The organism is Pedobacter sp. PLR (genome assembly GCF_026239675.1).
Taxonomy (GTDB): domain Bacteria; phylum Bacteroidota; class Bacteroidia; order Sphingobacteriales; family Sphingobacteriaceae; genus Pedobacter.
The window spans coordinates 115343-230685 of sequence record NZ_JAPIVQ010000006.1 but is presented as its reverse complement, the minus strand read 5'-3'; the positions used below and the strand labels follow the sequence as shown (position 1 = coordinate 230685).

The 115343-nt window shown below is 42.3% G+C and carries 93 protein-coding genes and 5 tRNA genes (1 of these 98 cut by a window edge); 56 read left to right on the top strand and 42 right to left on the bottom strand.

The genetic code is table 11. From position 1 onward, the window contains the following. Nucleotides 1-45: 45 nt before the first annotated feature. Nucleotides 46-2961: a prolyl oligopeptidase family serine peptidase gene (locus tag OQX61_RS16295; RefSeq protein ID WP_265842857.1), complete on the bottom strand. Its 2916-nt coding sequence runs from the start codon at nt 2959-2961 to the stop codon at nt 46-48. Nucleotides 2962-3110: 149 nt separating this feature from the next. Here OQX61_RS16295 and argH point away from each other — a divergent pair, with 149 nt between their 5' ends. Both argH and OQX61_RS16285 read left to right on the top strand, forming a co-directional pair. After that, a complete protein-coding gene (gene argH, locus OQX61_RS16290; RefSeq protein ID WP_265842856.1) occupies nt 3111-4442 on the top strand; it encodes an argininosuccinate lyase in 1332 nt (443 codons plus the stop codon). A 24-nt stretch (nt 4443-4466) separates the two neighbouring features. Then, the gene (locus OQX61_RS16285; protein ID WP_265842855.1) at nt 4467-5720 is read left to right on the top strand and encodes an aminotransferase class I/II-fold pyridoxal phosphate-dependent enzyme; all 1254 of its coding nucleotides are present in this window, start codon (nt 4467-4469) and stop codon (nt 5718-5720) included. A 133-nt stretch (nt 5721-5853) separates the two neighbouring features. On the opposite strand, the gene OQX61_RS16280 is transcribed toward OQX61_RS16285, so the two are convergent. Both OQX61_RS16280 and OQX61_RS16275 read right to left on the bottom strand, forming a co-directional pair. Further along, nucleotides 5854-7434: a peptide chain release factor 3 gene (locus OQX61_RS16280; protein ID WP_265842854.1), complete on the bottom strand. Its 1581-nt coding sequence runs from the start codon at nt 7432-7434 to the stop codon at nt 5854-5856. A gap of 150 nt (nt 7435-7584) precedes the next feature. Beyond that, a complete protein-coding gene (locus OQX61_RS16275; protein ID WP_265842853.1) occupies nt 7585-9039 on the bottom strand; it encodes a DUF6600 domain-containing protein in 1455 nt (484 codons plus the stop codon). Between the two features lie 298 nt (nt 9040-9337). Here OQX61_RS16275 and OQX61_RS16270 point away from each other — a divergent pair, with 298 nt between their 5' ends. Further along, nucleotides 9338-10051: an SAM-dependent methyltransferase gene (locus OQX61_RS16270; RefSeq protein WP_265842852.1), complete on the top strand. Its 714-nt coding sequence runs from the start codon at nt 9338-9340 to the stop codon at nt 10049-10051. 15 nt (nt 10052-10066) lie between these two features. On the opposite strand, the gene nadD is transcribed toward OQX61_RS16270, so the two are convergent. The 3 genes from nadD to OQX61_RS16255 are packed head-to-tail and all read right to left on the bottom strand — an operon-like array spanning nt 10067 to nt 12082. Next, the gene (gene nadD / locus OQX61_RS16265; protein ID WP_265842851.1) at nt 10067-10639 is read right to left on the bottom strand and encodes a nicotinate (nicotinamide) nucleotide adenylyltransferase; all 573 of its coding nucleotides are present in this window, start codon (nt 10637-10639) and stop codon (nt 10067-10069) included. Beyond that, entirely contained in the window at nt 10640-11212 is a 573-nt protein-coding gene (gene gmk, locus OQX61_RS16260; protein ID WP_265842850.1) for a guanylate kinase, read from the bottom strand. It abuts the gene before it with no gap. 6 nt (nt 11213-11218) lie between these two features. Continuing rightward, entirely contained in the window at nt 11219-12082 is an 864-nt protein-coding gene (locus OQX61_RS16255; RefSeq protein ID WP_265843077.1) for a YicC/YloC family endoribonuclease, read from the bottom strand. A gap of 231 nt (nt 12083-12313) precedes the next feature. On the opposite strand from OQX61_RS16255, the gene OQX61_RS16250 reads away from it, so the two are divergent. Next, the gene (locus tag OQX61_RS16250) at nt 12314-13030 is read left to right on the top strand and encodes a hypothetical protein (protein ID WP_265842849.1); all 717 of its coding nucleotides are present in this window, start codon (nt 12314-12316) and stop codon (nt 13028-13030) included. 1 nt (nt 13031) lies between these two features. Here OQX61_RS16250 and rnc read toward each other — a convergent pair whose 3' ends face one another. From rnc to OQX61_RS16235, 3 genes are all read right to left on the bottom strand, one after another. Next, on the bottom strand, nt 13032-13760 hold the full coding sequence (rnc, locus tag OQX61_RS16245; RefSeq protein WP_265842848.1) for a ribonuclease III: 729 nt from the start codon (nt 13758-13760) through the stop codon (nt 13032-13034). A 62-nt stretch (nt 13761-13822) separates the two neighbouring features. Then, complete coding sequence (fabF, locus tag OQX61_RS16240; RefSeq protein ID WP_265842847.1) at nt 13823-15076, bottom strand: beta-ketoacyl-ACP synthase II; 1254 nt, start codon at nt 15074-15076, stop codon at nt 13823-13825. A 28-nt stretch (nt 15077-15104) separates the two neighbouring features. Then, the gene (locus OQX61_RS16235; RefSeq protein ID WP_008241990.1) at nt 15105-15341 is read right to left on the bottom strand and encodes an acyl carrier protein; all 237 of its coding nucleotides are present in this window, start codon (nt 15339-15341) and stop codon (nt 15105-15107) included. A 159-nt stretch (nt 15342-15500) separates the two neighbouring features. Between OQX61_RS16235 and OQX61_RS16230 the strand changes: the two genes are divergently transcribed. The 3 genes from OQX61_RS16230 (at nt 15501) to OQX61_RS16220 (ending at nt 17625) form a co-directional block, all read left to right on the top strand. Then, nucleotides 15501-15920 (top strand): IPExxxVDY family protein, encoded by a 420-nt coding sequence (locus tag OQX61_RS16230; RefSeq protein ID WP_182959055.1) that lies wholly within the window; start codon nt 15501-15503, stop codon nt 15918-15920. A gap of 139 nt (nt 15921-16059) precedes the next feature. Continuing rightward, nucleotides 16060-17490: a pyruvate kinase gene (pyk, locus tag OQX61_RS16225; protein ID WP_265842846.1), complete on the top strand. Its 1431-nt coding sequence runs from the start codon at nt 16060-16062 to the stop codon at nt 17488-17490. Between the two features lie 47 nt (nt 17491-17537). Beyond that, nucleotides 17538-17625, top strand: a tRNA-Ser gene (locus OQX61_RS16220). Nucleotides 17626-17692: 67 nt separating this feature from the next. On the opposite strand, the gene OQX61_RS16215 is transcribed toward OQX61_RS16220, so the two are convergent. The 14 genes from OQX61_RS16215 to OQX61_RS16150 are packed head-to-tail and all read right to left on the bottom strand — an operon-like array spanning nt 17693 to nt 32663. Further along, nucleotides 17693-19135 (bottom strand): NADH-quinone oxidoreductase subunit N, encoded by a 1443-nt coding sequence (locus tag OQX61_RS16215; protein ID WP_265842845.1) that lies wholly within the window; start codon nt 19133-19135, stop codon nt 17693-17695. Further along, complete coding sequence (gene nuoM / locus OQX61_RS16210) at nt 19132-20637, bottom strand: NADH-quinone oxidoreductase subunit M (protein WP_265842844.1); 1506 nt, start codon at nt 20635-20637, stop codon at nt 19132-19134. The genes OQX61_RS16215 and nuoM overlap by 4 nt, the downstream gene beginning before the upstream one ends. Beyond that, nucleotides 20634-22523, bottom strand: coding sequence for an NADH-quinone oxidoreductase subunit L (gene nuoL, locus OQX61_RS16205; protein WP_265842843.1), 1890 nt, complete (start codon nt 22521-22523; stop codon nt 20634-20636). Before nuoL ends, nuoM begins: the two co-directional genes overlap by 4 nt. A 2-nt stretch (nt 22524-22525) precedes the next feature. After that, the gene (gene nuoK / locus OQX61_RS16200) at nt 22526-22837 is read right to left on the bottom strand and encodes an NADH-quinone oxidoreductase subunit NuoK (RefSeq protein WP_265842842.1); all 312 of its coding nucleotides are present in this window, start codon (nt 22835-22837) and stop codon (nt 22526-22528) included. Beyond that, nucleotides 22834-23364 (bottom strand): NADH-quinone oxidoreductase subunit J, encoded by a 531-nt coding sequence (gene nuoJ / locus OQX61_RS16195; RefSeq protein WP_265842841.1) that lies wholly within the window; start codon nt 23362-23364, stop codon nt 22834-22836. The genes nuoK and nuoJ overlap by 4 nt, the downstream gene beginning before the upstream one ends. A 2-nt stretch (nt 23365-23366) precedes the next feature. Continuing rightward, entirely contained in the window at nt 23367-23882 is a 516-nt protein-coding gene (gene nuoI, locus OQX61_RS16190; protein ID WP_347343841.1) for an NADH-quinone oxidoreductase subunit NuoI, read from the bottom strand. Between the two features lie 41 nt (nt 23883-23923). After that, complete coding sequence (nuoH, locus tag OQX61_RS16185; RefSeq protein WP_265842839.1) at nt 23924-24883, bottom strand: NADH-quinone oxidoreductase subunit NuoH; 960 nt, start codon at nt 24881-24883, stop codon at nt 23924-23926. Continuing rightward, nucleotides 24880-27588, bottom strand: coding sequence for an NADH-quinone oxidoreductase subunit NuoG (nuoG, locus tag OQX61_RS16180; RefSeq protein ID WP_265842838.1), 2709 nt, complete (start codon nt 27586-27588; stop codon nt 24880-24882). Before nuoG ends, nuoH begins: the two co-directional genes overlap by 4 nt. A gap of 7 nt (nt 27589-27595) precedes the next feature. Further along, complete coding sequence (gene nuoF, locus OQX61_RS16175; RefSeq protein WP_265842837.1) at nt 27596-28867, bottom strand: NADH-quinone oxidoreductase subunit NuoF; 1272 nt, start codon at nt 28865-28867, stop codon at nt 27596-27598. 8 nt (nt 28868-28875) lie between these two features. Next, entirely contained in the window at nt 28876-29340 is a 465-nt protein-coding gene (nuoE, locus tag OQX61_RS16170; RefSeq protein WP_265842836.1) for an NADH-quinone oxidoreductase subunit NuoE, read from the bottom strand. A 10-nt stretch (nt 29341-29350) separates the two neighbouring features. After that, the gene (gene nuoC, locus OQX61_RS16165; protein WP_347343840.1) at nt 29351-31126 is read right to left on the bottom strand and encodes an NADH-quinone oxidoreductase subunit C/D; all 1776 of its coding nucleotides are present in this window, start codon (nt 31124-31126) and stop codon (nt 29351-29353) included. Further along, nucleotides 31123-31761 carry an NADH-quinone oxidoreductase subunit NuoB gene (gene nuoB / locus OQX61_RS16160; protein WP_322973593.1) on the bottom strand — a complete coding sequence of 213 codons (639 nt, stop codon included), beginning with the start codon at nt 31759-31761 and terminating at the stop codon, nt 31123-31125. Before nuoB ends, nuoC begins: the two co-directional genes overlap by 4 nt. A gap of 1 nt (nt 31762) precedes the next feature. Then, nucleotides 31763-32191, bottom strand: coding sequence for an NADH-quinone oxidoreductase subunit A (locus tag OQX61_RS16155; protein WP_265842834.1), 429 nt, complete (start codon nt 32189-32191; stop codon nt 31763-31765). Between the two features lie 37 nt (nt 32192-32228). Next, the gene (locus OQX61_RS16150; protein ID WP_265842833.1) at nt 32229-32663 is read right to left on the bottom strand and encodes a CBS domain-containing protein; all 435 of its coding nucleotides are present in this window, start codon (nt 32661-32663) and stop codon (nt 32229-32231) included. A 293-nt stretch (nt 32664-32956) separates the two neighbouring features. On the opposite strand from OQX61_RS16150, the gene OQX61_RS16145 reads away from it, so the two are divergent. The 3 genes from OQX61_RS16145 to OQX61_RS16135 all read left to right on the top strand — a co-directional run bounded on the left by OQX61_RS16145 (nt 32957) and on the right by OQX61_RS16135 (nt 35512). Beyond that, nucleotides 32957-34243 carry a nodulation protein NfeD gene (locus tag OQX61_RS16145; protein WP_265842832.1) on the top strand — a complete coding sequence of 429 codons (1287 nt, stop codon included), beginning with the start codon at nt 32957-32959 and terminating at the stop codon, nt 34241-34243. 30 nt (nt 34244-34273) lie between these two features. Continuing rightward, nucleotides 34274-35086, top strand: coding sequence for a slipin family protein (locus OQX61_RS16140; RefSeq protein WP_265842831.1), 813 nt, complete (start codon nt 34274-34276; stop codon nt 35084-35086). A gap of 153 nt (nt 35087-35239) precedes the next feature. Next, nucleotides 35240-35512: a hypothetical protein gene (locus tag OQX61_RS16135; protein ID WP_062546460.1), complete on the top strand. Its 273-nt coding sequence runs from the start codon at nt 35240-35242 to the stop codon at nt 35510-35512. A gap of 107 nt (nt 35513-35619) precedes the next feature. Here the strand turns inward: OQX61_RS16135 and OQX61_RS16130 are convergent, their stop codons facing one another. From OQX61_RS16130 to OQX61_RS16120, 3 genes are all read right to left on the bottom strand, one after another. Then, nucleotides 35620-36318 carry a hypothetical protein gene (locus OQX61_RS16130; protein WP_265842830.1) on the bottom strand — a complete coding sequence of 233 codons (699 nt, stop codon included), beginning with the start codon at nt 36316-36318 and terminating at the stop codon, nt 35620-35622. Between the two features lie 111 nt (nt 36319-36429). Further along, nucleotides 36430-36864, bottom strand: a complete 435-nt coding sequence (locus OQX61_RS16125) for an SRPBCC family protein (protein ID WP_265842829.1) — start codon at nt 36862-36864, stop codon at nt 36430-36432. 117 nt (nt 36865-36981) lie between these two features. Next, on the bottom strand, nt 36982-37485 hold the full coding sequence (locus OQX61_RS16120; RefSeq protein ID WP_265842828.1) for a 2OG-Fe(II) oxygenase: 504 nt from the start codon (nt 37483-37485) through the stop codon (nt 36982-36984). 265 nt (nt 37486-37750) lie between these two features. On the opposite strand from OQX61_RS16120, the gene OQX61_RS16115 reads away from it, so the two are divergent. Then, a complete protein-coding gene (locus tag OQX61_RS16115; protein WP_265842827.1) occupies nt 37751-38758 on the top strand; it encodes a TlpA disulfide reductase family protein in 1008 nt (335 codons plus the stop codon). A 174-nt stretch (nt 38759-38932) separates the two neighbouring features. Here OQX61_RS16115 and OQX61_RS16110 read toward each other — a convergent pair whose 3' ends face one another. Next, nucleotides 38933-39667, bottom strand: coding sequence for an MIP/aquaporin family protein (locus tag OQX61_RS16110; RefSeq protein ID WP_265842826.1), 735 nt, complete (start codon nt 39665-39667; stop codon nt 38933-38935). 383 nt (nt 39668-40050) lie between these two features. Here OQX61_RS16110 and OQX61_RS16105 point away from each other — a divergent pair, with 383 nt between their 5' ends. Then, nucleotides 40051-40665: a porin family protein gene (locus OQX61_RS16105; RefSeq protein WP_265842825.1), complete on the top strand. Its 615-nt coding sequence runs from the start codon at nt 40051-40053 to the stop codon at nt 40663-40665. 141 nt (nt 40666-40806) lie between these two features. Beyond that, nucleotides 40807-42546, top strand: coding sequence for a glycoside hydrolase family 3 N-terminal domain-containing protein (locus OQX61_RS16100; protein ID WP_265842824.1), 1740 nt, complete (start codon nt 40807-40809; stop codon nt 42544-42546). A gap of 75 nt (nt 42547-42621) precedes the next feature. On the opposite strand, the gene OQX61_RS16095 is transcribed toward OQX61_RS16100, so the two are convergent. Continuing rightward, nucleotides 42622-43119 (bottom strand): thioredoxin family protein, encoded by a 498-nt coding sequence (locus tag OQX61_RS16095; protein WP_265842823.1) that lies wholly within the window; start codon nt 43117-43119, stop codon nt 42622-42624. 237 nt (nt 43120-43356) lie between these two features. On the opposite strand from OQX61_RS16095, the gene OQX61_RS16090 reads away from it, so the two are divergent. The 5 genes from OQX61_RS16090 to OQX61_RS16070 all read left to right on the top strand — a co-directional run bounded on the left by OQX61_RS16090 (nt 43357) and on the right by OQX61_RS16070 (nt 53445). Further along, entirely contained in the window at nt 43357-46596 is a 3240-nt protein-coding gene (locus OQX61_RS16090) for a UvrD-helicase domain-containing protein (protein ID WP_265842822.1), read from the top strand. A gap of 2 nt (nt 46597-46598) precedes the next feature. Beyond that, complete coding sequence (locus OQX61_RS16085) at nt 46599-49511, top strand: PD-(D/E)XK nuclease family protein (protein WP_265842821.1); 2913 nt, start codon at nt 46599-46601, stop codon at nt 49509-49511. A 22-nt stretch (nt 49512-49533) separates the two neighbouring features. Beyond that, nucleotides 49534-49893, top strand: a complete 360-nt coding sequence (locus OQX61_RS16080; protein ID WP_265842820.1) for a VOC family protein — start codon at nt 49534-49536, stop codon at nt 49891-49893. An 85-nt stretch (nt 49894-49978) separates the two neighbouring features. Further along, nucleotides 49979-50965, top strand: a complete 987-nt coding sequence (locus tag OQX61_RS16075; RefSeq protein ID WP_265842819.1) for a pyruvate dehydrogenase complex E1 component subunit beta — start codon at nt 49979-49981, stop codon at nt 50963-50965. A 173-nt stretch (nt 50966-51138) separates the two neighbouring features. Then, entirely contained in the window at nt 51139-53445 is a 2307-nt protein-coding gene (locus tag OQX61_RS16070) for a Tex family protein (protein ID WP_265842818.1), read from the top strand. A 99-nt stretch (nt 53446-53544) separates the two neighbouring features. On the opposite strand, the gene OQX61_RS16065 is transcribed toward OQX61_RS16070, so the two are convergent. After that, nucleotides 53545-54018, bottom strand: a complete 474-nt coding sequence (locus OQX61_RS16065) for an Lrp/AsnC ligand binding domain-containing protein (RefSeq protein ID WP_182959096.1) — start codon at nt 54016-54018, stop codon at nt 53545-53547. Between the two features lie 156 nt (nt 54019-54174). On the opposite strand from OQX61_RS16065, the gene OQX61_RS16060 reads away from it, so the two are divergent. Then, nucleotides 54175-54285 (top strand) — tRNA-Asp (locus OQX61_RS16060). Nucleotides 54286-54383: 98 nt separating this feature from the next. Next, nucleotides 54384-54527, top strand: a tRNA-Asp gene (locus OQX61_RS16055). A 566-nt stretch (nt 54528-55093) separates the two neighbouring features. Here the strand turns inward: OQX61_RS16055 and OQX61_RS16050 are convergent. Then, complete coding sequence (locus OQX61_RS16050) at nt 55094-56407, bottom strand: amidohydrolase family protein (RefSeq protein WP_265842817.1); 1314 nt, start codon at nt 56405-56407, stop codon at nt 55094-55096. Beyond that, a complete protein-coding gene (locus tag OQX61_RS16045; protein WP_265842816.1) occupies nt 56400-59126 on the bottom strand; it encodes an amidohydrolase family protein in 2727 nt (908 codons plus the stop codon). The genes OQX61_RS16050 and OQX61_RS16045 overlap by 8 nt, the downstream gene beginning before the upstream one ends. Before the next feature lie 444 nt (nt 59127-59570). Here OQX61_RS16045 and OQX61_RS16040 point away from each other — a divergent pair, with 444 nt between their 5' ends. The 8 genes from OQX61_RS16040 (at nt 59571) to OQX61_RS16005 (ending at nt 66137) form a co-directional block, all read left to right on the top strand. Beyond that, entirely contained in the window at nt 59571-60023 is a 453-nt protein-coding gene (locus tag OQX61_RS16040; RefSeq protein WP_322973591.1) for a hypothetical protein, read from the top strand. Between the two features lie 306 nt (nt 60024-60329). Then, nucleotides 60330-61733: a chorismate-binding protein gene (locus OQX61_RS16035; protein ID WP_265842815.1), complete on the top strand. Its 1404-nt coding sequence runs from the start codon at nt 60330-60332 to the stop codon at nt 61731-61733. A 19-nt stretch (nt 61734-61752) separates the two neighbouring features. Next, nucleotides 61753-62325, top strand: coding sequence for an aminodeoxychorismate/anthranilate synthase component II (locus OQX61_RS16030; RefSeq protein ID WP_265843074.1), 573 nt, complete (start codon nt 61753-61755; stop codon nt 62323-62325). 3 nt (nt 62326-62328) lie between these two features. Next, nucleotides 62329-63120, top strand: a complete 792-nt coding sequence (trpC, locus tag OQX61_RS16025; protein WP_265842814.1) for an indole-3-glycerol phosphate synthase TrpC — start codon at nt 62329-62331, stop codon at nt 63118-63120. A gap of 22 nt (nt 63121-63142) precedes the next feature. Beyond that, complete coding sequence (gene hflX / locus OQX61_RS16020; protein ID WP_265842813.1) at nt 63143-64333, top strand: GTPase HflX; 1191 nt, start codon at nt 63143-63145, stop codon at nt 64331-64333. A gap of 20 nt (nt 64334-64353) precedes the next feature. Next, nucleotides 64354-64740, top strand: coding sequence for a 30S ribosome-binding factor RbfA (rbfA, locus tag OQX61_RS16015; protein ID WP_265842812.1), 387 nt, complete (start codon nt 64354-64356; stop codon nt 64738-64740). Between the two features lie 21 nt (nt 64741-64761). After that, complete coding sequence (locus OQX61_RS16010) at nt 64762-65469, top strand: peptidoglycan DD-metalloendopeptidase family protein (RefSeq protein WP_265842811.1); 708 nt, start codon at nt 64762-64764, stop codon at nt 65467-65469. A 17-nt stretch (nt 65470-65486) separates the two neighbouring features. Continuing rightward, on the top strand, nt 65487-66137 hold the full coding sequence (locus OQX61_RS16005; protein ID WP_265842810.1) for an energy transducer TonB: 651 nt from the start codon (nt 65487-65489) through the stop codon (nt 66135-66137). A 46-nt stretch (nt 66138-66183) separates the two neighbouring features. Here OQX61_RS16005 and OQX61_RS16000 read toward each other — a convergent pair whose 3' ends face one another. Next, nucleotides 66184-67062: a diacylglycerol kinase family protein gene (locus OQX61_RS16000; protein WP_265842809.1), complete on the bottom strand. Its 879-nt coding sequence runs from the start codon at nt 67060-67062 to the stop codon at nt 66184-66186. Between the two features lie 53 nt (nt 67063-67115). Between OQX61_RS16000 and OQX61_RS15995 the strand changes: the two genes are divergently transcribed. Continuing rightward, nucleotides 67116-68093 carry a phosphatase domain-containing protein gene (locus OQX61_RS15995; protein WP_265842808.1) on the top strand — a complete coding sequence of 326 codons (978 nt, stop codon included), beginning with the start codon at nt 67116-67118 and terminating at the stop codon, nt 68091-68093. Here the strand turns inward: OQX61_RS15995 and OQX61_RS15990 are convergent. Further along, the gene (locus OQX61_RS15990; protein WP_265842807.1) at nt 68090-68458 is read right to left on the bottom strand and encodes a YccF domain-containing protein; all 369 of its coding nucleotides are present in this window, start codon (nt 68456-68458) and stop codon (nt 68090-68092) included. The two genes, OQX61_RS15995 and OQX61_RS15990, sit on opposite strands and share 4 nt — an antisense overlap. 71 nt (nt 68459-68529) lie before the next feature. Here OQX61_RS15990 and aat point away from each other — a divergent pair, with 71 nt between their 5' ends. Further along, nucleotides 68530-69162, top strand: coding sequence for a leucyl/phenylalanyl-tRNA--protein transferase (gene aat, locus OQX61_RS15985; RefSeq protein WP_265842806.1), 633 nt, complete (start codon nt 68530-68532; stop codon nt 69160-69162). Here the strand turns inward: aat and OQX61_RS15980 are convergent. After that, on the bottom strand, nt 69159-72053 hold the full coding sequence (locus OQX61_RS15980; protein WP_265842805.1) for an SNF2-related protein: 2895 nt from the start codon (nt 72051-72053) through the stop codon (nt 69159-69161). The two genes, aat and OQX61_RS15980, sit on opposite strands and share 4 nt — an antisense overlap. Before the next feature lie 244 nt (nt 72054-72297). On the opposite strand from OQX61_RS15980, the gene OQX61_RS15975 reads away from it, so the two are divergent. After that, nucleotides 72298-72903, top strand: a complete 606-nt coding sequence (locus OQX61_RS15975; protein ID WP_265842804.1) for a DUF2807 domain-containing protein — start codon at nt 72298-72300, stop codon at nt 72901-72903. A 133-nt stretch (nt 72904-73036) separates the two neighbouring features. Here the strand turns inward: OQX61_RS15975 and OQX61_RS15970 are convergent, their stop codons facing one another. Further along, nucleotides 73037-74575 carry an aldehyde dehydrogenase family protein gene (locus tag OQX61_RS15970; protein ID WP_265842803.1) on the bottom strand — a complete coding sequence of 513 codons (1539 nt, stop codon included), beginning with the start codon at nt 74573-74575 and terminating at the stop codon, nt 73037-73039. Between the two features lie 336 nt (nt 74576-74911). On the opposite strand from OQX61_RS15970, the gene OQX61_RS15965 reads away from it, so the two are divergent. The 7 genes from OQX61_RS15965 to OQX61_RS15935 all read left to right on the top strand — a co-directional run bounded on the left by OQX61_RS15965 (nt 74912) and on the right by OQX61_RS15935 (nt 80787). Beyond that, nucleotides 74912-76315, top strand: a complete 1404-nt coding sequence (locus OQX61_RS15965; RefSeq protein ID WP_265842801.1) for a tetratricopeptide repeat protein — start codon at nt 74912-74914, stop codon at nt 76313-76315. Nucleotides 76316-76382: 67 nt separating this feature from the next. Further along, nucleotides 76383-77153, top strand: a complete 771-nt coding sequence (locus OQX61_RS15960) for a phosphosulfolactate synthase (protein WP_265842799.1) — start codon at nt 76383-76385, stop codon at nt 77151-77153. An 18-nt stretch (nt 77154-77171) separates the two neighbouring features. Next, a complete protein-coding gene (locus tag OQX61_RS15955; RefSeq protein WP_265842797.1) occupies nt 77172-77912 on the top strand; it encodes a shikimate dehydrogenase in 741 nt (246 codons plus the stop codon). 1 nt (nt 77913) lies between these two features. Continuing rightward, nucleotides 77914-78501: a gliding motility lipoprotein GldD gene (gene gldD / locus OQX61_RS15950; protein ID WP_265842795.1), complete on the top strand. Its 588-nt coding sequence runs from the start codon at nt 77914-77916 to the stop codon at nt 78499-78501. A gap of 17 nt (nt 78502-78518) precedes the next feature. Then, on the top strand, nt 78519-79160 hold the full coding sequence (locus OQX61_RS15945) for an MBL fold metallo-hydrolase (RefSeq protein ID WP_265843073.1): 642 nt from the start codon (nt 78519-78521) through the stop codon (nt 79158-79160). A 12-nt stretch (nt 79161-79172) separates the two neighbouring features. After that, the gene (locus OQX61_RS15940) at nt 79173-80405 is read left to right on the top strand and encodes an ABC transporter permease (protein WP_265842794.1); all 1233 of its coding nucleotides are present in this window, start codon (nt 79173-79175) and stop codon (nt 80403-80405) included. Between the two features lie 4 nt (nt 80406-80409). Further along, the gene (locus tag OQX61_RS15935; RefSeq protein ID WP_265842792.1) at nt 80410-80787 is read left to right on the top strand and encodes a hypothetical protein; all 378 of its coding nucleotides are present in this window, start codon (nt 80410-80412) and stop codon (nt 80785-80787) included. A gap of 28 nt (nt 80788-80815) precedes the next feature. Here the strand turns inward: OQX61_RS15935 and OQX61_RS15930 are convergent, their stop codons facing one another. After that, a complete protein-coding gene (locus tag OQX61_RS15930) occupies nt 80816-81661 on the bottom strand; it encodes a 1,4-dihydroxy-6-naphthoate synthase (protein WP_265842791.1) in 846 nt (281 codons plus the stop codon). A 53-nt stretch (nt 81662-81714) separates the two neighbouring features. Beyond that, nucleotides 81715-82347, bottom strand: a complete 633-nt coding sequence (mqnB, locus tag OQX61_RS15925) for a futalosine hydrolase (protein ID WP_265842789.1) — start codon at nt 82345-82347, stop codon at nt 81715-81717. Nucleotides 82348-82418: 71 nt separating this feature from the next. On the opposite strand from mqnB, the gene OQX61_RS15920 reads away from it, so the two are divergent. From OQX61_RS15920 to OQX61_RS15905, 4 genes are read left to right on the top strand one after another with little or no spacing between them, the layout of a single operon-like run. After that, a complete protein-coding gene (locus OQX61_RS15920) occupies nt 82419-82829 on the top strand; it encodes a 6-carboxytetrahydropterin synthase (protein ID WP_182959172.1) in 411 nt (136 codons plus the stop codon). Nucleotides 82830-82839: 10 nt separating this feature from the next. Continuing rightward, the gene (gene folE, locus OQX61_RS15915; RefSeq protein WP_265842787.1) at nt 82840-83472 is read left to right on the top strand and encodes a GTP cyclohydrolase I FolE; all 633 of its coding nucleotides are present in this window, start codon (nt 82840-82842) and stop codon (nt 83470-83472) included. A 20-nt stretch (nt 83473-83492) separates the two neighbouring features. After that, nucleotides 83493-84383, top strand: coding sequence for an ACP S-malonyltransferase (gene fabD / locus OQX61_RS15910; protein ID WP_182959177.1), 891 nt, complete (start codon nt 83493-83495; stop codon nt 84381-84383). Between the two features lie 31 nt (nt 84384-84414). Further along, nucleotides 84415-88104 carry a HAMP domain-containing sensor histidine kinase gene (locus OQX61_RS15905; RefSeq protein ID WP_265842784.1) on the top strand — a complete coding sequence of 1230 codons (3690 nt, stop codon included), beginning with the start codon at nt 84415-84417 and terminating at the stop codon, nt 88102-88104. Nucleotides 88105-88144: 40 nt separating this feature from the next. Here OQX61_RS15905 and OQX61_RS15900 read toward each other — a convergent pair whose 3' ends face one another. Further along, nucleotides 88145-89053, bottom strand: coding sequence for a hypothetical protein (locus OQX61_RS15900; protein ID WP_265842783.1), 909 nt, complete (start codon nt 89051-89053; stop codon nt 88145-88147). A 185-nt stretch (nt 89054-89238) separates the two neighbouring features. Here OQX61_RS15900 and OQX61_RS15895 point away from each other — a divergent pair, with 185 nt between their 5' ends. Then, on the top strand, nt 89239-90786 hold the full coding sequence (locus OQX61_RS15895) for a family 10 glycosylhydrolase (protein WP_265842781.1): 1548 nt from the start codon (nt 89239-89241) through the stop codon (nt 90784-90786). A 103-nt stretch (nt 90787-90889) separates the two neighbouring features. Here OQX61_RS15895 and OQX61_RS15890 read toward each other — a convergent pair whose 3' ends face one another. Both OQX61_RS15890 and nagB read right to left on the bottom strand, forming a co-directional pair. Then, entirely contained in the window at nt 90890-93754 is a 2865-nt protein-coding gene (locus OQX61_RS15890; RefSeq protein ID WP_265842779.1) for a M16 family metallopeptidase, read from the bottom strand. 243 nt (nt 93755-93997) lie between these two features. Next, nucleotides 93998-95917 carry a glucosamine-6-phosphate deaminase gene (gene nagB / locus OQX61_RS15885; RefSeq protein WP_265842778.1) on the bottom strand — a complete coding sequence of 640 codons (1920 nt, stop codon included), beginning with the start codon at nt 95915-95917 and terminating at the stop codon, nt 93998-94000. Nucleotides 95918-96134: 217 nt separating this feature from the next. On the opposite strand from nagB, the gene OQX61_RS15880 reads away from it, so the two are divergent. From OQX61_RS15880 to OQX61_RS15870, 3 genes are all read left to right on the top strand, one after another. Continuing rightward, nucleotides 96135-97334, top strand: a complete 1200-nt coding sequence (locus tag OQX61_RS15880; protein ID WP_265842776.1) for an anhydro-N-acetylmuramic acid kinase — start codon at nt 96135-96137, stop codon at nt 97332-97334. 70 nt (nt 97335-97404) lie between these two features. Further along, on the top strand, nt 97405-97620 hold the full coding sequence (locus OQX61_RS15875; protein WP_265842774.1) for a hypothetical protein: 216 nt from the start codon (nt 97405-97407) through the stop codon (nt 97618-97620). Between the two features lie 64 nt (nt 97621-97684). Then, the gene (locus OQX61_RS15870) at nt 97685-99385 is read left to right on the top strand and encodes a S41 family peptidase (protein WP_265842773.1); all 1701 of its coding nucleotides are present in this window, start codon (nt 97685-97687) and stop codon (nt 99383-99385) included. A gap of 2 nt (nt 99386-99387) precedes the next feature. Here the strand turns inward: OQX61_RS15870 and OQX61_RS15865 are convergent, their stop codons facing one another. Beyond that, nucleotides 99388-99708 (bottom strand): 2Fe-2S iron-sulfur cluster-binding protein, encoded by a 321-nt coding sequence (locus OQX61_RS15865; protein ID WP_062546508.1) that lies wholly within the window; start codon nt 99706-99708, stop codon nt 99388-99390. A 2-nt stretch (nt 99709-99710) separates the two neighbouring features. After that, nucleotides 99711-100721 (bottom strand): NAD(P)/FAD-dependent oxidoreductase, encoded by a 1011-nt coding sequence (locus OQX61_RS15860; protein WP_265842772.1) that lies wholly within the window; start codon nt 100719-100721, stop codon nt 99711-99713. Between the two features lie 129 nt (nt 100722-100850). Between OQX61_RS15860 and OQX61_RS15855 the strand changes: the two genes are divergently transcribed. The 10 genes from OQX61_RS15855 to OQX61_RS15810 form a co-directional block, all read left to right on the top strand. Beyond that, nucleotides 100851-101594, top strand: a complete 744-nt coding sequence (locus tag OQX61_RS15855) for a UDP-2,3-diacylglucosamine diphosphatase (protein WP_265842771.1) — start codon at nt 100851-100853, stop codon at nt 101592-101594. 161 nt (nt 101595-101755) lie between these two features. Then, entirely contained in the window at nt 101756-102829 is a 1074-nt protein-coding gene (prfA, locus tag OQX61_RS15850; RefSeq protein WP_265842769.1) for a peptide chain release factor 1, read from the top strand. A 77-nt stretch (nt 102830-102906) separates the two neighbouring features. Then, nucleotides 102907-102980: transfer RNA gene (locus tag OQX61_RS15845), tRNA-Asp, on the top strand. A gap of 75 nt (nt 102981-103055) precedes the next feature. After that, a tRNA-Asp gene (locus tag OQX61_RS15840) sits at nt 103056-103129 on the top strand. 573 nt (nt 103130-103702) lie between these two features. Beyond that, nucleotides 103703-104113 (top strand): hypothetical protein, encoded by a 411-nt coding sequence (locus tag OQX61_RS15835; RefSeq protein ID WP_265842767.1) that lies wholly within the window; start codon nt 103703-103705, stop codon nt 104111-104113. A gap of 81 nt (nt 104114-104194) precedes the next feature. Continuing rightward, a complete protein-coding gene (locus tag OQX61_RS15830; RefSeq protein ID WP_265842766.1) occupies nt 104195-105622 on the top strand; it encodes a TolC family protein in 1428 nt (475 codons plus the stop codon). A 12-nt stretch (nt 105623-105634) separates the two neighbouring features. Continuing rightward, on the top strand, nt 105635-108784 hold the full coding sequence (locus tag OQX61_RS15825; RefSeq protein WP_265842765.1) for an efflux RND transporter permease subunit: 3150 nt from the start codon (nt 105635-105637) through the stop codon (nt 108782-108784). A gap of 4 nt (nt 108785-108788) precedes the next feature. Beyond that, entirely contained in the window at nt 108789-109886 is a 1098-nt protein-coding gene (locus OQX61_RS15820) for an efflux RND transporter periplasmic adaptor subunit (RefSeq protein ID WP_265842764.1), read from the top strand. Nucleotides 109887-111201: 1315 nt separating this feature from the next. Further along, complete coding sequence (locus OQX61_RS15815; protein WP_265842763.1) at nt 111202-114180, top strand: SusC/RagA family TonB-linked outer membrane protein; 2979 nt, start codon at nt 111202-111204, stop codon at nt 114178-114180. Nucleotides 114181-114202: 22 nt separating this feature from the next. Next, on the top strand, nt 114203-115343 hold the 5' portion of the coding sequence (locus tag OQX61_RS15810; protein ID WP_265842762.1) for a RagB/SusD family nutrient uptake outer membrane protein. Its footprint extends 404 nt past the window's final position; only the first 1141 of its 1545 coding nucleotides appear in the window; its start codon is at nt 114203-114205; its stop codon lies off the right edge, out of view.

Genomic DNA, 115343 nt, shown 5'->3' with positions numbered 1-115343 from the left:
GTTTTTATGATAACCCTTTTCGTTCCTGTCTAAGATGATTGCTGGTTATTGTTCTTCAGCGTTTTCAAATGCTCTGGTTTCCAGGTGTTTTTCCATATCTGAACGGTTGATTCCCCTGGCCCACCACTCCGGTGCCGCCTTATCTTTTAACATGTAATCGAAATATTCCATCATACGAACGGCATAATCTTTTCGGTTCGGCAATTTGGCGATTCCATGATTTTCTCCGCGATATGTGATCATCACGACTGGTTTATTGAGTCTTCTAAGCCCGTTATAGTACTCAATACCTTGTGTATAGTCCACCGCGCCATCTTTGTCGTTGTGCAGCAACAACAATGGTGTTTGTACTTTTTTGATGTGGTATATCGGAGAGTTTCTTGTAAAAGCATCCCAGTTGTCCCAGTATCCAGGTGTTAATCTGCCCTGACTCGCTTCAAAAATCGCCTGGTTTGTACCGCCACTATTCCAGTAAATCAGACTATACATACTGATCATATTGGTTAACGGAGCACCTGCCGCTGCGGCTTTGAAAATGTTGGTTTGAGTAATCAGGAAGGAAGTCTGATAACCTCCCCAGGAATGTCCATGGATGGCCACCTTTTTCTCATCAACGATGCCGGTAGCAATCGCTGCTTTTACCGCGGGAACCACACAGGCAACCGACGACATCCCCGGATCGTTTAATTTATACTTGATATCGGGCATTAAAACAGCATAACCATTGCTGGTGTACATTGCTCTGTTGAAACCTCCGCCAGGGAACCCGGGCATAGCGTAACTATTCATCTGATCTGTTAAACGCTCGTAGATGTAAGTGATGGTCGGGTAACTTTTCCCTTCCTGATAGTTGGCAGGGAGGTATAAAACTGCCTGCAAACTATCACCGTTAGCACTCACATAGTTGATGAGCTTAACACCTTTAGACCAGGCATATTTTTCCTGATCAGGTGTGTTTTTAGTAAGCTGTTTAGCACTGGCAAGATTAGCCGAAGTAGTCGCATAAACTTCCGATGATTCTTCATTGTTCTGTTTCATGTAAATGAAAACATTTCCATCAGTAGCTTTGCTTAATCCTCCGTAAAGATGATCATCTATGAAAAGGGGCTTAATGCTGGTCTTGCCGGCTTCTAACAGGCCAATTCCTGCTTTTTTATTCTGGCTATTGAAAATAATAAAGTATTGGTCTTTACTCAGGTCTGTTCCTTTCTCTTTCGGGTAGTTGAAGGATTTTCCCTGAACCTCCTGCTTTTTGCTTTTCCAGTTGTCAGTAAGAGAAACCGCAGTTTTTCCATCCGCAGAAATACGCCAGAGGTCGTAATTGTCTTTGATCAGCGCATATTTAGAATCCGCAGACCAGCCGAAATTGGAAGTCGAAGGTTTAAGTACATTATGATCATCCATTTCATCTACAAAAGAGGCTTTGATGTTTTGGGTCAGGTTGTATTGCTTGCCGGTTTCCAGATTGATGCTGTAAAAGGCCCCATCTTTGCTGAAACTGGCCCATTTGCCGTTTGGAGCCATGCTCAACATGCCCCTGCCTTCGGTATAGAACTTTTCGAAAACACGTTTTTTAGTGCCTGTTTTTAGGTCGGTTACGTAGATGTCGGTATAGCCTTGTCCGTCCAGATTGCCCATTAATTCATACTTGGAGTCGTCGTAACCGATGGCATATAGGTTTTTTGGGCCCATGACAATGGTTTTTAACGCGCTATCCGCCAGCTGACTGAATTTCTGATCCGCAATACGGTAAGCACTAAGGTAGCTGTAGTTCTTATCTCTGGTTTCCTGGGTTTGTTGCGCAGATTGAAGGCGCTTGTCCTGCCAGTTCCAAATGATCATATCTGGTTTTTCAATATCTGCTTTTGCCAGGGATTTGTTGTCCGCTTTGGATTTTACAGTGCTGTCTGCTTTAGACTTCCCTGCGCTGTCTGTCCGGGCTTTGTTTGCAGCAACAGTTTTCGCTACGTTATTTCCGGATTTATCTTTATCGGTACTATCCGCTTTCTTTTCCTGAGTGCTGATGCCAAAAAATAGCGTAGTCTGGTCTTCTGACCAGTAAGGCGTACCATTACCGCTGACTCCCATCGTGTTTGGGAAGTTTTTAACAGTCAGGCCACTGAAGGTGATCTTGTTGCTCAGTTCTCCGGCAATTTTATTGATCCCGATGACGGTAAATACTGCTTCTTTATATTTTTCATTTTTGTTGGATCTGAGCAAGGCAAATGCGTCGCCATTCTCATTCCAGTTGATGCTTTTATAATTTGCTTTGTCATTTTCTATGGCCGTGATGAGCCCGGTTTTCATGTCTCTGATGAAAATTCCGTTTCCATTTTGTCCGCTGGCATCAATGATATAGGCCAATACAGTTCCCGCCTTATTGAAGGAATATTCGGATACATTCCCCAGATTGAAGCTCTTTTTTGTATTCAATTGATAGAGTAAAAGATCGGTTCCTTTCGGAGCGTCTTTATCTTTTGAGGCGTTCTCCACTGCGGTAAAATGAATCGCCAGCCATTCCGGGTTATCCGCAGAAAAACTGAAAGTCTTTACTTTTTCAAAAGTTGTCTTTTGATTGGCTGGTAAGGAGACGACCACCAGCTGATCGTAAAGTGGTTTCATGGTTTTCTTTACCGCTTTGACTTCCGCATCCTTCGCAGACACTTTAAATGCAGCGTATCTGGAGTCTTTAGAATAGACTACGCCCGAAGCTGTGGCCCCAATCGGGTAACTGAAGTTGCTGGTGTCGGAAACTTTTCTGATGACCGTCTGAAGGTCACCTTCGGTAGGCCCTTTTGCCCAGGATAGCCATTGGCCGTTAGGAGAGAGGCTATAAGTGTTACTTCTGATGAAATTCCATTTGGAAACATCTTTCCAGCTCAATGCCGGTTTCTGCTGCGCGAGAACCTCCGATGTGAAAGGTAGGATCAACAGTAAGAGCGCATACTTGATTCTGTTCATTATGGTTAAAGGTTTCTACTAAATTATTGTTTTAGTTTAACAATATTCTAATGTGACAAGAATATTGTACAGTCCTCCTTTGTAGCGTAATTATTGTATTTTTGCAAAATACCTTTAGCCTTTAAAGAACCTAAACAATAGATTGATAAATGAAGATTTGGCAAAAAAACGTAGACGTAAATAAGGATATTGAAACTTTCACTGTTGGTAAAGACAGGGAACTGGATTTACAAATGGCAGCTTTCGATGTATTAGGCTCTTTAGCCCATGTAGAAATGCTGGAAAGTATCGGACTGCTAACCGCGTCAGAGCTATTAGAAATACAACTAGAACTAAAACATATTTACGCGGATATCGCCGCAGGGAAATTCACTATTGATGATACCGTAGAAGATGTACACTCGCAGGTAGAATGGTTGCTGACACAACGTATCGGTGAAGCAGGAAAGAAAATCCATAGTGGACGCTCCCGTAATGATCAGGTTCTGGTAGATTTAAAACTTTATTTCAGAAGCTGTATCGAAGAGATGGTGGGCAATACAACTGTACTTTTTGAACAACTTATTGAACTGAGTAATACCCATAAAGACAAATTACTTCCCGGATATACGCATTTACAGATCGCCATGCCTTCTTCTTTTGGTCTTTGGTTCGGCGCTTACGCCGAAAGTCTGGTAGATGATATGGAAATGATGCTTGCCGCGTATAAGATTTGTAACAAGAACCCATTGGGCTCAGCAGCAGGTTACGGCTCTTCTTTCCCTTTAAACAGAACGATGACCACGGAATTACTAGGCTTCGAAAGACTCAACTATAATGTGGTTTACGCGCAGATGGGCAGAGGAAAAACGGAACGTGTATTGGCGCAGGCCATGTCTTCTGTAGCCGCTTCACTGGCTAAAATGGCCATGGATGTTTGCTTGTTTATCAACCAAAACTTCGGATTTATCAGTTTCCCTGATGAGTTAACAACCGGCTCGAGCATCATGCCTCATAAAAAGAACCCCGATGTTTTTGAACTGATCCGTTCCAGATGTAATAAAATTCAGGCCCTGCCGAATGAAATTGCATTGATGACGACCAATTTGCCTTCCGGTTACCACAGGGATCTGCAATTGCTGAAAGAAAACCTTTTCCCTGCCATTACTTCTCTGAATGAATGTCTGGAAATGACCACTTATATGCTGCAACATATCCGCATTAAAGATGATATCCTTGCGGATAAAAAATATGCTTACCTATTCAGCGTTGAGGTAGTAAATGAACTGGCTTTAAAAGGAATTCCTTTTAGAGAAGCCTATAAAATTGTTGGAGAAACGATTGAAAATGGCACATTCTCGCCTTCTACACAAGTAAATCATACCCATGAAGGGAGCATTGGAAATCTTTGTAATCCCGAAATTAAAGGAATGATGAATGAAGTGCTCTCCCAGTTTAAATTTGAGAAAACGACTGCCGCAATTGAAAAGTTGCTGGCTTAATTATTCATATATAAATAAAATACAATGAAAGTATCAGTATTAGCTAACACGCTCATCGGTTCGGAAATCATTAAAATTGGAAACGAAGTCAATGAAATGAAGCGAAAGGGTGCAAATATTGCAAACCTGACCATCGGTGATTTCGACCCTTCTATTTTCCCGATTCCCGCTGAGCTGAAAGAGGAGATTATTGATGCTTATCACCAAAATCAAACCAATTACCCGCCTGCGGATGGTATTTTGCCATTACGCGAAACGGTAGTAGGGGTTTTAAAAGACAGGTATGCGTTAAGCTATACTACTCAGGATATCCTGGTTGCAGGCGGCTCCCGCCCTTTAATTTATGCAACTTACCTGGCCTTGATCGATCCCGGAGATAAAGTGATTTATCCGGCACCATCATGGAATAACAACCACTATTGTCACCTTTCTTCCGCAAACGGAGTTGCTGTGGAAACCACGGTTGAGAATAATTTTATGCCTACTGCAGCACAGCTAAAACCTCATTTGAAAGGCGCAACTTTACTGGCTTTATGTTCTCCGCTGAATCCTACAGGGACAATGTTTACCAAAGCGCAGCTCGAAGAGATCTGTGATGTTGTTATTGCAGAAAATGACAGCAGATCTCCGGATGAAAAGCCATTGTACATCATGTACGACCAGATTTATTCGCTGTTAACTTTCGGTAAGGAGCACATCAATCCGGTAAGCTTACGTCCCGAACTGAAAGATTATGTGATTTATATCGATGGAATTTCTAAATGTTTGTCCGCTACCGGAGTTCGTGTAGGATGGGCTTTCGGACCAGAAAAGATCGTTGGTAAAATGAAATCAATATTGGGTCATATCGGAGCCTGGGCGCCTAAAGCAGAACAGGTGGCCGTTGCAAAGTATTTTAAAAATGCAACGCTGGTAGATCAATACCTGACCTCATTTAAAAAACAAGTTCAAAATAGCCTTGACGCACTTTATAATGGTTTTCAGCAATTGAAAACGGAAGGTTTTGCTGTAGATGCAGTGATTCCTATGGGGGCAATTTACCTGACGCTAAAAATCGATTATATCGGAAAAACTACGCCGGAAGGTGAAGTGTTGAAAAATAGCGCAGATGTGAATTTCTACCTGATTAAAGAAGCTCAGGTGGCATTGGTTCCTTTCTCCGCGTTTGGAACAGATGAAACCGTAGACTGGTTCCGCGCTTCTGTTGGAGGTTGCTCTTTGAGTGATATTGAAAACATGATTCCAAGAATCAAAACTGCTTTGAGTAAATTGAAGTAATGAAGCTTTCATTTAGAGTCAGCGAATAAATATCGCAATATCCTAAATGAAAACCTGCTGATAAAAGAAATGCCCCCAAAAGTTTGGGGGCATTTTTGTTGAGGTTCAGCTTGAAGCGGAATATTTTAACAGCCTATTTAAACTCCGAAGTTTTGTGGAATTCAATATCCGGATAATCGCGCATGGTCATATTGATCATGAAATCATTATCCGCAAGGAATACCGGATTGCCATCCTTATCCTCACCAATATGTTGTTGTTTCCTTTTCAGGAATTCTTCTAATTTTTTCTTGTCTTTAGAGGTAACCCAGTTCGAACGACCATAACTCAAAGTACGGAAATGTGCTTTTGCACCATATTCATGCTCCAGACGGAAAGCGATTACCTCAAACTGAAGCTCACCCACCGCACCAATAATCTTACGGTTACCTGGTTGTGCAGTGAATAATTGTGCTACACCTTCTTCTGTAAGCTGCTGTATGCCTTTTTCCAGTTGTTTTGTGCGCAATGGATCTTTGTTCTCTACTTCCTTAAATATCTCAGGAGAGAAGCTGGGAATGCCTTTAAATTTCAATTGTTCGCCTTCAGTTAAGGTGTCTCCAATTTTAAAGTTTCCACTGTCGTATAGTCCGACAACATCTCCGGGCCATGCTTCTTCTACAATACTTTTTTCATTGGCCATGAAATCCATCGGATTGGAGAATTTTAGTTTTTTGCCCTGACGGGTATGGTAATAGAATTTATTACGCTCAAACTTACCGGAGCAAACCCTTAAAAAGGCAATACGGTCACGGTGTTTCGGATCTAAGTTGGCATGTATTTTAAATACAAAACCACTGAAGTTCTTTTCATCTACTTTCACTTCACGTTCTTCTGCTTCCCTGCTTCTAGGGCTGGGAGCAACCTGAACGAAAGTATCCAGCAATTCTTTAATCCCGAAGTTATTGATTGCACTACCAAAAAACACAGGGGCAAGTAAGCCTTCCGTGTACATGCTTTTGTCTAGCTGACCATAAACACCTTCCACCAACTCCAGTTCGCTTTTCAGGCCATCCAGTTCTTTTGGTTTCAGGAAGTTATTCAGATTAGGATCATTCAGGTCATTTACCTGAATAACTGACTCGCTGATTTTGGTTTTATCCGCCTCAAAAAGATTCAGGTGCTTGTTGTATATGCTATACACCCCTTTGAATGTATGCCCCTGGCCAATTGGCCATGACAAAGGACAAAGACTGATGTTCAGTTTATTCTCAATTTCGTCCAGCAAGTCGAAAGCATCCTTACCTTCCCTGTCCATCTTATTGATAAAGATGATTACCGGAGTATTTCGCATGCGGCAAACTGCCATCAATTTTTCAGTCTGCTCTTCCACACCCTTTACACAGTCGACCACCAGGATAACACTATCTACAGCAGATAAAGTACGGTAAGTATCTTCCGCGAAGTCCTTGTGGCCCGGCGTATCTAATATATTAATGCGTTTTCCACTATATTCAAAGCCCATTACTGAGGTAGCCACGGAAATTCCACGCTGTTTCTCAATTTCCATAAAATCGGAAGTATTGCTTTGGTTGGCCTTGTTGCGTTTAACCGCCCCGGCTGTATTAATTGCACCTCCAAAGAGTAAAAACTTCTCTGTAAGGGTAGTTTTACCGGCATCGGGGTGACTGATAATAGCGAATGTTTTTCGTTTTTCTATTTCTGGGTGAATCATAAAGAATTAAGCCTGTTGTGCTTGATGAGGCTGCAAAGATAAATATAATATATAAAAGAAATCGTATCGCTTCCTATAGCGTTGCGGATCAGCAAAAGGGGGCAAAAAAAAACCGGCCATTTTAGCCGGTTTTTAATGATTTTCAAAAGCTTATCCTCCTCTTCCACCTCTGGAAGATCTTCCTCCTTCGGAACGGCCTTCGCTGCTTCTACCTTCAGAACGGGGAGGGGAACTTTGACGCTCCTGTCTTTCCATTCTCTGAGGCTGTGCCTGCTGTTGCCTTTGTGGCTCCGGTTGGCGTTGCTGTTGAGGCTGCTGTTGCTGAGGCGCTGGCCTTTCTCTTCTTTCCATCCTTTGAGGCTGTGCCTGTGGTTGCCTTTGTGGTTCCGGCTGGCGTTGCGGTTGCTGTTGAGGCTGTTGCTGAGGCGCTGGCCTTTCTCTTCTTTGCTCACGTTGGGGTCTGGCTTCAGGCTGTTGGGTCGGCTGCTGAGACGCTGGTTGCTGTTGCGGAATGTTTTGCGAAGCATCCGGCACTCTTGACCGGCGATTTTCTCTACCAGTATTCGTACGCTCAGGTTGCGATGGATTTACCTCAGGATTCCTGTTTGGTAAAGTCGCAGGTCTGTTATTCTCTCTTGATGGCCTGTTGTTGCCAGTGTTCTCTCCCGAAGGCCTGTTGTTCGTCGGTGGATTTACATTTGCGTTCTCCCGATTCCCTCTTCCGGTACGATCTGTGCCAGGATTTCTATTTCCAGCCGTACCCTCATTTCTGGATGTACGGTCAATAGCGGAAGAATTTCCCGGCGAAGTACGATCACCTCTGGTTAAGTTTGCATCGCCTTTAATGGCGTTTCTAGGTGCCTGAACTGTTCCTCTCTCCGTTCTCGAGGCTCTTGGGTTGTAAATATTCAGTTCATTTCCTCTGATCTCACTTCTTCCCGCTCTGTCGGTTCTGTTGACACGATAAACTGGTACTTCACCTCTGGTTGCACGTCTTACGTCGTCTACCCTCGGACCAGTATAATAAGTTCTTCTTCCCCTCACATATGTATTGTTAATGATGGTTGTATGGTGGATAATCGTTACGTTTCTGCGGGAATAATACCTTGGGAACCTATCGTAATAAATGTTTGCCTGAGGGATAAATACCCACCAGTTATCAGGAATACCAATATTGATGTTAATATTGAACCCCGGACTTAAAGGCGCCCATCCATAATATCCGCCACCGCTTCTCCAGCTTACCCAGGCCGGACCCCATACGGTATCCGGAATCCATAACCACTGTCTGTAACGGTTATACACCCATCTTCCATAGTGAAACGGTGCCCATCCCCATTCATAATCAGACACCCAGGTATTCCCATATTCGGTCATTGCCCATCGGCCATTGCTATAATAAGGTCTAAAATCTTCCTGGTCAACGTCAGGTCTCCAGACATACCCATACTGTGGGTCCTGTATCCAGGTACCGTAAGGAGAAAGCTCGTCATAAAATGACTGGAGCGATACATCCTCGTCTTGCGCCAGAGCGCGTTGCGTGAAACCGGTCACCAGGAGCAGTAGCCCCAGCAGAATTGCCGGTAATTTGATTAACTTTTTCATCTCTGTGTGTGTTTAATTTACCTAACGCTTTTGATATATCAATTTGAGTTCCAAATCATACGGAAAGTTTAAAGCGCAGGAGAAATATTACATTAGGATTAGTAAGATTTGCCTAATAAAATTGGCTTTGGCGAGGTGTTTGCGGATATTTAATTCGTTATCGGTGCTACAATTTACAAGCAAATAAGCAAAAAATATTTTTTATCATCGTTAAAATAAGGTCAGATTGTAATATTAAATCCCTGGTCTTGCTCTTTACAGGAATATATTTTCTTCTTTTGTAAACAAAACACAACTTATGCAAAAAGGCACTTTATTTTTAATACCTGTACCTCTGGCAGAAAATGCTGCCCAGAAATCTTTTACCCCTTTTCTAGGCGATACCATCAACGCGATCAGCACTTATATTGTTGAGAATGAGAAATCCGCCAGAAAATTTTTGAAAGAGGCTGGATTGAAAATGCCACAGAGTGAGCTGGTGGTTCATGATTATGGCAAACATCAGCGTAATGCCTCTTTAGCACCTTATTTTAAAGAGCTGGGTGAAGGAAAAGATGTAGGCCTGATGAGTGAAGCCGGATGCCCGGGAGTAGCAGATCCAGGTGCTGAAATCGTTGCCGAAGCACACAGAAGAGGAATTAAAGTCGTTCCTTTGGTAGGACCGAGTTCGATTCTACAAGCATTAATGGCTTCAGGATTTAACGGACAAAGCTTTACTTTCCACGGATATCTGCCTATTGATAAGGTAGAAAGAGCGAAAAAAATTAAAGAAATTGAGTTATTGTCGACTAAAAATAAGCAAACGCAAATTTTCATGGAGACACCTTTCAGAAATAACCATTTGTTTGAAGACGTATTGAAAAATGCTTCTGCACATGCGATGTTATGTGTAGCTTCTAATATCAATTCAGAAGAAGAATATATCAAAACACTATCGGTAACATTCTGGAAAAAGGAACGTATCGACCTTCATAAAAAGCCAACGATCTTTTTGCTGTATAAACCAGCTTAATCTCCGGAAAGGGGCTTAGCGGTACATGTTTTTATTGTCTATGAAAGACAAGACATTATCCGGAACAAAATATTGAACATTTCTTCCATCTTTTAACGCTTTGCGAATAAAGGTAGAAGAAATGTCCATTTGCGGGGTATCCGTAATGGTAATTGAAGGGTGGTTTTCCCACTCTTTTACGTCTACACCCGGTCTTGGGTAGACATAAATCTCATAATTTTTCAGCAGCGTTTCATAGTTCTTCCATTTTTTCAGGGAACTAAGATTATCTGCACCCATGATCAGCACAAACTCTCTTCCGGGGTACTTTTCCTGGAGGTAAGCTAAGGTATCAATGGTATAAGAGGGTTGGGGAAGGCCAAATTCAATGTCGCTTACCTTGATATGGTCGGCGCTTTCCGTGGCTAGTTTAGCCATTTCCAGCCGGTCATACATATTTGTCAGCCCGGTTTTATTTTTCAGGGGATTATGTGGCGAAACCACCAGCCATACCTCTTTAAGCCCGGTAAAGCCCGCCATGTAATTGGCGATCACCAGGTGTCCGATATGGATGGGATTAAAAGAACCAAAAAATAACCCTGTTTTCATCTATTTCTTATTGATAAAGTCACCTACCAGCTGCTCCGCTTCTTTACAAGCAGTTTCCAGATCGTAGTTTTTCAAAATCACATCAAATTTATCTGCATAGGCCAACTCTTTCTCCGCTTTTACAAAGCGTTCCTGAAGTTTTTCCTGACTATCAGTACCTCTTCCGGTTAAACGCTCTTTTAAGATCTCTAAAGATGGTGGCTGAACAAATATAGCCAATGCATCATCTTCATATTTACGTTTAAGGCGTAAGCCACCTTCTACATCAATGTCAAAAATTACGTGTTTGCCGGTACTCCAGATACGCTCTATTTCAGACCTCAATGTGCCATAAAAAGTGCCGGTGTATACTTCTTCGAATTCTACAAATTCCTGATGTGCTACTTTATGAAGAAAGCTTTCCTGAGAGATAAAATAATAATCTTTTTCATGTTCCTCATCACCTCTTGCCGGACGTGTAGTCGCTGAAATAGAGAAGCTTAATGTTGGGAATTTCTGTAAAAGATGTTTTACGATAGTGGTTTTGCCCGCGCCGGAAGGTGCAGAAAATATAATGAGTTTACCTTGTGTCATGCTTACTTATAAAACGTTTAATAGTTGTTCTTTAATTTTCTCCAGCTCTTCTTTCATCCCTACTACTAACTGTTGTATTTGTGCGTCATTTGCTTTAGCACCCATAGTATTGATTTCTCTACCAATTTCCTGGGAGATGAATCCTAATTTTTTACCGTTGGCATCCTTGCTTTTTAAAGTCTGCGTGAAATAATCACAGTGACTTTGCAGGCGTGTTTTTTCTTCGGTAATGTCTAATTTGTCGATGTAATAGATCAATTCCTGCTCTAAACGGTTCTGATCAACGTTGATCTTACCTACGTTTTCTTCCAAAAACTGGTTCAATCTGGCCTTAATCTGTGGAATTCTTAGGGGTTCTAACTCTTCCACCTGAGCAAAAAATTGTAAGATATTTTTGATTCTCAGTTCCAGATCCGTCTTTAAAACGTTTCCTTCGGTAAGTCTGAACTGATTAAAGCTGTCTAAAGCCTTGTTGAATGTGCTGTATAAGATATCCCAATCGCCTTCATTGATTTCTTCTTCCTGGTAGCTGATGACCTCAGGGAAGCTCAAAACGGCCTGTAAAAGATTGGTTGAGTTTGCGCCCAGATCCACATTAATGGCTTCCAGTTGCTTGTAATATTTGCTCAATAACGCCGCATTGATGGTTGCGCCTTTCAGACTTTCTTCGCCACGGTCGATGTTAATAGAAACACTTACTTTTCCACGCTCAATCTCTTTACTGCAAACATTACGCAATAACAACTCCTTTTCGGAGAAAGCCCGGGGAAGTTTTAAGTTGAGTTCTAAAAACTTACTGTTTAAAGACTTAATCTCTACTGCAAACTTGATGTTTTCATGATCAGTAGAGGCCAGGCCGAAGCCCGTCATTGATTTTATCATGTGCAAAGATATAATTTATTGTTAAAATGATTAAACCTATGTTACTTAATGACGCAGAGATCTCATTGGCTGCTAACCTTTTTCTCTTTTTTTTGTTAAATATAGAATAGATTTTAAGGGCTGTCAATGGTTAAAATAGCGTCATTAATGGGTATTTTAACTTTTTTTAACGCATTTGGTTGAAAAACAATGGTTAAGTTTACAAAAAAACGATACAAAATGAAGTTTCTACATCTCCTTACACTGTCATTTGGCGTGTTTTTCTTTACGGCGATGCCATCAGCCTTCTCTCAACAGGAGTTTATACTGCGTGGGGTGGTGAAAGAGCGGGGAACAAATACCAGAATACAAAATGCTCAGGTGATCAATAAGCGCAATGGATATACAGTATTCACTACTGATTTGGGGCTTTTTCAGCTGAAATCAGCAGTAGGGGATAGCCTTTTAGTGATTAAAAGAGACTATTCTGATGGTGAAGCAGGTGTATTTACCACGGCCGACCTGACTATTTATCTGAATAGAGGGACGAACTTGCAGGAAGTGAAAATTATTGGACAAACGAAAAAGCAGGAATTGAATGATATTAAACGCGAGTTTAAAAATAAAGGCTCTTTTTATCAGGGGAAACCACCGCTTTTGGCTTACATATTCCAACCTTTAACAGCAATGTATGAGCTATTTGGGCGTACACCTAAGAATGCCCGAAGATTTGGAAGGTATTACGACAATGAGCTTAAACAAACCCAGGTAGACGGTCTTTTTAATGAATCAATGATTCAGAGCCATACCGGCCTTAAAGGGAAAGACCTGGAGCAATTCATGCTCAATTACAGGCCTGACTACGAAAAAACTCAAAATTGGGCGGAATACGATGCCATAAAATACATTCGTGATTCCTATAAGCAGTATACGGATACCTTAAAAAAGAAACCCTGAATTAAATGGATAATGCTTCGCAGGCTTTTTCAGCTGCAAGCTTCTCTGCATTCTTTTTATTGTAATCGCGACCGATTCCATAACTTTCACCTTCTACAACAGCACTGATGGTGAATAGCTTAGCGCTATCTCCTTCCGTGTTCTGAATCATGTCAAAAGTAATGTCTTTTCCATGGCGCTGGCACCATTCAATCAATTTACTCTTGAAATTCGTTTCTGTAAGTTCCAGCGTATGAATGTCTATGTAAGGCTTAATGATTCTTTTCAACAAGAAATCTTTGGTATAATTATATCCTTTATCCAGATAAACCGCACCGATTAAAGCCTCAAAAGCATCTCCAAGCATGGAATGATGTTTGGTTTGAATGTTTACCGCTTTCTGATCGAAGACCATCAGCTGGTCAAAACCCATTTTTCGTGCAAGCTGATTCAGATTAGCCCTGTTCACGATTTTTGAACGCATTTCCGTTAAAAAGCCTTCTTCTTTGTAAGGATAGGCCTTGAAAAGGACTTCTGCGATAACAGAGCCTAAAATAGCATCTCCAAGAAACTCAAGACGTTCATTGCTACTTCTGCTTCCGTTCTTCAGAACTTTTGCTACAGACCTGTGCCTGAATGCCATTTTGTATAAAACAGTATTTCCAGGAACAAAGCCTAAAATATTTTTTAGCTTTTTTATAAAGACCTTATCTGTTGACAAATAAAGCTTGTACAGGTCGAATAACGGCATTAATTATTACAAAAATTAGTGGATCATATTTGTGAATAGTCTCCTTTTACAGAGACTAATTATTATTCTTCGTACTTTTTGAATATCACAGATGCATTATGACCACCGAAGCCAAAAGTGTTGCTTTGTGCAGCACGAATGGTGCGTTTTTGAGCCTTGTTGAACGTGAAGTTTAATTTAGGATCACATTCAGGATCATCAGTAAAGTGATTGATCGTTGGTGGTACTATATCATTCTGGACAGCAAGGATTGCAGCAATAGCTTCAATAGCACCTGCAGCACCTAGTAAATGGCCTGTCATTGATTTAGTAGAGCTGATGTTTAGCTTGTAAGCATCCTCACCGTATAAATCAACAATTGCCCTGCTTTCGGAGATATCTCCCAGCGGAGTCGAAGTACCATGAACATTGATGTAATCAATATCTGCGGTAGTTAAACCTGCATCTTTTAAAGCATTTGACATTACCATTCTCGCGCCAAGTCCCTGAGGATGAGGTGCGGTAATGTGATTCGCATCTGCGCTCATTCCTCCGCCGACTAATTCAGCATAGATCTTCGCACCGCGTTTTTTCGCATGTTCTAACTCTTCAAGGATGATCGTTCCTGCTCCTTCACCCGCAACAAATCCATCTCTGTCTTTGTCGAACGGCCTTGAAGCTGTTTTTGGATCATCATTTCTGGTGGATAGTGCATGCATTGCATTGAATCCTCCGATTCCAGCCTCATTAATGATGGCCTCAGAACCTCCGCTAATGATCACGTCACACATATTCAAACGAATATAGTTGTAAGCATCAATCATGGCGTTAGTGGATGAAGCACAGGCAGAAACAGTGGCAAAATTCGGTCCGCGTAACCCATATTTTATGGAAATATGGCCGGGAACGATGTCAATAATTACCTTAGGGATGAAGAACGGATTTATGCGTGGTGTACCATCGCCTAAAAAGAAGTTCTTCATTTCGTCCTGAAATGTTTTAAAACCGCCAATACCTGATCCCCAGATAACGCCGATACGGTTGCAATCTAATTGTGAAAAATCAAAATTACCATCCTTAACTGCCTCATCTGTTGATACTAAAGCGTATTGAACAAATGGATCTAACTTGCGGGCTTCTTTTTTGTCTAAAAAATCTTCAGGATTGAAGTTTTTAAGTTCACATGCAAACTTCGTCTTGAACTTTGATGTGTCAAAACCTGTAATAGGGCCAGCGCCGCTCACGCCATTCAGCAAACCATCCCAGAATTCTGGGATCGTATTGCCAATTGGAGTGAGCGCACCCAACCCTGTAACTACTACTCTTTTTAATTCCATTTATACGGATTATACGGAGACCGTATTTTTACTTAACGTTTTTCTCTAAGTAAGCAATTGCTTGACCAACAGTACCAATAGTTTCAGCCTGATCATCAGGAATCGCTACATTGAATTCTTTTTCGAACTCCATAATAAGCTCTACTGTATCTAAAGAATCAGCACCTAAGTCGTTAGTGAAAGAAGCTTCTGGTGTAACTTCGTTTTCATCCACACCTAATTTTTCAACGATAATAGCCTTAACTCTTGAAGCAATATCAGACATAATGTTTATAATTTAATGGTTAAATAATTCAGTGCAAAGAAAAATAAATAATTACACATTTCAAATGTTTTTATTTCTCTTCCAATTTTAATGTTTTTATTTTGAACATTAATGTAAAATTAGTTTTATAATTTTGTAATTCCCGTAAAAAAGTGTGTTTTGAACAAAACTTATTTAAAACTGTCCTTAGATCTTGATTTTGTTTTAATCGCCATTACAGCTTCATTGAAGGATTATATGCTCTGTCATAAGGTCAATACCAGCTTAAATTTCGACTTCGAAAAGATTGAAGATCACGAAGTTTACTTCAATGTGGATGAAAATCCGCTGGCCTTTTCGAAGTATTATTTTTTTGTAGAACAAGGCGAAATCGAGTACTATATCATCAATAATCGCAACGCAGAGGGATTTTTAATCCCCGAAATGAATAAAGTTGACTTTTTTATGATAATTCATCAGTATATTGACAAAGAAGACCTGAATTTTATTTTAACCGGCCTGAACAAACTAGCTGATATTCAGGTAGCTGCGCAGATTGATCCAAAAAAATTGAAGTCACGGGAAAATTTGGTAATGTAAATTTTATATTGAAGGTGTATTAAATACACTATATTTGATTTTATAAGATTCAGAAATAAAATATTAATAACCAGGGCAACATCGGTTTTCGACATCAGAACCTTCATTTTGTTGGTCCATATAAATTTAAGTAACCAAAATGAAACCATTTCATTCCAGAACAAAAATCGTAGCGACGCTTGGTCCTGCTTCAGCAAAACCAGAAGTTTTATTTAGCATGTTTAATGCCGGACTTGACGTATGCAGATTAAACTTCTCACACGGTTCTCAGGCAGATCACCAGGAAGTTTTAAATACCATCCGTAGTCTTAATAAAAAACACAATTATAACGTAGGTATTCTTGCTGATTTACAGGGTCCTAAGATTAGAATTGGAATGGTAAAAGACGGTGGTATTCACTTAGTTAACGGTAACAGGACGGTCATCACGACTAAAGAATGTATCGGTAATGAAGAGCGTATCTACATCACTTATAACACTTTCCCTCAAGACGTAAAAGCAGGTGAAATCATCTTGTTAGATGATGGTAAACTTCAAATGAGAGTTATCGAAACTAACCTTGTTGATGAGGTAGTTTGTGAGATTGTTCATGGTGGTATCCTGACTTCAAGAAAAGGGGTAAACCTTCCAAATACTAAAGTTTCTATCCCTTCTCTAACTGTAGAAGATCGTAAAAACTTAGATTTTGTATTGGAAAATGATGTAGAATGGATCGGACTTTCGTTCGTTCGTAACGCTGCAGACATCGTTGAATTAAAAGAAATTATCAAACAAAGAGGTAAAACTGCACGTGTAATTGCGAAGATTGAAAAACCTGAAGCAATTGCAAATATTGATGAAATCATCGCAGTTTCTGACGGTATCATGGTTGCCCGTGGTGACCTGGGTGTTGAAATGCCGATGGAAGAAGTTCCATTGTTGCAAAAAATGATCGTTCAGAAATGTAGAGCAGCTTCAAAACCAGTAATTATTGCAACACAAATGCTGGAAAGCATGATCACTACACCAAGGCCAACACGTGCAGAGGTGAATGATGTAGCCAACTCAGTACTTGATGGTGCAGATGCAGTGATGCTAAGCGGAGAGACTTCAGTAGGTGAATTCCCGCTGATTGTTATCGAAACTATGCAGAAAATCATTCAGAACATCGAAGTTAACAACTATCCATTCCATCCGGAAAAGTTCCTTAAACCGAAATCTGAGAGCTTCCTGAGCGATGCAATTTGCGATACTGCTTGTTTCTTATCAAAACAAACAAACGCTGTTGGTATCGTTTCTATGACGGTAAGTGGTTATACTGCTTTCGAAATTTCAAGTCACAGACCAAAAGCATTAACTTATATCTTCACCAGTAATGTATCTCTGCTTAACACTTTAAGCTTATTATGGGGCGTTCAGGGCTTCTTCTACGATAAGTTTGACAGTACTGATGATACCATTCAAGACGTAAATAACTTGCTGAAAGAATACAAAATGATCAAAAAAGGTGATGTAATCATCAATACCGCGGCTATCCCAATGGAGAAAAAAGGGAAAACTAATATGTTGAAAATTACTGTAATTGATTAATCTCTTGTAGCAATCAAAATTTTTTCTACTTTTGCAATCCGCAAAAAGGAGAGGTGTCCGAGTGGCTGAAGGAGCACGCTTGGAAAGCGTGTGTACCTCCAAAGGGTACCGAGGGTTCGAATCCCTCTCTCTCCGCGAATTACAAAAGTATAAAAGGGTTATTCCATAAGGAGTAACCCTTTTTTTATGTCGTTCCAGGTTGTTACCTGATTTTAAAATGTTCAATCAGTTGCATTAATCCCGATGGGTATATTCCAACCCAGAGGATTAATAAGGTTAAAACCGATAATACGATGCTGCTGATCAGGTAAAAAACCGGTTGTACCTTTTTCTCCTGGCCGGAGGCACTCTGTTGTCCGGAAAAGAGCGTAGTAATGATACGAAGGTAATAGTATAAACCAAGGACGCTGCTGAGTACCAAAACCAGCGCTAGTACCCAAAATCCAGTTTGCATACCCGCAGACAGGATATAAAATTTCCCTATGAAACCCGCAGTAAGGGGAATTCCCGCAAGGGAAAGTAAAGCAGTACTAAAAATACAGGCCAGCACCGGATGATCCCAAAACAAGGCTTTGTAATTATTTATATTTTCCATATCGTTTTCTTTGCCGGATAGGATCGTAATGATGCCAAATGCAGTTAGCGTGGTCGCAAAATAAGCAGCTAAATAAAAACTAACCGCAGGAATACTCATCGGATTACCGGGAATGAAAGCAACTAATAAATAGCCAAGGTGAGCAATTGATGAATAGGCCAGCAACCTTTTTATATTTTTTTGTTGCAGGGCAAGGAGGTTCCCAATGATCATAGAAGCAATGGCAATAGCGATTAGGACCAGCATTAATGCCTGGAACCTGAAACCATCAATCGCAATAAAAAAACGAATCAGCACTGCAAATACACCTCCTTTAGAGACCGTCGCAATAAAGGCAGTAACGGGTGTAGGAGCCCCCTGATACACATCGGCAGTCCACATGTGAAAAGGAACTACGGCTAGTTTAAACCCGATTCCGATCAGCATCAATCCGAAACCGGTAAGAAACAAGGGGGGGAGGGAGGAAACTGTAGCCAGTTTTACGGTCATTGCTGAAAAATTCATGGTGCCCAGTTGAAAATAAATTAAGGCCATTCCGAAAAGGAGGAAGGCGGAAGAGAAGGCCGCTAAAACCAGGTATTTAATGCCGGCTTCGATATTGTGATGACGGGCCCGTAAATAGGCGATAAGCGCATATAGGCCAACAGTAAGAACCTCCAGGCCAAGAAATAAAGAGATGAAATGATTGCTGACGGCCAATACACAACCGCCAAGGGTACACAGAAAAAGCAAGACATAATATTCCTTTGGACTTTCTTCTTTACCTTCAAAATAGAGGTAGGAAATGATGTTGATTACCAGACTTGAAAAAATAATCAGGCCTGTAACGAAGGTCGAAAAATCATCAATTACAAATAGGGGGTCAATGAAATATGGGAGTGGTTTTTGTAATTGGAACACCGCTAAAAAAGAGAGGACAAATAATATTAAACTGCTGATCTGAATGCTACGGTGACTAAATTTCATGGCAATAAGTAACATGATCAGCACCGCAGATCCTGAGAGTACGAGCAATGGCATAAGCGCGGAAAGATCATTAGCGGTCATCATTTTAGGGTTTGATTATTGAATTCGGTATGGAAAAGCTGTTCAATTTGGTTGATCATAGGTCTGGCGGTGTTAATGACTGGCTGAGGGTACAAACCAAGCCATATAATGGAAATAGTAAGGACGGCCATGATGAATACTTCTCTCCATGAAAAGTCTGAAATTGGTGCTGTTTCGGGTGTAGGGCCAAGAAATACTTTCTGGATCATCCTTAAGGAATATATGGCGGAGAAGATAAGACCGATGGTAGCAGGCACCGTAAGCCATACGCTCGATTTAAATGCGCCTAATAAGATGAGGAATTCCGCAACAAAATTTCCCAATCCAGGTAATCCCAGGGCAGCCATAGCAAATAATACCGCTATTGCGCCCATTTTTGGCATCTGGAACCACAGTCCGCCCATCTCATCTAATTCCCTGGTGTGGAGACGTTCTTTTAGCATGCCTGCCATGATAAACAGCGCCCCTGTACTGATGGCATGGGTCAATAGTTGCATCACTACACCCTGCAATGCCAGTTCATTAAAAGCAAAAATTCCTAAAACCACAAAGCCCATATGGCTTACACTGGTATAAGCGATAAGGCGCTTAAGGTCGGTTTGTGAGAAGGCAAGGATAGCACCGTAGATAATTCCAATGACACCCAGCAGCATGGCCCATGGCGCAAATGTTTTTGCCACTTCAGGGAATAGCGGTAAAACGAACCTTAAAATGCCATAAGCTCCGGTTTTCAATAGTAATCCTGCCAGAATTAAACTCCCTGCTGTTGGTGCTTCACTATGTGCATCGGGTAGCCAGGTGTGAAAGGGGACAAGAGGTAATTTTACCGCAAAGGCGATCATGAATCCCATCATCAGCCAAAAGGCCGTCTGTGGAGCCATAACCGTTCCCAGTAACCCGAAGTAATCAAAGGTATAAATACCGGTACTCTGCGCATGAGTAAAATATAAAGCAAGAATAGAAATGAACATTAACAGTCCGCTAGCCTGGGTGAAAATGAAGAATTTGTAGGCTGCATATTCCCGGTTTTTACTCCCCCATATGCCAATCAGAAAGTACATTGGAATCAGCATGATCTCCCAGAAAAAGTAGAAAAGGAATAGATCCATGGCCATAAATACGCCTGAAATACCCGCCAAAATCCAAAGCAGATTAAAATGATAAAAGCCATGATGTTCTGTGATCTCTTTCCAGGAGCATAATATGGCAAGAATCCCAAGGAAAAAAGTTAGCATTAACAGCAGGAGGCTTAATCCATCAATGGCCAGATGGAAGCTGATCCCAAAAGAAGGGATCCAGTTTTGTTGGAAATCCATCAGCCAGACTCCCGTAGAACCGATGTTTATGGCTGCGTAATGTTCAACCCAGAAAGAGATCAGGGCAATAAAACCGATAATCAGGGTATATAGGGAAATCCACCGGGGCAAGGTTTTGTTCCATTGCCCAACCAGGAGGGCTAGTAAGCCTCCTCCCATTAACAGACCGATGAGCCAGACGAGTATCATAACATGATTTGTATACCTAAAATGATGATTGCACCGACAACAAGACCCATAATATACCACCTTAGTGATCCTGATTGCGTAAATGATAAAAACCGGTAGAGCGCAACAGAGATCAAAGTGATGCCCTGATAAATTTTATCTACGACATCATTTTTGTTGATGTTAGCTATAAAAACAAACGGACGTACGATTAGTGTTTGGTATAGTTGATCAAAGCCCCAGCCGGAATGCCAGAAGGTATAAAGGCGGAGTAGCACTTCATTGCGTTTTAGTTGTTCAAGACGTTCGGGTTGTTTATACCATAAAATGTAAGCAGTATAAATCCCGCTGAAAGTCGCCAGAGCTCCAAGTAACTGAAAGAAAACCTCTCCATTTGCGGTAGATTTTAACAGGGTTTCAGGTAATACCTGATGAAGAAAGTCTGAAAAAAGGGTTAAAGAACCAAAATTATGGGGTAGCTCGATAAAGCCGGCACAAATGCTAAAGAAAGCAAGGATAATTAACGGAATGGTGATCAATTTACCCGGGTGTCGGTCTACCTCTGTTTTTGCTTCCCCCCAGAAAGTAAGCATGACCATTCTCGTGGTATAAAGTGCAGTAATGAAAGCACCTGAAAAGGCAATGAGCCATAGCAATGGGTTTCCATTTTTAGCGGCCCATGCAAACCAAAGAATCTGATCTTTACTGTAAAATCCGGAACTGATTAAAGGCAAGGCAATTAATGAGGCTGAGCCAATAACAAAGGTCCCGAAAACGACCGGAAGTTTAGTTCTGAGCCCTCCCATCTTAAACATATTGTGTTCATGATGTAATGCCTCTATCACTGCACCTGCAGCGAGGAAGAGCAGCGCTTTAAAGAAAGCATGAATCATAAAATGGAAAATAGCCGCTGTCCAGGCACCCAGGCCTAATGCCAGAAACATATAGCCGATCTGGCTGACGGTGGAATAAGCAAGTACCCGCTTGAGGTCATACTGAGTAAGTGCACTGAAGCCTGCAATGAACAAGGTTGCGGCCCCGATTGCTGCGATTATCAGCTGCACCGTTGGGGATAATTCGAAGATCACATGCATCCTCGCGATCAGGTAAACACCTGCGGTTACCATGGTTGCCGCATGAATCAGGGCACTTACCGGAGAAGGCCCGGCCATGGCGTCAGGAAGCCAGGTTTGAAAAGGTAGCTGAGCGGATTTCCCTAAGGCTCCGGCAAGTAATAATAGGGCAGTTATGGTGGCTATTGACGCCCCCGGCTGCCATAAAGAAGTGGCTTTCGCTAAAATGTCCGGAATCAGAAGGGTGCCAAACTGATAAAAGATGACAAAAATTCCAATGGCCATGGCGGTATCACCAATGCGGGTGATGATAAATGCTTTTCGGGCAGCATAACCATTTTCAGGATGCTCATACCAAAAGCCAATCAGTAAGTAGCTGCAGAGTCCCACACCTTCCCATCCCAGATATAACAGCAGTAAATTATCCGCCAGTACGAGCAGCAGCATAGAAAACACGAACAAGTTCATGCAGGCAAAAAAGCGGGAATAGTCTTTGTCAAAGACCATAAAGGCGACGGAGTAAATGTGTATCAGGGCGCCGATGAAGGTGATCACAAAGACAAAAACCAGCGATAAAGCATCCAGATACAAGCTGATCTCCGGATGGAAATCTGCGATCTCCATCCAGGTCCATAAAGTTTGTGAATAGTGACCACTGGCTGGAGGTAGGGCAAGAAAGGTAATACCGATGATGATGGTAAATATGGCGGAAAGACTAACCGTTCCTGCACCAATTATGGCCACCCAAACCGGGGGCATACTCTTCCCTGTCAATGCCAGAATTAAAAAGCCGGCAAGGGGGAAAGCGGGGATAAGCCATAACAGGTGTTCCATAATTATCCTTTCATCTCTTTTAAATTGTCTATGTCAAGTGATTTATGTTGATGGTAAATCTGGAGGATCAGGGCCAGTCCAACGGAAACTTCTGCTGCAGCCATGGCCAGGATAAAGACGAACATTACCTGTCCGTCTGGTTGCCCCCAATGCGATCCTGCAGCTACGAAAGCCAGTCCTGATGCGTTTAACATCACTTCTATAGATAGCAGCATAAAAATGATGTTCTTCCGGATGATCACTCCGGCAATACCCAGGACAAATAGTAAGCCTGCCAGCAGTAAGATCATTTCCATAGATATTGTAGTTTTCATCGCGTTTCCTCCTCTTGTAAAAACCGGTGTAAAGTTGTTTTCTTATGCTGTCCGATATGAGCGGCACCTACTACGCCTGCCATTAATAACATGGCGGCAAGTTCCACTCCAATCAGGTATGGCCGGAACAGGGATATAGCGACTGTTTTTGCATCAACAGTCTGCTCAATCAGGTAGGATGTCGTGGGACTGCTGATCAGGTAAAATAATTCGGCAAAAAGGATGACCGATAAGATGGCCGGCCCAATCCATACCTTAGGCCTGAGCCATTCTTTTTCCTGAATTTCGGTTTCCTTGCCAAGGTTTAACAGCATGATCACAAAGATGAAAAGTACCATGATGGCCCCTGCATAAATGATAATTTCCAGCATTGCTGCAAAAGGGGCCCCAAGTAAAAAGAAGATGACCGATAAGGAAAGCAGGGAAATGACAAGGTACAACAGGGCATGCACGGGATTGTGCCTGGTGATGACCATGAGGGTAGATACCAGGGTCACAAATGCGGTGATGTAAAATATGATATCCATTTTTAAGGTAATAAACTATGTATGTCAATTGGGGGATCTTCATTTTCACCAGTACCTTTTTCCTTCACGCCTGCGTCCAGTCCGGCGATTTTGTAATAATTGTACCCTGGATATTTCCCCTGACTATCGATCAGTAAATCTTCTTTTTCATAAACCATATCCTGGCGGTTGTATTCTGCCATTTCAAAATCGGGGATCAGTTGTATAGCATAAGTTGGACAGGCCTCTTCGCAGTAACCGCAAAAAATGCAGCGTGAAAAATTGATGCGGAAGAACTCCGGGTACCTTCTTCCATTTTCATCTTCGGTAGCTTGCAGTGAAATACAGTCTACCGGGCAAGCGGCAGCGCAGAGGTAACAGCCCACACAGCGTTCGCCCATATCAGGGTCCCTCGTTAATACAATTCTTCCGCGCCAGCGTGGGTGTAACGATATCTTTTCTTCCGGATATTGGATCGTCTCTCTTTTCCTGAACATGTGCATAAAAGTGAGTCCGATTGTTCTTAGTAAGCTAATCATCATTTCTTTGTTTACAGGTCATAATCCCACCATATGAGGGATCATTTATTCATCATCAACAGAATTCCTCCCGTGATCAATAAGTTCAATAATGCCACTGGTAATAATATTTTCCAGCCATATTCCATCAGCTGATCATATCTTGGCCTTGGCAGTGAGGCCCTGAGCAAGATGAAAAAGAGGATGAACACAAAAGTTTTCAGTATAAACCAAATCAAGGGGGGAAGGAATCCCGGTCCCAGCCATCCTCCGAAAAACAAAGTGACCACCATGGCCGAAATGAGGGTAATTCCCAGGTATTCGCCAATAAAGAACATTCCGAATTTCATGCCTGAATATTCTGAATGGAAGCCGGCAACCAACTCGCTTTCTGCTTCAGGAATGTCAAAAGGTAGCCGATGTGTTTCTGCAATGCCGGCAATCATAAAAACGACAAAAGCTACTGGCTGTGTAATGATGAACCAGCAGTCTTTTTGGGCCAATACAATGTCGGTTAGCCTGAATGAACCTGAAATCATGACGATTCCCATTAAAGAGAGTCCCATGAATACTTCATAACTAATCATTTGTGCGGCACCGCGTAAGGCACCCAGCAGGGAATATTTGTTATTTGATGCCCATCCACCCAACACGATACTATAAACGCCAATGGAAGACATCGCGAGGAAGAAAAGCAGGCCTACATTCAGATCTGCAATGAGTATCCCCGGGGCATAAGGAATCACCACAAAGCTCATGAGCACAGTGGCGGCAACAATAGCGGGTGCAATCACGAATATTGTTTTATCCGCAAAGGGGGGAATCCAATCTTCCTTAAAAAACAACTTGATCGTATCGGCAACAACAATGAGCAGGCCGAATGGCCCTGCCCGGTTGGGGCCACACCGATTTTGCCATACGGCAAGCATCCGCCTTTCCAGCCAGATCAGCCAGGCGGCAACTGTGGTTAAAACAAACAACACAATTGCAATCATGAGGATATATTCTAGTACGGTGCTCATGTGTTTCCTTTCGTTAAAATTCCTTTTGCCGGCCATGAAATGCCGGTTAGTCCGGGAATTTGATAGGGAATTCCTGCCAGTCCTTCCGGAAGTTCTTCCATGATCCTGACCGGTAAAAAATAACTTTGATCTTGTATTCGTAGCTGCACAAGGTCATTCTCAACAGCATTCAGATTTTTCGCATCCTTTCTGTTGATGGCGATATAGGGCTTTGGGCTACGCTCATTAATGCCGGGGCTGTAGATGCTGAGCTCTTCAGATCCGAAAATATGCGGTAAAGGGAGTATCAGCCATTCTCCTGCTGAGGGTATAAAAGTGGGAGGAATGTGATTTTGGTAACGGCGCTCAGCACTTCTGATCTCCGAAAACAACCTTTCGCCTGGATCACCACCACGTAAAGAGCCCCCAACTTCCGTTTGGTATTTATTGACGGATTGTACAGAATTCCAGCCCGGAGCCCAGAAAAATGGGATTAAAGGAGCAGGAGGCATTCCTTTATAACCTTCCATCGTAAATGATAATGCGGAATGATGGTCCTCCGGAGGTTTCGGTTCACTGACATTGATGTTGGCCAGCATGGCAGTCCGTCCGCTATAACGATGCGGTTCACGGGGGATTTTTTGTCCGGAAATGCGAAAGTCTGCAGCTGGACTAAGGGTATCTACCCCTTTAAACTGTGGCATTAAACGGACCATTCCGGCCAATAAATTTCCGGGTTCCTGTAGTTCTTCAGGACTAATACCATTTTGAAATTGTCTGAATTCATCGAGCCAGCTCCAGCTTTCCCTGAAGTTCTCATTTTTTGGACTGAACACCTGGAAGAAGCGCTGTGCACGCCCTTCATTGTTGACAATTGTTCCTTCCGCTTCTGCAAAGGTGGCTACCGGGATCAGGATACTGGCCTTATTGCTGGTTTCATGATGCAGATGATCGAGTACCACCAGGTTTTTCCGCTGTTCAAGAAGCAGGTCAATTTCCTTTTTTCCGCCTCGTCGGTACAGGTCGTTTTCAAGTACAATGACGGTGTCTATGTCCCTGTTTTCTAAGGCCTCCATGGCATAGGTTAAGGAGGGGGCATCCATCATGGCCAGCCCCATAGAGTTGCATTCGGGAACAATAAATGACAAATTTGCTTTCTTTTCTTCCCCGGACAAGGCCATAGCAATGTTCGTTGCGGCATTAATTATGGCCTCATTAAAGAGGCTTGTTCCACAAATGATCAGGGAATTTTTTGCCTTTTTCAGGCTGTCGGCAATATGTCTGGCAAGTTTCAGGCTGTGTTTACTCAGCCCTTCAGGTGCAGGACTATTCGTGTTGAGGTACGCTGCAACCGCATAACCCAGACGTGCAATCTCATCAGGAGATAAGTGCAGGGGCTTGCCGGCGAGCTCATCTAGTTTGGTTTTTGTAGGATATGCGATAAATAATTCCCCTTTTTCTTCCTGGGCAAGCTCCCTTAATGCGGCATCATGCCAGGTCGGAATACTGATTTGTGCTGCCTTTTCGAAAGGGACTTTACGTATCGCCTGCCGCACTGCGAGTGCAAGCATAGGGGCGGAATTGGTTAAATCTTCTCCAAGAATAAATACCACGTCTGCGGCCTCAGTTTCTTTGAGTGACGGGGAGTGGGTATGACCAGCATTCAGGGTAAGGAGGATATTGCGCATCAGCTGTGCTTCTGTTTCGGAAACGCCCTGGTAAAAGTTTTCCTTCCCTACCAACTGCCTGAGGGCAAAATTGGCTTCCAAAGAGGCCCTTGGAGAAGCAATTCCAATTGTGCGGTGCTTTGTTAAAATGATTGCCAGTTGGCGATATAAGCTATCCTTATCGGCCGGTTCAGGGATGTGAGCGCGTACCAGGGGCTGTTGAATCCGGTTAATGCTGTTTACAAATTCATAACCAAATCGTCCGCGATCGCAAATAAAATATCCGTTTACAGCACCATTATAGCGGTTCGTAATTTGACGTAGTTCGCCATATCTTTCTCCCGCAATGATATTGCATCCAAGACTACAATGCTGACAAATGGAGGGAGCCATAGTCATGTCCCATTTTCGGGTATAATGCGACTTCAGACTTTTGTCGGTAAAAACACCTGTTGGGCACACCTCTGCCAGGTTTCCGCTAAATTCACTCTCGAGGGTACCATCGGCTGCTCTTCCGAAATAAACATGGTTATGGGCTGCAAATACATCCAGATCTTTTCCGCCTGCATAATCTTTATAAAACCGGACACAGCGATAACATTGTATACAGCGGTTCATTTCATGGTTGATAAAAGGACCCAGATATTGGTTTTTATAACTGCGTTTAGGAAATTGAAAACGACGGTAGTTATGGCCGGTCATCACCGTCATATCCTGTAGATGGCAGGAACCACCTTCATCACAAACCGCACAATCATGAGGGTGGTTGGTCATCAGCCATTCAATCACCTGTGTGCGAAAAGCCCTGGCTGAGGGATCTTCAATAGACAAATACATATTGTCTTTAACCGTTTCCATGCAAGACATGACTAGTCGTCCTTTGGTGTCCTCCTCGTCTTTAAAAAGCTTAATGGCACATTGACGGCAGGCACCTACGGATCCCATAGCAGGATGCCAGCAAAAATAGGGCAGGTCAAAACCTAAGGTAAGGCAGGTTTCCAGCACATTTTTGCCTGGTGTTACTTCATAAGCTTTATGATCAATATAAATCGTTGCCATTTTCTTTTCACCTCCAGGGACATTTTTTCTCTTTGATATGCTTTTCAAAATCCGCTCTAAAGTATTTTAACCCACTTTGTAAAGGCTCCATCGCGCCTGGCGCGAGGGCGCAAAAAGTGTTGCCGGGGCCAAGGTGTTTGGTATGCATTTCCAGTAATTCGAGGTCTTCCGGGCGTCCTGTTCCATTTTCAATGGATAGCAAAATTTTTTCTGTCCAGGGTAAGCCTTCTCTGCAGGGCGTACACCATCCGCAGGATTCCTGCGCAAAAAAATGTTCCAGATTATGGATAAAACCAACCGGACAGGTCTGGTCGTCGAGCACAATCATGGTCCCTGTTCCGAGGCGACTGCCAGCTGCAGCAATAGATTTATAATCCATTTTAACATCCAGGTGTTCCTCCACCAGAAAATCAGTAGAAGCTCCACCGGGTAGGACAGCTCTAAAGGAAACTCCTTTTTTCATGCCACCGGCATGCGTTTCCAGAAGCTCCCGAACCGTGGTTCCCATTGGTAATTCCCACAATCCAGGCTTATTTACCCGCCCGCTGATGCCGTAGATTTTTGTTCCTGCATCAGAGCCCGGACTCAGGTCTTTAAACCAATCGGCACCATGGTTCACAATATGTGGGATATTGCAGAGCGTTTCTACATTGTTGACAATCGTAGGTTTACCAAATAACCCGCTTACCTGTGGAAAGGGCGGTTTGGTTCTTGGCGTAGCCCGTTTTCCTTCCAATGCATTCAGCAAGGCCGTTTCTTCTCCACACATGTACCGGCCTATGCCGGTATGTAAGTGCATTTCCAGATTGAATCCTGAGCCAAGGATGTTCTTTCCAAGGTAGCCGGCAGTATAGGCCTCTTCAATGGCATGTTTAATCAGCCAGGCGGCTTTTTTATAAGCCCAGCGTAGAAAAACATAGGAGATATTGGCCTGTATCGCATATGCAGCGACAATCATCCCTTCAATTAACTGATGGGGGTTGCCTTCCAATAGCATTCGGTCTTTGAATGTTCCGGGTTCCATTTCGTCGGCATTGGCAATCAGGTATTTTGTTTGCCCAAGGGTATTCATGGGAACAAAGCTCCATTTTGTTCCGGTGCTGAAACCGGCACCTCCACGGCCTTTCAGGTCCGCTTCTATGACCATTTTGGTAATGTCGCCCGGGGCCATGGAAGTTAGGGCCTTCTCCACAGCCTGATAACCGCCCACACTCTGGTAATCCTTAAGATTAAGTGAGCTGCGGTTGAAGTTAATATGTTGTGTGAGGGGCCTTTCCATGTTGCCGTTTATTTGTATTCTTTTAAAATCTCCTGCAGTTTTTCAGTTGTCAAATCCCTGTAGGTATCCTGGTTGATCATTAAAACCGGGGCATGATCACAGCTCCCCAGACAAGGGTTGGGTAAAAGCGTAAACCTGTCATCCGGAGTAGTTTCTCCGAATTTGATGTGTAGCAGGGCTTGTAAATGCGTATAAATCTGTTCATAGCCCATCACATAGCAGCTGATGCTATCGCATAGTAAAATGATGTTTCTGCCTACAGGTTTACGAAAAATAAGGTTGTAAAAGGTGGCTACACTATCCAGTTCTTCGGCCGACATCCCCAGGTGTGCCGCAATGGCCTGAAGACTCTCATCCGATATCCATCCCCGATGGTGCTGTACGATTTTTAAAGCCTCAATACTGGCGGCCTTTCGCACAGGAACAAGTGCAATTTCATGGTCTATTCTCCTTATTTCATCCGTTGATAGCATCTTCTTGGTTTTATCTGTCAATATCTGCAAGCACATAATCCATGCTCCCCAGAATAGAAAGTAAATCGGCAATGGTATATCCTTTACTGATATAGGGGAGCATCTGCATGTGTGGAAACGAGGGCGTACGGATTCTAACCCTGTAAGGAGAGGTATTGCCATCACTAGTCAGGTAATAGCTATTGGCTCCTTTGGTTGCTTCTATACAACTCATCGCTTCACCGGAAGGAATTACGGGTCCCCAGCTGACGTTTAAAAAGTGGGTAATGAGGGTCTCAATATCCTCCATGGTGTTTTTTTTGAGGGGAGGGGTGGTCAATGGATGATCGGATTTGTAACTTCCCTCAGGCATGTTTTTGAGGCATTGATCGATAATCCGAAGGCTTTGCCTCATTTCTTCCACGCGCACCACCGCGCGGTCATAGCAATCCCCGTTTTGCGCGGTAGGGATGTCAAAATCAAAATTTTCATAGCCAGAATAAGGTTGCTTTTTTCTAAAATCCCAGTCGAGTCCGCATGCACGTAGTCCCGGGCCTGTAACCCCCCATTCTAAAGCTTCTTCTAAAGTGTAAATGCCGATACCTACAGTACGGGCTTTGAAGATGCTGTTTCGCATCACCATCTGGTCGTATTCGCGTAGTTTTTTAGGAAAATAAGCGACAAATTCCCTCACCAGTTTATCCCATCCTAAGGGCAGGTCCTGAGCAACTCCGCCAATTCTGAACCAGTTGGGATGCATCCGGGCACCACAAATGGCTTCTACAATATTAAAAACCTTTTCCCGGTCTGTAAACATGTAGAATACCGGAGAAAGCTGACCGAGATCTTGTGCAAAAGTGCCATACCATACCAGATGGCTGGCAATGCGAAAGAATTCACAGAGCATGATGCGCATCACCTTGACGCGGTCAGGGACGATAATGCCCGCTAATTTTTCTACGGCCAGCAAATAGGCCAGGTTGTTCATTACGCCGCCCAGGTAATCGACGCGGTCGGTATAGGGAATATAGGTATGCCATGACTGGCGTTCTCCCATTTTTTCTGCACCCCGGTGGTGGAATCCAATATCAGGAACCGCATCTACAATGTCTTCTCCGTCCAGTTGCAGGATAATCCGAAGCACGCCATGCGTTCCCGGATGCTGCGGGCCAAGGTTGAGGAACATAAAGTCCGCATCCTCACTTTGTCTTTTCATACCCCAGTCTTCCGGACGGAATTGCAGGGCCTCCTGTTCCTGGTCTTGCTTTTCATCCCATAATTTAAATGGCCCCATCTCTGTAGCTCTGGCAGGATGTTCTTTCCTTAAAGGATGCCCTTCCCAGGTAAGTGGCATGAGAATCCGGCGTAAATTGGGATGTCCCTCGAAATTTATCCCGAATAGATCATACACTTCGCGTTCATACCAGTTGGCATTTTTCCATAAGGAGGTAATGGAGGGCATCGTAGGATATTCCCCATGTAGACCTACTTTCAGGCGGATGAAGCAGTTTCGTTGCAGGGAAAGTAAGTGATAAGCAATGCTGAAATCAGCGGTTGCTGATCCGTTTGTTTTCGCACGACTTCGTTCATCGATTGCACAGAGGTCATATAAAAACTCAAAGCGTTGCGGAATTTCCAGCTTGAGGTATTTTAGTACTGCGGTTATATTTTCTTTTGCAACCCATAGCGTGATCACCCCGTCAACTGTAAGTTGGGGGCTGAAAAAGGAAGCTCCAAATCTGGAGACCAGTTCGTCAGTCAGGCTTGAATTGTTATCCACGACTTTAGGTTTAGGAATGCTGTTTATATCTGATCTGGCGTACGAAAATTAATCATCTTTTTACGCTCAGTTCGCTTCTGTTCTTTCATAGATACTTGTTCCGGTTTGATCACTCCCTGCGGGCCAATGGCCCAGCTTAATGGCCTTTGCTCTTTGCCTACGGAGTCGGCCAGCAGCATTAATCCCTGTAGAAAGGCATCAGGGCGCGGAGGACATCCGGCAACGTACACATCTACCGGTAAGAATTTATCCACCCCCTGCACCACACTGTATATGTCATACATCCCACCGGAATTGGCACAGGAACCCATGGAAATCACCCATTTAGGTTCCATCATTTGCTCATGCAGGCGCTTGATAATAGGTGCCATTTTCACAAAAACCGTCCCGGCAATAACCATTACATCGGCCTCTCGTGGCGTACCACGAATTACCTCTGCCCCAAATCTGGCAACGTCATACTTGCTGGTGAGGCTGGTCGCCATTTCTACAAAACAGCAGGAAAGGCCAAAATGGAAAGGCCATATCGAGTTTTTCCGACCCCAGGCCAGTAAGCCCTCTACAGTAGTCAACATCACACTCTGACCAATAGATTCTTCAAAAGAACCTGTCCCTTTTATTGCATTTGCCGGATTGGCAGGATTACTGAGCCACCATTTCATGTTACAGGTTTTTTAGAATGAGTTTATGGTACGCCTTTAAAATTTTCTTGCCATCGGGGCCAAAATCGAGGGCACCCAGGCTCCATTCATAAACAAGTACGACAAAGAGCAGCCCGATAAAAATACAGATGCTGAGGTAGCCCGGCCATCCTAATTCCTTAAATGCCAGGGCCCACAATACAATAAAAACGACCTCGATGTCAAAAATCACAAACATCATGGCAACCAGATAAAACTGCGCGGAAAAGCGCAACCTTGCCGATCCGGTTTCCAGTATCCCCGATTCGTAGGGATGGCCAGTAGCCCGGTCCTTATGCCGCTGACCTAAAAACCAGGATAGCGAAAGGATTAACGTTAGTAAAGCCAGCACAAAAGCACCATACACAAGGAATGGCCAGAGTGGGGCAGCAGGAGTACTCGATGAGTTCATGACTTACCTTATGAAATAACCAGAATAAAAAAAGATGTTAGACGCTGCCTGTAATGTAGTGCTCCAGATTTCCGATAATGAATTTCTGTTCCTCAATGATGTATTTTACCACATCACCAATAGAGATGATCCCGGTCAGCTTACCATCATCTATGACGGGTAAGTGCCGGATAAATTTGTTAGTCATCAGCCACATACACTCTTCAATAGTGTAATCCGAAGTTACCGTTTGTGGGTTTTCCGTCATGATCTCACTAATTGGGATTTTTTTGGAAGATTTACCCTTCAGAATGACTTTTCGGGCGTAATCTCTTTCCGTAAAAATCCCGATGAATTTATCATGATCCATCACCAGAAGCGACCCGATGTTCTTTTCAAACATTAACTCTAACGCTTCAAAGACTGTTGTTGCCGGACTTACATAGATAGCGGAATGGGTTTTTCCTTGTAAGATGTTCCTAACTTTTCCCATAATTGAGCTCCTTTCTGTTACAGATTTCTGCGCAATAATTCAATAGGGTTGGTTCTATTAAAGTTAAGTTATTTTTTAATAAAAAGAAAACATTATCCGGTTAATTTTAAATATATAAATCAAAGAGTTTTGGTTTGTTTCTGGTTGATTTTCAGTATATTTAAGGATAAGTATTTCTTTTTTGGATTGCCTTTTATAGCGGTGTGTAGCAATCCTGTTTTTGGTTAAAATAACTGTCCCTTTGGTTTTCTTTCTATGTTGGTGAACTTATAGCTGAATAAGCTGCAATAGCTATGAAAAATAAGATTTATTTCTTCCTGGTTTTTCTATGTTGCTTTCCCCTGTTCCTATCCGCCCAAAAAGTGGTTGTGGTCAAAATTGACGGGGCAATTAATCCGGTATCGGCTTCCTTTATTCATGAGGAAATTGAAAAGGCGGGGAAGCAGAAGGCGGCTTGTCTGCTGATTCAGCTCAATACGCCGGGAGGTTTATTGCAATCCACCCGTAGCATAGTGAGCGATATTCTATTGTCACCGGTCCCCGTGGTGGTTTATGTTGCACCCTCAGGCGCACATGCCGGTTCAGCCGGAGTCTTTATTACCCTTGCTGCTCATATTGCCGCCATGGCACCGGGAACCAATATTGGTGCCGCACATCCCATCAGCCTGATTGGTCAGGCGGATTCCGTGATGAATGTAAAAGCAACGAATGATGCTGCGGCATTTATCCGAAGTATTGCAGAAAAGCGAAACCGGAACCTGAAATGGTCAGAAGATGCGGTTAGAAACAGCTTGTCTATTACGGAAAATGAAGCCCTTAAATTAAAGGTCATTGATGATATCGCAGTAACTGAACGCGCACTACTGAACCAGATAGATGGGAGAACTGTGGACTTAAATACAGGGCGCGTAACCCTGCATACCAGAGGCGCAACCATCCAATATGTGGAAATGACTGCCGCCGAAAAGTTTCTTGATTTCATCAGTATTCCTGATGTTGCCTATATTTTACTGATGATGGGTATGATTGGGATCTGCCTTGAGCTGTTTAACCCGGGAGCAATAATGCCTGGCGTTGTGGGTGTAATTAGTTTGATTCTTGCATTTTATGCGATGAATACCTTACCCGTAAATTATGCAGGCTTATTGTTAATTGGCTTTTCATTGCTGCTGTTCCTGCTGGAAATTAAAATAGTCAGCCATGGCTTTCTGGCGATTGGTGGAGTGGCTTCTCTTTTCCTGGGCTCTGTGATGCTGTTCAAATCAAGTTCATCATTGGATATGATCAAAATCTCCAGTGGAATTATCATCTCAGTAACGCTGCTCTCCACGGTTTTCTTTCTCGTTGTGATTAGTTTGGGCCTAAAGGCACAACGGCTAAAAACAGTCACAGGCATTCAGATATTACTGGGAAAAACAGGTGAAACGCTCAGTACATTAGATCCACAAGGGCAGGTACAGATAAACGGAGAGTTGTGGATTGCAGAATCTCAGTCCGGGAAAATCAGTCAGGCTGAAATGGTAAGAGTCATTAAAATCAGGGGACTTGTTTTAATTGTGGAACCAATCGGACAGGTCTGATCAATAATTTATTTAATAAAAGGAGGTGTTATGTTTTTCAATGTATTTGTGTTTGTACTTGTTTTTTTTGCCATCGTTGTGCTGGCCAGTGCAATTCGTATACTTCGTGAATATGAACGGGGTGTTGTTTTTCGTTTAGGGCGTGTACTTGATAAAGGTGCAAAGGGGCCCGGGCTGGTTATTCTGATTCCTTTTATTGATAAGATGGTGAGGATCTCCTTGCGTATTGTTGTAATGGATGTACCCCCGCAAGACGTGATCACCAGAGATAATGTATCCATAAAGGTCAATGCGGTCATTTACTTCAGGGTCGTAGATCCTCAGCGGGCAGTGGTAGAGGTGGAGAACTTTTTAACCGCTACTTCTCAGTTTTCGCAAACCACCCTGCGTAGTGTGCTTGGCCAGTCTGAACTGGACGATCTGCTTTCCCAGCGGGATAAAATCAATCTCCACCTGCAACAAATCATTGACCTGAAGACGGAACCATGGGGGATAAAAGTAACCGCGGTGGAGGTAAAACAAATAGACCTTCCTCAGGAAATGCAGCGTGCAATGGCTAAACAGGCAGAAGCAGAGCGTGAACGCCGTTCAAAAGTAATCTCTGCTGAAGGAGAGTACCAGGCCTCACAAAGACTATCTGATGCGGCGAAAATCCTGAGTGAGCAGCCGAGTGCCCTTACCTTGCGTTACCTGCAAACACTTCGTGAAATTGCTACAGAACACAATTCAACTACCATTTTCCCTGTTCCTATCGACCTGCTGAAGCCCTTTATGCAACCATCTGTTGAGCTCCGGCCTAAGGAAGAAGGTTCAGCAGAAGGCACTGAAAAAAAAGAGCCTTAAAAGGAACTGCAATCTTTCCGTTTAATTTGTTATCCAGGGATTTAGACCCTTTTTTCTCAAATACAGCATTTTTAATTAGGGCTTTAAACACCTTTAAAACCGCTTTCTAAAAATAAGCAATTTATTAACCGTACATTGCGCTTTTACCTGATTATGAGCGATATTACAAAAGAGTTGCACCAGGGTGCAGATGAGAAGAAGAGACTGGAGTTTGAGGAAAAGCTTAAACAAATTGCTCTAAAATATGATCGCTGGTTTAGCGGGCATACAAACAAAGATACGGGAGACAAGCCTGATAAAATTCAAAACTACTTCCGTTACTTCCAAAACCACGAAGGATTGACCCAACTTTATATTAAAGATGGTATGCCAATAGAAGTTGATTTGGACTGTAGAGAAGCCTTTAAAGCGACCTTTAAAGCTTAAAAACTCCCATAAATCGCTTCATTCATACCTTGCTGATTTGTCTGTTCTTCCTTTTTCATCCAATGAAACAGGAAGAAGAGATGAGTCCGTCTGGGTTTCTTTTTCCCTTATTCGAAAACGAAAAATGGCTTTAGTAATGGAAGGCTTTTAAAATCGGGAGGAGGCAAAGCACTTTCTCCTTTTAGTTTCCATAGTTTGAGGTTTTTGATGGCCCCGGTGCCGTTAAAGGCGAATCCAAATTGTCCTTTAGGCTTTACAAAACCGCTGTTATCCTTGAAGGAGATCACCGCTTCCTCGTTGATCCAGATAAAAAATTGATTTCCTGATCTTTGTATTTTCCAGTTCTGCCAATCATGTTGTGTGGTTCTTTTTACTTTGGGCAAGGTGCCGATATGGCCGCTGGTATGGATAAATGTACCCCTGCTGTCTAAGTTTCCAAACAAGGACCGGTCTTCAATAGCCACTTTGTTTTCCAGTTGATTGAGCAGAATTCCAAGAAATTTTGAACCGTTTAAGTTCAGGATCACCTCAAACAGGTAGGTTTTTGGATCCGCGATTGCGGAGAAAGTTAAAATATAGTCTTCAGGTAAGGGTTTATTGGCGAGTAAAATTGCCCAGTTGATGTCCTTGCCTGCATGAAGCTCAGCATTCTTAATTTCCCAATTGCCGTTAACGGTCAGCCACTTCTTTTTGAGCTGATTCTTTTTAAAGCTTTCTTCAAATATCAGTTTACTTTGGGCATTTGCAGGAAAAACGGCGCTAAAGGCTAAAAATGAGGATAAAATAAATGCGGGGAACTTCATCATAAAACAAGAATGGGCAGCGTATTGGTTTGTCCGGAGGCAAATATAGGAATTGCAGACCTGGTATCTTCCGGAGAAGAGAAACAGACCTGCAATTAAATCATCCTGTCCCTTCTAAAAGTTTCGGGAGGACTCTACATATTTTTTGAAATTATCCAGAATAGCCTGCCATCCACCCCTTTGCATTTCTATTGGATTCGTGTTTTCTGCATCAAAACTTTCAGTGATTTTCACACCTTCAGTATTCTTTTCAAAGGTGATTTTCACTTTCCTTTGATCACCAAGCGTATAGCTAATCAATTCATTGGTGATTACCTCATCATAAATTCCATCAAAGTCAAAACCGAAGCTGCCATCTCTGGCTTCCATTCTGGAGCTGAACTTTCCGCCGGGGCGCAAATCATTTTCCGCTGTAGGGGTATGCCAGTCGTCGGAAGCAGCATTCCATTTCTTAATGTCTGATGGATTAGTCCAGGCTTTCCAAACGATATCGATTGGTGCATTTACAGTAGCTGCCACCGTAATCACGGTTTGATCTTGTGTTGTCATAATCGTTTCTTTAATTGGTTGATGAATTAAAGTTAACGCTATTATTGCAGGTTTTCTATGGGCAAAAGCGACAATTTGAGGTGTAATTTGCGACAATACCAAAGGGTAATGCCTTAATTACCCAATCTTTAGCCAACCGGTAATGCTCATTCTGGGTTTATTAGTGACCAGCACCTCATGTTCCAGCTCACTACTTTTAAAGAAAACACTCTTCCCGTTCATGGGTGGGATGTTTTGTAGATTGTTGTCGGCATGGTGGACACATAGCTCACCTCCATCGGCTAGCTGCCAGTCTGTATTTAAATACATAATCATGGAGTACTGCCTGCTTACATTTGTCCGGAACTGATCCAGGTGCTTTTTATAAAAACTCCCTTTTTCGTATAAGGTATAATGGAACTCATAGCCTGTAATTCCGGTATAGCAAGTGCTGTTCAGATGGCTCACAAAGCGATCCATCAAGTCAAAAAACGCATTCTCATGAGGGTCGTTGTGTGCACGATCGAGCCAGTAGATCCGGTCACTCCGAAATAATTTGTCTTGAATAACAACGCTATCGTTGCCTGTTCCTGCGGATAAAAGCAGGTTTCCCTGGTAAAGCCGTGTTAAATTGTTTTTCAAATGACTGGATAAATTGTCATTTAAAAAGAGGTCTGCTATGCCAACCTTATCTTTTATAAAGCTGTCAATTAGCGTATTAAATATTTTTTCCAATGGAAAGGTGCGGCGCGATCAAGGCATAATTGCCCTTATCCGGTGAAGGTAGTTTTAATTAATGGTAACTGATTGTATGTCAATGAGATTTACAGAATTATAAAAGTCTATGGGAATAGTAGTTTATTTGTCTATCTTTGAAAGATTATAAGATTAAAACCAGCTCAATACCATGAACATATTTAAGTTTGCCATTTTAGGATTATTGCTGAGCAGCACTGCAATTCATGCACAGGATGAAAGTAAGGTAACGATTACCGGCACTGTTAAAGACGCCACTTCGGGAAAAGTATACCTTCAGAAGTTTGATAACAAAATGTTTAAAACACTGGATTCTGCCGAAGTAAAAGACGGTAAATTTAAATTCAGTAAAAGTCTGAAATTGCCGGAGCTATATGGATTGACGGTCGATAAAGAGGAAAGCCCGCTGTATGTTTTCCTGGAGAAAGGCCAGATTAATGTAGCGCTTGATCCGGAAAAATATTATAGAAATTCTGTGGTGACCGGTTCTGTTTCAAATGATCTGTTTACCAGTTATAAGAAAGAAAAAGACGTTAAAATCGGGGAGTTCATTCAGAAGAACCCAGGCTCTTTAGTGGCTGCTTATGTATTATACAGAGATTTTTCTTACCGGTTGAGTCCGGAAGAAATCAGCCAAAACCTACAACTACTGGACCCGGCTCTGCAGAATACACCTTATGTTGCGGTATTAAAAGACCTGGTGAATGTCCTGAATTCGGTAAGCGTTGGAAAGAAAGCTCCGGATTTTGAAGGAAATACTCCGGAAGGCAAGACGATTAAACTGTCTGATCATTTTGGGAAATATTTATTGCTTGATTTCTGGGCATCCTGGTGTGGACCCTGCAGGAGAGAGAATCCAAACCTGGTAAAAGCATATCAAAAATACCATGACAAAGGATTTGACATTTTCGCCGTGTCTTTGGATAAATCAAAAGAAGCCTGGTTAAAAGGGATTAAAGATGACAACCTGAGCTGGACTCATGTTTCTGACCTTACCTTTTGGAACAGTGCAGGAGCGAAGTTATATGGCGTAAGAGCCATCCCTGCAAACGTATTGATTGATCCGAATGGAGTGATTATCGCAAGAAACCTGAGCGGTGTAGATCTGGACAAAAAACTCGGAGAGTTATTAGCGACGCCATTGGCGACGAAAAAATAGAATTAGTTTGAGTATTCAACATTTGAAATTAGAACCAGCGGGGGAACTAATAGAACCAACAAACAACAGGGTGATCATGATTGATGATACACCCTGTTTTATTTTGATAGCTATCCTGTTTTAAACATTGTTTTAATCCCGTAGCTCCCTTGATACAGGCAGTTCTGCGATGGTTTAGGCCTGATGAAGGTATAGGCTAAGTAAGGCAGCCAGCGTGGTACCAATTAGCGGACCAACAACAGGAATCCAGGCATAAGCCCAGCCACTATCGCCTTTTCCATGAACTGGCAATATCGCATGCATAATCCTGGGCCCTAAATCTCTTGCCGGATTAATGGCATAACCAGTTGTTCCTCCCAGCGACAATCCAATCACCCAAACCAGAAAAGCAACCGGTATTGCACCCAGAGAACCGAGTCCAATGGCTGTTTGTTCCGTGCCCAATGCCGCATCTGTAAAGTGAAGAATGACAAAGATCAGCACAAATGTGCCTATGATCTCAGAGATAAGGTTCGACCATTTGTTTTTGATCGCGGGAGCAGTACAGAAAGTAGCTTGTTTCGCACCCTGATCTTCCGTTGGCTTATAATGGTCTCTATAGGTTAACCAAACCAGAAATGCACCTAAAAATGCACCGATAAACTGTGCGGCAACATACAGGGGGACTTTTGCCCAGCTGAATTTCCCGGCAATGGCAAGGCCAACAGAAACGGCAGGGTTGAGGTGCGCACCGCTATATGGCCCGGCAACAACTACCCCCACAAAAACAGCCAGTGCCCAGGCAGTGGTGATGACGATCCAGCCACCATTATTTCCCTTAGTGCCGGATAAGACGACATTCGCGACCACCCCATTTCCCAAAAGTATCATTAACATAGTGCCGATTACCTCGGCCGAAAATTCCGACATTTCTATAGATTTAAGTTTTTTAATGAACTAAGCGCAATTATACGTAAGTATAAACAAACGATATCGAAACTAAAAGAAAGCGAATTGAAAAATTTAATCCATCCGGATGTTTTGTTTTGAAAGGCTTGTACCCTGGCTATTTAAAGATACGGGGTATATAACAGCGGTTTTTAAAAAAGGGCTGTTGTTGAGTCTAATTGTATCAAATTTAATACAATTAGACGCTAAGGTTCAATCCCCTGTTCTCAGCAGCTTTGATATTCTTTTTATAGGGGTAAATCGCTACAGATGAGTGGTTCAGGCCAGATTTTAATATCAGACATTTGCTCCCGCCGGCATTGTGGCACATTTCTTTCTAGGCCCCTCTCATAAAATAACACATTATGAAAAAGATCATCATTTTGGCAATATGCCTATTCACCGCCGGTGCTGTAAATGCACAGAGCCCGATCAGACTTGGGGTCAAGGCAGGATTAAACGTTCCTAATATTATTAAAGGAGACGGAAATAACGATTATAAAACTAAAGTAAATCCAGGCTTTAACGCGGGTGTTACCTTAGATATTATGTTGATCAAAGGCCTGGCATTCACTCCTGAGCTTTTGTATTCGACTAAAGGATATAAATTGGAAACACCACTTGGTGAGTTCAAGCAAACCACTCATTTTGTTGATATTCCAATTTTAGCCACCATTAATGTAGGTGGTTCCGGATTAAACCTGGTTGTAGGACCTCAGGTTTCATTCCTGACCTCTACTAAAAATAAATATTCAAGTAATTTTGGCTCGACTGTAGAAGACGAATACAGAGAAGATTCGGACAAGTTTAAAAAGAGCCTTGTAGGAGGTGTAATTGGTTTCAGATACGATATCAATGACAAAGTCGATCTTCATGGTCGTTATGCACTGGATTTCCAGAAAAATAATGAAGATGGAACGAAGAGAACTCCGGAATACAAGAATCAGGTATTCTCGGTAGGTATGGGTCTAAAATTCTAAGCCCCGTCAACCTAACGCATAAAAGCCTGTATCATCTGATACGGGCTTTTATGCGTTACAGACCTATCGGGAGCGATTAAGGACCCGGGCATTCTCCCTGTTTTTTTATTTATATTTGAGATTTAACCGAATACTAGCTCAATGAAATTTAAGTACCCCATCCTTGCCTTCTTTTTCTCCTTAACGGGCCTTTCTGTGGCTCAGGCACAACAAGCGGAATCGCAAAAGCAACAACATACGCAACGGGAAAGCTATATAAAAATGTTGTCTACGCCTAATCCATGGGTTGACTCTGTATTTAAGAAGCTAAACAGGCGTCAGAAAATTGCCCAGCTGTTTTTTGTGCGGGCGCATACTGATATGGGCAAGGTTTTCGAAGATTCTATTGCCAGAGTGGTTAAAAAAGAACGTATTGGCGGGCTCGTGTTTTTTCAGGGAGGTCCCGGCCGGCAAGCCATCCTAACCAATAAATATCAGGGCCTGGCCCGTGTGCCATTATTGATAACTTCTGACGGAGAATGGGGATTGGGAATGCGCCTGGACAGCACTATTTCTTATCCTTATCAAATGGCTTTAGGTGCCGTTCAGGATAAGCAACTGATCTATAAAATGGGTCTGGAAGTGGCTAAAGACTATAAACGTATCGGAATGCACATGAATCTTGCACCCGATGTAGATGTGAACAATAACCCGAAAAATCCGGTGATCAATTACAGGTCATTTGGTGAAAATAAATACAATGTAACCGCTAAAGCTTCCGCCTATATGAAGGGCATGCAGGATGGCGGACTATTGGTCAGCTTAAAGCATTTCCCTGGCCATGGGGATACCGATGTAGATTCTCATTATGACCTTCCTAAGCTGCCTTTTTCAAAAGAGAGACTGGACAGTCTGGAAATCTATCCTTTCCGCGAACTGATAAAAGAAGGAGCGGCAGGAGTAATGATCGCACACATGAATATTCCGGCATTAGACAATACCCCGAATATGCCTTCTACCTTATCAAAACCTATTGTTACCGGAATTTTAAAGCAGGAATTAGGCTTTAAGGGCATTGTTATTTCTGATGCGATGGGTATGAAAGGAGTCGTAAAGTACTTTAAAGATGGGGAGGCCGATGTAATGGGTATCATTGCAGGAAATGACATTCTGGAGCTTTCGGAAAATAGCGCAAGGGCGATTAAGCTGGTGAGAAAAGCCGTAAGATCAGGCCGTATTCCTATGGAACGCATTGATGAGAGTGTAAAGAAAATCCTGACGGCTAAATATTGGGCCGGCTTAAATGTAAAAGACAAAGTAAATGAAAACAATGTCTATGCAGAAGTAAACCGACCAGAGAGTAAAGTATTGTTACAACAACTGGCCGATGCTGCTATGACCTTGTTAAGAGGGAAAGCATACCTGAAAACGCTTTCTGCTCAAAAGACAACAGCGATCATCAGTATTGGAACACCTCAGGTCACCACTTTCCAGCAGGACCTGGGTAAATATTATAAAAACGCCGTTTTTTATACCCTGGATAAGACCGCAAATGCGAATGACATTGCAAAAGTATTCAGAGACCTTGGTTATTTTGATCAGGTTATTGTCGGGATACACGATACACGTAGCCGCCCCGGAAATGGGATGGTATTGACTGCAGATCTGAAAATGTTTATTAAAGATATGGCAGATAAAAATACCGTGTTCGCCTTGTTCGCGAATCCTTATAATATTGCTGCTTTGCCGGGCCTTGAAAATAGCAAGGTACTGCTTGTCGCTTATCAAAAGGAAGATTTTATGCAGCGTGCAGCAGCGGCTGTACTTAAAAATCAATTGATGCCTTCTGGTAAATTACCGGTTACGGTCAATGGTTCTTTTAAATACGGCGACGGCGAATAGGAAACCAAATGTTTTGCCTAAAAAAAGGCTCCGGAATTTAATTCCGGAGCCTTTTTTTATGATTTTAAGATCTTGTTATTTGTTGTTTTCAGGCTTCAAAGCCGCAACATTCCAGCTTTTCAGGAACTCTGTTACCTTTTTCACACTGTGGCCTTTTCCTTCTTCCAGATAAGCCGAGTTTTGAGTGTGTAAAAGTTTGCCATCACCATCAAGAATCAGAAATACAGGAAATCCGAAACGTCCCGGATATTGCAATTTTGCCAATACCGCTTCGTTCTTGTTTTCCTTGCTATAGTTGATCAATACCGTTTCATAATTGTCATTCAGCAGCTTTTTAAGCTCAGGAGTGTTGTCTACCAGCTTATGAAAAGCGATACACCAGGAGCACCAGTTTCCGCCTACCTGAACAAATACATGTTTACCTTCCTTTTTAGCCTTCGCAATGGCAGCATCAAGGTCGGCCTGTGCATTTGCAGCAGGATTATAAATTTTAACAGCCTCTTTTGTCTCCTGAGCAAAGGTGCTGGCAGAGATGGTTACAAAAGCAAAAAGAAGTAATGCTAGTTTTTTCATGGAATTTATTTTGAGTGATATAATCTTGTATAAGAACTGAGATAGTATTGTATAGAAATGTTGTATTACTCCAACAGGAGTTTTAATTAGTAGCTGCCTTTATATCAAATTAGTGCAACTACAGCCAAAAGTAGAAAACTATTAACATCTTTTTGTAATCTGAGTATAAAATTAATCCACCAATCTACTAGACTACTATTTTGTGGAAACTTCGGAAGAATCCTTTAGCTTTACCTAATGCCTCAACAGCCGCTAAAAATACTACAAGCTTCCGCCGGATCTGGTAAAACATTCAGTCTTACAGCCCATTATTTGACCCTTTTATTATCCGGAGAAACCAAGTACCGGGAAATTCTCGCCGTAACCTTTACCAATAAGGCGACTGAAGAGATGAAAACCAGGATCATGGAGGTGTTGAAAGGCTTTGCGCTGGGGCAGGAAGACGTGGAAAGCTATCGGGTATTGGTCTTAAAAGCACACCCCGACTTAAATAAAACCCTTCTTCAGGAAAGATCGGAGAAGATTTATAAGAGAATCCTTCACGATTACAGCCGTTTCTCGGTGAGCACGATTGATGGGTTCGTCCAAAAGGTGATCAGGGGCTTCGCTTTTGAACTGGGACTGGATTCCGGTTATGCCCTGGAGATGAATTTTGAAAAAGTAAAGAATGAACTTGCCGATAAGCTGGATGAGCAAATGGACCACAATCCGAACCTGCTACAGTGGATCATAGATCTCGCTTTAGACCGGATCAGCAACAATGTAAGCTGGAATTATAGAAATGAGCTGACCGACCTTGCCGGAGAGATTTTCAAAGAGCGTTATCAGCCTTTCGACAATGCCATTCAGGAATTGATCGAGCATAACGACCTGAATGTGATGTTTGGGGAGTACAGTAAATCTACCAGACAGCAAATCAATTTATTTGAAACCGAGCTCAAAGAGCTGGCTTTACGTGCCACAAATCTATTTGAAGAGGCCAATATTGCGACGGACCAGCTCAAAGGGAAATCAAGGTCGCCACTGCTGGCAATCGCGAAGATTTCTGATGGTGATTTTGATAAGATTGAAAACATTTCGAAACTAATTAATGAACCCGAAGAATGGTTTAAAGCAGGGGCAGACGATAGCCTTTACTATCGGCTGAACCCCGTTCTCGATAAATTATACCAACATTATATCAATGGTCTGCCCGAATATATTCTTGCTCAGGCCTTCCAGAAAAACCTATACTACCTGCGATTAATGCAGGAAATGGCCGTTTTATTGAAAACCTACCGACAGGAAAGTGGCAATCTGCTGATCAGCGATGCGCAAAACTTACTGAAAGGAATTACCGGAGAAGATGATGATAATCCTGCCTTTATCTGGGAAAAGACCGGTAGCCGATACCGACATTTTCTGTTTGATGAGTTCCAGGATACTTCCGCCAACCAATGGGGAAACTTTAAGCCGCTATTGAAAAATGCGATGGCAGAAGCCAATGGCAAACTGATTGATCATTTGATTGTAGGTGACGTAAAACAGTCGATTTACCGCTGGCGTAACGGAGATTGGAACATCCTCCACCAACAGGCAAAGAAAGATATTGGCGAAACTTATGTCGTTGCCGCAAATCTGGAAGAGAATTACCGGAGTACAGAAAATATCATTTCCTTCAACAACACACTCTTTAAAGCGCTGCCGATTCTCATGCAACGCCGCTTAAATGAAACTATTGGAGAACAGTCTGCCAATCAGAAATTAGCAGATTGGTGGGAAGAAAAAGGCTTCAGTCACATCATGACTGATGTATATGACGAAGTAGAACAGAAGATCACCCCAACAACTGCTGAGGGTGGTGCCATTGATTTCTCTGTGCTAAAAACCGATGCCGATGGCAAAAGTCTGGGCAGAACAGGTTTCAAACCCGAGGCTTTAAGGCGTATGGTAGAGACTTTAAAACGTCTTATTCTGGAAGAACAGCGCTATAAAGCTGGCGATGCCTGCGTATTGGTACGCTCCAATTCAGAAGCCATAGCCGTGGTAGACGCTTTAATGGAAAACAACATCAATGTGATCTCCGGTGAAGCCCTGCTAATTGAAAACAATACCGCGGTAAAAATCCTGATCAACACCTTAAAAGTGATGGCGGGAATTCCCGGAAATACCGCTTTGTATAAAGCGAATATCATCAGCCTGTATGCGCAGCTAAGGGGAGTAGAAGTACTGCCCGATCAGTTGTTTAATTTGAAAATTAAAGGTCTGGAGCATCTGATAGACATACTTCCGCTGGAACTTTGTGAAAACTGGAAGAGCTGGATGCAGCAGCCTCTACCGGAATTGCTGGAAAAATTAATCCATGCTTATGGACTGAGTCAGGCCAGACATTCCACTTATTTGCCCTACCTGTTTGCCTTGAGAGACCTTGCAGGGAATTTTGCCCGACAAGGAGAAAAGGGCATTACGGCCTTCCTGTCTTACTGGGATGAAGAGGGCAAAAGAAAAACTTTACCTTCCTCAGAAAGTACCGATGCCGTGCAGGTGATCACCATCCATAAATCAAAAGGACTAGCCTTTAAAGTGGTTATGGTGCCTTTTTGTAACTGGGAAATCAATGGAAAACCCAATGGGATTTTCTGGGTGCCTACCGAAAACACCCCTTATCACCAGTTGCAAAGTATTCCTTTGAAATACAATAAAGAACTCGGACAATCGGCGGTAGCCATTCCTTATTATGAGGAGCTGCTATACAACAATATGGATGCGCTAAATATGTTATATGTAGCCACCACAAGGACCAAAGAGTACCTGTATATCACTTGTCTGGGCAAAAAGACAGACACCGTAAGCACCATCGGGGATGTATTGGCGATGACGTTAAAAGATCAGCTGGATGAAGAGGGTCGCTTTTTTGTAGATGTACCCGTAGTTAAAAAGAGTAAGTCGAAGCCCGCTGAAGAAAATGGGCCTGAGCTGATCAATTTACAGGAGTATCCGACTTCCGAAAGGCTTTCAGAAGTTTTCAATAATAAGCTCAAAAGAAAAGAACTGGAAATGCTGACCGGCACCAACGCGGGTAGGGAAGGAACGATCTTACATGAAGTGCTGGCCAGATCGGCCAATCTGGAAGAGATGGAAACGGCATTGAGCAATATGCTCAATGAAGGCTTCTTTAAAGCGGAGGAGTTGCCTTCTCTCCGTAGACAAGCAGGTAATGTTTTGGCGCATGGCGAGCTCCAGGCGCTGCTAAAAACCAGTAAGGAAACCATCAATGAAAAGAGTATCATTGATATCCGCGGAAAAATGTACCGACCGGATAAAGTGCTGATCTCTGGAAATGAGGTCATCGTAATTGATTATAAATTCACGCTTAAAGAGAGCGATTCACATATTAAACAAGTGTACGGGTACCGCGACTTGTTATTGGCAATGGGCTACCAGAAGGTAAAAACCTATTTGTTTTATGCACATAGTGCAACCTTAAAATCAGTGTAAAGATGAAGGCGTTTTTAAAAGAAGTTGCAGAAGATTTAGTAAAAAGATTGGGTTCGGATCTGCACCATGCCGCAGTAGTTTTTAACAACAAAAGACCGGTTCCCTACCTGCAAAACCATTTGGCTGATACGCTGAGGAAGCCTTTTTGGGCCCCCTCATTCTTCACCATTCAGGAGTTTTTTGCGCTGTCTACACATTTGCAGGTGGCCGATGGCTTTACGCAGTTCTTCACCCTGTTAAAAGAATACAACAAGCTCCTAATTGAAGAAGGCGGAAAACCGCTCAATCCTGATGTTTTCTATCCCATCGCAAGGATCATTCTTAGTGATTTTTCTCAAATAGACAACGATCTGGTAAATGCAGATCAGTTGTTTCAGGAGCTGGAAGATATAGCCGTGATTGAAAAGGATTTTCAGCACCTGACCGAAGAACAGCAACAGTTTTTAGAGCAGTTCTGGTCGTCATTCTCTTCCGGAAAGCAGCAATACCACCAGGAACAGTTTATCCGCATGTGGAGACGAATGCCTAAACTATACCGTGGATTTCATGCGGCATTAAGAGAAAAAGGCTATACCACAATGGCTTATATCTATCGCCAGCTGGCAGAAGGGAAAGCCGATCTGCCGGAATTTACCGATGCTTTTAAAGCAGGAAAAATTGTGCTGGCCGGTTTTAATGCACTTAGCAATGCTGAAGCCGTGATTTTCAAAAGATGGAATAAAGATGAAAAAGCTTTGTTCTATTTTGATGTCGACAAATACTATATGGATGATGATACTCAGGAAGCCGGTTTATTCCTGAGAAAGAACATTCAGAAATTAGGCCTGCCGAACGCTTTGGGCGCGGCAAAAGACCTGATTAGAAATCAGCAGAAAGAAATTAATGTGTACAAAACACAGGGGCAAACGGCACAGGCAAAGATTCTTCATCAGGAATTGTTACAGGATTATCCATTATTGGATGTAGCAGACAATGCCGGTAAAATTGCACTGATCCTTGCCGATGAAAGCTTGTTATTGCCGGTTTTACAAACCATTCCCACCAAGTATCAACATGCAGGCGGTGTGTCTAACATCGAATTGAACGTTACCATGGGTTATCCCTTATTGGCAACTTCCATTTTTGGACTTGCAGATTTATGGCTGAGTGTTCAGGCGCAACTGATTGAAGGGAAAAAAGACACCATCTATTACAGAGAAGTTGAAGCTTTCCTTTCTCACCCCTTAACAGGCGTTTTACCTGCCCTGAGGGATACCATACAACAGGAGATTCTGAAAGATCAATTGATTGATGTTCCGGTAAAAACCCTGCAAAAAGATGATTTGTCCACCTTGTTCTTCGCCAAAGTAGACAAAGGCTTAATGGCCATTGATCATTTACAACAGGTCTTTAAATTGATATTGGAAAGACAACTGGAAGAGCAGACCTTAAAACAAACGGAAGCCGATTTATTTGGGGCCACCTTAAAAGAACTCAACAGATTACACGATACTTTAGAAGATTATGCGGCGCATCTGCCACTTTCTTTTGTGCTTTCGCTGATGCAAAAAGCGGTGCAGGGAATTGCGGTTCCATTGAGCGGAGAGCCTTTGCAAGGGGTACAGGTGATGGGCTTACTGGAAAGCAGAAGCCTGGATTTCGAGCATGTATATGTACTTGGCGTAACGGAAGGCATCCTTCCCCAGATCAATGTATCGCCTAGTTTCATCCCCGACAGTATCCGCAGGGCTTATGGATTACCGGTTATTGAAAACCAGGACGCCATTTCTGCCTATATGTTTTACCGTTTATTACAGCGTTCCAATAAGGTAAGTCTGGTGTATAACGGTCAGGCAGACGACAGTAATACCGGCGAACCAAGTCGCTTTTTAAAGCAGCTGGAATTTGAAAGCGGCTATACTTTTAAATATTTCGACCAGTCGCAATCCCTTGCCATTGAGCCGAAAGTAGCATTTGATATTAAAAAAGAAGGAGAGGTATTAAGGCGTTTACATACCTATCTGGACAATCAGGAGCAGGATCCGGTTAAATTATCCGCCACCAGACTAACGACTTACCTCAATTGTCCGGTGCAGTTTTTCTATAAATACATTGCTAAAGTAGAAGAGCCGGAAGAGCTGGCGGAAAATCTTGAAGCCAATAGTATTGGTTCTACTTTACACCTTGTCCTGGAGAATTTTTATCAGAAATTAAAAGACGAAAGCCCTTACATCACTAAAGAACGCATCGCCGAAAACAGAAAACAGCTCACAGAAATGTGCAAAGTTGCTTTTTCTAAAGTGATGTTTAATAAGGAGGAACGGCTACTGGAATACAATGGAATGCAGCAGGTGATGCTGGCTATTGTGGCTGAATATGCCAATGTAATCCTGGATCATGACGAGCAGCAGGCACCATTTTCGCTGGTAGAACTGGAAAATGCGGATGATTATGTGATTACCTTCCCGATTAAGGTAAAAGGAGAAGAACGGAAACTGACTTTGTTTGGTATTATTGACAGGGTAGACCAGCGTAACGGGGTCACCAGAATCGTCGATTATAAAACCGGAAGGGATGAAATTGGTTTTTCTTCTATTGATGAACTGTTTGACAGCGAGAGTAATAAGCAAAACAAAGCCCTGGTTCAAACCTTGTTTTATACTTATGTATATGAGCAGGCAAAAGGGATTTCCGGTGTAGAGCCCAACCTGTATATCGTTCGTAAAATGCGCGAAGAAGGTACCTTGTTCTATCTGAAAGAAAACAGAAAGAGATTGCTGTTACAAGCAGAACATCTGGAAGAATTAAAAGGAAGTTTTACGACGTTATTACGCGAAAAACTAGAAGAATTATTCAATCCGGACCTTCCTTTTAAGCATACTACGGTAGCAGAAAATTGTATGTATTGTCCGTATCTTACCCTTTGTGGAAAATAATTAAGAAAAAAAAACAGCGCCTATGTTACTATCAGCGGTCCCGATTCTGGCCTTCAACAATCAAGCGGAAACCATTGCTTTTTATACCCAAAAATTGGGCTTTACCTTCCATTCTGAATGGGATGGTTACCTGATTTTCAGCAGGGAACAGGTGTTCATTCACCTCTGGTTTACCGAAGATCCTGCCATTCCAAAGCATACAGGCTGTTATATTAATGTAAATAAGGTGGAGCAATTGTATCAGGAATATGAGCAACAAGGGATTGTGCATCCGAACGGAAAGCTGGCTTTAATGCCCTGGGGAATGCGTCAGTTCTCAATTTTGGACAACAATGGCAACATTATTCATTTCGGCGAGCCCTCCGAAAATGAAGACAATTAAACGGAAATCACAGTGTAATTAAAACACTACTTTATAATTAATTTACAATGGTTATATTTGCCATCAGTTAATATTTGAATATACAATGAGAGAAATTCAATTTAGAGAAGCGTTACGTGAAGCCCTAAGTGAAGAAATGCGTAAAAACGAGAACATTTTTTTGATGGGTGAAGAAGTAGCGCAATACAATGGTGCTTATAAAGTAAGTCAGGGTATGTTAGACGAGTTTGGCGACAAACGCGTGATTGATACTCCTATTGCCGAAATGGGCTTTACCGGTATTGGTATTGGCGCAGCAATGAATGGATTAGTTCCGGTCATAGAATTTATGACTTTCAATTTCTCATTGGTTGCCATTGATCAGATTATTAACGGTGCAGCCAAAATGCTTTCAATGAGTGGAGGTCAATTCTCTATTCCGATCGTATTCCGTGGCCCAACCGGAAATGCAGGTCAGCTAGGTGCACAGCACTCTCAAAACTTTGAGAACTGGTTTGCAAACTGCCCGGGTTTAAAAGTAGTAGTTCCATCTACTCCTTACGAAGCTAAAGGTTTATTAAAACAAGCTATTATTGATCCGGATCCAGTGATTTTCATGGAATCTGAGGTGATGTATGGTGATAAAGGTGAAGTTCCTGAAGAAGAATATTACCTGCCTATCGGAAAAGCTAACGTGGTAAAAGAAGGTACTGATGTAACCATCGTTACTTTCGGTAAAATGTTAACCCGTGTAGTGAACCCGGCTGTTGAAGAGTTGACTAAAGAAGGAATCAGTGTGGAAGTAATCGATTTACGTACTGTACGTCCTATTGACTATGCAACCATCATCGAATCTGTTAAGAAAACCAACCGTTTAGTGGTAGTTGAAGAGGCATGGCCATTGGCTTCCATCTCTTCTGAGATCGCATTTAATGTTCAGAAGAATGCTTTTGACTTCTTAGATGCACCGATCTTACGTATCACTTGCGCTGACGTTCCACTTCCATATGCACCAACACTTATCGCGGCTAGTTTACCTAACGCTGAAAAAGTAATTAAAGCAGTAAAAGAAGTGATGTACGTAGCAAAATAAGTTACAAATTACATCGTTAATATAGGATCCCGTTGGTATTTACCAACGGGATTTTTTTTAACCTATCCTAACCGGTGGGCAACAATTCATTAACACATTATTTATTTGAGGATATCAATTGTTAGCCTTAATTTTGGCCACAATTGTACGTTAGCATATCAAAAGATCATTAAATGAGTCATCATTCCAAAATAATCGCTGCCGAGCTTTCGGTAGCTGAAAAACAGGTTGTTGCAACCATCGAATTGTTAGATGCCGGTGCTACCGTACCATTTATTTCCCGCTATAGGAAGGAAATGACCGGAAGTCTGGATGAAGTTCAGGTAGCGGCAATCCGCGATAGATTTCAACAACTTCGTGAGCTCGATAAACGTAGAGAAGCAATTCTGAAAGCTCTGGCCGCATTGGATAAACTGAGCCCTGAACTGGAGCATCAGATCAATGAAGCGACCAATATCACCGCGATCGAAGATATCTACCTTCCCTATAAACCTAAACGCAAAACCAGAGCTTCTGAAGCGCGTAAAAAAGGACTGGAGCCATTGGCATTAACGCTTTTGGAACAAGGTAAAGGAAATCCGGATTCGGAAGCTAACGCCTTCTTAAACGCTGAGCTGGGCGTAAATTCTATTGAAGAAGCCCTGGCAGGCGCAAGAGACATCATTGCAGAGATCGTAAATGAGCATGTGGAAGTCAGAACCGCAATGCGCCAGTATTTTCAGCAAAAATCTTCTTTCAAATCTTCTGTAATGAAAGGTAAAGAAGCGGAAGGTATCAAGTATAAAGATTATTTTGAATGGGAAGAGCCACTAAAAGCGGCACCATCACACCGTGTGCTGGCCATGAGAAGAGGGGAAAATGAAGCCATTTTGAAACTGGAAACAATGCCGGAAGAAGAAGGTGCAATTTCCATCATCGAAGGGCAGTTCCTGAAAGGGAATTCTCCGGCGGCGAAACAAGTGAAAATGGCCATTCAGGATTCTTACAAACGTCTTTTAGGACCAGCGATGGAAACTGAAATCCGTTCTTTTTCAAAAGAGAAAGCCGATATAGAAGCGATTCGTGTGTTTGCTGAAAACGCCAGACAGTTGTTATTGGCAGCGCCAATGGGACAGAAAAACGTATTGGCAATTGATCCGGGATTTCGTACCGGATGTAAGGTGGTTTGTTTGGACCGACAAGGAAAACTATTAGAAAATACAGCGATATACCCACATACCGGACAAGGGAATGTGAAAAACGCAGCAGATAAAATTATTGAGCTTTGCAAAAAGCATCAGGTAGAAGCCATTGCTATCGGTAACGGTACGGCCGGAAGGGAAACAGAAGTGTTTGTCCGCGGTTTGCAGATCCCTGATGTCACTATTGTGATGGTAAATGAAAACGGTGCTTCTATTTATTCCGCTTCGGATGTGGCACGTGAAGAGTTCCCTACGCAGGATATTACCGTTCGTGGTGCAGTTTCTATCGGCAGGAGATTGATGGATCCACTGGCAGAACTGGTCAAGATCGACCCTAAGTCTATTGGTGTCGGACAATACCAGCACGATGTAGACCAGAACAAATTGCAACAGTCGCTGGATGATACGGTGATGAGCTGTGTGAATGCGGTAGGCGTAGAGTTAAATACTGCTTCTAAGCAGGTATTGGCTTATGTATCCGGTCTGGGACCACAGTTGGCGCAGAATATCGTGACTTACAGAGATGAAAACGGGGCGTTTAAAAATAGAGAAAGCCTGAAAAAGGTTCCTCGTTTAGGCGGTAAGGCATTTGAGCAGGCTGCGGGTTTCCTGAGAATCAGGGATGCAGAGCAGTTGTTAGATTCAAGTGGCGTTCACCCGGAGCGTTATGCTTTGGTGAATAAAATGGCCAGAGACCTGAACTGTAGCGTTGCACAACTTGTAAAAGATGCAGAATTAAGAAAACAAATCAAGCTGCAGCAATATGTAACTGAGGAGATCGGTTTGCCGACTTTAAACGACATTATGAACGAATTGGCAAAACCAGGGAGAGATCCAAGGGAGCAATTTGAGGCCTTTAGCTTTACAGATGGCGTCAATGAAATCGCAGATTTGAGAATAGGAATGAAACTTCCGGGAATCGTAACCAATATTACCAATTTTGGTGCTTTTGTGGATATAGGCGTTCATCAGGATGGTTTGGTGCATACCAGTCAGCTGGCAGATCGTTTTGTAGCCAACCCGAATGATGTGGTAAAAGTGCATCAGAAGGTAGAAGTAACCGTGGTAGAAGTTGATGCAGCAAGAAAACGTATTTCTTTATCCATGAAATCCGGAGAAGCGAAGCCTAAGGTGAAAACAACAGGAAAACCCGAAGAGCGCGCAAAGACTTTCAATAAACCGGCGAATACCGCTGGTGCCAGACCAAAATCGGGTCAAAAACCGGATCAGAAGGGGAAAGCACAAGCAGAAGGTGACTTACAGGTGAAACTGGAAGCTTTGAAGAATATGTTTAAATAACCAATCCGTTATAGGTTGATCTTGATAGTTGAGATCAAACAGAAAAGGTTCGGCGTAATTGCTGAACCTTTTTTTATTTAGAAAGACAGACAGATTGAATTACAATTCAATCTGTCTTCTGATACTTTCTTCCAGTGAAATCAGGGTTTCCGTACGTTGGATTCCTTCCACCGCCTGTATTTCCTCATTCAGCACATGTCTCAAATGATTGGTGTCCCTGCAAATGATTTTAGCGAACATACTATAAGCACCGGTCGTATAATGTAGTTCTACTACTTCCTTGATTTTACTCAGTTGTGCGACTGCATCTTTATATTGTATCCCTTTCTCCAGATAGATTCCAAGGAATGCACAGATATCATATCCTGCTTTTTGCGGATCAATCATCAAATGAGAACCTTTAATAATGCCCATTTCCTGTAGTTTTTTCATTCTTACATGGATGGTTCCACCGGAAACGATCAGATCTTTAGCGATTTCCGTATAAGGTTTCGTCGCATCCTGCATTAACTGTTTTAAAATGTCAATATCCAGGTTATCAATTTCTAAATTTTGGCTTTCTTTTTTAAGCATGATTTTGATATTTGTTAACGATATTCAAATATAATTATTAATATGGTAATAATAAAATAAAATGATTAAAATATTTGCAACGTAATAGGGTTGTTGTTACATTTGTATCAAGCAAGTAACAAAAAATAATCGTTCTTTTAACATTTGCTTATACTCTGTAGGGTGGTGGAATTGGCAGACGCACCTCCTTGTCTCGGTGGTGGAGAATATGGAAAACCCGTAAGGGCTAACTACTCCTTGAAGGTTCGACTCCTTCCCCTACAGCCATGAGTTTTTGAGTGGTAAGTTTTTCAGTTCTAATATAAGGTGCATTGGAAATTTACGACTTAACGCTTAAAACTCAGAAGATTGTACTTTATTTATTTTGTTGGGTGGTGAAATTGGCAGACACGCCTCCTTGTCTCGGTGGTGGGGATTAATGGGATAAACGTAGTTTATGGGTTGACCACAATTGATTTTGAACTATAGCTAACTACCCCTTGAAGGTTCGACTCCTTCCCCAACAGCCAGTTTTTTTATGAATAATAAGTTAGTTAAAAAAAAGTGACCTTGGATGAGGTCACTTTCTTTTTAGCGCCTTTCCATCAAAAAACAACCGGATTTAAAAATCCTTTTTTCTAAAACTTCATTGCATCCTTTCTTTTAAATTTCCAACCAGGTTTATCGTCTTTTAAATACGCTTTTAACAGGCCTGTTTTTAAAGCATAACTGCTGCTTTTTTTTATTCGCAGGACCTCGGTTTTAGGGCTCCGGGAGCGTTTTGTTTCGGTAGTAGTTGTGGTCGGGTTGTAGTCGGGAAGAACGGCACCTTCGGATAGGGTACAGAAGGGGTACAGAAACGGTTGCCGTACCCTTGGTAAGGGCTAGACTAACCGAACCCCTTCCGAACCGTACGGCAACCCTAACTCAAACTAAGGCTCTTTCCGACCAGTATCAAAGCTCTTTTTCCAGCATTCAACATTCCAGGTAAATCGGTGTTTCCATGCGCAATTTTACACCTTTGATCACCCGGTTTTTCAGACAAAAAAAAGCGGCTGTTTTGAAAAAAACAGCCGCCCGGATAAACCAAAAAAATTTAAGGTTTCAATTGATACTTTTCACTGAACTTTTTGTCCAGCTGTTTATGGAGGTTATCCAGGTTGATGTCTCTTCCCTGAATAAAAGCCTGTTCTACATGATTGCTCTTCATATCCAGTGCATCACCGGAGGAGATAAAGAACGTCGCGTCCTTACCCAGCTCTAAACTTCCGGTAGTTTTGTCGATACCCAGCACTTTTGCAGTATTCAAAGTAATCGTTTGTAGCGCCTTTTCAGGATCTAATCCCCATGCAGCAACGGTTCCAGCCATAAAGGGAAGGTTGCGTTGTTGCCAGTAACCATCAATGCTAACGACAACGTTTACGCCTGCATTGGCCAATACGGCCGCATTCTTATAAGGCATATTCACATCATCATCTACAGAATTCGGCAAAGCATGCGGCTGTTTTACGATCACGGCCACATTGTTTTGCTTTAAGAAATCCGTGATCAGGTAAGCATCATCACCACCAACAATCACAGGAGTAAGCTGATATTTTTTCGAAAAATTTACTGCTGCAATGATATCTTTCTCCTGATCCACATTGATAAATAACCGCTGAGTACCCTTAAAAAGGTTCTTCATTGCGGCAAGGCGTGCATTCGTTACCGCAGGTTTTGCCGTTTCTGCATAAGCTTTAGACTCTGCAAAAAGCTGATCCAACTCATTGATTGCATTTTGCGCCCTTTCTTTCAATACGTCCGGAGTAATTACAGGCCCGCGGGAGCCAAAGCCACCTCTGCCTTTAGGTACTACCGGCCAGGTGATGTGCATCGCATCATCTTTTTTAATTGCCGCATCTTCCCAATTCCAGGCGTCCAGCTGCACTACAGAAGAACTTCCGGACACCATTCCACCTTGTGGTGTAACCTGTGCCATCAAAACACCATTGCTTCTCAAGGTTGCCGGAACCTTAGAATCCGTGTTGTAAGCAATGATAGCGCGGATATGAGGGTTGATATTGCCGATCTCCGAAAAGTCCAGCGTAGCTTTTACCGACTCAAATTCCGTCAGTCCTAAATTGCTGACCGGGGCGATAAAGCCAGGATATACATGTTTACCATTCGCCTGAATCAGGTTTCCTTTGCTCATATCCAGACGAACCACCGTGGCATCTCCAATTCCGGTGATCTTTCCTTTATCAAAAATCAGGTAGCCATTTTCAATCACACTGCCATTGCCAAGGTGTAATTTGGCGCCCAGCACGTAAGTAAGCTTGCTTTGTGCCGGAGCCGGAGAGATATTCGCCTGTGCGAAAGCGGAAACCGTTGCCGCTGCGGTAAGGAATACGGTTAAAATATATTTATTCATGAGCATGTGTCCTTTCTGATTCGTTTAGTTCCATAGCATAATCTTCTACGGTTTCGCAATGGTACATCCGCGGGCTTTCAGCAGTTGGACGCTGTGTTTTTCCACCTTTACCTTTACTTTCCTGCATTTTTTTCAGGATTCTTGCGCGTTCAATCTGCTGATCTTTTCTCAGCTGCTCATCGCGCTCAATGTCCCAGTAAGAAACGCCATCTACAAAAGTTTTCTCCGCTTTTGCATAAATGGATAGTGGATTTGCAGACCAGATCACGACGTCTGCATCTTTGCCAGCTTTGAGACTGCCCACTTTGTTGTCGATGTGGAGCATTTTAGCGGGGTTTAAGGTCACAAACTTCAACGCGTCTTCTTCTGATACGCCACCATACAAGACTGCTTTACCGGCCTCCTGATTCAATCTGCGCGCCATTTCTGCATCATCAGAATTGAAAGCCGTGGTGATGCCTACATTGTGCATGATTTTTCCATTGTAAGGTATCGCCTCTGCAACTTCCATTTTATAAGCCCACCAATCTGAGAACGTGGAGGCATTGATTCCACGCGCTTTCATTTTGTCGGCCACTTTGTAGCCTTCCAGAATATGGGTGAAAGTATTGATTTTAAAGCCAAGGCTATCGGCAACGTTCATCAGCATATTGATTTCAGACTGTACATAGGAATGACAGGTAATGAAACGCTTATTGTCCAGTATTTCGACAATCGCATCCAGCTCTAAATCTCTCCTTACGTTGTTTCCTTTGCCGGATAATGCCGCTTTATATTCCTTTGCGCGTGTAAACTCGTCTACAAAAGACTGTTCGACACCCATTCTGGTGACCGGGAAACGAGCCCCTGTACCAAAATTACTTTGCTTCACATTTTCACCAAGGGCGAATTTGATAAAGCCATCAGCACCTGCGAATTTCAATTCTTCAGGCAGCTTTCCCCAGCGAAGTTTGATCAGCTGCGCTTGTCCGCCTACCGGATTTGCTGAACCATGAAGGATATGAGAAGTGGTGACCCCACCCGCAAGCTGACGATAGATATTCACATCTTCTGAGTTGATGATATCCGCAATCCGAACCTCCGCAGAAGAAGCTTGTGCGCCTTCATTGATACCGCCCGTTCCGGCAATATGAGAATGTTCATCGATCATTCCCGGTGTAATGTGTTTTCCTGTAGCATCAATGACTTTCGCATTGCCTGCGCTCAGGTTTTTTCCTACCGCTTTAATTTTGCCGTTTTCCAGCAATACGTCCGCATTTTGCAGGATTCCTTCTTTTTCATTCGTCCATACCGTTGCGTTTTTTAACAATACGCTTTCCTGTTTTACAGGACTGGCCGTACCAAAAGCAGTGAATGGATAGATGAGCGTGCCTTCATTTAGAACCGGCTTTTCTATTTCTTTTTTCGCCAGAGTTTTTGCTAAGGTATCTTTTTCATCTTTTTTACTGGTGATGAATCGTTTTCCCTGTACCCAGTTTTCCAATACGATATTGGTCTTTTTGAAAAGCGTATCGGAAGTGATAATGAAATTGGCCAGTTTCCCTTTTTCCAGGGTTCCTACCTTGTCGGAAACTCCGATCATGGCAGCTGGAATCTCTGTAACGGATAAAAGGGCTTGTTTTTGACTTAAGCCATTGTCTATCGCAGTGCGGATATTGGTCCAGAAATCACCGGCTTTATCCAGTCCGAAGGCAGTTAAAGAGAACCTGATGCCTGCTTTTTCCAGGATTCCCGGATTGGAAGGCGCCATTTCCCAGCCTTTCATTTGTGCCAGAGTCACATTTCTCGCATCTGCCGGATCTTCCACATCGTATGCTTTTACGAAGTTGATTGGGATAATCAAGCTGGCCCCGGTTGCTTTTACGGCCTCAATTCGCTGATATTCATCGCCATTAGATTTTATAATGTACTGTTTGCCAAACTCTTTTCCGATTTTATCGGCGCGCAAAATGTTTTGCCAGCCATCGGCTTCAAATATCTGAGGGATAGTCTGTTGTTTGTTAAAGGCTTCCAGAGAAATGTTGTATTCTTCTTTTTGTTTGCCATACCATTGTGCGTCATAATAGGTCTGGCGCAACAGGGCAATCGAGCCCATTAATGAGGTCGGGTAATCGTTTTGCGAAGTTCCTTTGTTGAAAGAATAATTGGCGGAAGCTTCAGGTTTCAGCATGATGCTGTTTTCTCTTTCATCGCTCAAAGTGACAACCGATGAGGTTCCGCGGGAAATACCATCTCTATTGATGACGTTTACGCTACCAAATCCGGCTTTACGCAGTTCATCCGCTTTTTTCGTGTCGATGGCAAATATTCCATTGACTTGTGTCTCCGGTCTGATGGCCTCATTCCAGCCGTAAGCTCCTTTTTTAGTAGAGGTGAATATCGATTGACGCGTTCCGCCGGTTAAGGTTCTGTTGCTTTCCGGTACGCCATAACCAGAAAAAGCATCCACCAAAGAAGGGTAAATGAATTTTCCTTTCAGGTCGATGACCACATAGCCTTTCGGTACTGCGGTACCGGTGCCCACCGATTGGATGGTTTGTCCTTTAATCAATAAGGTTCCATTAGGGATGGTCTGGCTGGCATTTACCACAATATTTGCATTGGTAAACGCGTAATTCCCCGGTCTGATGTCGTAAGAGCCGTTTACAGGGTAGCTCTGTTGCGCAAATACCAGGGTGCCAGAAAAAACCAACGCTAGTGAGAGTAGAGTTTTCTTCATAAAAAATTTAGTTTTAGTAGCTAAATCTAACCTAAAAAAGTTGGGGGATTTGTTTATAACCTATTTTTTACGAATTAAAGGGAGCGGCTTTGTCCACAATTACTGAGGTTTTGTCAACAAATGTGTAGCGCTTGTTGGTAATTGTGAATTTCAGAGGTTGAAAACCGGGAAATTAAGTCGGAAATGTGGATAGCTTACCTGTTATTGTGAGTTGCAGGCTGTGAAATGGAATAATTGGTTCGAAAATGTGGATAGCCTACCTGTTATTGTGAGTTGCAGGGTAGTAAAATAGAGTGGTAAGTCACAAATGTGGATAGCATGACCATAATTGTGGATTACCGACGAATAACCCGAACGCTTAAGATCCTTTCATTTAGTTTATAATGGTTTTAAATTTCGATTACTAATTCTCCTTTTTTTTAAACTGTTTTTTATTAGTTAAGTTTGAAAGAAAAACTCGTTATGGATTTATATAAGATTTTGAAAAGTGCGCATTCAGGATGGCGTTACCTGGTTTTAATTTTATTGGTACTGGCAATCGTTCAGGCATTGGCTGGATGGTTAGGAAAAAAACCTTATACAGAAGCAAATAGAAAGATAAATGTTTTCACATTGATCTTTGTGCACGTCCAAATTTTATTTGGATTGATCTTATATTTCTTGAGTCCACTGGTAGAAGCGGGGATTAGATATTGGAAAATGGAGCATATCGGAATGATGATTTTTGCGGCTATTTTAGTTACTGTTGGTAATGCAAGATCGAAACGCATCGAGGAAGCAGCAGGAAAACACCGCACTATTGCCCTTTATTTTGGTCTTGGACTGATCGTTATCGTTGCATCTATTATCCAGATGGTACAACTTGATCCTACGAGAACATTTTGGGGTGTGTCATAAAATTTCACAATTTAATTTGGTGTTGTAAGATTTATTTATATTTTTGTTGCACATGATTAACAATATACATACTTGGCAATGGCGCAGTAATTCTGAAAAGAGTTTCGTCGTAGCTTCGTGTACATTATAGTTTATCAACCTAAACCAAACCACACTTATAACCCGACGTAACCACACGTCGGGTTTTTTGTTATAAAATTTTTTTTACGACGGCGATGAAACCTGCGGTTGCAAGCTTCATAACAATTGAAAAACAGTGATATCCAATGAAAAACAATTGCATACTGATGAAAACTAAGATTTAAGATGAAGAATTATATCATTAACACCACTTACAAGAAGCGTCTTGCGGATACCACTACTCCGGTAAGCATTTACCTGAGGCTGAGGGATGTATTTCCGAACACCATTCTATTGGAAAGTTCTGATTACCACAGCCGTGAGAACTCAGTGAGTTACGTGTGTGCCCAGCCAGTGGCAGGGATCGTATTGAAAAATGGCATCTTATCTACTTACTTTCCCGATGGAAAAAAAGTAGAAAAAGAGAACTTTGTGCTTACTGAAGAAATTGATGCTTTTAAGCAGCAGTTCGAGCCTGGCGTTGTAGAAGATACGCGCTATATCTCTAACGGTTTATTTGGTTATTTCACCTGGAATGCCATTCCCCATTTTGAAGATATCGCTTTCCAGGCGACTTCCCCTGAAGGAGAGGAAATCCCATTGATGCAATACCATATTTATCGGTATATCATTGCTATAGACCACTTTAAGAACGAAGTGACGCTGTTTAAAAATACTTTTAACGGTGATGAAGACGATGATCTTGCGAAAATGGAATACCTGGTACAGAATAAAAACTTCCCGGAATACAGCTTTAAAACCATTGGTGAAGAAAGTTCTAACCTAACCGATCAGGGCTTTATGGACATCGTCGACAAAATGAAAACACACATTTTAAGAGGTGATGTTTTTCAGATTGTGCCATCAAGAGCATTTAAACAGGGGTTTTTGGGTGATGAGTTTAACGTATACCGTTGCTTACGTTCCATCAATCCTTCTCCATATCTTTTCTATTTCGACTATGGAAATTTCAAATTATTCGGTTCTTCTCCGGAAGCACAAATCACCATTAAAAACAATGTAGCCAATATCTTCCCGATCGCAGGTACCTTTAAACGTACCGGAAATGATGAAGAAGATGCGGAACTGGCCAGAAAGCTGGAGCAGGATCCTAAGGAAAGCGCAGAACACGTGATGTTGGTTGATCTGGCAAGAAACGACCTGAGCAGACATTGCAGTGGGGTGGAGGTGAAGTCTTTCAAAGAAGTACAATATTATTCTCATTTGATCCACCTCGTGTCTAAAGTAAGCGGTAACCTGCAAAAAGATGTTTCTTCTTTTAAAGTAGTGGCTGATACTTACCCGGCAGGAACATTGAGCGGTGCACCAAAATACCGCGCCATGCAGCTGATTGATGAATATGAAGGCTTAGGACGTAATTTTTACGCCGGTGCCATCGGATATATGGGCTTTAACGATACGTTTAATCATGCCATCATGATCCGTACCTTTATGAGTAAAAACAATGAATTGCATTATAGGGCAGGAGCGGGTATTGTGGCCGATTCTATCCCTGAAAATGAAATGCAGGAAGTAAATAACAAAATTGCAGCACTTCGCAGAGCTGTAGAAATGGCCACAGGCATATAACATGACAAACGATAAAGAGATGCAGAAGAAAGTATTGGTAATTGACAATTACGATTCATTCACTTATAATTTGGTCCACCTGGTCAATGAGTTAGGTAGAGAAGTAGAAGTCTGGCGTAATGATAAATTCGAATTGTCGGCGGTGGCGGAATACGATAAAATTATCCTTTCGCCGGGTCCGGGAATTCCGGAAGAAGCAGGTTTGTTATTGGACGTGATTAAAGAATATGCAGCCACTAAGAGTATCTTTGGGGTGTGTTTAGGACAACAAGCCATTGCACAGGCATTTGGTGGTACGCTATTGAACCTGGGCAGACCGATGCATGGTATCGCTACCCCAATTCAGGTACTGGATAAGGAAGAAATACTTTTCCATAACTGTCCGGAAGTGATCAATGTTGGTCGTTACCATTCCTGGGTGGTGAATAATGAGGGCTTGCCTGATTGCTTAACCATAACTGCTACTGATAAAGATCAGGAGATTATGGCCTTAAGGCATAAAGAATATGATGTTAGAGGCGTTCAGTTTCACCCTGAAAGTGTGCTGACAGAATACGGTAAGGAAATGATGAAAAACTGGTTAGAAGCTTAAAAGATGAATATTTTAGATAAAATTGTACTTCGCAAGCGCGAAGAAGTGGCCCTGGCCAAAGAACTGGTTTCTACAAAAATGCTGGAATCGGCAATACACTTTAACCGTACACCTTATTCATTTGAAGAATTTTTGCTGGATGAAAAGCGTTCGGGAATCATTGCCGAGTTTAAACGCCGTTCTCCTTCAAAAGGCATCATTAATGACAAAGTGACTGTAGAAGAGGTGACTACTGCCTATGCAGCAGCAGGTGCTTCGGCGCTTTCCGTGTTAACAGATGTAGATTTCTTTGGTGGACATACCAACGACTTATTAGCCGCCAGAGCTGCGAATAACATTCCTATTCTGAGAAAAGATTTCATGATCGATGAGTATCAGATTCTGGAAGCCAAAGCATTGGGGGCAGACATTATCCTGCTGATTGCCGCGATTCTAACTCCCGATGAGATTGAAGATATGGCTGTTTTTGCTAAAAGTCTGGGCTTGAATGTGTTGCTGGAAGTTCATAACCTGGATGAGTTGCAAAGAAGCGTGATTCCTGAGCTGGATGCCATCGGTGTAAACAACCGTAACCTGGCTGATTTTTCTGTGAATATCCAGACTTCTTTTGACCTGGTAGACGAGATTCCTGATGACTTTCTGAAAATTTCTGAAAGTGCGATTAGTGACCCGATAACCATCAACGAATTGAGAGCAGCGGGATTTGACGGTTTCCTGATCGGTGAAAACTTCATGAAAACTCAAAATCCGGGCGCATCAATGGCCGACTTTGTCAGTCAGCTGATCTCGGTATAACTTTTGTATCTTTGTAGGCTACATGGGAAAGCAAAAATATTTTGATACCGCGCTTAAACCTGAACGTGCTGTTCTTGTTGGCGTAATAAGACAAGGTGAAAAACCAGAAGAGACTAAAGAGTATTTAGACGAGCTGGCATTTCTGGTAGATACTGCCGGAGGTGTTGTGGCGAACATTTTTACTCAGAAAATGGAGAAACCGGACCGTAGTACTTTTGTAGGTACGGGAAAATTAGAAGAAATAGCGGCTTATGTAAAGTCGGAAGAAATAGATTTAGTCGTGTTTGATGATGAATTGTCTCCTTCACAACTGAGAAATATTGAGCGTGAACTGCAAGTAAAAGTGCTGGACAGGAGTAACCTGATTCTGGATATTTTTGCAGGCAGGGCGCAAACTGCACAGGCGAAAACGCAGGTGGAGCTGGCTCAGCTGCAATACTTATTACCACGATTAACCCGTTTATGGACCCACCTGGAGCGCCAGAAAGGGGGGATCGGAATGAGAGGTCCTGGTGAGACTCAGATTGAGAGTGATAGAAGGATGATTCTGGAAAAGATCTCTCTTTTGAAAGAACGCCTGAAACTCATCGATAAGCAAAATGAGACACAAAGGAAAAACCGTACGGATCTGATTCGTGTGGCATTGGTAGGTTATACCAACGTAGGTAAATCAACCATCATGAACATGTTGTCGAAGTCGGAAGTGTTCGCGGAAAATAAATTATTCGCCACCTTAGACACAACAGTGCGTAAAGTGGTGATCGAAAACGTTCCTTTCCTGTTATCGGATACGGTTGGATTTATCCGCAAACTGCCTCACCATTTGATCGAATGTTTCAAATCGACCTTAGACGAGGTGCGTGAAGCAAACGTTTTGATTCATGTGGTAGATATTTCTCATCCAAATTTTGAAGATCAGATCAATGTGGTCAACGAAACTTTAAAAGACCTGGGTGCAAGAGACAAGCCAACCATTGTGCTGTTCAATAAAATTGATGCCTATGTGAGTCCGGAAGTGGATCTGGAGAACGGCGAGAAATCTACATTGAGCCTTGAAGAGTTTGAGCACAGCTGGATGGCAGCTAATAATGCCCCTGCGATGTTTATCTCGGCCTTGCACAAAGAGAATTTAGAAGAATTTAAACAACTATTGTACGATAAAGTCAAAGCTTTACATACAGACCGCTATCCTTACGATACGCTGTTATATTAATATTTAAGATTGCAATAATTATGGAAAGTAAACGTCAGCAGAAATTTGCCGGAGTCCTGCAAGAGGAATTAGCAAGTATATTTCAACGTGAAGGAGCAGCATATTTACCGAATACCCTGGTTACCATTACTAAAGTCCGCGTTTCTCCGGATTTAGCCGTAGCAAAGGTGTATTTAAGCTTTTTAAATACCAACAATACCACTTTATCTGTGGCAGAAGTAAATTCTCATTCTAGTGAGATCAGGTATAAATTAGGTGCAAGAATTCGCCATCAGGCAAGGGTAGTGCCTACCTTAACGTTCTTCCTGGACGATACTAATGAGTACGTACAGCACATGGACAAGATCTTTGATAAGATCGCTAAGGAGCCAAGACAAGCAGAGGATACAGAAGAAACAGCGGATTAATTTATACCGCTAAAATAAAATATGCAGGAAACAGCAACCGTTAAGCATCCGTTAAATCTGGAAGGCGTAGTTATTGGAAAAGTAGTAGATTTTGATCCGGCATCGGATCAATTGTATCCATTTAACTTTACCGCAAGCAATACGGAGCTGAGTCCGGAAGTATTGGCCGATACGGCTGTTTTTAGTGATTGGATTACCGGTCAGATGGCCAAAGCCAATGCCCGTTACGGGATTGGTGGATATGATGAACACCGGACAATCTATGCCCGGAGTTCTCATTTTGATGCTGGAGAAGAGCCCCGTAGGTTACACCTTGGGGTCGATATCTGGGGCCCAGCAGGCACAAAAGTTTATAATTTTTACAAAGCGGAAGTCCACAGTTTTAAATTTAATGATCATTACGGGGATTATGGGGCAACCATTATCCTTAAATATGACATCAATGGCCGGGTATTCTATGCCTTATACGGGCACCTGAGCTTAAGCTCAATAGCTGATTTAAAAGTAGGGCAAAAGATTGCCAAAGGAGCGGCATTTGCTACTTTCGGGATCCCCGAAGAGAATGGTCACTGGCCTCCACACCTTCATTTTCAATTGATTTTCAACCTTTTTAGTGCCAGGGGAGACTATCCGGGCGTTTGTCCGTTTTCTCAAAAGGCAGTATTCCTGTTGAATTCTCCCGATCCTTCCGCAATATTAAAGCACACATTTAAAGCGGCATTGATTTAATTTCCGTAAATTAGGGTATGAAAAGGATTCTCTTTTTATGCTTCCTGCTGATCGGATTTTCTGCAGCTTCGCAACCCCGCCTGAAAGGTGGGCTGGAGCGTTTTGTGATGGAAAATAAGGTGTATCCACCCTATTCATTACACCATTGTATCGAGGGAGTCGTCAACATTGAATTTAAGTTAAATGATCAGGGGGAGGTGTTCTACTCCGCGGTTCGTTCGGGCGTAGGCACAGATTTAGATCAGGAGGCCTTGCGTCTGATCCGCCTCAGTAGCGGTAAATGGGAGGTTCCAAAGGGGCACGATTCTACGGTGGTCCTCATCGCACCGATGGTTTTTGAACTGACCGGCTATGGTTGTGATGGAAAAACTAAAGCAGAAATCAATCTGGCAATCGCCAATTATATCTCCAATACCGGGGTCACCGAGGTGATCATGAATTTCTATAAAAATAAAGGAAAAGCAAGCTATAAACCGGAAGATGAAGCCAGATTCTCCAGGCTAAAAGAAGAACTGGGTTATGATGAGGCCTATTTTGCTGAAAGGGTAAAAGCCGGGGAACGTAAGCTGAAACAGAAAGATTTGCAGGGCGCCTGTGCCGATTTTATGTTCGTCAGGAATATGGGTTCTGGTTTGGCTGATGACTTGATTGCAAAGTACTGCCGTTAGTTTTTTGCATTTAAAAAGCGGGTACATTAGTGTAATTCCTGCTTTTTTAGGGCGTAATGATGGTAATGGCTGCCGGCAAAATCGTCGCATCTACGCGGTTTACTTTGCCCATATACTCCCCGTCTACCTGAAAATGGACTTTGTGTTTGGTTTTGATACAGAGGTCTTTGGTATGGAAAAGTTCAATCTTCTCCGGATTAAAAGGGAGTTCTGTAAATCTGACCTTCAATATTTCTATGACCGTATACTTCTTGACTAAAATCACCTCAAAGAGATCGTCTGTCAGGTCGCCTTCCGGATTGATTTTTACCCCTGTACCATAGCTGGTGGCATTGGCAATCACCACCATTGCAGCTTGAGTTTTAATCTGCTGTCCCTTAATTTCTATTTCCACTTCCATTTTATGGTGGCTCCACAGGGCTTGCCAGGCGGCTTTTGCATAACCTATCATTCCGCGCTGAGGCAGATTGTCGAAACGTCTGATGATATAGGCGTTAAAGCCAATATCGGCAAGGTGGATACAGAGCTCCCCGTTTACCTTGATGGCATGGATTTTCTTCGGCTGTCCTTTTGCTGCTACCTGTAATGCAGCTTCCAGTTCCAGGGGGATGCCTAATTCTTTGGCCATTCCGTTGGCAGAACCAGCCGGAATAATACCAATTGGAATATTTGTTCCCTCCAGGCATTCGGCAACGAGTTTTAAAGTGCCATCACCACCAACAGCGATCACGCGATCGGCTTTCGACTGATCAATAGCTTGTTTGATTTTTTCTAAACTACAGTTTTTAGGGAGTTCAAAAATCTCAATTTTCTCTGACGCAGCTTTAAAATGAAGGTCTATGGCTTCAGAATAGTTAATTTGCTGGTTGCCTGAACCGGGGTTAATAATGAAAAGTAATTTTGCGCTCGAATTGCCTGCTCCCATTGATATTGTTTAATACCACAAACAACTTCCGGCTTACTCTGTTTTAATTAACAATGAATAAATCCTGTAAGGTTAAAGTATATCATGGCTATGGACATACCCACAATCTGGTTATTTATGGCCATGTGTTTACTTTTAAGGCGAAGACAAAACAGATCTACAGCAATAATTTCTTTGTAAATATTGCCCACCTTTTGAAGCTTTTTATTGTAAAACCAGCCCCTTTTGCCAGGGTGGAACTAAACTTTAACGGGCAGTTGATTGCGCAAAAAACAGCTTATGATGGCTTTTTTAAGTTCGAATGGGTGGCGCTTGAAAATGTAACCGCAGGCTGGCATGGCGTAAAAGTGAAGGCCCTTGCCAAAGATGGAACCCTATTAGGGGAGGCTTTAGGGAAGGTTTATGTGCCGCACATCACTCAATATGCATTTATTTCTGATGTGGATGATACGGTGATGGTTTCTCATTCGGCCACCATCGGGCGTAGGTTAAGGGAGCTGTTTATTAAAAATCCAAGGACGCGGAAAACCTTTCCCGGCATCGCCGAACTTTATCGTTTGCTCTCTGTATCGCATACTACCGCCGATCAGCCCAATCCGTTTTTCTATGTTTCCAGTACAGAATGGAACCTCTACGACTATCTGGTAGAAACCTTTCGGTTTAACCGTTTGCCGGAAGGTGCTTTTTTGCTCAATCAATTGAAACGCTGGACCAGCTTAATCAAAACCGGTAAAACGGGTCATGAAGGTAAATTGATTCGTTTGAGAAGAATTATGGCTGTTTTCCCCAATCAGAAGTTCGTATTTTTTGGTGATAACTCCCAGAAAGACCCAGCTATTTATGCGACGATTGCAGAGAAATTTCCACAAAATGTGGCTGCGGTATTCATTAGGAATGTCCGTAAAGAGAAAGAAATAGAAACTGTGAAAATATTGGGAAAAATGAAAGCTGCAGGAATCAGTACCTGCTTGTTTAAAGACAGTAAGGATGCTTTTACCTATGCTCAGAAAATCGGGCTGATTGATGATTAACTGATCGATTTTCCGAAAGGCGTAAAGGCCAGATTCATGAGCTTGAAATGTTGTCTGCCGAAAGGAATTCCGATAATCGTAATACAAAACAGTAAGCCGAAAAGTAAATGGGTTAAGGCAATCCAGAAACCGCCACAAAACAACCAGATGATATTCATAATCGTAGATAAACAACCCGTATTGGAAGTAGTATCTGTGATTTTTACCCCGAATGGCGCTAATCCTACGAAGGCGCATTTGAAACACTGCAGGCCAAATGGAATACCGATAATGGTAAGGCATAAAATTAATCCACCGATGATGTATTCGATAAAAATGAAGATGCCGCCAAATACGATCCAGATGATATTGCCTAATAAGTTCATGCTTTGTTTTTCAATTAAGATACAATAAGGAATGGTTCGTTACATTAAATTATTGTTTTTATTATTGTAGCATGGTTTTTAGACTCGATGACAAGGAGATTAGCTTTCCAGATCCGGCACTAGCGGATCCGGACGGATTATTAGCAGTAGGAGGAGATTTAAGTGTCAACAGACTGCTTTTAGCCTATCATCATGGGATTTTCCCCTGGTTTAGTGAAGATGACCCCATTTGCTGGTATTCGCCTCATGAACGCTGCGTAATTTATCCGGATCAGGTGAAGATTAGCAAAAGCATGGCAAAATTTTTAAAAGACGGGGTGTTTAGAATCAGTTATAATGAGGCTTTTCCGGAGGTCATCAGGAACTGTGCAAAAGTTGGACGGAAAGATCAGCCGGGCACCTGGATTACGGAAGAAATGCAGGAAGCTTATATCGCTTTGAATCAACAAGGTTTTGCAAAAAGTGTAGAAGTCTGGAAAGACGGGGTATTGTGTGGTGGATTGTATGGCCTGGAAATCGGGAATGTCTTTTGCGGAGAAAGCATGTTTAGCCTGGTCAGCAACGCTTCTAAAGCAGCTTTGATCTGGCTATGCCAGACCAAAGACTTTGAGTTGATCGATTGTCAGCTCCCGAATGATCATTTGATGAGCCTGGGCGCAGTCATGATTAGCCGGGAGGAATATTATAATTTATTACAAGGCTAGTTCAGGATTTCTGCGATGTCTTCCTTGCTCAGTGATTTGAAGAAACTTTCTTCTGTCGTAATCAATGAGCTTGCCAGTCGTTTTTTACGGTTTTGCAGGGCCAGGATTTTTTCTTCTACGGTATCTTTGGCGATAAACTTATAAATGAAAACTTTCTTTTCCTGTCCGATGCGGTGCGTACGGTCAATGGCCTGTTGTTCTACGGCTGGATTCCACCATGGATCAAGGATAAACACATAATCTGCCTGGGTAAGGTTTAAACCAACACCACCGGCTTTAATGGAGATCAAAAATACTTTCAACTCCGTGTTCTCCTGGAACTCTGCCACGATTTCCCCTCTGTTTTTTGTAGCACCATCCAGGTACGAAAAGGCGATTTCCTCTTTCTCAAAATACTGTCTGAAAATATTCAGGTGCTTCACAAATTGAGAGAAGATTAAGACTTTATGGCCGCCTTTTAACACATTATCCAGGGTATGGATCACGTTTTCAAACTTGCCGGAATCCGAGGCATAAGTTTCATCGATCATGACCGGATGGTTGGCCAGCTGTCTCAATGCGGTTAATCCCTGTAATAACTGTACTTGCTTTTTAGCATAAGTACCGTCGTCCATACTGCTCAGCAGGTCATTTCTGTAGGCCGACTTGGTTTTTTCATAATACGTCGCCTGATCTTCAGACATGTCGCAATAGATCACCTGTTCTGTTTTCGCAGGAAGTTCTGAGGCTACCTGTTCCTTGGTTCTTCGCAAGACAAAAGGCTTGATAATGGCCTGTAATTTTTTGGCTTTTTCCTCATCCTTACGCTTCTCGATGGCCTGTACATACTCTTCATTGAAGAAAGCCTGTGTGCCCAGTAAACCCGGGTTTAAAAAGGTAAGTTGGGTCCATAGATCGCTCACCGAGTTTTCTACCGGCGTACCGGAAAGGATCAGCTTATGTCTGGATTTAAGGGCTTTTACTGCTCTAAATGATTTTGAAGAAGGGTTTTTGATGTTCTGACTCTCATCGAGAATGATGTAGTTGAAATAATAATCCTTCAATAAATCGATGTCTACGCGGGTAATACCGTAGGTCGTGATGATGATATCATACTTCGCAAACTGACTGATGTCTTTGTTTCTTGAGCTTCCGGTATGGGCGTGGATCTTTAATTTAGGTGTAAATTTCTTCGCCTCGTTTAGCCAGTTGTAGATCAGGGAAGTAGGCATAATGATCAGCGACGTGCTTTTTGTCGACTGCTCTTCGTCCTCTTCTTTTATCTTTTGCAGCATGGCCAGAGTCTGGATGGTTTTACCCAAACCCATATCATCTGCCAGGCAACCGCCAAAATTATACTCCCTTAAAAAGCTGAACCAATTGTATCCCGCTTTCTGATAGCTGCGGAGGTCCCCTTTAAAGTGTACCGGCATTTTTGTATCGGCAATGTTTTCAAAATCGTTCAGTCTTTGCAGCTTGCGACTTAAAGTTACGTTGGCAATACCATCTTCTGCCAGCTCATTGATCAGTCCGATATGGTGTTTTTTCAACTTCAATTCCTTGCCGCCATCGGAAAGGCTAAACAGGCTTCCGTACTGACTAAACCATTTTTCAGGAATGATCGCTATCGAGCCATCAGGCAGGGTAAATTCCCTCTTTTTATGAAGGATATGTTGTTTTAGGGCAATAAATGGAATCGGCTGCGAACCGAAGTATACGATCGCATTAATGTCAAACCAATCATTGTCTTCCTTGATCTCAAAATCAATCTTATTGCTGGCAAACTGGAATTTCTTAGCGCTCTGGTCTTGCTCAATCTCAAATCCTTCGGCTTTCAGTTGCTCAATATGCTCATTTACCCAGTTGAGTATGGCATAGCTCTGGTTTTCATCCGCATGGGGTGGTAATTCCAGATTATGGTCCAGCGGACTCACTTTCTTAAGCCCAAGGGCCGTCAGAAAGTTGAATTTCTGTTTCTCCCATGTCGCATCTCTTTTGATACGGGTGAAAATATAATTGTCTGCTTCTTTTTCTATGTGTACGGTTACTTTCTTCTCATTGCCCATTGCAAAAGCATGGGTATCGTACCTAAAATACAATTGTAGCTGAGAGATACCGGCATCTACATAAATCACCTTGATGACCGGTGTCGGCTCATGTTTTTCGGTTTTGATGTCGAATCCTTCCGCATAAACATGGTACTTCTCAATCAGGGGAGCCACAAACTTTTCAAAGTAAGCGCCTTCTGTAGATTTAGGAATGGTGATGTAACGTTTGTTTAAAAATGGCAGTAGTTTCTTTCCTTCAATGTCCTGTTCGAAGAAGTATAATACGTCATTTAACAGTAGCCATGCCGGTTGGTTGCTCACCACCTGTGCTTCCTGAAACATAAAGTCGATGCGCATGCCCTGGTACTTGATGGTCGGGAAATAACGTGTTTCCATCGCATTGCGTCTAAAATGAAACAATACAGTAGCAGGTTCGGCGGCGAGTTCAATTTTTCGCTCCGCAGGCCAGCCATCACTGTCCATCAGGTACAATGCACCATCTTTTTTGATCAGTTCTAAAGCTTCTGCCAGTTTCTTTTCAATCTTCGGGCGTACATTTTCATAAAACTTATCATTGAAAAATTTGCTGAAAAACTCTACCGGACGAATGGGTTTTTTATGGTATTTCTTGATGATGAAATCCTGCTCGGTCTCATCCAGAATTTTAATCAGCTTGAAATCTTTTTCCGTCAGGTGTGCCGCGAATTCGGTGGCCGTATGTGAAAATATACGCTGATAGGTTAAAGAAAAGTCTCCCTGAGGGTTCAGCTGGACAATATGAGGTTCTATTAAATAACCGAAAAACTCGTGTTTACACAATGAATAAACAATTTTACAGGGCTTAGAACTATCTACTCGTAACATTAGCTAAAGGTTAAAACAAAGGGAGGATAAGCATTTAAAAATCTTTAAACATACAGCAAATTGAACTTCTTTCAAATAAAATAGAAGAATTAGCCAATTTTTTTCTGCCAGTTCGTCGAAAAATATTGGCCTTTGGTCGGGGATTCTTTCATTGTGGTCTAAAACGGAGAAAGTCGCTGAAACGTTTCTGAAATGGAGGCGTCTTATCTACAAAACCTTAAGAAATCTTTTAAATCAAAATATTATGAAAACCTCTGTAAAATCACTAATCGCACTAACCTTAACAGCAATTGTTTTATCTACCTCTGCGTTTACCAGCGCATCGATGGCAGCAGTAACACCTATGTATAACAGCCCTGAAAAACCTTTCAACAGGATTAAGGTCAGTGGGAATGTAAAGGTTACCCTGATTCAAGGGAAAACTGAAAAAGTAGAATTAATGAACGAAGTAGCAGGAGAACAGGTTTCTTTTGTACAAAAGGGATATACCCTGATCATCAACTCTACGGCAAAAGAAACCTTAGACGTAGTGATTTACGTGAAGGATTTACAAAGAATTGACGCTTCAAACGGGGCTAACATTAGAACTTCAGGAAAATTAAACCTGAATGTATTACAGGTATTCCTGAATGACGATGCCAAAGCAAATGTAAAAGGAAATATCAAAAGCTTGTACACTGTATCAAATGGCAGTTCAGATTTGAAATTACGTGGAACAGCTGAGGAACATATTTTAGTGAAAAACAATTTATCTAAATTGAATACTGCGGATTTTGCAGCCTTAAAAACAGAAAGCACTTTCCTTGAAAACGGAATTGCTGCAACCACGAAAACGACTTTGGTGAAATAGAAAAGATAGATTTGCAGTAGTATTAAAAAAAAGCGGCGGGAATTCCCGTCGCTTTTTTTTGTAGTTTTTATCTGAAAGCCTTTGTTCAGGACTTATTGTGCTCAGATAGTTGATATGTATCCTGAAACCAGCGTTACAAGTCGAACTTGATACCTTGTGCCAGGGGTAAAGTATTGGCGTAGTTGATGGTATTCGTTTGCCTGCGCATATATCCTTTCCAGGCATCAGAGCCACTTTCTCTACCACCACCGGTTTCTTTTTCTCCACCAAAAGCGCCACCGATTTCAGCACCTGAAGTGCCAATATTCACATTGGCGATGCCACAATCCGAGCCTGAAACCGACAAAAACTGTTCTGCTTCTCTCAGGTTTAGCGTCATGATGGCGGATGATAATCCCTGAGGAACGTCGTTTTGTAAGGCGATGGCCTGGTCCAGGGTTTTATATTTAATCAGATAGAGGATAGGGGCGAAAGTCTCTTCCTGTACAATTTCATAATGATTTTCTACAGCTGCAACGCAAGGTTTTACGTAACATCCGGAGCGATAGTTAGGGCCGGTAAGGACGCCACCTTCCACTACAAAATCAGCGCCTTCTTTGATCCCTTTTTCGATTGCTTTCCGATACATATCTACTGCTGCGGTATCAATCAGCGGGCCTACATGGTGGTATTGGTCTAAAGGATCTCCGATTCGTAACTGTTCGTAAGCTTTAACCAATCTATCTTTAAATTCTTCGTAAATGTCTTCATGAATGATGAGCCTGCGGGTAGAAGTGCAGCGTTGTCCGGCAGTACCTACGGCACCAAATACGGCTCCGATGATCGACATGGCCAGATCTGCGTCTTTAGAAATGATGATGGCATTGTTGCCTCCCAGTTCCAGAATGCTTCTGCCGAACCTGCTGGCTACAGCGGTAGAAACAGTGCGTCCGATGCGGGTAGATCCGGTAAAGGAAACCAGCGGAATGCGCTTGTCGTTATTGATCATATCACCTACGGCATTGCCAATCAGCAAGTTACTGATTCCTTCCGGCATCTCGTTGTCTTCCAGTACTTTCGCAATAATCCGCTGACAAGCGATGGCACATAGCGGTGTTTTTGAAGAAGGTTTCCATACGCAAACATTGCCACAAACCAGGGCCAGGGCTGTGTTCCAGCTCCATACTGCAACCGGGAAATTGAAGGCCGAAATAACGCCAACGATACCCATCGGGTGCCATTGCTCGTACATCCGGTGATTTGGCCTTTCAGAGTGCATGGTTAAACCGTACAGCTGGCGGGAAAGTCCGACGGCAAAATCACAGATGTCGATCATTTCCTGTACTTCTCCAAGTCCTTCCTGTAAACTTTTCCCCATTTCATAAGAAACCAGTGTGCCCAGATCTTCTTTCGAAGCCCTTAAAGCATCCCCTAGCTGACGCACAATGTCGCCACGTTTTGGTGCCGGTAAGTTGCGCCAGAACTGAAAAGCAATCTCCGCAGTTTTCATAACGGTTTCATAATCTTTGGCGCTGGCCACCTGAATGCTGGCAATCTTTTCGCCGTCTACCGGAGAAAAACTGTCGATGGTTGTCGCTTCTGCAGCTTCTGACCATTGCTGGCCGGTGCTCCATGCAGGGTTGATTTCCTGAATCCCTAAGTTTTTTAAAACGGAACTGATCATTTTTTTCATTCGCTTTACGGTTTATAAACGGTGATATAGCTTCATCCTCAAGGGGATATTTCGCCTTATATAACCGCTTTTTTAATATTTGGTTTCTTTTCTGACCTGAATTTTACAGGTTTTCGTTTAAAGTTATGTTATTTTGTATGATAATTCTGATCATAATCTCAATTGAAAAAAGCAATCAACTCATTTCCCCGAGCCTCTTGCTAAAAATAATACTATCAGTCATTCAGGGAATTCGGGTGTGTAGATGTTGAAAATTAATTAGTTTATGCAAATATTTAATTTGTAAACTTATATTGTGTTTTTAAAAATTGGTTCTGTTCTTTAATTATTCGCGACATGGAAGAGGAATTTTTATTTGAGTTTAGTGACGATGCCCAACGTTCAGTAGAACGTTACGAGGAGATGATACGTAATCAGGATCAATACTTTTTTGATGCGGAAGCTTTTGAGAATATTATTGATTACTATATAGAGAAGAGTGACCCTGTTAAGGCGCTTCAAGTGACCGATTATGCGGTAAATCAACACCCTTATGCTGCTGTATTTCTGGTCAAACAGGCACAGTTGTTTTTTGTAACCGATCAGGTTGAAAGGGCTTTCCATGCTTTGCAAAAAGCGGAAATGCTGGAGGCTTCGGAAGCAGAGATCTATATCTTACGTGGTAATATTTACAATAGTCTGGAACGTTATCAGGAGGCACTGGATAATTTTCAGATCGCCCTGGCTTTTGCCGAGACTACTGATGAAATCCTTTTACAAATTGCCTATGTATATCAGAATATGCTGGATTATGAACAAGCAATTGTTTATATCAAACGCAGTCTGGAGCAGGATATGGAAAACAAAGACGGCTTATATGAGCTGGCATTTTGTTATGATATCCTGGATAAACAGGAGGAAAGCATCAAATTTTATCAGGAATACATTGATAATGACCCCTATTCTTATGCGGCATGGTACAACCTCGCCAATTCTTACCATAAGCTAGACCTCTTCGAAAAAGCGATTGATGCCTATGATTATGCGATTTTAATTAAAGATAACTTTGCTTCTGCCTATTATAATAAAGGAAATGCACTCGTACAGCTAGACCGTTTTGCGGAGGCCATCGAGGTATATAAACATACTTTTGAATACGAACCACCTAATGCGGATACGTATTGTGCTATTGGAGAATGCTATGAAAAGCTGGATTTAATGGACGAAGCGCGTGCTTATTACAAGAAATCTGTCAAAATGGACCCTAAAATGGCCGATGCCTGGTTTGGAATCGGGGTAACCCTCAATTTCGAGGAACGCTATTTTGAATCGCTTCATTTTTACCGTAAAGCTTTAGAGCTTGACGATGAAAATCCGGACTTCTGGTTCGCTATGGCGGATGCTTTCTATAAACTCGGTCAGATTGAAGAATCTATCGAAGCTTACTATAAGGTATTGGAGTTTAATCCGGTGGATATTGAGGCCTGGTTAGACTTTTCAACCGTGCTTTATGAGCAGGGAAGGCTGTTAGAAGCCTCTGAAACGATTTTAGACGGGATAAAAAATAACCCCGATGCAGCAGAGCTATATTACCGCATGGTAGCCTACCTGTTTGCCCTCGGAGAAAAAAATGACGCCCTGGTTTATCTGGAAACCGCTCTGGTTACTGACCCCGATAAACATTATATTTTGTTCGAATATTTGCCGCAATTACAAGATAATGGCTCAATAATCGAAGTCATTAACCGTTATGTTAAATAATGTTACCGTTTTTTATTAGATATACCTGATAAAAACTGTCCATTTTTTTTTCACCTTTGTGAGCAATATGAACTACCCATTAAATAATATACCCGAAAGATCAGTAAAGCCACGAAATAAAGGAATTACAATGGTCATGGATAAAGGACTAAGCTTAAGGCAAACGGAAGATTTCATCGAAGTTGCCGGAGTACATACTGATATCGTAAAATTAGGCTGGGCAACTTCGTTTGTGACTCCTAATCTAAAAGAGAAGTTAGCCATTTACAGAGATGCAGGAATACCTACCTATTTTGGAGGGACATTATTCGAAGCTTTTGCGATCCGTAATCAATTTGACGACTATTGCAGAGTACTGGATAAATATCAGATGGAATATGCTGAAGTATCTGATGGCTCTATCACCATTGAACACGACCTTAAATGTGAATTCATCCGTAAATTAGCAACACAGGTAACTGTAATTTCTGAAGTTGGTTCTAAAGATGCTGCAAAGATTTTTGCACCATACAAATGGATCAAACTGATGAATGCAGAGCTGGAAGCCGGTTCATGGAAAGTAATCGCGGAAGCCAGAGAAGGTGGAAACGTTGGAATTTACAGAGGTTCAGGCGAAGTTAGAGAAGGATTGGTTGATGAGATTCTAACTCAGATTCCTCAGGAAACTATCATCTGGGAAGCGCCACAAAAAGAACAACAAGTTTGGTTTATTAAACTTTTAGGAGCCAATGTAAACCTTGGAAATATCGCTCCTGCGGAGACTATTCCATTGGAAACAATTCGTTTGGGTTTAAGAGGTGATACTTTTGACCATTTTCTAAACATGGATAATTTGTAATCCTACATTTACTTATAAATGAAGAAATATGGCCTGATAGGGTATCCCTTATCACACTCCTTTTCAAAAAAACACTTCGGGGAAAAATTTGTAAATGAGCAGATCGCTGATTGCGAATATGAACTCTATCCGATTGAAAATATCAGTTCCTTTCCGGAGCTGATTGCTGATGAAGAAATTGTTGGAATTAATGTGACCATCCCTCATAAAGTGGGTGTGATGGCTTACATTAATGACCTGGATGAGGCAGCAGCAGAAATCGGTGCGGTCAATTGTATCGATATCCGCAGGGAAAACGGCAAAGCGATCCTCAAAGGATACAATACCGATGCCTACGGATTTGAAACTTCTTTACGTCCTTTTCTAAAAGAACACCATACTAAAGCCTTGATATTTGGCGATGGTGGTGCCGCAAAAGCGATAAAATATGTACTGGGTAAACTGGGGATCTCTTTCGTAATCGTGACGAGAAAACCAGCGGAGGGTACGATTTTATACGATGCTGTGGATGCGAAAATGATGGAGGAATATACCTTGCTGATCAACACAACGCCTTTGGGAATGTCGCCGAATGTAGACAGCTGTCCGCAGATTCCTTACGAATCGATCACGGAAAAGCATCTGGCTTACGATCTGGTTTACAATCCGGAAGTCACTAAATTCCTGGAGCGTAGTGCTGCATCCGGTGCCGCCATTAAAAACGGACTGGAAATGTTGTACCTTCAGGCGGAACGTTCCTGGCACATCTGGAATTCCTGATATGAAGAGATTTTTCCCATTCGGCCTCCTTATTCTGGTGCTGGCTTTTAGCGCCTGTAACCAGAATAACAATTATGCACCGAAGCCGAGGGGGTATTTTCACATCGATTTTCCTAAAAAAGCATACCAGCCTTTCAATGAAGGCTGTGCCTTTTCTTTTGAATACCCGGTGTATGCAAAAATGATCCCTGATAGCGGCAGAGATACCCGGCCTTGCTGGTATAACCTTTCTTTTCCGCAATTTAACGGACGTTTGCACCTCACTTATTACGATGTATCTTCCAAAAAAGAGTATGAAGGACTGGTAGAAGATGCCAGAACTTTTGCTTTTAAACATACCGTGAAGGCCAATGCGATTGATCAAAAGCTGATCAATTACCCGGAAAAGAAAGTTTATGGCGTTTATTACGCGATAGAAGGGAATACGGCTTCTTCCGTGCAGTTCTTTTTAACCGACAGTGCAAAACATTATTTCCGCGGAGCTTTGTATTTTAATGAGCGTCCGCAGTACGATTCCATCCAACCGGTAGTGAATTTTATAAAGAAAGATATTGATCAGATGATCAGTACTTTCAAATGGAAAAATTAATATCTATTTTAACTCCTATGATTAGTATCCAGCAATTTGCTTTTAATCCATATCGCGAAAACACTTACGTTTTATTTGATGACTCTTCGGAATGTGTGATCATTGATCCCGGAATGTCTGATGCGAATGAACAAAACCAATTGGTTCAGTTCATTAAAGAAAACAAGCTGAAGCCGGTATTGTTGTTAAATACACATTGTCATATTGACCATGTATTGGGCAATAAGTTTGTGTACGATAACTGGAGCCTGAAACCTCAGTTTCATGCAGGAGAGCTACCTATTTTACAGGCAATCCCTGGTTATGCCCCACAAATGGGCTTCGACTATGAGCTTTCTCCGGAGCCGGAAGTATTTTTGGGAGAAACCGGAACCGTTAAATTTGGAAACAGTCAGCTGGAACTGATTTTTGCGCCAGGCCATTCGCCGGCACATTTATGTTTCTACGCTGCTGCGGATAACTTTTTGATCGGTGGTGATGTCTTGTTCTATACGAGTATTGGCCGTACCGACCTTCCGGGAGGCAACCATCCGCAATTAATCAATAGCATAAAGAATAACTTGTTTATATTGCCCGATGATTGCAGGGTTTACCCTGGCCACGGTCAGTTTACTACCATTGGTTTCGAGAAACAACACAATCCATTTTTACAGTCGTAATTTCATAATCATTTGAATACAGCCTTTTACATAGCCCGCAGGTATCTTTTTGCTAAAAAATCTACCAATGCGATCAACATCATCTCCGCGATTTCCGTGGTAGGGGTGTTTGTGGGAAGCGCTGCATTGATTATCATTTTATCGGCTTTCAATGGTCTTGGAGAAATGGTCTTGAAAATGTTCAATACCATGACCCCTCAGCTGGTCATTATGCCGGCTAAAGGCAAGACTTTTGAACCAAACACGGCTTATTTCAATCAATTGAAAAAGGCAGACGGGATTTATTCCTATGTGGAAGTCTTGTCGGAAAATGCTTTACTGAAATACAACGATAAACAAAGTGTAGGCCTGATCAAAGGGGTAAGTCCCGATTATCTAAAGAATAAAAGCCTGGACAGCACCATTATTGACGGGCATTTTACGCTGGAGAATGCGAGTGGGTATTATGCGGTGATCGGCTCCGCATTACAGAACTTTCTGGTGGTTAATACGACCGATCCGTTTAATCCTTTGCAGGTATATTCTCCTAAAAAGGGGAAAAGGCCGACTTCCATCAATCCCGGTGATAATTTTACGGTATTGACCATTCCGGTATCCGGAGTTTTCGAAGTTCAGCAGGATTTTGATAACGTGGCCATCGTGCCTTTAGCTTTTGCGCGCCAGCTTCTGGCAGAACCAGCTAAAATTTCTTCCATAGAACTGCTTTTAAATCCAGGCATTGATACCGAAGAATTTAAAACGGAAATAGAGAAAAAGCTTGGGGCGGAATTCGTTGTAAAAGACCGCATTGAGCAAAACTCGGCACTTCACAGCATTCTCGGAAGTGAGAAATGGGCCGTATATATCATCCTTACTTTTGTCTTAATAATCGCTATCTTTAATATAATTGGATCATTAACCATGTTGGTGATAGACAAATTGAAGGATATTTCCGTTCTAAGTAGTCTGGGGGCAGGCAAAAAGCTGATCAAGCGGATATTTTTGCTGGAAGGGATGATGATTACCATGACGGGCTGTATCCTCGGCCTGTTGGTAGGATTGATCTTCTGTTTGGTTCAGCAGAAATTTGGCATGATCAAAATGTCGCAAGACAACCCGATGATTTCAAATGCCTATCCGATTGGCTTGAAATGGACGGATTTTTTATTAGTATTTTTAACAGTGACTGTGTTCTCTTTTATGGCATCAGCTTTGTCTTCTAATCTGAGTGTCAAAAAAATTGATCATTTAAATCAAGATCTCTAACATCATGAATATATCAATCAAATCATTACCCTTATTAATGCTCTGCTCAGTTGTTATTCTGGCCTGTAATAACACGCCGGCATCTGTTGAAAAGAACAATATCAGGGTGATTAAAGGCTTGTATAGCTATGGTCCCGAGATCAAATCTTTTACGGATTGTGAAGAAGGGAATGAATACTGGGTAGCCGATAGTGCGAAAACACTGGAGCTGGCTTACAGTAATTTCAACTTCGAAAAACCTTATGAACCGGTATACATTGAAGTAGAATGCCATATGATCAAATCTGACAGCTTAATTATTGCGGCAGACTTTGATTCTACGATGGTGGTGACGAAATTATTAAAGATCTCTAAGGAAATTCCTGACGGGCCTTGTAATTAAAGCCGCGCTGATATAGGACCTTTAACGCTTAAGGAATCAGATAAAGGTCTTTTTTAATCGGTTCAATCAATCCTTTTTCCTGTGCCATCCGGAATAAAACATCAATAGCTTTACGGCCTTCGGTACCCAGATCAATGGAGTATTTATTGACATAAAGGTCGATGTGTTTATACATCACTTCTTCGCTCATTTCCTGTGCGTATTGTTTGATGAACTCGATTCCGGATTTAGGATTTGCAAAAGCAAATTCCACAGATTTACGTAACACCCTGTTCACCTTTTCTTTAGTTTCCTGATCTAGTTTTCTATTGATCACAATTCCTCCCAGTGGGATGGCGCAGCCGGTTTGTTGTTCCCAGTAATTGCCCAGGTCCATCACTTTGTGTAAACCCTTGTCCATATAGGTAAATCTGTTCTCATGGATAATTAATCCGAGGTCAATCTCATCTGTCAATAATGATTGTTCGATAGCTGAGAAAACCATTTCCTGTTTTTGCACTAAATGGGGGAAAGCGATGCCCAACAGGAAGTTCGCTGTGGTGAACTTTCCGGGGATGCCTACACGAAGTTCCGGATTAATGTGGTCGGGATGATTGGCCAGGTATTCATTTTTGGCAATCAGTAAAGGACCAACACCAAATCCCAGAGCGCTTCCGGCATCTAAGAGGGCATATTGCTCATAGACATAGGCAAAAGCATGGAAGCTCAGCTTGGTAATATCGGGTTCGCCTTTCATGGCCTTTTGGTTCAGTGTTTCCACATCATCAAATGACACTTTGAAATCCAGACCTTCCGTATCAATTTTATGGTGAATCAGGGCGTCAAAGATAAATGTGTCATTCGGGCAGGGGGAAAATCCAAGGCTTAAGGTCATTGCAGTATAATTTTTTGTTGGCTCAAAGGTAATTAACAATCCAGGGGGAACTGTTAGCTGTTTGTCAAAAATCCAATGGCCCAGTCGTTCAGATTCTTAATGGCAAGGCCGATTTTCCAACTTTCGCGGTTCCTTGGTTCCACATAATTGGAGATACTCCGGATTTGCAGACAGGGGATTCCGGCTTCTTCACAACTGTAAAGTACGGCCGCGCCTTCCATGCTTTCGGTAACGGGATGCAAGCGGTTTTTAATGGCTTCAATACTTTCTGCTTTGCCATGAACGGTGTTTACAGTAATCCCTTTTACTTTTTTAAGGGTAGAGAGGGAGGGGTGGAGCAGGTTGTTATAAGCATGATAACTGCTTTTTCCGAAGCCCAGATCGTTTATAGGGAGGAATTGTTCCTGATCTTCCGCACCGAGTTCGGAAAAATCATCCGCCACTACATTTAATACGGTCCCCAAAGCAATGGAGGTGTCAAAAGAGCCGGCGATGCCAAGGTTGAGCACCAGATTGTACCGGTTAGATAAATGTTTCCCGAGCGCGAAGGCGGTTGCTGTCATCCCGACACCGGTCACCAGCAGGTCGAACTTTTCTGTTTTCATCAATGCTCCCCCCGATAACCCGAAGTGTTCGGATAATATAGAGATTTCCGCATTTGTTGCCGCTACTAAAAGAATCTTCATAAGCCTAAGTTAGAGATTAAACCTTTCTACTTTAAGCTTTCTGCGTATATTTGTCAACAATATAACAGAGAATGATATACATAACCAGAAAAGCATCATTTAACGCTGCGCATAAATTGTCGAGACCGGATTGGTCTGAAGATAAAAACACAGAAGTTTACGGAAAATGTGCCAATCCAAATTGGCATGGACACAACTATCAGTTGTATGTGACTGTTAAAGGGGAGATTAACCCGGAAACAGGGTTTCTTGTAGATCTGAAATGGTTGAAAGACATTACCAATACTCAGGTAGTCGATAAAATTGACCATAGAAACCTGAATCTTGACGTGGATTTCATGAAAGGTAAACTGGCTTCAACAGAAAATCTGGCTATTGCCATTTGGGAAGAATTGCTTCCTTTCATTAAAGAATCCGGCGCCGAACTTCATTGCATCAAAATTTACGAAACTGAAAACAACTTTGTCGAGTACTTCGGCTAATCCATCAGATATGAACAATCATATAGATCATTTAGATGAAACTGAAGACGGTTACATCAAGATAGACCGTTATAACGAAGGTAAAATCTCGGCTGTAGCAAATCATTATTCAGATATTTTAAGCCAGTTAGGCGAAGATCCGACCCGTGAGGGGCTGATCAAAACTCCGGAACGTGTAGCGAAAGCTTTGCAATACCTGACTCATGGTTACGACCTTGATCCGGCAGCGATCCTTAAAGGAGCAATGTTCAAAGAAGACTACAGCCAGATGGTGGTAGTGAAAGATATTGAAGTGTTTTCTATGTGTGAACACCATATGCTTCCTTTCTTTGGAAAAGCCCATGTGGCCTATATTCCGAACGGTCATATTGTTGGACTGAGCAAAATCCCAAGAATTGTGGATGCGTTTGCACGTCGTTTACAAGTACAGGAACGTTTAACAAATGAAATCAGAGACTGTATTCAGGAAACGTTAAACCCATTGGGTGTGGCAGTTGTGATTGAATGCAAGCATTTATGTATGGCAATGAGGGGTATTCAGAAGCAAAATTCTGTAACAACTACTTCTGCTTTTACAGGAGAATTTGCAAAAGACACAACAAGGGCAGAGTTTTTGAGGTTAATCACTGCCAACTTACACTAAACATCACACAAAAGCATAAAATGAAAGCATATATATTTCCAGGACAAGGCGCTCAGTTTTCGGGCATGGGTAAAGAATTGTACGAAAATGAAATCGCTAAAGAACTGTTTGAAAAGGCAAATGAAATTATCGGTTTCCGCATCAGCGACATCATGTTCTCCGGAACGGATGAAGAATTGAAGGAAACTAAAGTAACTCAGCCAGCGATTTTTCTTCACTCTGTGATTTTGGCAAAAACATTAGGCGCGGATTTCCAGCCTGATATGGTTGCCGGACACTCTTTAGGAGAATTCTCTGCATTGGTAGCGGCAAACGCTTTGTCTTTTGAAGATGGTTTAAGATTGGTGATTGCCAGAGCAAATGCCATGCAGAAAGCCTGTGAATTACAACCTTCAACAATGGCGGCAATTTTAGGCCTTGCTGATGAAGTTGTAGAGAAAATCTGTGAAGAAATTGACGAAGTTGTTGTGGCAGCAAATTACAACTGCCCGGGACAAATCGTGATTTCCGGGAGTATTGAAGGGGTGGATATCGCTTGTCAGAAGTTAACTGAAGCAGGTGCTAAACGTGCTTTAAAGCTGAATGTAGGTGGTGCTTTTCACTCTCCGTTAATGGAGCCGGCAAGGGTAGAACTACAGGAAGCAATTGAAAATGTAACGGTACTTTCGCCGGTATGTCCGATTTATCAAAATGTGGACCCCGTTCCGAATACTGATCCTGCAAAGATCAAAGCAAACTTAATAACACAATTAACCGGTGCGGTAAAATGGACGCAAACCCTGGAGCGTATGATCGCTGATGGAGCCAGTGAATTTGTAGAAGTGGGACCTGGTAATGTTTTACAGGGTCTGGTTAAGAAAGTGAATAGAGCTTTCCCAACAAGTTCTGCAACGATCACAGCTAAGGTTTAACGTGAGCATCGCGGGTAAAATCAGATTTTTATTGTTGATACTTGGGGCCTGCTGTATCGGTACGGCCCTATCTTTAAAAAATACGATCAGCAAGAAAGATCTGCTTACCCATGAGGCGGCAGACCTTCAGGAGAACCTGAGTGATAAAGAAAGTATTGTCTACGATTTTCTTTCCGATCCGACAAGGATTGAACAGGCCAGGCAATTTTACCTCAACGAAAAATACGCCTTAGACTTCATTAACCTCTATCAGAAACAGGGAATCAACCTGTTGATCTACGAAAAAAACGAATTAAAATTCTGGAGCTCTTTTAGTGCATTTCCTTCCAGTCTGGAGGCAATTGCGGAAGGCTCATCCTTTGTTCAGCTGCCCAATGGCTGGTATGAAGTGGTCCGGAAAACAAGCGGAAACTATGCGCTGGTCTTCCTCGTTGAGGTGATCAACCAATACAATATCCAGAATCAGTACCTGCAAAACGACATCTCACCTTTCTTATTGCCCGCTAATTCCCTGTCGCTGGCCTCCTTTGCGGATATTGACGTGTATGGTATCAATAACTTTGATGGCAAGCTGCTGTTTGAAGTGAAGCTGAAACCAGGCTATACGAAGAGTATTTACGCGAAAATAGAGGTGTGGTTATGGATCATCGGGCTGATTAGTATCTGTTTGTTCTTCAATTCTTTTTGTGTCTGGCTGGTTAAAAAGGGCCGGTTACTCTCTGCTACCGGACTTTTAATCTTATTTTTTGCGGTACTAAGGGTTACAGACCTCGAATATGGATGGTTCAATCAGCAGTTTGATTTGCTGATCTTTAGTCCGACGATTTACGCAGAAAGCTTCTTTTTACCCTCTTTGGGTGACTTCCTGCTCAATGTCTTTGCCCTGACCTGGGTTGTCTACTTTATTTATAAACATAGAAATGAATACCATTTGCCGGCCTGGTTAAACCAGAATAAACTGGCGGGATGGGTTTTCTATCTGGTATTGCTGGCCTTTTTCGGTTTGCTGGCGCTGATTAGTGATGAGGTTTTCTTTGGTTTGATCATCAATTCAAAGATCAATTTTGACATCACCAATATCATCAATTTAGGCCTGGTCAGCTGGGTAAGTATAGTCATTCTTTGTCTGGTCTGGTTCAATATTTACCTCATCATTACGGTGTTGTTAGAACTGAGCAAGACCTTCAATGTGACCAATAAGGAGCGGTTAATCTTATTTTTACTGGCCTTTTTTGGCTATTTAGGTTATCAACTCATCACCGGGTTCAGCATATTCTTTGTGGTTTATGCGGTATTTATCCTCATTGTAGGCTGGAATGTATTCCTTAGAGACAATAGCTTCTCCATCGGGATCTTTACCGCCATGTTTTTCTGTCTGGCATTCATGTCTTCCATCAAATACCTGAAGTTCATCGACATCAAAGAGAAAAACAAAAGGCTTACGATTGCACAGAAACTGGAATCTACCGATGACCCTAAGATTATTAGTGCCATTGAGGGGCTGGAAGTGGGTATTTATACCGATAGCTTTGTGGCGGATTACTTTAAACAGCCGGATTCGAGACGCTCTGACCTCTTACAAAAACACATCAATAAGCAGTTTTTAGGGGGCTATCTTTCCAGGTATGAGTACAATATTTACGAATATGACAGCAGGGATTCTTCGTTAAATCAACAGAAGGTTCCTTTAAAATATTATAAACAACTGGTGCAATCCGGTTCTGTAAAGGCCTCAGAATCGAATTTCTTTTACCGTTTGAATGATACTTTTGGTTATCAGACTTATTTCGGGATCATCCCCATTTTTGAAGAAAATCATATCCTGGGTACGCTGGTAATTGAGCTTAAATCTCAGCAATACAATTACAATAGTCAACTGCCGGATATCCTGACCGATCGTAAAAACAAAAGCGAAGACGATTATAGCAATTACTCCTTTGCCTTCTATAGCAATGGCAAGCTGGTGATACAGTCCGGCCCTTATACCTACAAGCTTTCCGGACAGGATTTCAAAGCAGAGCCCAGAAAGGCTCACACGGTCACAGACAGTCTCGGATACACGCATGTGATCTACATCCCTATTGCCTCTAAAATGATCGTGGTGAGCAAGGAAAAGGTGTCTTACGTGGCACGTCTGGCTACGCTGTCTTTCTTCTTTTTAGTTTTCATTATTTTTTCAGTTACAGTATATGCTTTGATCTGGGTATTAAAGAATATTGATGAGAGCTGGGGGGGCTGGTTTAACATCAACCGCTCGCTGATGATTAATGCCAATAAAATCCTTTATAGAACCCGGATTCAGTTTTCTATTGTGCTTTCCGTGGTGGCCACATTGGTTATTGTTGGCTGGACCACTTATTTCTATATCCGCGACGAGTACCGCAGGCAGCAGGAAGATTATATTCAGGATAAAATAAGAAAAGTTCAGTTCTCTTATGAGAAACATATATTTTCCAGTGGTGTACCGGTTTCCAATGAGGAATCTATCCGCTTTTTCAATGAGTTTGCGGATGTGAATGGCGCTTACCTGAATCTTTTTGATGCAAATGGTAGCCTGTTGTTCACCTCTTTGCCGAGGATTTATGATTTCGGAATCATAGGACGAAAGATGGGCGCGAAAGCTTATGTTTACCTGAACCAGATGCAAAGATCGGAATATATCAATCCGGATGAGCGTATTGGTGATTTCAGCTACTCTTCTGCTTATGCACCAATCCGCAATGCGATGAATGAAACGGTTGCTTATATCGGACTGCCTTATTATGCCAATGAAGCTGATTATCAACGGAAAATTGGCCTTTACATCAATACCTTAATTAATATCTATGCCCTGGTGTTTGTGGCGATCGGTATTCTGGCCGTGTTCCTTGCCAATCAGATCACCAGCCCGCTTACCTTTATTCAGGAAAGTATCCGGAAAACCAAGCTCGGTCAGAAGAATCAGCCAATTCAATGGTCGAGGCATGATGAGATTGGTTCCCTGATTCGTGAATACAATAAAATGATTGCCGCACTGGAAGAAAGTGCCACTAAACTCGCGCGCTCCGAAAGGGAAATTGCCTGGCGGGAGATGGCCAAACAGGTCGCCCATGAGATTAAAAACCCTTTGACGCCATTAAAACTAGGGGTTCAGTTGCTGGAGAAATCATGGAAAGAGAAGGATCCTAATTTTGAGAAGAAATTTGAACGCTTTAACAAGTCGTTTATAGAGCAGATTGACAGTCTGGCTTCTATCGCTTCGGAGTTCTCGAACTTCGCGAAAATGCCGGATACGAAACTGGAAAAACTAAGCTTATTGCCGATTATTCAACAGGCAAGGGATGTTTTTACGCATACAGAAAACGTAGAAATCTATATATTCAACCATACCACTATAGAAGTCGTGATCCTTGGCGACAAAGATCAGCTGCTGCGCACGTTCAATAATCTGCTTAAAAATGCCATTGAAGCCGCTAATCCGGAAGGTAGATGCGTCATTAAAGTGAATCTGATGAATGATGAGGAAAACGTGTTTGTAGAGGTAGAAGACAATGGTAAGGGGATCGATCCGGATCAACAGGACAAGATCTTTGTGCCCAACTTCACCACTAAATCATCCGGAACGGGCTTAGGTCTGGCTTTTGTGAAACAAGCGGTCGAAAATGCAGGAGGAACGGTTTCGTTTAAGTCGTTTGCAGAAGTGGGAACCACGTTTTACCTGAGCTTCCCGCTATCCCTGTAATGACTGCTTTTATGAATCCTATCGTTTAATATTGCGTTCGCTATCTTAATTCGATTGCTGCTTTGCCCATGGTAAAGCCATCCGTGTAGAGGATAACCGAATAAGTGCCTTTAATGAAGGGATTAGGGTTGACCCAGTCCATTTTAAAAACGGTATCGTCCTCGTTATAAGAGATGGAAGTAGAGGAGGTATATTGCATTTGTTCGCCATCAGCCTCAAACAGGTTCTCGCCATTGGCAATCAGGTTTCCTGCCGGATCAAAAACGCGCAAATATATTTTATGGTAATCTTTTAATGCCAGAGGATTTGGCGCGATGTTGAAGCTGATACTTAGCTTTTTCGCAGAACTTGCACGGGTGACTTCTATGTTTTTTCCGTTGTTTTTAACTTTATAAGCCACGATAGATACGTTTCCAGCTTTTAAAGCGGCACCGGTTTTCACTTTTGCTTTCAGCTCTGTATTCTTTTTTTCAAGGTCTTCGGCCTTTTGAGTGGCGCTATAAGCGAACTCTTTTAAACTGTCGCGCTGACTGCGTAAATAAGCGTTTTCTTTTTCTAAGCGCAGGGTTTCTTCACTGTAGTTTTTAACAAATTCCCGTAATTCTTTGACTTCTTTCTGGGCAGTAGTAAGTGCACCCTGGGTCAGTAGTTCATCTTTCAGAGCCAGTTTTAGTTCTGCTATCTTTGCTCTGGCGAGCTTTTGCTCTTCCTGCAGCTTATCTGTTAAGGTAACATTGAGGTTGTTTACCTTGTCCAGCTCCGCCTCGATCTTTTCTACTTCAAGCTTTAGTCTGTCCTTTTCTGTGTTAACGGTTACAAAGCGCTCGCTTTGATGCCGGTCTTTTAAGTATAGGTAAGCATTGGTACCCAGAAGGGCGAGAATAACTACAATTAGAAAATATATCTTATTGCGGTCTCCCTTATTTACCATCTCATTTTGGTCTGACATTTCTTGAATTCTTCTCTAATGATGTTTAAAACGCGAACATAATATAAAAATATAGGAAATAGTAAAAAAAACAGGCTATTTGTATGAGACTTTAAAAAAAATCGTTTACTTGCTAAGATCTCTGGTTGGTAACGTATACCAGAGTACACAAATGAAACTGATTTATTAAGTACAAATTATATAAAATGTTTAAAAATACTATCTATGCGCTATTGTCCCTCTTTACAATAACCCCATTTATATCTCTCGCACAAAATACAACAAAAACTGCTCCAAAAAGAGAGTTCCGTGGGGTATGGGTGGCAACAGTAGCAAATATTGACTGGCCTTCTAAACCAGGTTTGAGTATGGATCAGCAGAAGCAGGAGCTGATCGGTCTTTTAGAAATGCACAAAGCAAATGGAATGAATGCAATCATGTTACAGGTAAGGCCTGCAGCGGATGCTTTTTATGCAAAATCCAGAGAGCCATGGAGCCAGTGGTTAACCGGCAGGCAAGGGCTTTCTCCGGGACCCGATTACGATCCTTTAGCTTTCGCGATTAAAGAAGCGCATCAGCGCGGAATGGAGCTTCATGCCTGGTTCAATCCTTACCGTGCTACAACAAGTCCGAATAGTGTGGTCAGCGAGGATCACATGACCAGAAAACGCCCCGAATGGTTCTTTACCTATGGCGGAAAAAAACAGTTTGATCCGGGAATTCCAGCAGTAAGAGATTATATTATTCAGGTAATTCTGGATGTGGTGAAAGGGTATGATGTAGACGGAATTCACTTCGACGATTACTTTTATCCTTATAAAATCGCGGGACAAAAGATCAATGATGAGGCTACATTCAATAAGTTTCCAAATGGTTTTACCAATGTGAACGACTGGAGAAGGAACAATGTAGATTTACTGATTGAACAATTAGACGATAGCATTCACCACCATAAAAAGTACGTTAAATTCGGGGTCAGTCCTTTTGGAATCTGGAAAAACGACAATGAAGATGTACTGGGTTCTGCTACCCGTGGACTATCGAATTTCCATGAATTATTTGCCGACTCGAGAAGGTGGGTGAAAGAAGGATGGGTAGATTATATCAATCCACAGATTTATTTCAGCTTTACCCGTAAAGTGGCTCCTTTTGCTACCCTGGTAGACTGGTGGAGTAACAATACTTATGGGCGTCACCTTTATATTGGTCAGGGCGCGTACCTGGTGAATCAAAAGATGGAAGCTGCCTGGAGATTGCCGGAGCAGGTGCCAGATCAGATCCGCTACCTCCGTCAGAATAACCGCGTGCAGGGAAGTGTCTTTTTTAGCTCAAAATCTTTTTCTACCGTAGCGCGTGCAGTCGGAGATTCTTTAAGAAATAACCTCTATAAATATCCTGCATTGCCACCTCAAATGCCATGGCTGGATGATATTGTGCCTAATTCGCCTCAGGAATTGGGTGCCGAAGCAAAACAAGACGGGGTACACCTGAAATGGGAAAAACCAACGCTTGCAAGTGATGGTGAAACGGCATCAGGGTATGTGATTTACCGTTTCAATGAAGGAACGAAAGTAGATGTGCTGGATGCCAGAAATATCCTTAAGATCAGCTTCGAAAATTACACTTCTTTTATTGATACAACTGTAGATAAGGGGAAAAGATATACCTATCTGGTTACGGCACTGGATCGCCTCAAAAACGAGAGTGAGCCAACCAGTCCGGTGGGAATTGAAACCAGTACACTGGTTAAATAAGCCAGAAAAAACGGGAACAATACCAATAAAAAATGGCCTGATGCTTTTAAACATCAGGCCATTTTTGTTTCCGGTCTCCGGTTTTGTTTCCGGGGATACCGGCTTATTTTTGTGGAACCAGTACGAAACGCAGGTAATTGTTTTCGTTCAGGTATTTGTTGGCCGCAGCTTTTGTACTTTCTACGGTTACTTGTTCCATTAATTTTGGTTGTTGTAATACCAGGTCAAGTGGTTCTCCGTTTTTAACCGCGCTGGCCAGGTAGCCTAACCAGAAACCATTGTTTCTAAGGCTAAGTTCCATCTGACGTTGTTCTTCAGATTTAAACTTCGCAAGGTCATCTGTTGATGCTCCACTTTGTTTGATCTTATTCACCTCATCTAATGACGCTGCGATCAGCTTATCTACATTAGCAGGGGCACAGCTAAATGAAATCGTGAAATAATAGTGTGCTTTAGGGTATTTGCCTGTGCTTAACGAGACTTTCGGACTATACACACCACTTTCTTTTTCTCTCAAACGTTCCAGAATTTTGATTTTCAGGGCCTCATTTAAGGCTTCTAACTGGACGTTATTTTCCGGAGTGTATTCGTAATCTCCATGCAGGTATAACTCTACGGCCGCTTTATCTTCCAGGCCTTTGTAAACAGTTTTGCTGATTTTTCCTACCGGAGGATTAACGCCATTGTCTACAAAGTTTTGTGGTTTTCCTGCTGCAGGCAGACTGGCAATGTAAGTTTCAATCAATGGCTTAATTTTATCTACATCAAATGCACCAACGATCACAAAAGTCTGGTCTCCAAGATCCGCAAAGCGGTCTTTATAGAAATCAAAAGCTTTGTCCAGTGATATTTTATCTATATCAACTAAGTTCATTGGCATACCACGTTCATGGTAAGAGGACAGTACAGCCTGAACGGTATCCGCAAAAACACTGTTTGGATTGGCATTTTTACTGCCCAGAATCACCTTGTAATCACCTATGTTTTTATTGAAAATCTCTACGTCTTTTCTCGGTTTGGTTGCATAGGCATAAACCAATTGGAAAGCCGTTTCCAGGTCTTTTGGTGAAGCACCACCGCTAAAACCCTGGTAAAGGTCGCTCACATAAGCCGTTGCTGAACCCGTATTACCGGCAAGCAATTTATTCAGGTTGGAAGGATTAAAGTCGCCAACGCCACTTTCAGGGATCAGGCTCACCATTTCGGCAGAGCGGAAATCGCCGTTACCGGCAAGGGAAGTTCCTCCTTTACCGAATGAACTGAAAACAATTTGATCATTTTTGAAATCTGTAGGCTTCAATAACACCTTAATGCCATTGCTCAACGTCAATTCTGTGACGCCTACGGCATCAATTTTCTTTTCAGCAACAATCTTTCCGGCTACCGGTTTTTTGTCCAGCAGCGGCTTGTTGATGGAGTTGTCTACATAAGGAGTCACGCCATTTCCTGCGTTTTTCAAAACGGACAGTAATTGTGCTTCAGTAGGTAATGTAGCTTTGTCTTTTTCAGGTGCCTGAACCAGGACGATCTGATTGTCTTTGGTGATCAGCGTTTTTGCCAGCGCATTGAGTTCGGCAAGGCTAATCTCCTCCAGTGTTTTTTTGGTTAGTTCATAACCATATTCTGTGGAAGCAATGCTACTACCTTCCAGGAAGTTGTTCAGGTATTTCTGCACAAAGCTGGCAGAGGGTGTTTTATCTTTTTCTTTCAGGCGTTTTTCATTTCCTGCACTGATATTTTTTTTGGCAACTTCCAGTTCTGATGGCAGAAATCCGAATTTGCTAACGCGTTCATTTTCCGCTAAACCGGCAGTAAGGGCTTTTTCTAAGGCAGCTCCGGAGCCGGCAACGACTACCGTTTGAAAAGCGTTGATATTCGGAACCAACCCACCCTGGAATGGACCATAGCTAGATTGAGCGAATAAAAATGGTGCATTTCCTTTTTGAAGAATCTCTTGTAAACGTGCCGCAATCATACTGTTGATCATGGAATACATCAGGCTTTTTTTAAAGTCTGCGGTAGTTTTTACCACCCCACCACGTTGCTTATACATGATTTGCGCAACATTGTAAGGCTGCTCAGGGTCTGTGATGACCTTCACTAATGGCTCTTTGTTGTCCGGAAGATCATAGACTAAACGCGGTCTTGGATTGGCCGGATTAGTCAGTTCTGAAAAGTTTTGTTTAATCAGCTGTTCTACCTCATTCACATCAAAATCACCTACTGCAATTACGGCCTGTAGATTTGGACGGTACCAGTCTTTATAGAAATTGCGGATTTTATCGTGTGTAAATGTTTTTAACAAATCAACTTTACCAATTGGCAGACGGTTTTCATAGCGGGAACCTTTCAAAATTAAAGGTAACATCTGCTTTTGCATCCTTTCCTGTGCATTTTTTCCACGCTGACGATCTTCTTCGATGATCACACCACGTTCTTTATCGATTTCTTCCCCATCCATCGTGATTTTTCCTGCCCAGTTGGCCAGAATTTTAAACCCTGATTTGAATACTGAGGCACTATCCGTAGGAATTGGCAATTGATATACCGTCTGGTTAAAACTGGTATAAGCGTTTAAGTCGGCACCAAAACGAACCCCTGCCTTTTGCAGGTAATTGATCATGTCGTTTTTAGGAAAGTCTTTGGAGCCGTTAAAGGCCATGTGTTCCGTGAAATGGGCTAATCCCAGTTGATCATCATTCTCCATTAAAGAACCGATACGGGTGGCCAGATACAATTCAGCCCTATTTTTGGGTTCCGCATTTTTTCTTATATAATAAGTTAATCCGTTTGGAAGCTTACCAATTTTAACGTTTGGATCGTTAGGGATTACCTGACCTGTTGATTTTTTTACTGTTGTTGAGGCGCTGGTCTTTGCGGCGGTTGCCTTTTTCTGGGCATAACCAGGACTATAAACCGCCAGTTGGGCGACAAGTCCTATCGCAAGGATATAAATGTTCTTCTTCATGTAGTTTGTTAATAAGTTAGACTAAATTATACTTTTATAATGGATTTTTCGTTACACGCCAGCAAAAAAATCCTCAGGAATAATCAGAAGAGGATGACCCTATGGCGTTGAGGCCCTGCTTTATAGGGAGGCAGGAAAGCCCAGTAGAGGCTTCATGGTGGGAACAATCGTCATGCATGCCGGTTAAACAAAAAAACCGCTAAGCAATGAAGCTTAGCGGTTTATAAATCGTATTAATATATTCTAGAAATGGTAACGTACAAACGCTTCCATTGCTTCGTATTCTGCTAGTCCAAGGTTGTCATAAGCTTCGGCAGTTTCTCTGTTTCTGTCTTCCGCTCTAACCCAGAATTCTCTCGAATCATCACCAGGGAAAACCGCACGGTCTTTTTGTGACTGGTGTTTGAAAATAGCGAATTTCTTTTTCTCTACTTCTTGTGGACTCAATGGCACAGCCATTTCGATCTCATAAGTATCAAACTCTAACCATGCACCACGGTATAACCATAACCAGCAGTCCTTAACCCAGCTTTCAGTTTTCGCCAGTCTTTGTAAAGCTGATAAAATGATATTGAAACAAACGATGTGTGTACCATGTGGATCTTCAAAATCTCCTGCAGCAAATACTTGCTCCGGTTTGATTTTTTGTAAAAGCTCCATCGTCAACTCGATGTCTCTTTCGGTAACCGGGTTCTTTTTGGTTTTTCCACTTTCGTAGAAAGGAAGTGCCATGAAATGGATATGGTCATCATCTAAACCGCAGAATCTTGCACCAGCAATCGCTTCTCCTTTTCGGATTAATCCTTTAACAGACTGCAATTCCGGAGTATCAACCTGATTAGGTTGTTTTGTTTCAATAAAGCTGCGGATATTCTGATAAATATCTTTCATTCCTTGCTGAGGCATTCCCATTTTTTCTGAGAAGTCAATGTTGAATTCTACGAAACGAAGGGCATCATCATCCCAAACTGCAGTATTACCTGAAGTTTGGTAAGCCACATGCACATCATGTTTCTGATCAACCAGACGGATGAAAGTACCACCCATAGAGATGACATCATCATCAGGGTGTGGAGAGAAAATTACCACACGTTTGTTAGCTGGTTCCGCGCGCTCTGGTCTTTGAGAATCATCAGCGTTTGGTTTACCACCTGGCCATCCAGTGATGGTGTGTTGTAATTTATTGAAAATATGAATGTTGATATTGTATACCGGACCTTGTTCCACTGCAAGCTGAGCCATACCGTGGTTGTTATAGTCGTCTTCAGTAAGTTTCAAAACTGGCTTACTTAAAGTGTTTGACAACCAGATCACTGCTTTTCTGGTCATAACTTCGTCCCAGATGCAATCTTTTACCAACCATGGTGTATCAAAACGTGTCAATAAAGAAGCTGCATCTGCATCCAGAATAAATTCTACATGCTCAGATAATTGCAGGTAAGTAGCAGGAACTTCACTTGAAATTTCACCTTCTACTGCTTTTTTAATGATGGAAGCTTTCTTTTTGTTCCAGGCCATAAGAATGATCTCACGGGCTTTGAAGATAGTACCGATACCCATGGTAATTGCTTTTGTAGGAACAAAAGTTTTACCACCAAAGTCGCGGGCTGCATCTCTTCTTGTCAAGTCGTCAAGTGTAACTAAACGAGTTCCTGAGTTTGGCGCAGAACCCGGCTCATTGAAACCAATGTGACCAGTACGACCGATACCCAGAATCTGAATATCTAATCCACCAACTTCAGTGATTTTTTTCTCATAAGCCAGACAGAAAGCAGGAATATCTTCCAGTTTCAAAGTACCATCAGGAATGTTTACATTTTCTTTTTCGATGTCAATGTGAGCAAATAAATGCTCATTCATGAAAGATACATAACTCTGTGCAGCAGTTGGCTGCATAGGATAGTACTCATCAAGGTTGAAAGTGATTACATTTTTGAAGCTCAAACCTTCTTCCTTATGCATTCTAACTAATTCCGCGTACACTGCGATTGGTGTAGCTCCGGTAGCCAGGCCTAAGACAGCCTTGGAATTGTTCTTTTGTTTTTCTTTAATAAGGTCCCCGATGCGGTGAGCAACACTTAAAGATGCTGCTGTAGGATTTTCAAAGACAGAAACGGGCAGTTTTTCAAAACGCGTTTCTTCCAGAAGATTTAATCTTGCCATTTAATTGTTCTTAAATTTTGTACGGAGCAGTAAATATAGGGACTCTGCCGACTTAATCCAAATTTTTAACCCCACTGTGTTTTTTGTTTGAAAATGGTAATCAAAATGGGTGTTTATTGTAAAATTGTTAGTTTTTTCAGGTAATTCTCCGGATTTTTTATGAAATCGGCTGAGAGAATTGATTTTAGCTTATTTTAGTATCCAACAAAGCCGCCTTATGAATTCAAACTGGAAACAACTCTTCGAAATACTGCATAAACCGGAACGCCTGATTATCGGATTGATGTCCGGGACCTCTTTAGATGGCCTCGATATTGCACTCTGTTCGGTAAAAGGGAGCGGGCCGGCGACAGCCATAAACGTATTGGAATTTACTACAGTTCCTTATAGCCAGGAGTTTAAGTCTGAGGTGAAGTCTGTTTTTTCCAGGAGGGATGCCGACCTGCAAATGGTGTGTCTGATGAATGAAAAGATCGGCTTGCATCATGCCGAACTGATTTTGGAAACCTTGAAAACCTGGGGAAGAACGCCCGCAGAAATTGATGTAATCGCAAGTCATGGGCAAACGATTTTCCATGCCCCAAAAGCATTACATGGCCTGCCGGGTTATCCCAATGCCACCCTTCAAATTGGTGATGGCGACCATATCGCAGTGAAAACAGGCATCATTACCATCGCTGATTTCAGGCAAAAACACCTGGCAGCAGGAGGGGAAGGTGCTCCGTTGGCGGTTTACGGGGATTACCTGCTGTTTTCAAAAAAAGGAGAAGACCGCATCATGCTCAACATCGGAGGCATTGCAAATTTCACCTACCTGCCTGCAGACACTGATGCTTCAAAAGTTTTCTCTACGGATGTAGGCCCGGGGAATACCATGATGGATCAATATATTCAGCAGCACTACCCTGGCTTATATTTTGATGAAAATGCAGCAATAGCCAGCAGAGGAGCAGTAAATGAATCCTTATTAACCGCTTTGTTAACAAATGAATTCCTGGACGCGGATTTTCCGAAAACCACCGGTCCTGAACTTTTCAATCTGGCCTATTTATCCGCTGCACAAGAACGTTCCGGTACCCTCAACATCGAAAGAGAAGATGTTCTGGCGACTTTATGTGCTTGCTCGGCAAAGGTGATCCTAAAGGCGATACAGCAATGTTTTGTCAATACAGCAACACCTTATATATATATGAGTGGCGGTGGCATGCACAATCCGCTTTTAACGGGTATGTTAAAAGCCGGTTTGCCAAAGGCGAAATTCATGACCACAGCAGATCTGGAAATTAACCCTGATGCTAAAGAGGCGGTACTTTTTGCGGTTCTTGCCAATGAGACTTTAGTGGGAGAAAAAACCAATTTCGGAGATCGGGAAGGTGTCCCTTCCATTCGTATGGGGAAAATCTGTTTGCCAGATTAACCGGAGAATACGGAATCTAGGTGCTCCTCTCATAATTTTTCCTATTTTTGCATCCAAACTATAATACATTATGGCAAGTTTTACACTTACTCCTGAGACCTGGACAAAGGTTAAAATTAAGTTTCTTAGAAAATACCGTGACCTGGCGAAAGAAAACCTCGCTTTTGTTCCCGGACAAGAAGACCAATTGGTAGAACAACTGATGGGCTTAGTGAAAAGAAACCGCGAGTATGTAGAATTTACCATCAAGAAAGCTTTGGCTGATCCTGATGGCAACAGGCTATAATTCCCAATAGGCCTATTGAGTTCCAAGCCTTTTTTGTAAATTTACCCTTCAACAGATGGGTAAAATGAAAAAATTCAGACTTGTAGCCGCCTTTTCACTGATTGCTTTTGCTTCTTTAACCTGGTCTTTCAAGGAAGACCTTTTTCAGGTTTCCAAAAATCTGGATATTTTTGCGTCCTTATATAAAGAGATTAACATCAATTATGTAGACGAAACCAATCCAGCCGACCTCATGCGCAGCAGTATTGACGCTATGCTCGATGGATTAGATCCCTATACAGAATACATTCCGGAGTCTGAAGTCGAAGACTATAAATTAAAATATGTCAGCACCCAATATGGAGGCATTGGCGCAAGCACACTTTTTATTGAAGGAAAGCTATTTGTAAACGAAGTGTCTGAAGGTTATCCTGCCGATAAACAAGACCTGAAACCCGGCGATCAGATTGTAAAGATCAACGATGTCGCGGTAAAAGGGAAAGAGCGTGCGCAGGTAAGTCAGTTGTTGCGTGGCCCACGTGGCTCCGCAGTCACGTTATTGCTCATCAGAAATGGGGCAGTGATCACTAAAAACCTCAACCGCGATGAAATTAAGCAGCCGAATGTGCTTTATTCCGGCATGACTGAAGACCATTTTGCTTACATCAGATTGGATAAGTTTCTGGAAAATGCCGCACAGGAAGTGAAAGATGCTGCTATCAATCTCAACAAACAACAACCTAAAGGCATGATTCTGGACTTACGTTATAATGGCGGAGGGATTTTACAGGAAGCCGTTAAAATTGTGAACCTGTTTGTGAATAAAGATATTTTGGTGGTGACGCAGAAAGGTAGAAATCCACAGAAAACCATTACTTATAAAACTTTAGCGGATCCATTACTTCCACAAATCCCATTGGTGATTTTGGTGGGTGGTAATTCGGCTTCTGCTTCGGAAATCGTTGCCGGAGCCTTGCAGGATCTGGACCGCGCGATCATTGTCGGGCAACGTAGCTATGGAAAAGGCCTCGTTCAGCAAACCTTTCCCTTGCCATATAACAGTCTGGTGAAAGTAACCGTGGCTAAGTATTTCACGCCATCAGGCAGGTGTATTCAGGCCCTGGATTACGCCCATAAAGATGTCAATGGAAAAACGTCTAAAGTGGCCGATTCTCTGATGAACAAATTCAATACCCGTTCCGGCAGAAACGTGTACGATGGCAATGGGATCTTCCCTGATATCCTGGTGGAAACACCTAAATTAAGTCCGGTTACGATATCACTGCTTAATAAAAGCTTGTTTTTCGATTATGCCAATGCCTATAAAAAGGACCATAAAACCATCGCCTCTGCGGAAAGTTTTCAATTGACAGATCAGGACTATGCGGCTTTCGTTACTTCTCTGGAAGGAAAGGACTATGCCTATGTTTCCAGAACGGAGCGTTTACTGGCTGATTTACGTACGGAGGCCGAAAAGGAAAACAAACTACCGGCAGTAAAAGCGGATCTGGAAGACCTTAAGGCGAAAATGTTAGGGGCTAAGAAAACAGACCTGACTACTTTTAAACCGGAGATCAAAAGAGTGTTGGAAATGCAGATTGTGAGCAGGTATTATTATGAAAAAGGAAAGGTGATTCAGGCTTTTCAGTATGATAAAGAGCTGGCCGCTGCAAAAGCGGTGTTGGGTAGCAGTTCAAAAATGCTGGCCATCTTGAAAGGGGAGGGCGAATATAAAACTATAGGCAGCCCAATCAAGACAATTGCGGCTGCTCCTATAGAAAATTAGTTTTAGTGTAGCTTTACTACCAATCCGTCCATCGCCGGACTTAACTGTAGCTGACAAGCTAACCTTGAGTTTGGGAGTAAATCTGGTAAGGTGTCCAGCATGGCGTATTCGTCATCGGTCATCTCATTCAGTTTTTCTTCCCCTTCTAACACGTCTACGCAACAGGTTGCGCAGAGTGCCATTCCACCACAGGTGGCAAGGATATCGTATTCACATGCTTTCAGGTATTCCATCAAGCTCAGGCCCATATCTACAGGCGCTTCTAATGTTGTTCTGCTGCCGTCCGGATTTTGAACGTGCAGGGTAATGTTATTTTCTTCCATGCTTAGAATTCGGCAACGCCGTTAACAGTAGTATATTTCATGGTATATTTTACTCCCGGGTTCATGTACTGGTAAGCACTATGACTCATTAATGCTGCTTCATGGAAACCGCAAAGGATTAATTTTAACTTGTTTGTGTAAGTATTGATGTCGCCAATAGCGTAGATACCCGGGATGTTAGTCGAGTAATCATCAGTATTTACTTCGATTGCACTTTTGTTGATGTTTAAGTTCCATTGCTCAATCGGGCCTAATTTAGGGCTCAATCCGAAAAGAGGAATTAAGTGATCTGCATGGATTGTGCTTTTCTCCAGGCTGCGGTTGTGAACCAATTCAACGGTTTCCAGTTTCCCGTTTCCGTGAACAGAGCTTAGGTTACTATTCAGTACAAGGTTGATTTTTCCGCTTTCTGCTAAAGCCATCACCTTATTTACTGAGTCTGGTGCACCACGGAAGCTTTCGCTACGGTGAACCAATGTCAATTCGTCTACGATATCAGCCAGGAAAATTGTCCAGTCCAAAGCAGAGTCACCACCACCGGCGATTACCATTTTCTGACCACGGTATTTTTCAGGATCAAGAATCATATAATTCACACCTTTACCGTTTTCAAATTGCTCTAATCCTTCTACTGCTGGTTTACGAGGCTCAAAACAACCTAATCCGCCGGCAATTACCACGACTTTGGCTTCGATGATCGTGCCCATATTAGTGGTTAACACAAAATCTCCTTCACCACGTTTCTCCAGACCTTCAATACGTTCTCCTAAAGTAAAGCCAGGATGGAAAGGTTTCCCTTGCTCCATTAGGTTATCGATCAACTCCTGAGCAAGTACTGTTGGGTAGCCAGGAATATCATAAATAGGTTTCTTAGGATATATTTCAGACAACTGACCACCTACCTGAGGTAAGTAATCGATCAAATGACAACGCATTTTAAGGAGTCCTGCTTCAAAAATTGCAAATAAACCAACGGGTCCGGCGCCAATAATGGCTATATCTGTAGAAATCATGTGTTTAAATTTTGTGCGAATTTACGAACTTTTGTTTTAATATTCGCGGTTGTTTAGATATATTCTACATAATTGATAGAACTTATGACAAAGTTGAGCTGTTATTTTTACTTATCTTTGTAGATACTGATGACAAAAAACATATATTTTGCTTCTGATTTCCATCTGGGTTCTCCCAATCATCAGGAAAGTAGAAAGCGCGAAGATCGGATCATTCGCTGGTTAAATGCTATAGAGAGCAGTTGCAGCGAGCTTTTTTTGATGGGCGATATATTTGACTTCTGGTTTGAATATCATGAAGTGGTGCCAAAGGGCTTCGTTCGCCTGCAAGGCAAACTAGCTTCCATGACTGACGCAGGAATTAAGATTTATTTTTTCAAAGGCAACCATGACATGTGGGTAAAAGATTATTTTACCACAGAGGTGGGGATTGAAGTGATTAGTGATGAGCTGATCATGGATCGTAACGGCAAAAGTTTCTACCTGCACCATGGTGATGGACTGGGGCCGGGCGATGAAAAATATAAGTTGTTGAGAAAAGTGTTCAGAAATCCGGTTTGTCAGTGGTTATTTTCCATTGTGCCGCCGCGTATTGGCCTGGGAATCGCCAATTGGTGGTCTGGAAGTAGCAGGGTAGCCAATAAAACTGAAGAAGCATTTCATGGCGAAGAATTCGAATGGCTGGCGATTTATGCAAAAGAACAATTGCAAAAGAGACATTACGACTATTTTGTTTTCGGACACCGTCACTTGCCATTAGAGATTGATCTGAATGGTAAAAGCAAGTATGTGAACCTCGGGGAATGGATTAATTTTAATTCTTATGCGGTATTTGACGGCAAAGAATTAACACTGAACTATTTCGAAAAGTAATCATCAGGGGTACAAGAATCCGGTAAGCAGTAAATTTTTAGTGTCAATTAACTGAAAAAGCCGTATTTTTGCTTCCCAAAATAAATCAATTGCCAGGACAGGATCCGCAGGACGGATCTGAATGGAAAGGGCAACAAGTTTTAATTTTCTGAAAAAAGAATATGTTAGAGAAATTAGAAGCAATTAAGTTACGCTGGGAAGATGTTGAAGAACAGCTGAGTAATCCTGATACTATGCAGGATATGAAGCGTTTCGCGGCTTTAAATAAAGAGTATAAAGATTTAGGCAAGATTGTAGACCAATATAAAATCTACAAGAATGTAATGAGCAATATCGAAGCAAACAAGGAGATCTTATCTACGGAGAAGGATGCCGAAATGCGCGAAATGGCTAAAGAAGAACTGGATATGTTGCTTAAGCAGCAGGATGAACTGGAAGAAAAAGTACGTTTGATGCTGATTCCGGTAGATCCTGAAGATGCTAAAAATGCAGTATTCGAGATTCGTGGTGGTACAGGTGGTGATGAAGCAGCTTTATTTGCTGGTGATTTATACCGTATGTACAGCCGTTTCTTTGAGCAAAAAGGCTGGAAGGTAGAAACTGTTGATGTAACTGAAGGTACTGCCGGTGGTTATAAAGAGGTGATCCTGAAAGTTAGCGGAGAAGATGTTTACGGGCAATTGAAATATGAATCAGGTGTACACCGTGTACAACGTGTACCAGATACAGAAACTCAGGGTCGTGTGCATACTTCAGCAGCTTCTGTTGCGGTATTACCGGAAGCAGAAGAGATTGATCTATACTTAAACCCTGCAGACATCGACTTACAGACTTCCCGTTCAGGTGGAGCCGGTGGTCAGAATGTGAATAAGGTAGAGACGAAAGTGCAATTGACCCACAGACCTTCGGGACTGGTAGTGGTTTGTCAGCAGGAACGTTCTCAGCTTGGAAACAGGGTGATTGCAATGGAGATGCTACGTAGTAAACTATATGATATCGAATTGCAGAAGAAAAATGGAGACATTGCTGCAAGACGTAAGACGATGGTATCTACCGGTGACCGCTCTGCAAAGATCAGAACTTACAATTATCCTCAGGGAAGAGTAACAGATCACCGTATCGGATTGACACTTTATAACCTAAATCACGTGATGGATGGTGGTGTTCAGGAACTGATCGATGCGTTACAGTTTGCAGAGAACGCTGAAAAGATGAAAGAAGGCTCTGTGGCTTAACCAGTTGCGATTATTTCAAAAAATAGTTTGTAAATATAAATAAAGACTCTATATTTGCAATCCCGAAAGGGAACAACGGACCGGTAGTTCAGCTGGTTAGAATGCCGCCCTGTCACGGCGGAGGTCGCGGGTTCGAGTCCCGTCCGGTCCGCAAAAGTTACTCAGTCGAGAACTTGAAGTTGTTAAGTAGAGGATCTACTATAAAATCCACCCGTAAGGGAAACACGGACCGGTAGTTCAGCTGGTTAGAATGCCGCCCTGTCACGGCGGAGGTCGCGGGTTCGAGTCCCGTCCGGTCCGCAAAAAGCCACTCCAACGAGTGGCTTTTTTGATTTACCCGAATTTCGTTGGCCGGCCGGCCTGAATCAGCATCAACAGAAATACTTTCATTTTGATATTTAGTCGTGCTATTCCCTTTAGGATGCCTTCGGGATGCTGCCGTATTGCGCTCGGATCCTCTCGATGGTCACATGATGGTTGGAAGGTGGTTGGATGATCCCTGGATGATCCTAATGACCTTCCAACGATGTTCTAAGGATCATGTGAGGGTGGGGAAATCCGGAGTTCATCCCGAAAGGATGTCGAAGGGATTAAGAACTCAGGATTAGAAAGTAGTATATTATAAAAACAGGTTTTAATCGCTGCTTTCTTAACGCTGCACTTTGATTTTAAGGAATCCTTTAAAATGAGTAAGCTGGCCCTTGTTGTGAACGGTAATGATATAGTAATAAGTCCCGGCTCTAAGCAGCTTAAAAGACAGGTTAAGCGGAACATGGATCGTTTTCCTGAAGATTTCCCCTCAGAATTATGTAAAAGATTCCCGTAATCCTGTAATACTTATCCAAAACCTGGGAGCCATCTTTGTTGCTCCATATGAAAAGACTGTCAAGCCTGTTTCTTTGCCTTTTGTTCCTGCTCGTATCCACTGGATTTACGACCAGTGCTCATATTTGCAAGGGCGTAAAACAGGAAATCCGGTTATTTTCTAAAGAACACCAGGATCAGGTCTGTCCGGTTTGCGCTTTAAAAAATAAGCAGTTGACCAAAAAGGATAATTGTTGCAAGCATGAAAAGGACCAGGTGAAGCTGGCGGATAAAGTGCAAAAGATCGCGCAGCAAGACAATATTTCAAAATTCTCAGGAGAAGCTGTTTTATATCTTCACCCTGCCAATACCACGATTTGGGACGATAAAGTGACCACCGTTAAAACGGATGCCTTTTACTTTTCTTCCCTGATAAAACTTCCCCCATTCTACATTTTACATTGTGTATATCGGATATAGGCCATAATCATTTTGGAATCCGGAGCATGGAAACATCCTCCTTCATCATGATGGTTTAATTTCTTAATACAGATAAAAACAATGAATATCAGATTCATTGCGTTAGCTGTGCTATGTGGCGTATCGACGGTGTCGTATGCGCAAACTTTGCAGCTGCCTGACGCATTACAACGTTCTATTCAGAACTACGAAAAAATTAAAGCAAAGGAGGCTTTGGTAAAAGCTTCTCAGGAAAACACCAATTATCAAAAGAGCCGGTATTTACCAGATTTCACGGTGCTGGCACAACAGAGTTTTGGCACAATCAACGCGCAGAACGGGCCGATGTATGGTTATGGAGGTTTAGGTTCTGCCGCAACCTCGATGCCATTGGCAGAACAAAACTGGAATGCCGCTTTCGGTTCCCTTTATCTGGCCAACGTCAACTGGAACCTGTTTACATTTGGCAGGATCAAAAATCAGGTACAGCTGGCCAGAGTAGAAGAAAAGCAGGCGGCAACCGACCTGGAGCAGGAGAAGTTTCAGCATCAGGTGAAAGTTGGAGCGGCTTATTTCAACCTGTTCGCCAGTCAGCGGATAAAATATGTGCAGGAGAAAAATCTGGAGCGCGCTCAGGTATTCATGAGCACTACAGTGAGCCGTGCGGCAAGCGGGCTAATTCCGGGAGTAGATGCTTCCTTAGCTAAAGCTGAGGTGTCTAACGCGCAGTCTGCCCGAATTAAAGCCTATGACATGGAGCTGGAATACTCCAAAACGCTTTCAGTATTATTGGGAGAAGAATACCAAAGCTTTACGCTGGATTCTGTTTTTACCGGTAAAACCCCACAATTGTCGGAATATCATGGTTTTAGTTCGGTAGACAGCGCCGATAAGGGGGGAGACAATCTCTTCAGCCTGATCAATCACCCTTTGCTATTGTGGCAAAAGAGTAAGATCTCCGGAAGTGCGCAATCGGAAAAGATCCAGCGTTCGCAAACCATGCCTTCCTTATCCGCTTTCGGAGTAGTGCAGGGGCGGGGATCCGGCTTTGAATCCAACTATGTGCAGGACAACAGCGCTTATTCAAAATCTTATCAAAAAGGGGTAGGGATAGACCGTGGAAATTACCTTGCAGGAGTCACCCTCACCTGGAATCTGACCAATCTTTACCGTTTCGGTGCTAAGGTAAAACAGCAAAAACATCAAACGACAGCACTTCAGAACGAGTATCACCTTATTCATGAGGAATTGTCTGCGCAGGCACAACTCGCCAATGCGAAGTTAAGGAACGCAGTAGACAATTTTGAAGAGACAAAAATCCAGATTCAGGCGGCGTCTGATGCTTATCGTCAGAATACCACCTTGTATCGCAACGGCTTAACCACCATTGTGGATTTAACCCAATCGCTTTATGCGCTTAACCGTGCGGAGATCGACTTTGAGATCGCCAGGAACAACATCTGGCAGGCCTTACTGTTGAAGTCTGCTGCGGAAGGAGAGCTGTCTGTTTTACTAAATGCCATTCCATAACCCCGAAAACCCATGAATTTATTACGTATAGCCTTGCGCAAGCCCATTTCCGTTATGGTGATGGTGCTCGGGCTTTTGTTCTTCGGGATCAAAGCCTCTAAGGATATCAAGATCGATATTCTTCCGGAAATGAACCTTCCTGTGGTGTATATCGCCCACTCTTTTAACGGCTATACCCCGCAACAGATGGAAGGATATTTCACCAAAATGTATGTCAATATGATGCTGTTTACCAGTGGCATCAAAAGTATAGAGACTAAAAATACCCAGGGATTAACCCTGATGAAGCTCAATTTTTATGAGGGCATCGACATGGGGCAGGCCATTGCAGAAATCAGTGCTTTGTCCAACAGGTCGCAGGTTTTCCTGCCTCCAGGGGCACCACCACCCTTTATTATCCGTTTTGATGCCTCTTCTCAACCTGTCGGACAGCTGGTATTCAGGAGTGAAACCAAGACGAACAACCAGCTGCAGGACATCGCCAACTTTACAGCGCGGCCCTTCTTGATTGCCATTCCGGGACTGACAACAGCGCCTCCTTTTGGCGGAAGTCCACGGACAGTAGAGATCAATATTGACCCGAATAAACTACGCAGTCACCAGTTATCTCCAGATCAGATTGTGGAGGCGATCAGTCGCAACAACATTACGGCGCCTTCAGGAAATGTATACATCAACGATATCAATTACCTGACGCCAACAAATAATACTATTAAAGCGGTAGAAGATTTCGGCAACATTCCTATTTTCAAAGGAAAAGCCGATAACCTTTACATTCGCGATGTGGCTACCGTAAAAGACGGGGCAGACATTACCACCGGCTATGCCTTGATCAATGGCAAGCGTTCCGTGTACATTAATATCGCCAAATCCGGGAACGCTTCTACCTGGGATGTGGTCAGCAATTTGAAAAAAGCGATCCCTAACATCCAGAATAACCTTCCGGACGACATCAAGATTTCCTATGAATTTGACCAGTCGGTTTATGTGATCAATGCCGTTAAAAGTCTAATGGTGGAGGGAATTTTAGGTGCGCTCCTTACCGGATTAATGGTGTTGTTGTTTTTAGGTGATAAGCGCAGTGCGATTATTGTGATCCTGACTATTCCAATTTCTATCATTTCGGGGGTGCTATTCCTGAAGCTTTTCGGGCAAACGATCAATATCATGTCCTTATCCGGATTGGCGCTTGCCATTGGAATCCTGGTGGATGAGAGTACGGTTACGATTGAGAATATCCACCAGCATCTGGCCATGGGTAAGCAAAAATCTCAGGCTATCTGGGACGCCTGTAAGGAAATCGCCTTCCCAAAACTGCTGATCCTGCTATGTATCCTTGCCGTTTTTGCCCCTGCATTCATGATGACCGGTATTCCTGGTGCATTATTTATGCCTTTAGCTCTGGCCATCGGCTTCTCGATGATCGTCTCGTTTTTATTGTCGCAAACCTTTGTGCCCATCCTTTGTAACTGGATGATCAAGCCACATTCTGCAGAAGAACTGGTTAAAGAAACTCGCTTTGACCGTTTCAGAAACCGTTTTATCAGCTTACTGGAAAGCCTGATTCCTAAAAAGAAACCAGTGATCATCGGGAGTTTTCTGGCCATTGGCGTATTGATTTACCTGATGTTCAGCATCACGGGGACAGATGTTTTACCGGCGGTTAATTCGAGCCAGTTTCAATTGAGGATTAAAGCACCGGAAGGAACCCGCATTGAGAAAACAGAGCAGAAAATCAAGCAGGTGCTGCGGGAGCTGGAAACCGTGATTGGCAAAGACCATATTGCGATTTCTTCTGTGTTTATCGGTCAGCACCCTTCCTCTTTTGCGGTAAGCCCGATTTATCTGTATAACGCGGGACCTCATGAAGCATTAATGCAGGTGGCCTTAAAAGATTATTCCAGAAATACCAGCGAGCTTAAAGATGAAATCCGTGCCCACCTGAAAAATAAAATGCCGGAGTTACAGCTTTCTTTCGAGCCGATAGAGCTGACGGAAAAAATCCTGAGTCAGGGCACAAATACGCCCATTGAAGTACTTTTTTCGGGCATGATGAAAAAGAGAAACGTCATGTATGCGAATAAGCTGTTGGCGAAATTGAAAGAGATTGATTATCTGAGGGATCAGCAGATTCCACAGTCCTTAAATTATCCTGCATTGGCGATCAATATCGACCGTGTCCGCGCGGCACAACTGGGAATTGATGCACAGGATATTGCCAAATCATTGATTGCTTCGACGGCTTCCTCCCGTTATACCAGCAAAAATATGTGGGTAGAAGGGATGATGGGAATCGCCTATGATGTACAAGTGCAAACGCCTCAGAATGTATTGAACAGCAAAGAGGAGCTGGCTAATATTCCACTGTTAAAGAATTCCTCGCGTCCGGTATTGGGAGATGTAGCGACGATTATGCCGACCACCACGCTGGGCGAAAGCTACAATCTCGGCACCATGGCTTATACCACGGTAACCGCTAATCTGCACAATAAAGACCTTGGAAAGGCGCAAAAAGATGTCAACGCGGCGATTGCTTCCTTAGGGGAGATTCCTAAAGGGCTGAACATTTCTGTAGCAGGGATGGCACCGGTTCTGGACGAAACGATGGACAGTCTGGTTAATGGGTTGTTAGTGGCCATTCTGGTGATTTTCCTGATGCTGACCGCCAATTTCCAATCCTTTAAGGTTTCGTTTGTGGTGTTAACCACCGTTCCTTTTGTGATGTTGGGATCGTTGGTACTGCTTAAAATCACCGGATCGACGCTAAATCTGCAATCTTACATGGGGATTATTATGTCTGTCGGGGTTTCTATTGCCAATGCGGTATTGCTGATCAGCAATGCGGAAACATTGAGGCTGCAAAACGGCGATGCTTTTGCTTCTGCAATGAAGGCTGCTTCGCTAAGAATGCGCCCGATTATTATGACTTCTACGGCAATGATTGCCGGTATGTTACCTATGGCCATCGGTCATGGGGAGGGCGGAGATCAGGTATCCCCATTAGGACGCGCTGTAATCGGCGGATTATTCGCCTCTACTTTCTCGGTACTTATTTTATTGCCATTGGTATTTGCCTGGGTACAGGGAAAAACCAGTACCACTTCTCCTTCTTTAGATCCGGAAGATGAAAATAGCCTCCATTTTGTTAAAACAAACGCTTAAAAAAATGAAAAGATTCACTTATATCCTTGTAGGATTGACGCTTACTTTTGCGGCCTGCAACAATGAAGAAAAAGTAACAGAAAAAGCTGCGGCAATGCCGATGCCAATGATGATGCAAAGTTTTGAGACGATCGCGATCACGAAAACGAACCCTAAAGTCTCTTTAAAGCTGGCGGGAGAGTTATTGGCGGATCAGGAAACGGAATTGTATGCGAAGGTAAACAGTTATGTACAGCAGATTAAGGTCGATATTGGTTCAAAAGTAACTGCGGGCCAAGTGCTTGTTGTGTTGGATGCACCTGAGATTCAGGCGCAACTGGCCACGGCAAAATCAAAGTTGAAAGCACAGGAGGCGATTTATATGGCTACGAAATCAAATTACGACCGGATGTTTGATGCCGATAAAACTGAAGGTGCCATTGCTAAGGATGCTTTAGACCAGATCACAGCCAGGAAACTAGCTGATGAGGCACAGGTGAATGCGGCGAAATCGGTGTATAATGAGCTTAAAGCGATGAACAATTATCTGGTGATTCGTGCGCCGTTTAGCGGTACGGTAACGGATAGAAATGTAGATCCGGGGGCTTATGTTGGCCCGATGGGTAAAGCGGCAGATTTGCCATTGCTGGTTGTGCAGAGTAATCACAAGCTGCGCTTGTCTTTATCAGTGCCGGAAGCAAATACGCCTTACCTGAATATAGGCGATACGATCCGGTTTAAAGTAAAATCTATTCCACAGAAGATGTATATGGCCAGAATTTCCAGAAAATCAGGTGCGCTGGATGAAAAATTGCGTTCGGAAAAGATTGAGGCTGACCTGATGAATGTGAATCAGGAGTTAAAACCACTGATGGTGGCAGAAACTAATATTCCATTGCAAGCAGGGGAAGCCAGTTTCTTTATTCCAAAAACAGCGCTGGTAGACGCGAATCTTGGAGTTTATGTGATCCGCATTGAAAACGGGAAGACAAAAAATATCCCGGTTGCCAAAGGAAGGATGATGCCGGATAAGCTGGAAATATTCGGGGAACTGAAGGATGGTGATCAGATTTTACGGAAAGCTACTGAAGAAATCGAAGAAGGGACCGTAATTAAAAAATAACGGACTGGTTTCCTACGAAATAACAGGGTTTTTCTGTGGAAAGCACCTGCAAAAGTCAGCTTCGGCTGACTTTTGTGGTATAAAAGAGGTTTGGTATTGGTCGGGAAGAGCCTGGGTTGCGATAGTAAACCCTACACCAAGGATAGGTAGAGGTGTACGGTGCCCCTTTTCAATATGCCGTTCTTCCCGACCACAACCCGACCACTTCCCAGGTACTCCCACAGCAATATTTTTTAAAGAATCACGGAGGTTAAGAAATTCTTCTAAAAAAATGGCGGAATTTATTCCGCGGATTTGCGGCTGGAAAGGGTAATCCTGGCGACTGAATTGCCAAAATAACACAGTTTTTTTTGAACGTTTCTTTGTAACAGCGCTGTTATGTCTCAAATATTATGCTGAATGGCAATTTTTTGCCTGTTATCCGCTGGCGCAAACGTTTGTGTAATGAAGAAAAATCATTTATTCAGAGCTAAACCGAGGCCTGGTTTTTCGGCACATGATTGTTTTAATGTCATTTCAAGAAGTGTTTTCAGTGGGTAATCGATTATTTAAAAGATGTTTAGTGCGTACTAAATGCTTTTAGTATTAACATGAAGTTTCAAATACATCCATACAAGCATCCCTATAATTATTTGCATTAAAATAATGGAATACTATGATACTATTTTAACACTTGCTTCTTTAATACTAATTCAGGAATAAGATTTAACAGTAATTTAATTATACATAATAATTTGAAATTATTTTTAGTAAACATTGTTTTTTTAGGGTGTTTTTGCGATAATTAAGTGTTAAACAAACGTTTGCGCTGTAGTTTTGGGGAAAGTGGCGGTTTAATTAATCTAAATTGCTTTCATTAAGTATTACATAATCCTTCTCTGTTGACCACCATCAGAATAACATATTCTGCAACATGAGGATAGCTATATGAATGCCAATGAAAAGACATTTTAGCAAAATATGTTATAACTAACCTAACCAACAACCTAAACCAAACTAACTATGATTACAATCTTTACTATTCTTCAGCAATTGCATCTACATTGTTTGATCCGGATCTAGGCATCCATTCTCATTAAATAGCGAACCAGTTTATTCAATTATCAATTTTAGCAATAAAGCTTAGTTATAAAACAACGATTTCCGGAATTTATTACTCGGCAGCCTAATTTTTTAATTTGATAAACCAACCGGCAACTATCATGTAGGGGTCGCAAGGGGATTTTTATGTCCCAAATTCAATAACAGGTTTGCCCTGCAATCAGACAGACAGTGGGCAACAAGAATTAAACCGTCCAATAATTAATTAATACGAATGAAAATGGTCCGAATTATTGCGAGTATGTCGTACACCGCCTTGCTTTCTGTTCTTTGTGTGTCAAATGCAGAAGCGGAATCAGCTAAGACTACTCCTTTGAATTACAATGCGATTTTGAGACAAGACACTATTCCCGGCGTTAAGAAGAAGGCTGTTGATACGGCTTCCTGGGTAAATAATGTTGCCCGTACGCGAGGTGGTGGAGATTCGCTGAACGTCCGCCTGTCTTCCTTGAGTCCTAATCTATCCCTGCAACAAATGCTGAAAGGTAATGTTGCCGGTTTATATGTAAAGGAAATCACTGCTGAACCCGGCACCGAACAAAGTATGTTGGTGCGCGGATTGTCTGCACCGATTTTTAGAAATAAAGACGTAAACAATCTACAACCAATTGTTTACCTGAATGGTATTCCTTTGATTCAGAACAACAATTATATTTATGATATTCAGAAATATGATTTTAATCCAATAGGTCCCGCTACGAACCTTTTGGCAGGAATTGACATCAACACCATCCAATCTGTCGAGGTGATTAAAGACCCAGTAGAGTTGGCAAAATTAGGGCCTCTTGCTGCAAATGGGGCCATTTGGGTAACCACTAAACAAGCAAAAAGCGGCGTCAGACAAATTAGCGTGAATAGCTATTTTGGGATGGTTAAATCCGACAATGCCAGCCCGGTAAATGCGGAATATGAGAATCGATTTCGTAAGCCTTTTTATCAAAAATATGCCACACCAGCAGATGTGTTAAATTATGCGGGTTATTTAAGGGATTCCACAAATCTGGATTATTATGGTCCGGCAAAATGGGGAGACCTCTACTACAAAACTGCACCAATCCATTCCGTTGATCTAAGTATCTCCGGAGGTTCTGAAAGAGCAAACTTTAGATTTTTTGCCGGTAATACTAAAAGTGCCGGCGGCGCTGATGGAACCAAACTAGACAGGTATGCAACTTCCTTTCAGATCAACATGTCTCCTTTTGAATGGGTGACTGTTTCTAGTATGGTGAATGCCACACGTATGGATCGCGATAGAAACCGAAGCATTCGTGACCGTTTCGCAGAAACCAGATACATTCCTGATTTGAGTAACCCTTTGCCACCAAGCAAGCAAATCTATCAGTGGTTTTTAGATGAGTATGACAAAGTGATCGATGACAATAGAAATACGGCCGTTCAGGGATATTTCTCATTAAACTTTAAGGTGAGCAAATTTAGCCTGTTGACCAAGCTGAATTTTGACTACAATGAAGGCATCAGGGATGTTTTTTATCCAACCACTTTAATGGAAAATAACAATTACGTTTCCAATTATTTTGGATATAATCAGCGTTTTGGCGTAACCAATGCCCTTACATTTTCTGAAGAATTGGGGAGCAACCATAAATTTGACTTTGAATTGGGACAATCCTTTCAAAGTGATTTGAACAGGTATAACTATGCCAATGCTTATAATGGCCCGAATGACTTTATAAAAATTAACGTGGTAGAAGGAAGTTCTGCTGAAGCAAATTACCTTAAACCTGTAGATTTTCTTGTATATCGATATACTGACCGTGAACAACGGCGTTTATTTTCAGTGTATGGATCGGTAAAATATAAATACAAAGATCTGTTAACGATAACTGGTTTGATTAGAGATGATGGTTCATCTACGGCGCAACCAGGTAGCAGGTGGTTGGTTACTCCAGCAACTAGTGCACAATGGAACCTTAAAAACCAATTCTTAAAAGGAAATAATGCAATTGATGAATTAACAGCAGAAGTATCCTGGTCTAGAATCGGTAAATTATTCTCGGATGACCGCTTCGGTTCTGGTCCACAGTACCGTGTAGAAAACGGTTGGGTGGCAGAGCCAACGATTCCTGGATATAATGGTTTAGCGACCATTACAAGGCCATATTCTTCCGGATGGGTGGGGTATGATATCAGATGGCCATATACAGATCAGTTAAATGTAGGTATGAGCATTGGTTTGTTGCAAAACAGATTAAATGCTTCATTAACTTTTTATCAAAAGGACGACAAGCGTATGGTGGTTAATACTCCTGTTCCTACAGAAACAGGTTATGCCAGCATCTTTAGCAGTGGTTTGGGGGTAAGAAATACAGGTGTCGATTTTGGATTAAAAGCCGCTATCCTTAGAAGACCAGATGGTATCAACTGGGAAAGTGGGTTAAACCTAAATGTGAACCGCAATAAATTAACCGAATTGCCAGGTGGATTACAAGAATTGACGATCGGCAATAGAAAACTAACTATTGGTCAGGCAGTCGATAAGTTTTGGGTCTATGAAAACCAAGGTATTTACAATTCCGATGCTGAGGTTCCTGTAAACCCTGCAAATCAGGAAAAACTGAATTTTGAAGGGACCACACTGCATGCCGGAGATCCAATATGGAAAGACCAGAACGGTGATTTTATCATTAATGATGAGGATAAAGTACTAAAAGGAAATACCATGCCTAAGCTGAGTGGTGGTTGGTCCAATGAGTTCAAATATGGCAACTTCAGCTTGAGTTTCAATGTGATTTTTGCATTGGGTCAGAAAGGATTAAACGAGCAGGCAGCCAATCATTTCGACTTTATTAACAAAGAATCTGGTAATGATATTGGCTCTATTAAGGAGATCAATTCATGGCAGGCATCTGGAGATCTGAGTAAATATCCGATCTATAACCCATGGAGTAGTGTAGTTGCTTACCGTTTAGACCAGGATTTATTTCTGGAAAACGCAAGCTATTTAAAGTTGAGGTCTTTAAGCCTGGGTTATGATCTTTCAAAATTGCCATGGTTATCTAACTCGAAAGCAGGAATCAAGCGGGCTTTCCTTTATGTAACTGCCAACAATTTATTCACCATTACTTCATTTAGCGGATCCGATCCGGAGTTGATTGATTATACCGGTTTGTATAGCGGTTATGGAATGGTGATTCCAAAGACCTTCACGTTGGGGGTAAAGTTTGATTTATAAATAAATAGATAAAGAAAAGAATATGATATCTTTTATAAATAAGAATAATCGGTTGACAAAGGTTCTTGCGTTTGTATTGCTGAGCAGCCTGGTCTCTGTTAACCTTTCCTGCAAAAAAATGCTGGATGTAGAATCCACAAGACTGGCCACGGAAGAGGCGCAGTGGAGCAATTTGCAGGATACCCGTTCAGGTTTAATGGGGATCTATGGACTGACGAGGACTGCTCTTGGAAGTAACAATGCACATTGGTTATGGGGCGAAATGAGAGAGGGTGATTTTACAGCCTCCAGCAAATCGGATCTTAAAGCAATTATCAGGAGTGATTTAAATGCTTCTTATCCTTTGATTCAGGACATCACTAATTGGAGAAGGTTCTATACAGTAATTAACAGTGCCAGTTTATTCATTGAACGCTCCGGAGAAGTAGTCGCCAAAGACCCACGTTATTCAAAATTGAATAATAAAGTAGATATCGCACAAGCCAGAGCTTTGCGTGCATTTGCTTATTTCTATATGGTCAGGATTTGGGGAGATGTGCCTTTGATTACGGCTTCACATGATGGTAGTTTTGAGGGAAAACCACGTACAGATCAGGCTAAGGTATTGGGCTATGCAGAATCAGAATTGATGGCTGCGGTAAAAGACCTTCCATATAGATATGGCGTGGACGGGGATCTTGATCTTCCCGGCTTATATTATGGCTATGACAATGGTCGTTGGTCTGGCGCCTTATTTACTAAAATCTCTGCTTATGCAGTGATGGCTCATATTGCGGCCTGGCAGTCGCATTACCTGGACGCTGCGGTATACACTCAGTTTATTATGCAGAACTATAGCAAATCTGGTTTGGAGTATGTAAATACAACGAACCTGACTGCGTCAGATGGAATTTTCAATGGTCAGGATTCAAAAATCGCATTAGGGTTCACATTTTCAGATGTTTATGGTGAATCTACTTCTGAGGGCCATATTGAGCAACTTGTACTTGCAGCACCATTGATTGCCAAGCAGGTTCCTGATTTGTATGTTTCTAAAGATACCATCAACAAAGCTTTTACAGATATTAGAGATGGTCGTTTTGGTATTGACACCCTGTCAGGATTAACCAGAACAAATTATTTTCTGAACTACAGCGGTCAGATTCCGGTCTTCAGTAAGATCA

Bases quoted from the DNA above. Each gene is read 5' to 3' on its own strand.
- argH (WP_265842856.1), top strand. From the start codon at position 3,111: ATGAAGATTTGGCAAAAAAACGTAGACGTAAATAAGGATATTGAAACT.
- OQX61_RS15875 (WP_265842774.1), top strand. From the start codon at position 97,405: ATGGCAAGTTTTACACTTACTCCTGAGACCTGGACAAAGGTTAAAATT.
- OQX61_RS16075 (WP_265842819.1), top strand. From the start codon at position 49,979: ATGAGAGAAATTCAATTTAGAGAAGCGTTACGTGAAGCCCTAAGTGAA.
- OQX61_RS15960 (WP_265842799.1), top strand. From the start codon at position 76,383: ATGAACTACCCATTAAATAATATACCCGAAAGATCAGTAAAGCCACGA.
- OQX61_RS16145 (WP_265842832.1), top strand. From the start codon at position 32,957: ATGAAAAATAAGATTTATTTCTTCCTGGTTTTTCTATGTTGCTTTCCC.
- OQX61_RS16135 (WP_062546460.1), top strand. From the start codon at position 35,240: ATGAGCGATATTACAAAAGAGTTGCACCAGGGTGCAGATGAGAAGAAG.
- OQX61_RS16215 (WP_265842845.1), bottom strand. From the start codon at position 19,135: ATGATGACCGCTAATGATCTTTCCGCGCTTATGCCATTGCTCGTACTC.
- OQX61_RS16280 (WP_265842854.1), bottom strand. From the start codon at position 7,434: ATGATTCACCCAGAAATAGAAAAACGAAAAACATTCGCTATTATCAGT.
- nuoF (WP_265842837.1), bottom strand. From the start codon at position 28,867: ATGGAAAGGCCCCTCACACAACATATTAACTTCAACCGCAGCTCACTT.
- fabD (WP_182959177.1), top strand. From the start codon at position 83,493: ATGAAAGCATATATATTTCCAGGACAAGGCGCTCAGTTTTCGGGCATG.
- OQX61_RS16155 (WP_265842834.1), bottom strand. From the start codon at position 32,191: ATGAACTCATCGAGTACTCCTGCTGCCCCACTCTGGCCATTCCTTGTG.
- OQX61_RS16270 (WP_265842852.1), top strand. From the start codon at position 9,338: ATGCAAAAAGGCACTTTATTTTTAATACCTGTACCTCTGGCAGAAAAT.
- OQX61_RS16115 (WP_265842827.1), top strand. From the start codon at position 37,751: ATGAACATATTTAAGTTTGCCATTTTAGGATTATTGCTGAGCAGCACT.
- OQX61_RS16065 (WP_182959096.1), bottom strand. From the start codon at position 54,018: ATGCTTAAAAAAGAAAGCCAAAATTTAGAAATTGATAACCTGGATATT.
- gmk (WP_265842850.1), bottom strand. From the start codon at position 11,212: ATGACACAAGGTAAACTCATTATATTTTCTGCACCTTCCGGCGCGGGC.
- rnc (WP_265842848.1), bottom strand. From the start codon at position 13,760: ATGCCGTTATTCGACCTGTACAAGCTTTATTTGTCAACAGATAAGGTC.
- OQX61_RS16275 (WP_265842853.1), bottom strand. From the start codon at position 9,039: ATGAAAAAGTTAATCAAATTACCGGCAATTCTGCTGGGGCTACTGCTC.
- aat (WP_265842806.1), top strand. From the start codon at position 68,530: ATGGTTTTTAGACTCGATGACAAGGAGATTAGCTTTCCAGATCCGGCA.
- trpC (WP_265842814.1), top strand. From the start codon at position 62,329: ATGAATATTTTAGATAAAATTGTACTTCGCAAGCGCGAAGAAGTGGCC.
- OQX61_RS16125 (WP_265842829.1), bottom strand. From the start codon at position 36,864: ATGACAACACAAGATCAAACCGTGATTACGGTGGCAGCTACTGTAAAT.
- OQX61_RS16295 (WP_265842857.1), bottom strand. From the start codon at position 2,961: ATGAACAGAATCAAGTATGCGCTCTTACTGTTGATCCTACCTTTCACA.
- OQX61_RS16000 (WP_265842809.1), bottom strand. From the start codon at position 67,062: ATGGGAGCAGGCAATTCGAGCGCAAAATTACTTTTCATTATTAACCCC.
- OQX61_RS16085 (WP_265842821.1), top strand. From the start codon at position 46,599: ATGAAGGCGTTTTTAAAAGAAGTTGCAGAAGATTTAGTAAAAAGATTG.
- OQX61_RS16250 (WP_265842849.1), top strand. From the start codon at position 12,314: ATGAAGTTTCTACATCTCCTTACACTGTCATTTGGCGTGTTTTTCTTT.
- OQX61_RS16105 (WP_265842825.1), top strand. From the start codon at position 40,051: ATGAAAAAGATCATCATTTTGGCAATATGCCTATTCACCGCCGGTGCT.
- OQX61_RS16050 (WP_265842817.1), bottom strand. From the start codon at position 56,407: ATGAATAAATATATTTTAACCGTATTCCTTACCGCAGCGGCAACGGTT.
- OQX61_RS16110 (WP_265842826.1), bottom strand. From the start codon at position 39,667: ATGTCGGAATTTTCGGCCGAGGTAATCGGCACTATGTTAATGATACTT.
- OQX61_RS15920 (WP_182959172.1), top strand. From the start codon at position 82,419: ATGATATACATAACCAGAAAAGCATCATTTAACGCTGCGCATAAATTG.
- OQX61_RS16010 (WP_265842811.1), top strand. From the start codon at position 64,762: ATGCAGGAAACAGCAACCGTTAAGCATCCGTTAAATCTGGAAGGCGTA.
- OQX61_RS15955 (WP_265842797.1), top strand. From the start codon at position 77,172: ATGAAGAAATATGGCCTGATAGGGTATCCCTTATCACACTCCTTTTCA.
- nuoJ (WP_265842841.1), bottom strand. From the start codon at position 23,364: ATGGATATCATATTTTACATCACCGCATTTGTGACCCTGGTATCTACC.
- OQX61_RS16255 (WP_265843077.1), bottom strand. From the start codon at position 12,082: ATGACGGGCTTCGGCCTGGCCTCTACTGATCATGAAAACATCAAGTTT.
- OQX61_RS15965 (WP_265842801.1), top strand. From the start codon at position 74,912: ATGGAAGAGGAATTTTTATTTGAGTTTAGTGACGATGCCCAACGTTCA.
- OQX61_RS15980 (WP_265842805.1), bottom strand. From the start codon at position 72,053: ATGTTACGAGTAGATAGTTCTAAGCCCTGTAAAATTGTTTATTCATTG.
- pyk (WP_265842846.1), top strand. From the start codon at position 16,060: ATGAAACCATTTCATTCCAGAACAAAAATCGTAGCGACGCTTGGTCCT.
- OQX61_RS15835 (WP_265842767.1), top strand. From the start codon at position 103,703: ATGAAAAGACTGTCAAGCCTGTTTCTTTGCCTTTTGTTCCTGCTCGTA.
- OQX61_RS15855 (WP_265842771.1), top strand. From the start codon at position 100,851: ATGACAAAAAACATATATTTTGCTTCTGATTTCCATCTGGGTTCTCCC.
- OQX61_RS15970 (WP_265842803.1), bottom strand. From the start codon at position 74,575: ATGAAAAAAATGATCAGTTCCGTTTTAAAAAACTTAGGGATTCAGGAA.
- OQX61_RS15990 (WP_265842807.1), bottom strand. From the start codon at position 68,458: ATGAACTTATTAGGCAATATCATCTGGATCGTATTTGGCGGCATCTTC.
- OQX61_RS15890 (WP_265842779.1), bottom strand. From the start codon at position 93,754: ATGAAGAAGAACATTTATATCCTTGCGATAGGACTTGTCGCCCAACTG.
- OQX61_RS15870 (WP_265842773.1), top strand. From the start codon at position 97,685: ATGAAAAAATTCAGACTTGTAGCCGCCTTTTCACTGATTGCTTTTGCT.
- OQX61_RS15825 (WP_265842765.1), top strand. From the start codon at position 105,635: ATGAATTTATTACGTATAGCCTTGCGCAAGCCCATTTCCGTTATGGTG.
- nuoH (WP_265842839.1), bottom strand. From the start codon at position 24,883: ATGAGCACCGTACTAGAATATATCCTCATGATTGCAATTGTGTTGTTT.
- OQX61_RS15865 (WP_062546508.1), bottom strand. From the start codon at position 99,708: ATGGAAGAAAATAACATTACCCTGCACGTTCAAAATCCGGACGGCAGC.
- hflX (WP_265842813.1), top strand. From the start codon at position 63,143: ATGGGAAAGCAAAAATATTTTGATACCGCGCTTAAACCTGAACGTGCT.
- OQX61_RS16100 (WP_265842824.1), top strand. From the start codon at position 40,807: ATGAAATTTAAGTACCCCATCCTTGCCTTCTTTTTCTCCTTAACGGGC.
- prfA (WP_265842769.1), top strand. From the start codon at position 101,756: ATGTTAGAGAAATTAGAAGCAATTAAGTTACGCTGGGAAGATGTTGAA.
- folE (WP_265842787.1), top strand. From the start codon at position 82,840: ATGAACAATCATATAGATCATTTAGATGAAACTGAAGACGGTTACATC.
- OQX61_RS16035 (WP_265842815.1), top strand. From the start codon at position 60,330: ATGAAGAATTATATCATTAACACCACTTACAAGAAGCGTCTTGCGGAT.
- OQX61_RS15860 (WP_265842772.1), bottom strand. From the start codon at position 100,721: ATGATTTCTACAGATATAGCCATTATTGGCGCCGGACCCGTTGGTTTA.
- OQX61_RS16070 (WP_265842818.1), top strand. From the start codon at position 51,139: ATGAGTCATCATTCCAAAATAATCGCTGCCGAGCTTTCGGTAGCTGAA.
- nuoK (WP_265842842.1), bottom strand. From the start codon at position 22,837: ATGAAAACTACAATATCTATGGAAATGATCTTACTGCTGGCAGGCTTA.
- OQX61_RS16080 (WP_265842820.1), top strand. From the start codon at position 49,534: ATGTTACTATCAGCGGTCCCGATTCTGGCCTTCAACAATCAAGCGGAA.
- OQX61_RS16130 (WP_265842830.1), bottom strand. From the start codon at position 36,318: ATGATGAAGTTCCCCGCATTTATTTTATCCTCATTTTTAGCCTTTAGC.
- rbfA (WP_265842812.1), top strand. From the start codon at position 64,354: ATGGAAAGTAAACGTCAGCAGAAATTTGCCGGAGTCCTGCAAGAGGAA.
- nuoM (WP_265842844.1), bottom strand. From the start codon at position 20,637: ATGATACTCGTCTGGCTCATCGGTCTGTTAATGGGAGGAGGCTTACTA.
- nuoG (WP_265842838.1), bottom strand. From the start codon at position 27,588: ATGGCAACGATTTATATTGATCATAAAGCTTATGAAGTAACACCAGGC.
- OQX61_RS16285 (WP_265842855.1), top strand. From the start codon at position 4,467: ATGAAAGTATCAGTATTAGCTAACACGCTCATCGGTTCGGAAATCATT.
- OQX61_RS15930 (WP_265842791.1), bottom strand. From the start codon at position 81,661: ATGACCTTAAGCCTTGGATTTTCCCCCTGCCCGAATGACACATTTATC.
- mqnB (WP_265842789.1), bottom strand. From the start codon at position 82,347: ATGAAGATTCTTTTAGTAGCGGCAACAAATGCGGAAATCTCTATATTA.
- OQX61_RS15900 (WP_265842783.1), bottom strand. From the start codon at position 89,053: ATGTCAGACCAAAATGAGATGGTAAATAAGGGAGACCGCAATAAGATA.
- nuoE (WP_265842836.1), bottom strand. From the start codon at position 29,340: ATGCTATCAACGGATGAAATAAGGAGAATAGACCATGAAATTGCACTT.
- OQX61_RS16095 (WP_265842823.1), bottom strand. From the start codon at position 43,119: ATGAAAAAACTAGCATTACTTCTTTTTGCTTTTGTAACCATCTCTGCC.
- OQX61_RS15975 (WP_265842804.1), top strand. From the start codon at position 72,298: ATGAAAACCTCTGTAAAATCACTAATCGCACTAACCTTAACAGCAATT.
- OQX61_RS15995 (WP_265842808.1), top strand. From the start codon at position 67,116: ATGAATAAATCCTGTAAGGTTAAAGTATATCATGGCTATGGACATACC.
- OQX61_RS15815 (WP_265842763.1), top strand. From the start codon at position 111,202: ATGAAAATGGTCCGAATTATTGCGAGTATGTCGTACACCGCCTTGCTT.
- OQX61_RS16045 (WP_265842816.1), bottom strand. From the start codon at position 59,126: ATGAAGAAAACTCTACTCTCACTAGCGTTGGTTTTTTCTGGCACCCTG.
- nagB (WP_265842778.1), bottom strand. From the start codon at position 95,917: ATGGCAAGATTAAATCTTCTGGAAGAAACGCGTTTTGAAAAACTGCCC.
- nuoL (WP_265842843.1), bottom strand. From the start codon at position 22,523: ATGGAACACCTGTTATGGCTTATCCCCGCTTTCCCCCTTGCCGGCTTT.
- OQX61_RS15830 (WP_265842766.1), top strand. From the start codon at position 104,195: ATGAATATCAGATTCATTGCGTTAGCTGTGCTATGTGGCGTATCGACG.
- nuoB (WP_322973593.1), bottom strand. From the start codon at position 31,761: ATGAAATGGTGGCTCAGTAATCCTGCCAATCCGGCAAATGCAATAAAA.
- OQX61_RS15945 (WP_265843073.1), top strand. From the start codon at position 78,519: ATGATTAGTATCCAGCAATTTGCTTTTAATCCATATCGCGAAAACACT.
- OQX61_RS16235 (WP_008241990.1), bottom strand. From the start codon at position 15,341: ATGTCTGATATTGCTTCAAGAGTTAAGGCTATTATCGTTGAAAAATTA.
- OQX61_RS16030 (WP_265843074.1), top strand. From the start codon at position 61,753: ATGCAGAAGAAAGTATTGGTAATTGACAATTACGATTCATTCACTTAT.
- nuoI (WP_347343841.1), bottom strand. From the start codon at position 23,882: ATGATTAGCTTACTAAGAACAATCGGACTCACTTTTATGCACATGTTC.
- OQX61_RS15895 (WP_265842781.1), top strand. From the start codon at position 89,239: ATGTTTAAAAATACTATCTATGCGCTATTGTCCCTCTTTACAATAACC.
- gldD (WP_265842795.1), top strand. From the start codon at position 77,914: ATGAAGAGATTTTTCCCATTCGGCCTCCTTATTCTGGTGCTGGCTTTT.
- OQX61_RS15820 (WP_265842764.1), top strand. From the start codon at position 108,789: ATGAAAAGATTCACTTATATCCTTGTAGGATTGACGCTTACTTTTGCG.
- fabF (WP_265842847.1), bottom strand. From the start codon at position 15,076: ATGGAATTAAAAAGAGTAGTAGTTACAGGGTTGGGTGCGCTCACTCCA.
- OQX61_RS16150 (WP_265842833.1), bottom strand. From the start codon at position 32,663: ATGGGAAAAGTTAGGAACATCTTACAAGGAAAAACCCATTCCGCTATC.
- OQX61_RS16140 (WP_265842831.1), top strand. From the start codon at position 34,274: ATGTTTTTCAATGTATTTGTGTTTGTACTTGTTTTTTTTGCCATCGTT.
- OQX61_RS16005 (WP_265842810.1), top strand. From the start codon at position 65,487: ATGAAAAGGATTCTCTTTTTATGCTTCCTGCTGATCGGATTTTCTGCA.
- OQX61_RS15935 (WP_265842792.1), top strand. From the start codon at position 80,410: ATGAATATATCAATCAAATCATTACCCTTATTAATGCTCTGCTCAGTT.
- nadD (WP_265842851.1), bottom strand. From the start codon at position 10,639: ATGAAAACAGGGTTATTTTTTGGTTCTTTTAATCCCATCCATATCGGA.
- OQX61_RS15880 (WP_265842776.1), top strand. From the start codon at position 96,135: ATGAATTCAAACTGGAAACAACTCTTCGAAATACTGCATAAACCGGAA.
- OQX61_RS16090 (WP_265842822.1), top strand. From the start codon at position 43,357: ATGCCTCAACAGCCGCTAAAAATACTACAAGCTTCCGCCGGATCTGGT.